This is a genomic window from Mycobacterium sp. IDUB_28 (assembly GCF_055419285.1).
Window position 1 is genome coordinate 57672 of record NZ_JBVAXK010000005.1, and the last position, 113640, is coordinate 171311.

Here is a 113640-nt window from a genome sequence, read left to right on the forward strand (position 1 = left end):
GATCATGCGGCACGGGACGGCCGAGCAGAAGGCAAAACACCTGTCCGGCATCGCATCCGGTGAGGTGATCTGGTGTCAGGGATTCTCCGAGCCGGAAGCCGGGACCGACCTCGCCTCACTGCGCACCCGCGCCGTGCCGGACGGCACCGGTTGGCGCATCGACGGGCAGAAGGTGTGGACCTCCTACGCCCGGATGGCGTCGTGGTGCGTGCTGGCGGCCTGCACCCACCCGGATGCGCCGAAACCCAAGCGCCTCAGCCTGTTTCTGATTCCGATGGACCGCGAAGGGTTCACCGTGCGTGGCATCCCGTCGATGCTCGGGCCGCATCACCTCAACGAGGTGTTCCTGGACGGGGTGCCGGCATCCGACGACGACATCCTGGGTGAGCCCGGTGACGGCTGGCGGGTGATGCGCGAGGCGCTGGCGTTCGAACGCGTCGGCATCGCGCGCTACGCCCGCTGCGAGGCCCTGCTGGACCGCATGCAGACCGCACTGGGCGATGACTGGGACCGGTTACCGGAATCGATCCGCAGCCGATGGGTGCGGGCGCTCGTCGATCTGCGGGTGGCCAGGCTGATGGCTTACCGCGCGGTGTCGCTGCAGGACGATCCGCAGGCCGGCGCCGCGGCCAGCGCCGCCCGCATCGCCACCACCACCTGCGATCAACTGGTCGCCGAGCTGCTCTTCGATGTGCTGGGACCCACGGCGCTGGACAGCGGCGCCACCGCCGCACTGCACGGCGCGGTCGACGACCATTGGCGCTATGCGCAGGCCGCCACCGTCGCCTCGGGCACCATCGAAGTCCAGCGCATGATGGTGGCCCGCGACGTGTTGGGAGAGCGCCGGTGAATACCGAACTGCCGCAGGATATCGCCGATTTCGCAGCGGTCGCCGCCAAGCGGCTGACCCGGTTGGGGGGGCCGCAGGCGGCACTGCGCGCCGAAACCGACGACACCGTCCGCCATGCGGCGCGCGACGCTCTGGCCGAACTCGGTGCATTCGACCTCGACGTGCGGTCGGGGACCGACGACCTGCTGGCTGCCGCGGTGTTGTGCCAGGTCGCCGGGGCGGTGGCATTGCCTTACCCGCTCGTCGAGGAACTGCTGGCGATCGACGGCGCCCGGCTGGCGCTGGTCGACCCCGCGGCTGCGCGCATCGACCACGGCGATCTGGCGGGCACCTGGATCGCCGCCGATCTGGACGGCAACAGCTACCACGCCCGGCCGGGAACCCGCGCGGGTGCCAAGCTCGGCCCCTTCCTGGTGCCGGCGACCTTGAGCGCGTGCGAGGGACCCGGCGAAACCGTGCCGGCCGCCGACGTTAACCTTCATCTCGTGCTGGGATCATGGCGGATTCTGGGGGCGATGCAGCGGGCGCTGGACATCGTCACCGAGCATGTGCAGGCCCGGGTGCAGTTCGGCAAGCCGTTGGCGGACTTCCAGTCGGTCCGATTCGCCGTCGCGGATGCATCGGTCGGGGTGCGCGGACTGCACGAGCTGACCAAGTACACCATCTGCCGACCGGAATCGGTTGCCATACGGACTCTTTCGGCGGACGCTCTGGTACTGCGGCTCAAGGCCGCCGAAACCGCACGGCAGGTGTTGCGCGCTGCGCACCAACTGCTCGGGGCGCTGGGATTCTGTGACGAATCCGACGTCAGCGTGCTCGACCGGCATACCCAACCGCTGATCCGGTTGCCCGCGGGGCCGGAGGCGCTGAGCCTGCGGCTGATCGCCGATGTGCGCGAGGGACACTTCGAAACGCTGTTCAGCGAGCGGGCCTCGGCATGACCACCCAGCCCGCACCGTCGGATGCGCCCATCAACCCGTTCGCCGACGGCGTCCCCTTCAGCGCCAAGCTCCAGCAATTGGCCGAGCAGCAGCACGATGACCCGGCGGTGACGGTGGTCGCGCTGGACGGCAGCGCGGAAACGCTGACCTTCGGCGAACTCGACGCCCGCGCCAACCAATGGGGACGTGCACTGGCCGCCCGCGGTGCCGGGACCGGTTCCTTTGTCGCCATTGCCATTCCGAACTCGGTGCACCTGGTGCTGGCCACGCTGGGCTGCTGGAAGATCGGCGCCGTTCCGATCCCGATGCATTGGGATCTGCCCGAATGGGAACGTAACCGGGTGCGCGAAGTGATCGACCCGGTTGTCGTGGTCGACGACACCAGCCGGTGGGAACTCGACGCAGTGGCCGCGGCCGAATCCCAAAGCCCGCTGCCCACAGCCGTTTCCCCCACCGCGAACGGGATCTGCAGCAGCGGGTCCACCGGAGTGCCGAAGGTCATCCTCAACCTGGCGCCGTCGCTGTGGATTCCGCAGCAGGGAGAGCCGTTCCTGTCGAACTGGACACCGGTGGCCAAGCCGCAGCGGATCATGGTTCCGGCTCCCATGTATCACACCAACGGATTCGCGACCTTTCTGATGCTGCTGGGCGGCGACCGCCTGGTGATCCTCGAAAAGTTCGACGCGCCACTGTTTGTGGACACCATCGAGCGTTACCGGATCACCAATTTCACCGCCACCCCGACCATGCTGGCGCGGGTGGCAGCGCTGCCCGACATCCGGCAGCGCGACCTGTCCAGCGTCGTGTTCATCCTGCAAGGCGCCGCGGTCATGCCGCCGGCACTGTTGCGCACCTGGTTCGAATTGCTGAGCCCCGAGCAGATCATCACCGCCTACGGCATGACTGAGAATCTTGGACTCACGGCGCTACGCGGCGACGAGTGGCTGACGCACCCGGGCAGCGTGGGACGTGGTTTCCGCGACACCGAAATCCGGATTCTCGGCGCCGACAAGAAGCCGCTGGGACCGGGCGAGGAAGGCGACATCTACCTGCGGGCGGCGATGAGCGCGGGATACCGCTACCTGGGCGGCGCACCACCGCTGCCGTCCACCGACGACGGCTTCCGCTCCGCCGGCGACATCGGCCGTCTCGACGAGGACGGTTTCCTGTACATCACCGACCGGCGCGCCGACATGATCGTCAGCGGTGGGGCCAACGTCTTCCCGGCGGAAGTGGAATCCGCCCTCTCCGGGCACCCCGACATCGCCGACGTCGTCGTCATCGGTCTGTCCGACGCGCAGTGGGGCCGCCGGGTGCACGCCGTCGTACAGGTATCGGCCCATGCCGGCGAGCCGCTGACCGAGCAGCAGGTGATCGATTACGCCAAGAGCCGTCTGGCCCCCTACAAGGTCCCCAAGACCGTCGAGTTCGTCGACGAGATGCCCCGCACCGCGGCGACGAAGGTGAATCGCTCGGCGCTGATCGCGGCGCGCGAGGGCGGTGACGCCGGTGTTCCGGTGAACCACACTGCCACTGACAGCGGCTAGGTGAAGGCCCGAGTGTCCAGGTAGAGCGGAAAGAACGTCTCCCACATGACCAGGCAGGCCAGGAACCACGCGATCGGCGTGTTCAGTTGGAGCGAGCCGTATGACGAGATGATCGGACGGCCGCGTCCGGCATGGGCTCTGGCGTCCACGAACACCCACGCCGCCATGGCGACGATGATCACGAGCAACTCGACGAGTGTTACGACCACGGCTTTCACGGCACCCCCTGTTCATTCCACGGCGTCCTGATGGCTATATCAGAGCGCCGCACCTCAGGCGCGGCATTGAATCCCCCCGGGCTCAGCCGCGCGACATCCGATCACTGCGTTTGGTATCGGCGAATCCGTCGGCGATAGACGCGGCCAGCTCGAGAAACGCCTGGCGGGTCCGGTTGGCCATCAGGTCCAGCACCACCTCGGACCCCTGTGCCAGGTGGTCGTCGAACGGGATGACATGGACCGACCGGATACGCGTCAGAAACTGGGCGGCCAGCTTGTCCAGATCCACCGACGCTTTGCCGGGGCGTGCGGCGCTGATCACCACCGTGGCGTTGGGGACCAGATGCCCCCGACCGTGATGCTCCAGCCAATCCAGGGTTGCGAACGCGCTGCGGGCGGCGTCGATGGCGGGCGAGGCGACCAACACGATCGCGTCGGCTTCGTCGAGGACGGCCGACATCGCCGAATGCACCAGGCCGGTGCCGCAGTCGGTCAGGATCAGGTTGTAGAACCGCTGCAGCAGCCGAATCACCACGCGGTAGTCGGCGTCGGAGAACGCTTCCGAAGTCGCCGGATCACGCTCGGAGGCAAGGATTTCCAGCCGGCTCGTGCTCTGCGACGTGTGTCTGCGAATGTCGGAATACCGAAAGATGTTGTCGTCCAACAACAGGTCCCGCACTGTGGACCTACTCTGATCAGGCCCGCGCTGTGCCAGGGTGCCGAAGTCAGGGTTGGCGTCGACGGCGATGACGCGGTCGCCGCGGATGGCAGCGAAAGTGGACCCCAATCCGACGGTCGTCGTGGTCTTGCCGACACCGCCCTTCATCGACAACACCGCGATGCTGTAGTCGCCGCGCACCGGTTGACTCACCCGCGCCACCAGCTTCTGGCGCGTGTTCTCCAGTTCGGATTCGCCGGGGTTGAGACCGGTGAAGCGGTGCACCACCCTGCGCCAGCCGCGCTGCGGCAACGGCCGGGCGCGGCGCACCAGTCCGAGATCGGTGTGCGACGGGATGCGCGGGTCGGGAACGCCCGGCTGCGGAACCGGTGCGCTGGGGGCGGCGCGGGTGAACGGTGTCGCGACCGGCGGGGATGCCGGCGGCTGCAGCCTGGGGTCCGCGGAGGGTTGGGCCGGCTGTCGGGCGACGGCGGGCGGCGGTGCGGCCACCGGCGGCGGCACCGGCCGCCTGGGTAGCGGGGCCGGACGCACCGGCGGTGCCACCGGCGGCTCTGCGCCCGCAGCGGGCCGACGCGGCGGACCCGGGCGCACCCGCGGCTGGGGCGGCAACCGGAAGACGGCCGTGCTCTGCGCCATCGGGCCGGGACGCGGCGGCGCTGGATCCGGCGCGGCCTCAGGCTCTGAGTGCGCCTTCGGTTCCGGTTCCGACAACTCAGTTTTCGACGACTCCGGTTCCGACGGCTCCGGTTCCGACGACTCCGGCTCCGACACTTCCGGTTCTGCCGGCGGCGCGGGCGGCAAAGTCATCACCTTGGTGCCTGCCGACATCGGTCCCGGCGGCGCCTCGTCGACGTCCGATCCGTCGGATTCCTCCGCCAGCTTGGCCTGAATTGCTTGTACGGGGATGGGATTGGTGTCCGCGTCGCTGCTGCGCTTGAACCCGGTCCTGGGTGCGTCGGATTGGCTCACTATCGCGTTCTCGAAGTCAGCTGGCCGGTGGACATGCCCAACACATTTCCCAGCGCAGCGCGCATGTCGCCGAGCTCGATGCGCATCAGTTCGGTCTCGTCGAGATCTTCGACGCTGACGTCCGGGCGCTCGCTGAGCCGGTACTCCCGCTCCTCCTCGGCCGCTTCGATCACGTTGCGGACGAACCGCCCGTTGCCCACCAGATCGACATCGCGGCGCAACTGCCCGGAGTCGTCGGCCGATTGACTGTCGTAGAGCACCGTGCAGGCGGTCACCAGTTCCTCGTAAGCAGGTTTGGTGAGCTCAGAGTCGCGGGTCTTGGCGATCAGCCGGCCGATGTCGCCCAGCTCGGTCGGGGTGTAGGAATTGAACCGGATCCGTTTGGTGAACCGCGAGGCCATCCCCTCGTTGGAGGCCAAGAAGCGGTCGATCTCTGCGTCGTAGCCGGCGATGATCACCACTAGCCGGTCGCGGTCGTTCTCCATCCGCGCCAACAGCGTGTCGACCGCCTCCCGGCCGAAGGCGTCGCCGCCGGCCAGCCCGGTCTGGATCAGCGTGTAGGCCTCGTCGATGAACAGCACGCCGTCCATCGCGGTGTCGATCAGCGCCGACGTCTTGATCGCCGTACTGCCCAGATGTTCTCCGACGAAATCGGCGCGCTTGGCTTCGACCACGGCGGGCGTCTTGAGCAGTCCCAATCCGCAGTAAACCTGGGCCACCACGCGAGCGATCGTGGTCTTGCCGGTTCCGGGTGGTCCGGTGAAGGCCAGGTGCAGGCTGCGCGCAGCCGCGTTGAGGCCCTTGCCTTCGCGGACCTTGGCCAGCTTGGCGGCCGACCGCAGCTTGGCCACCTGCAGCTTGACGTCGGTCAAACCGATCTGCCGGTCCAGCTCCTGCTGCGCCGCGCGCAGGTACTCGTTGCTGCGCTCGTTCATGCTCTCGACGTCGACTTCCCGGGCACTGCGGGCGGTGCCGGGATCCCACTTGTCCGTGCGGGAGTCGATGTCGTCTTTGCTGGTGATGATGAGCCGGAATTTGGGATCGTGCAGCGCCGACGCGTTGGCTTCGAATCCCGGCTCTTCGCTGTAGATCCGCTCGAAGATGACCCGGGCTTCGGCCTCCTTGCCCATCTCGCGCAGCGTGAGGCCCTTGCAGAATTCGGCGGCCCGGCCGGCAGCCGGAATCGGACCGTCGATCGCCTGGTCGAGGCGCCGGATGCCTTCACCGAACAAGCCCATCTGCGCGCACGCCGAACCGACCATCAGGTGTGCTCCAGCCGCGATGTAGTCGTCGCTGAACGAGGACGAATTAGCCAGTGCGGCAAGCACATCGGGCCAGCGCTGGGTGGTGAAGTGCAGCACGGCCCGCACGTAGGCGCAGATCTCGGCGGAATCGGCGTCGCCGTCGGGCATGGATCGTCGCATGGTGTCCAGCTCGTCGAGCACCCGCTCGGCCTCGTCGTAGTCCTTGCCGGCGATCATGCTGGCTGCGTAGCCCAGCCACACCTCGGTGAGCGTGCTCAGCGTGTAGTCCAGGTACAACCCGGTCTGGAAGCGGCCGGCCAGCGCGTGCCGGGGCAGCCCGAGGCGACGCTGCTCGCGGTACAGGTTGTCCTTGCTGGTGCGCCAGAGGTTGTAGATCACCTCGCTGCTGGTGTCACCGGCGGCGGCACGTCCCAACCACGCGTCGCTCATCTGCGGATCGTGCTCGGTGGCACGTTTGAACGCCAGGGCCGCGTACTGCACATCGCGGTCGACTTCCAGTCCGTTGACGGGAATGCCCAACGACAACACACCGGCGTCGAAGACGCGCTGGGCATCCCTGGTGCCAGGCATCTGCTTGATGTCCTTACTACTAGCGACTACGAGCTAGGCGAAAGTCGCGCGAATGAGACCGCTGCCGGTGGTGCGGATGACGGACCGCACAAATAAGCACAAAACGTCCTTTCCCCCACACCTGGCGATAGGAAGTTATTGTACCGATCTGACGGGTTTCAATATCGCGCCTAATGTGAGGACACGTGCCCCCGGAACATCCGCAACAGCGAGCGCAACCGGTTCGGTCTCGCACCGGCACCATCGCTGTCGTCACGACCGAACGCGGGCTCCCGACGGCGCTCAAGATCGACCGCAGTGAACTGGCCAGACCGCCGCAGGAGTTGGCCGGCGAGATCCTGGCGTTGTGCCAGCTGTCGGCACTGCGGTCTCAGGTGGCCTACCGACGCAGCCTGGTGGACAAGGGCTTCACCCCCTCGGTACTGCGCGAGATCGGTCTGCCGACCGAGGACGACCTGGCGCGCGCCGAGCTCGAGCTGTTCGGCGACGAGGACGACGACAACCCGACGACCTGGCTGAGGCCGGTATGACCAGCCTGGCCCAATCGGTGATCGCGCGGGCCATCAAGCAGCGCGACCTGTTGCAGTCGATGACCGAGCAGTCCAAGACGATTTCGGCGCGGGTGACCAGTCGCGACCGCGCGGTAAGCGCTGAAGTCAACGGCCTCGGCAGCCTGACCGGATTGTGGCTGGGACCCCCCGCCAGCCGGTTGGATCCCGATGCGCTGGCTTCACTCATCGTCGAGACCGCGCAGGCTGCAGCCAAGGTGGCCATGGAACGCTACAGCTTCTTGTTCAAGGAGTTCAGCACCCGCATGGACGAGCTGCAAAAGGCCCCGCTGGTGCGCAGTGACGGCACCGTCGTCGAATCGGATTAGCCCCTTTTCCTGCGCTTATTGCACACGTGTGAATCGCGGGCGTGACGAGAGTCTGCTTAAAATTCGTGCGGTTTATAGCTGACCCGGGTGCTTATCGTGAAACGACCAGCGCTGGCGGACCGGGGACAGCGGGAAATGGGGGAAGAGATGCCGACGCCATTCGAGATGCAGCCCGAGTTCATGGCAGTTCTCACCGACGCTCAGCAGGCCGCGAGCGCGGCGATCACCACGGCGTTCGGCGCCGTCACGCCCGCACAGATGAGTTCGTTCTCGATGGCGCTGGGCCCGATCGCAGTGGCGAACATGATCCCGGCAATGTTCGAGTCGACGGCGAACAACGTCGCCAGCGGCATGATGACCGCCGCCAAGCACGGATTGCTGGGCGCGGCGACGCACATTTCGCACGCCGCTCAGTCGAACGTCGACGGCACCGTCGAAGCCTAGGCGGCGCGCATGGGCACCACCGACCCGGCGCCGCCCGGCCAGGTCGATCCCGCGGACTTCGACCATCTGCCGGTGGTCAACCAGCTGGAGAACGACCTGCAGGCCTGGCTCAACCGTCCGGTGCAGGACATTCTGCATCAGTTCAATCTGGGTCAGCTCCCGCCCGGCGGCCCGCAGTTCCCCGACGAGGCGATCCCTGCTGACCTCACCGCAGCTCCCGGCGGCATGGGTAACAACTTTGCCGGCGGGCTGCTCAAACCCGTCACCGACATGCTCGGCACCCTGGGCCCGGGCCTGTTCCAGGGCCTGAATCCCACGCAGATGTTCGGCGGGATCAGCCAGGCCTTTCAACAGGCCGCCGGCGGGGTGCAGCAGGCGCTGGGCCAGATGATGGGCGGTGCCGGCGGCCAGGGCTGGTCCGGCGCCGGAGCCGGCGCCGCAGCCGCGAAGACCGGAGAAACCCTCGCCAACGGGGCGGCCGTTGCCGCGCAGGGCACTGCGCTGGGCGGCGAATACAGCGCCGCCGCCGCCAACGTCGCGCAAGGGCAAGCGCGCCTGCTGGAAATCCTGCAGCAGTGCCAGCACGAGCTCGAGGCACTCTCGGCCGGGTTGCCGTGGACCGCGCCGAACATGGTCGAGTCAGGTGCGCGAGCTAGCGCGCTGGCCACCGAAGCCATCACTGAGCTGGAGAGCACGCTGACCAGCCAGGCGGCCGCCACCACCGCGACCGGTGCTCCCGTCGCCGTCGCCCAGGGCCCGCAAATGGCGATGGGGATGCTCGCCCCGATGTTGTCGGTGGGGATGAGCATGATCGGTCCGGCGATGCAGATGGGCATGATGCCGCTGACGATCGGGATGCAGGCGGGCACTCAAGCGCTGCAGGCCGGGATGCAGGCCGGCACCGGGCTGGCCTCCAGCCTGGGGCAGGCAGCCCAAGGCACCGGTGGCGCTCCGGCTGCATCAGCGCTGGGGCACACCGGCCGGATGGTCGGTGCTCACCCCGGCGGTGGCGGCCACGGTGGCGGCGGCGTCGGCGCCACGAGCCCGGCCCGGGCCACGCCGTCTTCGCCCATGGTGCAGAACGACAACACCAACACCGCGGCCATGGCGCGCTCGCTGTCCGCCCGGCCGACCGCCGGCGCGGCCGGAGTGGGCGCCGCAGGCATGATGGCCCCCGGTGCTGCCGGCTACGGCGCCCAGGGGGGTAAGGCAGGCGCGGGCGGCAGCCACACCTCGGCCGCGTTCCTGCACACGACGGATCAGGGTGGAGAGATCGTTGGCGATCTCGGCACCGCCAGCCCTGCCGTGATCGGCGATCCGACCGCCCACCTCGACGACGACCCCGACATCAAACTTCGGATTTAGGAGCACAGAAATGAGCGACAACAATCGGCTGTCCATCCGACCTGACGAGCTGACCGAAGCCACCCGGCAACTCGATGAACTCGCCAACCGCATGCAGCGGGTGATGGACGCCGAGCGGCCCAACCTCACCGCTGTCGCCTCGGGCCGCGACGAGGTCTCGCAGCGGGTGGCGCACACCCTCAATGAGGTGCTGGGGTCTTTCACCAAGGCATCCGACCAGGGCGCCAACGCGATCCACGAGGCGTCGGCGGCGTTGCGTTCGCACTCCGGCCGGATGGCTGAGGCGGACCTCGCCGACTGACCGACCCGTCGCTTGTAGCGGCGGCACTGAGCCACTGGAAGGGGGGGGCCGAGAGTATGGGATTCACCAATGTCGTCTGGGAAGCGCGCAGCACCGAGCAGCTTGCGCAGGATCTGACTGAGGGCCCCGGGCCGTCCTCGGTCGGCGAAGCCGGCGCCGCATGGATTCGGGTAGCCAACGAGTTCGCCAAGGTATCGGCCGATTACGACCGGTTGATCGAATCCTTCCAGGCGGCCTGGGAGAGCAGTACGTCCCAAGCCGTAGCGCGCAAACTCGAAGCCTTCGGTAAGTGGCTGCAGGCGGCCAGCCTGAGCGCCGCGGCGAACGGACGGCGCGCGGAAGAAGCTGCGGTGGCCAACACCGTCGCGATCCTGTCCATGCCCAGCGTCTCCGAAGCCGTGGAAGCCAAGGCGGCCCAGGACATGATGGCGTCGCTGTCGGCCTACAACGGCGCGATCCTGCAGGGCAGCTTCGCCGAGTTCGACGAGGCCGCGTCAGCACAGCAGGCGGATGCCGCCGCTGTGATGAATCGGTACGAGGAAGCCTGCGCCGAACTCGCCGAGCCCTGGGAGCAGCCGGTGCCTCCGCAGATCACCAATGGCGCCGCGCTGAAGTCCGAGAGGGAGGGCAGGTCCAAAGGCGGTTCCGGCAGCGGCGGTGGCGGTGGCGGCGCACCGAGGCAGCTGTCACCGATGCTGGCCAGTCCGGTCGCCCCGTCCAAAGACCCGGCGCAACTGCGCAAGACCACCTTCTCCGCCGATTCGTCCAGCAGCGGGATGGGGCGCGGCGGCGGGGGCTACGCCCCGATGGGCGCCGGCCGGCGGGACGGCAGCGGCCAGTCGTACGAATCGTTTCGCGAGGCCGGCGCCCTTGAGGGCGCCGGCGAGGCGGGTGCAAGTCTGTCCGACAGCGGCCAGTCGTGGCTGCCGGCCGCGCAGCAGAGCGACGCCCCGTTTACCGTCTCGCACGTCAGCTGGGGCCCCAACACTGCGATTTTCGACGACCTGGCGGCCCCCGAGCCACAGCACGCGGAGGGCTTCGCCGAAGAACCCGAACGGACCTTGCAGCAAGTCTCTGACCGGTGGGTCTCCCCGGCGGTCATCGGCGCCGAGCAGGAGGTGAGCCTGTGACCACCGCGGTGTTGTCCGGGTTCACCCTGACCGATGACGAACTGCAGGTCGTGGGAGCGCGAGTCGGGATTCAGGGTTTTCCGGCAGTCTTGGGAGTGCACCCCCGCTATGGCACCGTCGACGCACTGGACGCGGCGTTCGATGCCGCCACCCGCAGCCTCGCCGCCCGGGGCCTGATCCTGGACGGCAACGTCGATCCGGACCTGGTCCCACTGCTACGCGCGCTGCGCCGGCCGGAGCGGGAATTGGCGATGCGCCTGGTGACGCCCGACGGGATCGCCCGGGTGAGCGTGGTTCGCTGCGGCAACATCGGTGTGCTGGCCCGGCGGGTGGGCGATCAGATCACCCTGCGGCCGGCCGACGGCGCGGCAGACCAATCCTGGGCAGCCCGGGCCCTGCTCAGCGCGCTACCGCGAGCCGAGGCCGCGCAGCTGGTTCCGGTCGGCGCACCGACGGAGTCGATCAGCCGCAATCTCACCGGGACGCACGACGCCGCACAACTGGCCGACCGGGTGCGTGCCCTGGGTGCCGAACCGCGCACGGCCATGCTATTGGGCTCGGCACTGGCGTCGCGGATGGCGTTCGCCGAGATCGTCTACTACACGCTCTGCAGTGACCAGGACCGGATTTCGCGTCGGCCGGCTGCCGTCGCGGTGTTCTACACCAAACGAGGCCGGCTGGTGGGAGCACCCAGCGCCTCGCCGAGCGGCCAACTGTGGACGACGCTCAAGCCCGGATCGGACCACGCGATCGGGCAGGCGATCGGTCAACTTGTCGAGTTATCGGCGGACCAATGGGAGGCGTCATTGGCTTAGCGCGATACGTCCACGAAATAGAGCCACCGTGTCCTCGTTGGTGAGGGCACACGGAAAGGGAGAAACGTATGTCACATCCTTTTGAATTAACCGAAGACGCCGATCCGCACGTCAAGAATATCTTCGAACACCTGCAGTCCACCGACCAGCTGATGAAGAAGATGGACGACGAAGTCACGCAGATGGTGGGGCTGAACTGGCACGGCAACCAGGCCCAGAACTTCCACGGCCGGATGGTGGAGCATCTCGACCACATTCGCACCATTCAGCAGCAAACCGATGCCCTGGCCACTAGCTCCATGCAATACATCCAGGACCACCGCAACGTCGACGCGTAGAAAGTCAGGTAACAACTCATGGCATACGGCATCAAATACAATTTCGAGGCGAACTTCAGCACGTTGGACGCCATTCGGCAGATCACCTCGGATGCGGAGAACATGCGGACCGAGATCGACGGTCTCTTCAACGCGCTGACCTCAGGGCCCTACACCGGGCACGCACCGGAGGAGATCAACGCGCTGCGGGTGCGCTTCTCCAACGAGATGGACGAGATCATCCAGGACCTGCACGCCACTCAGGTTCGTGCCGTCGACCAGAACCAGCTGGTACAGGATCTCGACAACCAACAGGCCGCCAACATCCTCGGATGAGGCCGGAACAAGTCTAGAGGCTGAGGCCCGGGCTCGTCTTCGACGAGTCCGGGTTTCCACCGTTCGGGCGACAGATCCACACACTTCCGGTCAAGTACGACGTCTCGACCACACGGCGCCCAGGTGCACTTTCGTGTTGTCGAATTCGCGAACAACGGACAGCAGAGTTTCCGGCGTTTGTCCGCCGGCGAGATCGCGCCTTCGACTGAGCCAGTACGCGGCGACCGCACACACCACGCCGGGACAGCTATGCCTGTTCCGGCGCGCCGCCCCGCAACCGCCCGAAGTTCTCAGATACCGACCCGGCAAGCTCCAGGTAGGCCTGCCTGGTCGCGGGCCGCAGCCGGTCGAAGTCGACGTCGGCCCCCTCGGCCAGATGAGGGTCGAACGGGATCAGATGAATCGACCGGCAGCGCGTCTGGAAGTGCTCGTACACCTTGTCCAGTTTGAGGGCCGCCGACCCGGGCCGGGAGGCACTGAGCACCACGTGCGCTTCCCGCACCAGCCCCGAATGCCCGTGCTGCACAAGCCAGTCCAACGTCGCCGAAGCACTGCGTGCGGCGTCGATGGCCGGCGAACTGACCAGCACGATGGTGTGCGCCAGATCCAGCACCGCCGACATCGCCGAATGCATGATGCCGGTGCCGCAGTCGGTCAGGATGATGTTGTAGAAGTGCCGCAGAATCTCCACCGTGCGTCGGTAGTCATCGGCGCCGAACACCTCTGAAACAGCTGGATCCTGTTCGCTGGCAAGCACTTCCAACCGGCTGGTGGCCATCAGGGTGTGATTGCGGACGTCGGCGTAGCGGTTGATGTTCGGATCCGACAACAGGTCACGCACGGTGGAGCGGGTCGACGCGTCGCCGACTCGTTCGCCCAGCGTGCCGCGGTCGGGATTGGCGTCCACGGCGATCACCCGGTCGTGGCGCACCGTCGCCAGTGCCGAACCCAGCCCGAACGTGGTGGTGGTCTTGCCGACTCCGCCCTTGATCGACAGCACAGCGATGCGGAAGTCGCCGACGATCGGCTGCCGAATCTCGGCAAGGAGATGTTCGTGCCGACGTTCCTTGCGCGACGCCCCCGGATTGACGTGCCCGGACGTGGCTTTGTGCACCGCGCGACGCCAGCCCGACGGCGGGGCGAACCGGTCCAGATTGGCCACCTCGGCCTCGTCTATGGGCGGCGGCGCGCGGAAAGGCTGATAGCTGGGCGGTGGGCCCACCGGCGGTTGAGGTCCGCGGGCCGGCGGCGGGCCCCCGGGGGCACGGGGCGGCGGGCCGGCGACCGGTCTCGCGGGCCGTTGGGGCGCGGCCGGCGGGAGGCGCTGACCCGGCGGAGGACCGGGCCACCACGGCGGCGGAAAGGGGCCGGGCGGTAGCGGAGGCGGAAACGGCGGCAGGGCGCCCTGCCGCGGCCGGGCGGGCGGTGTCGGCGGCGCCCGCGGTGCAGGCGGGGGTTCGGTTGACGCTGTTGTGTTTTTGACCACCTCAGTTCCCGACGTGGTCGAAATCGGCATCTGCCACGGCGGAAACTCCGGCTGACGCTCCGTCGAATCGGGTTCTGTGCCAGCTAGATTCGCTGCCGGTGCGGCAGTGTCGGATTCCGCGGGCCGCGCCTCGACTGTGGAGTCGGTCTGGGGCGCATCGCTTTGCGATGCCGACACCTCGGCCATCATGTCGGTCCAGTGCCATTCCGTGGGCGTAGGATCGTCGGCGGCAACCGGTTGTTGCGACTCCACTTCGGGCGCAGGGATTTCCGTCGGCAGCCACTCCTCGACACGTGCCGTAGCGTCAGCCGGGGGCACGCGGTCGTCCGGTTCTTCCGCCGCCGCTGACGAAAACTGAGCTCTCTTGGCCTGCATTTGCTCGAGTAGCGCTGCGGCCCGCAATTCGATTTCGTCGAGTGCACCGGCTTCGTCGGGCCTGGGCTCCTCGGGTGCCAACGACTCAGGAGTCGGCGACTCGAAACTCGCTTCCGTCGACGGCGCAGGCTCCCACCCATTCCCCGTCGACACTTCGACCGGCGGCTCGGGTTCTGACGGTTTGAGTCTCGCCGCGGATTCGGGCGCTTCGGTCCGCTGCCGGGAATGGCGACCGAAATGGGCGGACTCGTCAACCTGACTCACTGCGGGGGGCGGCGAGGACGCTGGATCCGTCGGCGGCGGTGCGGGCACCGGTTCGGTCGGCACCGCGGCTGTGTCCGACGCAGCCTCACCGGGACGGCCGGCCTGCACGCGGTCACGCCGCACCGCCACCCGCCTGGTCTGCTGCTCGGCCGGCTCCGGCGCGGGGGCGGGTGGGTGCGCGACGTCCGGTTCGGTTCCAGAAGCAGGGACCGGATCAAACCTCGGCGGGGCGGCCGCGGGCGGTGACGGCGTGCGTTGTTCGACGGCGGGCACGTCCGTCGTCGACGAGCCGCGGCCATTCCCACCCGCCTTGTCTTCGGCCCGGTCCCTGCCCTTCGTCTTGTCCCGGTCGCGCTCTTCGCGACCGATCGGCACGCGCCGCCGCTGGGTCTCGCCGGTCAGCCACGGGGGATGCGCCAGTGACCCGCGTTCGTCGTCAGCAGGCGTTTGCCTGGGCGATTGTTTCGACACTGTCCTCCCCCTTCCCCTCGCAAATTCGATTCCGCGCCGTTCTCAATCCTACGTAGCGCGAAACGGTTAATTCAGGTCGAGATTCCCACAGCTTCGCGCGCCGCACGAATGGCGATTCGTCAATTCGCCAGGTCGGTGCGCCCGGAGTCAGCCGACCTCAACTCACGACGGCGTCTTGCCACGGACAGCGCCCCTGCCACTGCGGCCAACGCCACCGCGCCGACGGTGACCGACAGCACGATGATCTGCGCACGTTGACTGCTCGGGTCACGGCGCGGTCGCCCGGCGATAGGCCGCGCCGCTTCGGGGTTGGGCATCTCGCTTGGCGTCGGCAGCCGATAGGTCAACGCTGCGACGGGGTCGATCACGCCGTATCCGGTGGCCTCGTTGGGGCCCGCACCCGGAGTGTGGGCGGTCCGCTTGATCAGATCGATGATCTGGCCGGCGTTCAGCTCAGGGAACCGGGACCGAAGCAAGGCCACCAGACCCGAGACGAAGGGGGCCGCGAAACTCGTGCCATTGATGGGCGCCAAACCCTGCTGACCCATGACAGCGTTGATCAAGCCGGGGCCGTTGGAGTCCAGCGAGATGATTCGTTCCCCCGGTGCCGCCACGCCGACCCACGGACCGCGCAGGCTGAAGTCGGCCGGCTCGCCGGATGTCGTCAGCGCGCCGACGGTCAACACGTAGTCGCTGAACCAGGCGGGACTGGCAACGGTCCGCACCGAATCCCAGCCACTCTTCAACGGCATGTTCGGATCGGGCATGGCGTTTTGGATCTTGCAGAGGCCCTGGCTGTTGAAGTTGCCCGCCGCGGCCACCACCACCACGTTGCGCTCGAACGCATAACGAACCGCGCGGCCGAGTTGGACGTCGTCGAGGCCGCCTCCTACCGGGCCGCACGCCACTTCCGACAGGTTGATGACGGTCGCGCCCAGGTTGACCGCGCGGGTGATCGCGTAGGCCAATGTCAGGGTGTTGCCGTACCCGGGCGAGATGGCGTTGGGGTCGTTGGTCTGCCCAGAGCCGCCCTCCTTGACGCCGTAGACGGTGCTGTTCTGCCGGATCGACAGGATGGTCGCCTCCGGCGCCAGGCCCGCGAAGCTGTCGGCGGGACTGGGGACCGCCGCAATGATGCCTGCCACCAGCGTGCCGTGCGCGTCGCAGTCCTGCAGCCCGTCGGTGTTCGACACGTAGTCGCCGCCGCCTTCCACGGCCGGCAGCCGCGGATGCCGGTTCACGCCGGTGTCGATCACGGCGACCTTCTGTCCGGCGCCGCGGGCGAACCGCCACGCATCGGGGTAGTTGAGCATGGCTTCGGCGCTGGTCTGCAAGGTGAAGTCGGTCTGGGGCAGCACCCCGGTGGGGACTCCGCAGATCGCCTTGAGATCTGTCGGCTCGACGGGTCCCAGCGGTCCATTCGGCGGCGGCCCCGGCTCCACCACCGGCGGGCGGATCGCCTGCGCCGCTGCGGGGTTCAGCGCCGCGATCAACAGCAGCGCGCCCAGCACCGCGGCCCCGCGCCTCATCAGAATCCCAACCGCTGGTAGACGCCCACCACCCACAGCGCCAGCGGAATCAGCGAACCCACGGCCAGGTAATCCAGGTAGGCCAGCAACGTCGCCGCCCGGGAAAACGGACCACTGCCGGACTTTTTCAAGCCGGACAGGGCGCCGCCCAGCGCAACGGCCAGCAGCACGCCGAGCGCGACCTCCGGCATCGGCCGAGTTCCGCCTTGCGCCGTCACACACGTGCCGATCACCAGGGCTACTGCGGGCACGGCCAGCGCAGCACGCTCGAACCCAGTGGCATAGACGCGGCTGCGCAACGCCAACACCGCCGCACCGGCCAGCGCGAAGACGAACTCCGGCCAGTCCGCTGTCGGCCCGCCCCGCACCAGCAGGAGCACGTAAACCGTTGCCGCGGAGGCGAACCCACTCAACAGTGCGGCGCGCGTGACAGCCGCCGACTTCGCTCTGGTCCACACCTGCTCGGCTGTGGGCATCATGGTGCCCGAATCGCCCGTCGTCGGCGCGGACGGCTCGAAAGGATTCTGGAAATCCCAGTCCTCGCGGTTGGTTTCGACGGCCACGGTAGGCGTCTCGAACCGGCCCAACCGCGTCGTCAGCCGCTGCACACTCAGGCACATCAGGATCGCCGCCACCGCAGCGACCACGAAGACGATGTCGCCGCGGACGTGCGACGCACGCACCGCCAGCGCGACCCCCACCACACCGAAGAGCAACCCGACCGCGACGTACGCCCAGTGGCCGGTGCCGATGATCCGGTCGTACCCGAGGCAGCACACCAGCACCGTCCCGCAGGCACCGGCCAGCCCGTAGTCGCCGTACCGGGCCAGCAGCGCGAAGGCGATCCCGACGGTAATCGGGATCGCCGCCCACCCGAGCGCGGCAGCAACATCGTCCAGGCCGTAGGAGCGGTGCGCCAGGGTGGCCCCGCCGACCAGCGTCAGAGCGACGGCCGCGGCCAGCACGACGATCACACTGCGGTTGGCCGCGGCGATCGGGCCCACCACGCAGTAGGTGATGGCCAGCGCTGCGAGCTGCAGTCCGACGAACGACATCCAGCGCGCCGATCCCGCTCCCCAGGCGGCGTGGGCGGTCTTGTTCAACCGCCCGACGGCGTCCACCACGTCGTCGTAGAGGACCGGCGGCGACAGCGCCCGACGAGCGGACAGCCGCAACAGATCGCCACTGACGACACCGGCGTCGCGCAACGTCTGGGCGGGTTGTAACACCGTGCCGCCGTCGAATCGGCTCAGCACCCAGAATGTCCGGCGCTCGTCCTTGGCCGCCGCGTCCCCGTCCTGTTCCTTGTCCCGGGAGCCGATCAGCCGCGCCAGATCCGCGACGAACCCCGATACCGGCACATCCAGTGGCAGTGCGATGTCCAGTTGCGTCCGCCCCCCGAACACCGAGACGCGGATGTGCTCGGGCGCGGCCGACACCACCCGCAGTTGTCTGAGTTCGCTGACGCCGGTCACAGGTCCGGCATCCTGGAAAGCTGGATCACGCCACTCTTGGTGGACCGGGAGACCAGCATGCCGCGACCCGGCGGCATCTCGGTGGCCCGATAGCCGAACAGCGCCCCTTCGTCCTTGGTGCCGCTCATCACCAATCCGTTGCACGACAAATCCTTGAGCCGTCCGATGAACTGGTCCATCATGGCCCGTCCCGCTCCGCCGATCCGGCGGGTGACCGCCACCCGCAAGCCGATATCGCGTGCCTGGGGCAGGAATTCGGCCAGGGGACTGAGCGGGCTGCTCATCGGTCCGGTGGCGACGAGGTCGTAGTCGTCGACCATCACGAAGATGTCCGGGCCCGACCACCACGAGCGTTCTCTGAGTTGCTGCTGGGTGATGTCGCTGGGCGGCAGCCGATCCTGGAGGGTCGCGGCCAGTGCGGTCATCAACTCGGCGCAGGATTGCGATGCGGTGGCGTATCCCCCCAGGTACTCGTTGGCCACCACACCGAGCATCGAGCGGCGGTAGTCGACCAGGACGATCTTGCACTGGTCGGGCGTGGTGTTCTCCATCAGCCCGGTGGCGATGTTGCACAGCAGACTGGTCTTGCCGCATTCGACGTCGCCGAACGCCACCAGGTGCGGCTGGGATTCGAAATCCAAAACGACAGGCGCCAATTCGGCTTCGTTGATGCCGATGGCGACACGTGCGGCGTCCAGCATTCCGGCCGATCGCGCCGCCCGCACCACAGCAGCACGATCCAGGTTGTGCGGCAGCATCCGCACCCGCGGCGCCTGCCGGTTGCCATAGTGCGCGCGCATCGCGTTGACCGCACTCGATACGCCTTCGGGCAGATCCTCGACCCCCGAACTGGAGTCCAGCCGCGGCAACGCAATCAGGATGTGCAACCGCTCGTGACTGATACCCCGGCCCGGCCGGCCGACCGGGATCAGCTCGTTGAACCGGCGGCCCACGTCGCTGTCCAGCGCATCACCCAGCTTCAACTCGATGCGGGTGCCGAGCATGTCCTTGACCGCCGAACGCATCTCCATCCACCGGGTCGCCGAGATGACCAAATGCACACCATATGAAAGACCTTGCACTGCAAGCGAATTCAGTGTTGGTTCCAGCATCTCGAAATCGCTTCGGATCGACGCCCAGCCGTCGATCACCAGGAACACATCGCCGAACCTGTCCTGGCTCAACGGATCGGCGGCGGCGACCTCCGGCGACAGGGCTGCCAAATGCGCCTTGCGGGCTCGGAAGTCTCGCATCGACTCGATACCCAGGTCGCGGAACCGCGACTCGCGCGCGCGCAGCACGCCGGACACCTCGGCCACCGTGCGACGGATCGCGTCGGCATCCATCCGGCCGGCCACCCCGCCGACGTGCGGCAGATTGGCCAGACTGCTCAGCGTCCCACCGCCGAAGTCCAGACAGAAGAACTGCACCTGCTCGGGGGTGTGCGTGGCGGCCGCCGACATGATCAGAGTGCGCAGCGCGGTGGACTTACCCGACTGCGGCCCGCCGACCACCGCGACGTTTCCCTGGGCGCCGGACAGGTCGACCATCAACACGTCGCGGCGCTGGTCGTAGGGTCGGTCGACCACCCCCACGGGCAGCCACAACCGGCCGTCCAAATTCTCCGGAGCCGACCAGTTGGCGTCCGCCAGCAGCTGGTTGACCGCCGGGCTTTCGTCCAGGGGCGGCAGCCACACTTCGTGGGCCGGCCGACCGTGGCCCCGCAGCCGCGACACCACCACGTCGAGCAGGGTGATCTTGCTCGGAGACATCGGCTTGGCTTCGGCAATTTCCGGATCCGCCGTCGGGGTGACCGACACCTCCTTCTTGACCGGGGTGGCGGTGAACAGTTTCGGCGCCAGCGCGCCCAGCTGCCTGCCGCGACCGGTTTGCGCCCGGCGGGGCCGCACGTAGTCCCCGGAGACATAGCAGGTGTTGAACCGAATCGGTTCGGACGCATCGCATTTGAGGAAGGCCGAGCCCGGCACGCTGGGCAGGTGGTAGGCGTCCGGCACGCCGAGAACGCTGCGCGACTCGCCGGCAGAGAATGTCTTCAGGCCGATCCGGTAGGACAGGTGCGAATCCAGTCCGCGCAGCTTTCCTTCCTCGAGTCGCTGCGAAGCCAGCAGCAGGTGTACGTGCAGCGACCGGCCCAGTCGGCCGATCATCACGAACAGCTCAGCGAAATCCGGCTTCTGGGAGAGCAATTCGGAGAATTCGTCGACGATGATGAACAGTGCCGGGAGCGGTTCGAGTTCGGCGCCACCGGCTCTGGCCCGTTCGTATTCGTTGACGTTGGGGAAGTTGCCGGCCGATCGCAGCAGCTCCTGACGGCGGTTCAGCTCTCCGGCCAGCGCATCGCGCATCCGGTCCACCAGGATCAGTTCGTCCTCGAGGTTGGTGATGATCGCCGCGATGTGCGGCACCCCATCTAGTCCGAGAAACGTTGCGCCACCTTTGAAGTCGACCAGCACCATATTGAGCACGTCGGGTGAGTGCGAGGTGATCATCGATAACACCAGGGTGCGCAGGAACTCCGACTTGCCCGAACCGGTGGCGCCGATACACAGGCCGTGCGGGCCCATCCCGGATTCGGCGGACTCCTTGATGTCCAATTCCAGCGGCTGACCGTTGGGCGTGTAACCGATCGGCACCCGCAGCCGTTCCCGTGGTGAGCGTTTGCGCCAGACCTGCTCAGGCACGATTTCGGCGGCGTCGGGAATCTTCAGCAGTGCCATCAGTCCCGGGTCGGTGGCCCGCGCATCGGCCTCCAGATTCACGATGTGGGCGGCACTGGCCAGGCGGTAGCGGCCGATCCGGCGCGCCGTCGCCTCGGCTTCGGCGACGGTGATCGTGTCCGGTGTGGCGAACCGTTCGACGCCGACCGCGGTGCTCGCACCGACGCTCTCCCCGTCGGCGTCCCGGTCCACCACCAGCGCCAGGCCGCGCCGGTTGGCCGCCGCGTCCGAGCCGTTCAGGTCGAGCAGGGTGACACTGTCCAACCCGGCATCGGTGACCAGGCGCTCGGTCCCGGTGATGTAACCGTCGTCGATCACCACTACCAGTTGTCGCAGACCCTTGGTCGGCTCGGCGTTGCGGCTGAATCTGCCCCGCTCCCCCAGGTCCGCGGACAGCGAGCGCTCCAGCAGTTCCAGGCTGGGAAACAGCAGGCGCATCGGGCCCATCCCGTCCCGCGCGGTGGCGTGCTGCGCATGTGGCAGCCACTTGACCCAACTCCAGTTCTCGCCGTCGGGGTTCGCGGTGACCACCGCGACCTGAACCTGGTCGGGGCCGTGGAAGGCACACAGCTCCAACACCATGGACCGCACCAGCTGCCGGGCCAGCTTGCGGTCGCCGCCGAAGGTGATGGAGGGGAAAGCCCGCAGGGACACCGCCGTGGGCAGGGCGTGCACCACCGAGTGGGTCTTGACGAAACGGCGCAGCGCCACCGTCGACACCGGTTCGAGATCCTCGGGCGGCCCGGTTTCCGGTGCCAGCAATCGGGTGGCCAATCGGTGGGTGCCGATGCCCACCCGGACATGGCACCAGTCGTTGTCGGTGATCCGCCGCTCCCACATCCGCCGGGTGCCGGCCACGTCGGCCAGCGCCCGCGGGTCGGGGTGCGACCACTCCAGGGCGGCGCGCTGACCCTCGCCGGTTTGCTCGGCGTCGTCACGCAGGTTGGCCAGGTAGCTGAAGTAGTCCTTGCGCTCCTCGTTGAGTTCGGCCGCCGCTTTACCGGTGCGGCCGCCGCCGCCCATGAACATGCCGGCCATCGACATGATCATCATCATCGGGAAGATCAGGAACATCGGATTACGCGTCAGATCCCGGCCCCCGACGGTCACCATCAGCGCGATCATCCCGACCACCGCGACGATCATCACCAACGGCAGCAACTTCGTGAGCAGGTTGCCGGGGATCACCCGGGGCACCTCCGGCGGCGCCTGCAGGTTGACTTCCCCGCCCGGCATCCGCGGTGGCGACACCCGCAATCGGCGCACGAAACCCTGCGTACTCAAACGGTCTTTCCCCGAACTTCCCGAAACTTTTAACCGGCTTACCGAAATAGGCTTGAGACGTCCAAAGGTATGGTCACCAGCGAGTGACACCACCCGCAGGAGGCCCGATAGCGATGACTCTACCGCCGTCGCTGTCGGAATTAGACGCCGAATCGGAGGCCGAGCCCACGCTCAGCCGCGTCACGCTCGTGGTCGGTGACCTGCGGTTGGACTTCGGTCTGCCGGCCAATACCAGCATCAGCGCGTTCATCGACGACGTCATCGACATCGCCAACGAGCAAATCGCCGCGCACCCCGCCTCGGACACCGGACTCGAACAGGTCGTCTTCGACACGACCGAGGGAAAGTGGACCCTGGCGCGCCTCGGAGACGACGCGATCGACCCCAGCCGGTCCCTGTCCGAGGCCAATATCTACGACGGGGAGCTGCTGGCCATCCGGGAGATCGACCAGCCGCGGCGCCCGATGTTGTTCGACGACGTCGCGGACGCCGGCGAGCAGGCCCGGAATCCGTTCACCGCCTGGTCCGCCCGCGATGCGCGGCCGATCACCTTTTTCGGGGTGGGCCTGACCGCCGCCGCAGCCGTCGCATTCCTGCTGCCACGCCACGCCGAACGGATCTATGTCCCGGCGACCGCGCTCGGTATCGGGGTGCTGACAGTGATCCTCGCGTGCGTGATCGCGCACCGTCCGGGGCGTTCGGAGTGGGTGGCCGCGGTGGCCACGCCGCTGCTGTTCGGCGGCGCGCTGTATGTGGTACCGGACGGCTTCGGGGTGACATCGCTGCCGATGGCTTTTGCGCTGACGGGCCTGGCGTCGCTGCTGATCCTGCTGGTGACCGGCCGGGGCCGCACCCTGCACACCGCGGTGATCGCGCTCGCGGTGATCGGTGGCGCGGCCGCCGCGGTTGCGCTGCTGTGGAATCCGCCGCCCCGCGCGATCGGCGCGGTGCTGGCCACGGTGTCGGTGATCGTCGTCTACCTGTCCCCCCGGGTGACGATCCTGCTGGCCAAACTCCCGGTGCCCCGGGTGCCGACGGCCGGGGAACCACTCGACGACATCGAAACCCAGGGTGGGACCACCGTGGAGGGCGTCAACGCCGTCGGCAAACAGGTCATCCCGACCGAGGAGGGCATGACCCTGCGGGTGCGCCGGGCCAGCCAGTACCTGACCGGCATCCTGATCGCAGCCGCGCTCACCGCGACCGTCGGCTGCTACCTGGCGGTCGACGTCAGCAACGGATTCTATTGGCAGGGAACAGCTTTCGCTTCCGCTGTGGCCACCGTACTGTGTTTGCGGGGCCGCAGCCATCACGATCTGGTGCAGTCCGCCACGTTGATCGGCGCGGGCCTGTCGATCGCGTTGCTGACGATCGTCAAGATGGCGGTCGGCCTGGACGGTTGGGAATTGGACGCGACGCTGGCGTTGGTGATCCTGATGGTGCTGCTCGTGGCCTGCGGCATCGTCGCGCCCAGGTTGGAGTTCTCCCCGGTGATGCGCCGCCAGGTCGAGATTCTGGAGTACCTGGCCATCGTGATGGTGTTCCCGCTGTGCTGCTGGATCGTGCGACTGTACGCGGTGTTTCGCGAACTGCGGCTCTGATCGCTCAGGACTTCGGCTGCTCGACCTTGGACCCGCGCGGGTCGGCGGCCATCCCGTCGTGTGCCACCAGCGCCGCTTCCTGCGAGAGTTCCGGACCGGCCGGCAGCAGGGCCACGACCGGCCACGGCGCGAACTGCGGCACCTCGGCGTCGAGGCGCGCGTCGTGCACCCCGGTGACGCCCAGCGCCGCGGCCGTCGGCAGATCCTTGAGGTGATAGCGCACGCCGGAATCGGAGATGTAGAACAGCTGCCCCATCGCCCGGCTGTCCACCTCGCCGCCGGTGGTCTGGACATACTCACCGGTGCCCGGCTTGATGTACACCGAGTCGACGCCTGGACCGTTGCCGTCGGCGGTGGCCAGGCTGACGGGTTGCGCCCCCTCCGGAATCGGGAGGCGATGCCCGATGAGCAGGTGCACTGCTGCCTGGGCGGCGGAGTTACCGCGCTCCCACGCCATGCACACCACCCGGTCGGGTTCAGCGTCCACGATCTGCGGCGACACACTCGGGTAATGGTCCAACGGCAGCGTGTGCACAATCGGCAGTTGACTCACCACCGCCGGCGACACCTCATGATTCCCTTGTGCCGCAACGTCATTGGGATTGCTGTACCGGATGATGTCGGCGGCCGCCGATGAGATCGGCTGCAGGCCGTCGGCCAGCACCACATAGAGTTGCTCGCCCCGCGAGTCGACTGTTTTGACGATCGAGCCCACCGGGTAGGTGGGGAAACCCGGGACGACGCTGCCCGCGCCCTCGATCGTCACCGACCGGATCGGCGCAACCAATGGGAAGGTGTTCAGCAACGCGACCGAGATGGGACGTACCTGCGCACGCTGCAGGTGCAGGGCGTTGATCACGACGGAGTCCGAGGGATCGATGACCGCGCGCACGCCGTCGAAGACGAGGTAGACGGTGTCCCCGGAGCGGACGAGCAGCATCTGGGAGGTCGATGCCCGGCGGATGTCGTCGTCGAGGGTGAGGTCACCGGCGACGACCGCGGTCTGCACGCTGGCCAGTCCGACGTTCTTGGACACGTCCGGAGTGGTGACCGCGTCGCACACCGTCCACCGCGACGTGCGCAGGTCCGCGCCGGCGTGAATTCCGTTGGGCGCTCCGATGATTCCGACCATCGGTCCACGCGGCAACTTGTTGAGCCATTTGTCGCTGACCGACTTGGCGGGATCCGGTTTACCCGTGATCAACCGCGCGGAGGCCAGATTCAGCACCGGATGCAGGCGATCGCCGATGCGGACATACAACCCGCCGTTGGTGCTCAGCAGAATCTGGGCATCGCCGATGTTGGGCGACGGCTTGAAGAAGGCCAGCACCCCGGCGGCCCCGGTGATCAGCACCGCGATCACCAGACCTACCAGCAGCGAACGGATCTGCCCGCGCATCGGGTCGTGGATCATCCGGGAGTCGGCGCGGATCAGCGCGTGCTCGAGTCGGCGAATCAGGAATCGATAGCCGTTGACCTGCGCGCGCGTCGTCACTTGCGCAGGCATGTTCACCCCCATCAGCGTCGGGCAAGCACCGAGCGTGGATAGCGTATAACGCCGTCACCAGCTAAAGCCGCGCGGATTTCCGCCCGCAACACTGGATAGGATCCGACTGTGCCGCGTCGTGCAGGGACGCGCCCGGACCCGGGTGCGCCGTCGGAGCCGAACGAACTGCGGTCGACGATCGACATCGGCGCGCAGCGCTTCCTGCCGTTGCCCGACCTGCTGGTGCTGCAGCTGCTGATCGCCGCTGGGACGGTGACCGCACCGGCGCTCGGGCTCCCCGGCTGGCAGGGCAGTCTGGCCGGGCTTGCGGTGGCGCTGATCGTGGTGCTGCGCTTGCGCGGCACCACGTTGCCGCGGTTGCTGGCCCTGCGGGCCGGCTTCTGGCGACAACGGCGGCAACGGGCCCGGCGGACGAATCATGGGGCCCCCTTCGATGTCCCCGGTGCCGAGGGTGCACTGATCGGATTCCGTTGGGACGGCAGCACTTTGATGTCGTTGCTGAAGATCGAAGAGAACCCGCAGGCCATGACCATCATGGAGCCGGGCACCACGGTGTCCGGGGAGACCGTGCCGGTGCGGGCGCTGGTGGACTGTCTGCAGCAGTTCGACATCACCCTGGACTCCATCGACGTGCTCAGCCAAGGCGCCCGATCCCAGGGCCACAGCCAGGTGGCCGCGGTGTACGACGCCGTGCTGGGTCCGCTGCCGGCGATCGCCCAGCGCCACGTGTGGATCGCGATCCGGTTCGACCCCTCCCGGTGTGCCGACGCGGTGCGCCGCCGTGGCGGCGGACGGGACGGGATCCTGCGTGCGGCCACCACCGCCACCCGCCGCGTGGCCAACCGACTGACCGAGGGCGGCCTGCGCACCCGGGTGCTGACAGCCGCCGAGATCGGTCAGGCGACCAATCAGCTCACCGACGGGGTGGACCTGGTCACCGTGGAAGAAACCTGGCGGACCTGCCGCGAAGGCCGGTTCCGGTTGCGCAGTTTCGCGATCAAGCCGGACATGTTGACCACGGCGGGACTCGGACTGCTGTGGACCATTCCCAGCTACTCGACCACCATGAGCCTGTCGTTTCGGCGCGAGCATCCGAGCGGTCCGGTCGCGATCCGCGGATTGGCACGCTTCGACACCCACGGCAGGGCCCGGATCAACCTGCGCGGACTGACCCATCTGCGGGGCAGGCAGTATGCGGCACTGGCGGCGAGCCTCCCGGTGCCAGCGCCGCGGCAGCCGATCGCCAAGTGGGCCTACTCCAGCACGGACCCGGACCGGGACTTCGCCTCACTCTGCGTACCGGCCTCCGGTTGCGGGCAGGTGATCGGAGCCGACGAGGACGGCCGGGCGGTGGCGCTGGCGCTGTTCGGTCCGCAGATCCGGCGCGTGGAGATCGCCGGCACCTTGCACCTGGCCCAGCAGGTGGTGTTGCGGTCGCTGGCGCTGGGCGCGCACGTGTTGGTGCATACGCGGCGTCCGGCGCTGTGGCGCACCATGGTTGACGAGGTGGACGATCACGACCTGCTGTGGGTCGCCGACTTCAACCGGGGTTCCATGCAGGCCGGAGCCGACCGCAATTATTCGGTGGAGATGTTCGACGGGGTGACCGAGCAGTCCGTGCGGGTCGGCGTGACCGCGATCGTGGTGATGCCCCCCGGGGCTGCCGTGACGGCCAACGCCGACGTCGCGCTGGAACTGCTGGATCTGCGGACCGACACAGTGCAGGTCAGCACCCGCGCGGGCGCGTCGGTGGTCACCATGGTCGCGACCGACGAGGAGATGCGTTACCTGAAAGCGTCTTTCGCCGCCGAGGACTAGAACCGCGGTCCGCGGTGCCGTTTTGCACCGCTGCGGTGCGCTAGCGTAAATCGAGGTCACCCCGGATCGGGGCAGTTCAAAGGAGTGATCATGTCGTACCCCTCGGGCGGTTACCACGCGCCGGAGCAACCGGGCGCATCCAGCGATTACTCGCAGTGGGTCGCCGAACCGGAAACCGGCGCCAAGATGTCGCACCGCGCGCTGTCGCTGGCCGTCGCGGTGCTGGGTCTGTGTTCCTACCTGGTCAGTTTCGGGCCGATGCTCGGCGTCGGTGGCATCGACTGGGACGTCCGGTTTCCCGCCCTGGCCGGCCTGTTGGCGGCATTCGGGCTGCTTCCCCGGCAGACGCCGGCCGCGAAGTGGGTGGCGGCGCTGGCCGGGGTGGGGTTCTTGGACGCCTTATCACGCGGAGTCGTGGTGCCCGACGGCGTCGAACCGGGTTGGGCGCTGTGGGTGGTGGTGGTGCTGAACGCGGCGCAGACGGCCGTCGCGGTGGGCGCCGTGCTGAACCAGCCGGCCCAGGCCGACCCGCAGCAGGCGTGGTACGCGGCCTACGCCGAGCAATATGCGCAGGCCGCGGCGCAGTACTACGGGCAGTATGCGCACGAGGACGACGGTGCGGCCGAATACCAGAACGGCTCCGGGCAGGCCCATCAGGTGCAGCCCGCGTCGGCCACCGAATCGCGGCGGGCCGCGCAGAGCGCCAGCTATGCGGAATTCTTCGGCGGCCCGGCCACTGCGCCGACCGGTGCGTCGTCGACCGCGCCCGTCGCGCCGTCCTCGGGACTGCCCAACGTCGGCCACTCCCCGCAACCCGCGCAACAGCAGACAGTGGCCTTCGAGACCGGCTACCGCAGCTCGCCGTAGTAACTGCTCAGCTGACGGAGAGCTGCCCGATCAGGGTGGTGAGCACGGCCGCGACATCGTCGGGAACGGGGCGCTCGGCCTCGGCGTCGGCCAGGACCGAAGCCGGCAGGCCCGCGGCAGCCGCAGCTTCTTCCAGGCTGAGTTCGGCGCGGTGCCGCGCGCCGTACAGGCGCTGGCCCAGCGTGGCGTTCGGCGAACGCGCGGCCCGGTCCATCACGTCGTTGTAGGCCCGCCGGACGGTACTCAACGCCAGTACCACCGACGGGGTGCCCTTGGTGTTGCGGGCCGCATTGGCCGCGAGGTTCTCCAGCTTGCGCAGGTCGGCGAGGATCTGCGTGACTCTCGGCGCGAACGCCGGGTCGGCCGGGTCGGGCAGCTCGGCAGTGGCCGTGCTGATGGTGTGCATGGCCAGTTCGACGGCCTCGGCCAGCAACGGAGCCCGCACGGTGTCGGTGAGCACCTCGGTGGATTCCTCGGCACCCGAAGGGACTTTGCTGGGGACGGTGGCCGGCGCCGCGATGGGCAGCACCGCCGAGCCGCTGCGAATGCGGGCGATGGTGCCCGGGCTCCATTGCAGGGCCTTCTCCAGCTTCGCCAGCGTGGCTCGCCGCGGCCAACTGCGGCCCTTCTCGAAAGCGATCAGCGTGCCGGCGTTGATGATCTTGTCTTTGGCCAGGCCGCGCTGGGTGATCTCGAGTTCGTTGCGCCGCGCCGCGACGGCCTGACCCGCGCGCGCCACGCCGGGATCGTCGGCCTCCCACCACTGATCTTCGTCGGCGTCGGGCAGCTCGATCACGGTGGTGATGTCCCGGGCTGTGTCGGGCACCGAACCGGGTGACAGGGTCACCGGGAAGCCTTGGGGGTTGGCCAGATGGATGGTGGTGGTATCGGTCACCTGCACCGAGCTGCGCCGCACGCCGTCGAGGTACATGCCGTTGGTGCTGGTGTCGATCGCCTGCCAGCCATCGTGATGTGGTTCGAGGCGCAGGTGCCACCGGGAGATCCGGTCGTCGGGGAGACGAATGGTGGCCGAGGCGTCCCGACCGATGACGGCGACACCGGCCGACGGGTCCAGCATGTGCTCCTCGTCACCGAGCCGGACCACCAGCGCCGTCGCGGGCACGGTCTGGTCAGGTGTCACTGCGCCACTCCCCCGGCTTGGACTCCCGAAGAATCGGGCATCGTCGCTGCAGCCTTCCTTCAGCACTGTGGGTCGATGCTACATCTTTCCTGCTACATAACCTCGTTCGACCCTCGAATCGCTGCGGTTCTCGGGTGCAATCGCGTTCGCGATGGCGGTCTGAATGCAGACCGTGCCACACCGCGCTACGCTTCGGGACAGTTCGATGCCACGGTTGTCTTGTAGTACACACGTAAAATACCGCTTACCTCAGTAGGCGCTACGTTTTAATTGTTGCGATATGCCCCGACTTGTGATTAAAGTCGTCGCATCGAGGGGTTGTTACAGGAGTCGGGAGGAAAATCATGACCGCAGCGGTTACGCCGTTGTCCACGCCGCTGGACGAGTACGTGCCGGTGTGCAGCGTGGACCCGGATCGGTGGACAACCTGCGAACCCGACGAGGAAGCCAAGGCCCTGTGCCTGAGCTGCCCACGCCGGTGGCTGTGCGCCCGCGAAGCATGCCAGGACCCCAATGTGGAGGGGCTGTGGGCCGGTGTGGTGATCCCCGAGTCCGGGCGCGCGCGCGACTTCGCCCTGCGCCGGTTGCGGGCGCTGGCCGAACGGGGCGGCTACCAGGTTCGCCCGCGCCGGCGTGGCCGGCCCCGCGGCTCCCGGAACTGACGCCTGATCGCGGCAAAATGCTGCGCATTTGATAGTTGGCGGGCCTTTACACTAGCCGCACAGCAGCGGTCACCTGGGGGACATCGTGAGCAATTTCGCAGGCCTGTTCGGGAGTAGTGATCCCGGAGGTCTCGATGTGGACCGCTTGCTGTCCAATCTCCAGGAATTTCAGGGTGCGGCAGCCCGTTCGGCGCAACGGATGGCGATCGAGACAGCCGACGGATGGTCCACAGACGATCTCGCGCACGTGTGGGTGAACGCCCAGGGCGTGGTGGTGCAGGTGGAGTTCGACGAGACGCTGTTGGCGCAGGCGAGTGGCACCGAGGTGGGTGCCGCGGTCGTGCAGGCCGCGCAGGCGGCGGCCGCCCAGATGCGCGCCAAGACCGATGCCTTCCAGGCCGGCCTGTGGCAACAGGTCGCGCAGTTCGGCGTCCCGCCCGTCACTGACGTCGAAGAACTCCAGCCGTTGCAGCCGCAGGTGCCGCTGTCCGCGCCCGGCTCCCGGGAGCGGCGCACATTGGCCGAAGAGCTCGACGCCGAGGACCATCAGCGCACGGCCGCTCCAGCCGCCGACCCGCCGGACTGGCAGCTGACGATTCACGACAACGACTGAGCCGAAGGGAAGTTCACCGCACATGGCAGGACAGTTTGAATACGACGACACCACCGCACGCGCGGGAATCAGACAATTCGACGAACTCGGAAATCGGCTCGCTACCCTGATGCGCAGCGTGAATGCGGAGTTGTCCGGTGACTCGCCGTGGTCGCACGACAAGATCGGTTCGGCTTTTGCCGGGAAGTTCGATCCGGACCGCACGAGAACCCTTGGCAACGCCAAAGATCTCGCGCAGGGGGTGGCCAGCGTCGCACCCGCACTCACCGAAGCCGCCAACACCATCGTCGCAGCGGATGGCGGGGTCGCCGGCTAGCCGCCGGCACGGGAGCCGGCCTGATGCTGGGCGCGTAAGCCGTGGGTATCGAGCTTCCGGGTTGGTTGCGGTGGGTAGGCGACCTGATCGGCGAGCCGTTTCCGGAAGGGGACGAAACCGCGTGTCGGCGACAGGCTGACAGGTGGCGGCACTACGCGGACGAGTTGACGCGATTCAAGACTGATCTGGACGCCGCCACCCAGTCGACCCTTTCTGGATTCACGGCCGGCGAGTTTCACGACAAGCTGATCGAAGGGCTCAAACCCTATGCGCCGACGATAGACCAAGTCGCAGGTCAGATGAGACAACTGGCGGAGGCGGTCGAAAAGGCGGCCACTGAGATCGAATTCGCCAAGCAGATGTTCATCGCCAACCTGGTTGTGCTGGCGGCGAGTCTGACCGCGCTGCTGGCGTCGATCTGGATCAACTGGACGGCTCCCGCGCAGATGGCGGCACTGATCGCCGGCGCCGAGGCAGTCATTTCCCAGATCATTCGTGCGGCAGTCGCGAAAGTGGTGGGAGAAGCAGTAGCCCGGGTCATCGCCCAGATCGCGGTGCGGGCGCTCGAAGGCGCGGCGATCAACGCCCTGGCGTCCGGAGCTATGAATGCGGGCATTCAGGGCATTCAGGGCATTCAGGGTCACCGGCACGAATTCGATTCGAGGTCGTTCTGGGGTGATGTCGGGTCCGGAGCGATATCCGGCGCCGCGATCGGCCCAATAATGCGGGGCGCGAACGACTTTGACGCGGGGTCGGTGCTTGGTAACCACGCGAAGAATTTCGGCGCCTCGTTCGTGGGCAATGCCGGTGGTGCGCTCGCGGCCCAACAGGTGATGACCGGGCACATGAATCTCGGCGACGCGCTGGGCGCCGGGGCGGTCTTCGGTGGCATAGACGGGCTCCGCCGCACCGGCGCGCCGGGGATCTCGGAGCCCAGTGCGCTCACCGGCGACCGGACCGGGCAGACGGGCGTCACACCTCTCTCGCTGGGCGAACCGCCGCATGTGCCGGTGGCCGAACCCGGAACCGGCGCCCTTGGTCACTCTCCGGAGAGCGCCGTGGTGCCCGCCGGACATCCCGCCGGAAATGTCGACGTCCCGCTCAACCCGGGCTCGCACACCCATGAGGTGGTGCCCACCGGGTTGGCCGGCGGCGACGCCGGCATCACCGCCCACAGCGCCACCGCACCGCCGGTGAACCACCCCGGCGTCCTCGACACGCCCGCGACCGGGTCGCCGAGCGCGCCGGCACCGCCGAGCACCCCCCAGGTGGCCGCTACCCACACCGGCTCGCCGGCCGCGCACAGTTCCAGCCCGCCGCCGAGCGCACCGGCCGCACCCCCCCGGTCCGGGCTGCCGGACGCGGGATCCGCCGCTTCCGGCCATCCGGCTGGCGCGCCTGCCGCCCGCACCTCGGATAGCGTTGTTACGCATGGCATTTCGGACCCGAGCCATGCCCCCGCGGGCACCGAGCCGTCGACGCACCCGGTGCGCGACATCGACGCGCACTCGCCCCGTGACTCACCGCCTGCGCATGATGTTGCTCCGGCCCGCGATATGCCACCGCGGGATTCCGTGCCACCGCATGACCTGCTGCCACCACGCGAAGTCGTGGCACCACATGACGTGGCGCCGGCGCGCGACACACCCGCCACGCGCGATGCCCAGCCCCCGCGCGACAGCCCGTCAACCCGCGATGCCCAACCCCGGCGGGACATTGCCGCACCGCGCGACGGGCACCACGTCCGTGACACGGCGCGGGACGGCCAATCACAGCCGGGCCGCGACGAGCAACGCGCCGACCGGACGCCTGGGGATCGATTCGCCGGGGGCTCGCATCCCGATGCGACCGGGCGCACCGAAGCCTCCAATGACTACACCAGAGACCCTGTCGGACAGCGAGATTCGGAGCATGCTCGCGATACGACCGGGATCCCCGACCAGGCTCCGATGCCTGCCGCCGTCAGTTCCGCGGTGCTGCCCGACGGCGCGCACCCCGCGGCCAGGTCGACAGCGGCCCACACCTCCCACGGCAGTGGGCCAGGACGCACCGGCGGACACCCCGATCCCCTGACGGAACCACCGGCGCGACGTCCCGACGTCGACGAGCCGCACGGTGGCGACGACCCGCCACCGCCCGGACCGGGACCGATGGACCCCGCCGGCTTCACCAACCATGCCGATAAGCGGGTCTACGGGCCGCGGCGACTCGCTCCGGTAGAGCACCCCGGACATCAGGCGGCGGTCGAGCACGCGCTGGCAGTCCCCGGCCGGCAGGGGCACGAAATATGGGCCGACCCGCGCAGCAATCGCTACGGCGACCTGGTCAACGACGGCGGACCGGGTGTGCCGGGGCGCGTGAACAACTGCCTGGACTGCGCGTTGTCGGCGCTGGCGTCGTTCCACGGGCACCCGACGGTGTCCGCACCCCGGTATCCGGACACACTGCCCAACGGGCTCATCGACAACCAGAGCGGCGAAGCGGGCGGGACGGCCCGGGCCAAGGCGTGGCTCGGCGACGGACTGCATCCGGCCGACTCGAAGCTCCCGATTCGCGATCAATTCGCCGCACTGCACGAGCAGATCAAGAAGATGGGCCCCGGCGCATCGGCGCTGGTCGTCAACGAGTGGCATGCGCGCGACGCCAACGGCGTCCCGATCTACGACGCCCACGGCAAGCCGGTGATATCAGGGTCGCACGCGACCGTCGTGGTGTATCCGCGCGACGCCCAGGGTCCGGTGTGGTGGGATCCCCAACACGGCTCGACCTCGGACCATCCGCCTACGCGGATGACTGACCGGTCCGCCTCGCTATGGTCCACGCCACTGCGGCCCGATCACTTCGGTCCCCCACCCGCACCGCAAGGAGGCCAACATGGTGCAACTGGACACCAAGGAACAAGCGCTGGCCTACCTGGCGCGGGTGCAGCCGGGACGCACCTATCAGGTGTGGCCGTTCGAGATGGGCTGGGTCTGTCAGGCGATCCTGACGCCCGAGGAAGCCGAGGCGGGGATGGGACTGGGCCTCGCGAACCTGGTGATCGACGCGGAGACCGGGATCGTGACGGTGCAGTCGAGTCTGGCGCCGGACTGGATCGCGGAGAACTACACGGAGGCGAAACGCAACGGCCGCACGATCGGCAACCAAATCTACCCCCACCAGTGGCGGATCACGATCCGGCGCACACGGGAGGACCCGGAGACCATCACCTACCAGATGGCGGCCGTGTCCCTGACCGATCCCCCGCAGCCCACGCAGGAACACCCGGTGACCGTCAACAAGCGCACGTTCCTGAACGAGCCCCCGGACCACCTGTCGAGCGTGGCGGCGTCGCACGCGCAATGGGTGAGCCGCCAGCGCAACGGGGTCTGGCCGGAGGAGAGCACGATGGAGTTCTGACCGACCCGTCGGCCACGACGCATCCCGACGACGCGCACCACCACGATGTCGATCCCGGTGACCGCGGGCGCGACGTCGCCTCGCATCCCGACGCCGAGCGGATCGCGAATGAGGCGCTGTGGAAGCGGATTCCGCCGGTCCATCCGAGTGAGATCCGACATCACCTGTCCGACAAGACCTTTGGTGAGCAGCGCGCCCGGGACAATGCCGCGTGGTGGCGCGAGCTGAGCGGCGAAGAACAACGCGCGCTGATCGACGCGTACTCCCGGGAAATCGGCAACGCCGAGGGCATCCCCCCGTGGGCGCGTACCGAAGCCAACGATCACCGGCTGTCCCAGCTGCACGATGAGCTGCAGTCCCGCAAAGACGCGGGCGAGCACCTCAGCCGTCCCGAGAAGCGAGAACTCGAGCGTTACAACGAGATTCGCCGAGCTCTGGACGAGACACGGGGCAAAGCCGCCAAACTCGGCGCGGAAGTGCACATCCTCGCGTTCGACCCGCACGAGTTCGGCGGCGACGGCCGGATGGTGGTCAGCGTCGGTCACGATCCGCACCGCGCCGATGCGGTGTCCTGGCATGTGCCCGGTTTCTCCACCACGATCGACAAGATCGGCACCAATCTGTCCAACGCGATGCACCATTTCGAATCGGTGCGGGCGGTGAACGAGCAGGCCCGGGTGGCCTCGATCGCGTGGATCGGTTACGACGCACCGCAGGGATTCAAGGGCTTGTGGGATGTCGCGCACCCCGAACTGGCCCGTGCCGGTGGCGATATCCTGCGCGGCGACCTGACGGCGTTCAACGCCGCGCGCGATGCATTGGCAGCCGACGGCAGCCACTTCTCCACCAACGACGTCTTCGGCCATTCCTACGGTTCGACCACCACCAGCTTCGCCGGGCACGGCGGCGAGCTGAGCAGCCACGCCCGCAGCATCACCCTGGCCGGGTCGCCGGGTGCCGGCCCGGTGCGTCACGTGTCCGAATACGGGCTTGGCGATAGGGTTTTCGTCGCGTCCTCGTCTCGCGACCCCATCACCATGCTGGGTGCGCGCTCGCTCGACGGACTGGGCGCGCGCCTGCCGGAAACATCCGGTCGCGCCTTCGGTCGCGGCCTGGGTCTTGATCCTGCGATGCATGCCTTCGGGGCGCACCGGATTACCGCGGAGTTTCCGCGCTACATGGATCAGATCCGGGGACCGGACCGCAATACTGCAACCCACTCGGCGTACTACAGCTTCGATTCGCAGCACGCCACTACCCGAACTGAGTCGTTGGCCAACTTCGGCCGCATCGGCGCCGGTCTGTTCGACCAGGTCCACCGTGAATTGCAGCGGTTCGAAGTGGACTCGTCGGCTCCCGGCCGGTGGCGTACCGCCGAACCGGCGGAGATGCGGGCGCTGGAACACCACGCCGACCCGGCCGAGTCGGCCCGGCGGATCTGGGATCCGCGGTGGCATTCGCTGCCCGAACATCCCGGCGGCGACGCGAGTTGCGCGCACCACGTCGCCGGTCTCTTGGCTGACCGCTATGGCCGCGATGTCGTGCTGCGGACCGAACCGGGCCCAACCGGGGTACCCGCACGAGATCTGTTCGCGGCCTGGGATTCTGAGTCGCACTTCGCGGGCTACGCCGACGTGCACGACGCGCTGCTGCGCCTCGGCGACGGGTCGGCGGCGATCCTCGCCTCGCGGTGGGCGGGTGGACCCGAGATGGGTGGTCACGCCTACGTCGCGGTCAACGAGGGCGGCACGGTGCACCTCTACGAACGCTTCGGTGACCACTTCGAGCGGTCCGGGTGGCCTCCGTACTGGGGTGAGGCCGCGGTCGACAGCACCGCCGTCGGATATCTCGACCACAACGGAAACCCGGTCGCACCCCTGGACGACCGGGGCCGGGGACTGGAAGCCGCGACCGCCGTCGGAGACGTGGCGGGACACCCCTCGGAACCGCCGGCCCCGCACCATCCGACCGGCGTCATGGCGATCGGCGATCCCGTCAGCTACCCGCCGCAGGCGGCGCAGCTGGCCGCTGATCTCAATCACGCGTTCGCCAGCGGGAATCTCACGTCGGACCTGGTGCGACACATGGCGGAGCTCTCCACCCACCGCGTCGGCGACGCGGACCGGGTGGTGCTAGGCAAGTACGACGGCTACGACGGTGGTTACATCGGCGCCGCCCGGCACGACGGCGGGATCTTCTACGACACCGGACCGGAGGCGTGGCAGAGCATCGAGCGAGGGCTGAGCCGACCGGACGCCAACGAACTGGGCTGGCGAGTGAACGAACAATTCCTGAGGACACAGCTGGAGAACGGGGTGCCCCGCATCGACTACCTGGTCGACTACCGGCACTTTTCGTCGGTGGAAGATGTCCAGCTGCTTCGTCCGGACTCGTTCTCGGCCAAGGAGATTGATTTCCTGCAAACTCACGCGTCGAGGTACGGCTACAAACAAGTCGGCGACTCGTGGGTTCTCGTAGAAAGCCGTGACAAATGACCGAAGGATTTCTGCAGCATGTCCAGCTCATTGTGGGGCCCGTGCTGGCGGAGTTGGGTTTTGAGCTGGCCGGGTTCGACGACAGCGTCGATGAGGGGGGCATACTCGGTTCCGTCGCGTTCTACCGGTCGGCCGACCGCAAGCTACAGATCTACAACTCCAAGAGATCCGGTGAAATCAACTGCATGATCGCGCTGCTCGCAGCGCACGATGTCTACGGCCTGTTCGACCGAACCGGTGAATGGCAGTATCTGACCCGTTTCGCGGACCGGGCCGAACTCGCCGCACTGATCAAGTCAGAGGGAACCGGGTTTCCCACCGAGGAGGAATCCTTGACCCGGATCAGGACGCGGATCGAGAGGTACTACCCGGTGGCCCACGCGGGCATCCGGCAGATGTTCGGCGATTCCGAATGACGGGGTACGGAAATTTGGATCGCATCCCCGTCCAGTGCCTCGACACGGAAGGAGTGGCGCGGTGACCATCGACGCCGCCCAAGCCATCTCCGCGGTCGCCGAGTTCGTGCGTCGCGAGGGAATCGATTATCCGACAACCGGTTTGACGGCAGAACGGTTCGAGGCCGGTTGGTCGGTGTATGCACCGGTACATGTCGACACCAGCGATCCGACGAGCTTTCTGCACATGCCGGTCGGGCGGGCGGTGTTCTTGATCGGGGACAGCGGACGCATCGAGCAGACGTCATCCGCCACACCGCCGCAGGTCGCCCGGCAGCGCTTCGCCGAGCGGGAGCGCGCCCTCGCCCACACCAATGCGGACCCCGCCGCGTTCATGGCCGGGTTCGCTGAAGCAGTCAACGCCGCCGACCCGTCGGGCGCACCCGCGGCCCGCAGTGTCACCCTGGTCGACGACTCACCGCCGCGAGAGAGCCAGGCCGCCCACAACGAGGAGATCGGCCGGCAAGCCTCGAGCATGCTCGATCCGATCGCCCGGGAGCTGGCCTCGCTCGGCCCCCCGGACTGGCGGGAATTCATCGCGGTATTCGCCCTGACGGTGCGCGGCGGAACCGCCGATTGCGCATTCGACACGCCCCGGGGGTGGCAGCCCGTCACCGTGCCACGTCCGGTGCTGGATTTGGTGCGCGCGCAACGTGAGGTGAGCGCACAGATGTCGGCCGGGCCGTGGTGGCGACTCACGTTGTCCGTCACCAGCCAGGGTCGGCTGCGCGTCGAGTACGACTACGGCGACCAACCATTCCCCGACGGTCAACTGCAGCCCGCGGACCACTATCGCGACGACATCGCCACCTATCCCCGGCCCCGGTTGCCGGTGTGGCTGGCCGGCTACCTGGCCGGGCCGGCCGCGCAGGGCCGCACTCCGCAGCAGGCGTCCGCGGCGGCATCGGCCGATCAGGCAGCCGGTCGTCTGCCGGTCGAAACCGACGACGTCGAACCGCTACCGGTCACGTGGACCCGGTGGGCGGTGCTGGCCGCGGTCTACACCGGTGCGCGCTCCCGGTGGGGGCCGCGGATCGCGGCGGGTTTGGCCTGGTACGAATCCGATGCCCGCAGCGGGTCGACCCTGTACCTGCTGCCCGGTGACCGGGCGGTGCTCTCCGGCGGGCGCTGGAACTCCCCGCTGCTGGTGGCGGCCTACCAGCAGGGACAACCGCTGCCGGACCTGTACGGCGGCGCACCCGCCTGGGTCAACGATTCGGTGCTCAACACCCGCAATCAGAACGGACTGCTCAGCTTCTGCTTCTGGTGGGAGCAGGGCCGTTGGTGGCGCGGATCGACCAACACCTTCGACGAACTCGACGACCCACTGCCGGCGATCTGGACACCGGGGGAAACCGTCGAGGCGATGATGGCAGTCGTCGGCCCGGGCGTACGGGACGCGTGCGACCAGCTGCTTGCGGCGGCCACCGCGCACACCGTGACAAGGGCCGATCTGGCTGCCGTATTCAGCCAGTTCGGTGACCCTGACCTCGATTCCGCACTGAACCAACTGAGCCTGGCCGGCCTTGCCGCATGAGCAGCACTCCGGACACCATCGCCACCATCGCCCTGTTCGTCGTCGGCGCCGCAGTAATGCTCTTCGTCGCGGTGACGGGGTTCTTCAGGTTGGGTGTGGAAGTTCGGCCGCGACTGATCGCGCCCCCGCGGTGGTACCGGGTCACCGACCTGGCCGCCGAGGTGGTCCCGGTGCTGCTGCTCGCCGCTGCGTACGCGGCGGGGGTCGTGCTGGCCGCCCTCAACAGCGGCGTGACGTTTTACTATCCGCTGATCGCCGTGACCGTCGGGGTGGTCGCGTGGAATTTCGCGCTCAGCAGCTTGATCCGCCGGTTGTGCGCGATGCGGGTGGGCCAGCGGACTGTCGAGGACGCGCAGTTCGACCAGCGGCGGGCGGCTGATGGCAATTTTGACACCCGCGGGTAGGCCGCGAGCTGATCAGAACTTCCCCGGGACGGGCATGGGAACACGGATGCCGGCACCGCCCCGCCGCAGAAATTTCGCGGATTAGTGCGCTCGGGGTGGCCTATTCTGACAGGTGATCGCGGCTCGTTGGAGGAGCCTTCTCTGCGTAGCCCGCATCGTGATGCTGGGGCGTCGGGGTTGCATGGGGAATAGTGATTTGCCGCTGACGGACGACGTCGGAACCGGAGGGGAAAACCATGTCTGTTGACGAACCGCCCGCGCCAGGCTCGCTGGGAGATCCGACCCTGCAACTACGGCAATGGCAACAAGCTGTGCCGCAGAACATTCTGGAGGTCGACAGAGCGGCATTGAATAGCTGGCTGGCCAGCACCGGTCGAGTTGTCGAGGACCTCAACGCACAGGTAGCCGCATTGAGCGGGTTGAAAATAAACGAGGGGGTTGTCGGCAGCTTCCAATCCGCGCAAGCCACGGCACGTCAACTCAATGATTCCGGGGATGCGATTCGCCAGCGTTTGGCAGAGTACGTGGGATTTGCGACAGCGCTTCGTGATTTCTCCAGTGCGGCCTTTACTCAACTGCTCAAGACCGACGAAGCCTGATGTTGTGTGAACAGTTCTGCGAGGCGGTGAGGCACGCGTGACGGGCGATCCTCCCGCTCTGGATTGGACGCCGCACGATGACGGCTATCACGGCGATCTCGGCCCCGTCAACCCGAATCACCCGCCTCCGAATTTACATAATTCGTATATCGGGCAAACTCTATATGACGACCTCAACAATATAGACAGCACCCAACTCGCGGGTCGGACGATTAAGGGCGTGCCGCTAGAGCACATCAACACTTTCCTTGAAGGCTACAACGGCATCAAGGACGCCGCGGAGGACATCGCGGTTCGCCATCGCTTCATTTGGTCTAACGTGAGTTCTGCTCTCGCGCAGTTACGCGGAACCTTTGAGCAAGCGATAGCCGCAGCGGAGCAAGGCTTATCAGGGGCGACCGCAGCACAGATGTCTCAATTGGCTCGAAATTCTCTCAACTACCTAGATTCCCTGGTAGACGCGACCGAACGGATGAGCCCCCTGGTGGACACGTTCTCGCGCGATATCAAGGAAACGCGGGATTGGTTCATTTCCAACAAGACACAATTAGACAATGATACCCGGATTCGGGCGCAATATGCGCATATTTCGGAGAAACAGGCTGCAGACGAACTGTTGTCAGCTTCTTACGACCGCGCGGCGCAGCAAACAATTCACTCCTTCTACAATCCGCCGATCGATTGGATCAGTCGACGTCATCCCGACATGTCGGCAGGCGCACCTCGAGTAGGCGCCCCCGGGGGGCCCGGGGGTACGGGTACGCCAAGCGGTGCGCCACCCGGCGGCCCGAGTCCGGGCGGCTTGGGCACACCGAATATTCCGAGGCCCGCCGGACCAAGCCGAGTGACCCCGGTTGCAAACAAGCTCAGCAGCCCGAATTCTTCCCCGAACCCCCTGCAGGGACTGGGCGACGCGGCCAAGGGCGTCGGAGACGCCGCCAACGGAGCAGCTCAACAGGCTCAGAACGCAGCCGGGCAGGCGGGCAATGCCGCCAATCAGGCCCTGGGTCAGGCCCTGAACAACAGCGGCCACAAGGGCTCGCTCGGTTTGCCCGAAGGGGTACTGGGTCTGGGCCCGAAGGGTCTGACCGGAGCCAAAACGTCAGGATCAGGAGGGGGTCGCAGCGGGGGCGCCGGAGTCGCGCACGGGGCCGCGAGCCAGCGGCCCGCCCAACTGCAGCCGTCGAGCAAGCCCGTCGCCGCAACGCAGGTGTCTCGGGCGGGCGTGGGCGCGGGAGGTACACCAGGTGCCGGTGCTCCGGCGGCGGGTCATCGAGGCGGATCGGGCGCAGACAAGGCACACAAGGCGAATAAAGCCCTGCGGCTGACGAAGCACGGCCAAGACGTGATCGGGGAAGCTGAAGCTGTGGTGCCGGTAGTCGGCGGGGAATCCAAAGACGCCAGTCCACCCAAATCGTCCTAGCCGGTCCACCCCAGGTGGCGAAATGAAGCGCGCGGCGCTGAGCCGAGTAGGACGCCTCGAGCTGGTCGACCTGCAAGCCATTAGCGACAAGCTCGGCCGAGATTTTCTGCCGCACCCCTTTGTCGTGCTGCAACCCTCCCGTTTCGGGAGTTACCAGGAGTACGAGTCATACCTGGCTGCCGTCCCCGGACGTCTCGAGGGGGGTGACCTACAAGACTTCGCACCGTGGATCACCTCGTATATCAACGCAGACATTCGGGTGGAGTGCGTCGTGAGCATTGTCGGCGCCCGACGAGGACGGATGATGGCGCATCGTCGCGGCCAATCAGGCTTCGTGGCTGCGCAGAATGACGAGGAACACTGCGTCGACGTGTTTGCGGTTGCACCTTACGAATTGGGCCCGGCCGTCGCAGGTTCGCTCGCGCTCACCCAACCGGGCAAGCATTCGGCGATCGTGATTCCCGGCTTGGTGCGGCCACCGGCTGAACCGAAGGCGGACAAGGACGAAGCCCCCGTCATTATGTCCCGCGACATCACGCGCGGACGGGTATCAATTGCCCGTTCACACGTGCTTCGGCTCGCGCGAATTCAGAGTCACTGGCAGCCGGCACGCGATTGGGGATTCGATCGCAGCAAGAGCACCGTCTCCTGCGTCAACGTCAGCGACGATGGCGACTACATCTATGCGCCGGATTTCGACTACCTGACGCCCATGACAATGGATAACCTCGCCGATCGCATCGATGCGATGATCGCTGAGGACGTAGCGAGGCTTCGACAATCACGCAGTACCTAAAGCGCCCTTCCGTTGGACACAGAACAGTTTGAGGTGGGCTCACTTCGGCGCATGCAGCGACATCACGACGTCCCGGTCGATGTCGTGTTCGATCAGACCGGTACCGACCTTGTAGAGCCAGATCTTGCCCGGAATCTCCCACAGGGTTTGGCAGGTCGTGGTGTCGATCGCCGCGTATGTGGTTCCCTCCGAAGCATCCTGCCTGGTAATGACGACGGTACCGTCGGATCCGACATAGCCGGATCCGAACTGCATCGTGCAGGTGCGTCCAGGTTGCGCGGTCAGCAGATCCCACTGCTGCCAGGCTGTCTGGTCGCCGTAGCCGCTGTCTTCTGTTCTGATGAACAGCTTGGTTCCGATCACGGTGAAGTCCTCGTGCAGATTCCGCGACGGGATGGTGGCGACGAGTTTGCCTGCGGCATCGTAGATCTGGAAGGTACCACCGACGGCAAGGGTGAGCATCGCCGCGTTTCGCCGCGGGTAGCTGCGCTGGGGTTGCTGACGTCCGACCATCCGCCCGGAGGTGTCATACATGAGCGTGCCGGTCACCTTGCCGGCATCGAACTGATAGGCGAACCCGCCGTTGTAGGTCTCGACCTCTTCGAGCCGGGTGCCCGCCGGGGGGGTGGGTGTCATGTCTTTGCCGTCGGCGATCGAGAACACCCGGTTGCCGCGCTCGTCGTGGACGTCCTTCAGCGGCTGCACGGCAAGGGTGAGCGGCGGAACGTCCGGATCCCAGGTGGCCGGGAAGCTGACCTCTCCGCTGCCGGGTAGGAACCAGGTCATCTCGGCGTGCGGACCGACGCCGTGCAGCCCTTCGCCGTATTTGGCTGCCAGCAGGTAGGTAGGCCCGTACTTGTACCCCACCGGCTCCAGCCGGGTGTCTCCGCCCAACCTGGGGTTGAGGGTGTTTGGTCCGCTGTAGGTCAGCGCACCACGCTCGAGATCGATCACCCAGGCGCCGGGAGGCGGGACATACTGCTCGGTCCCCTGGACGACACTGCTGGTGCAGACGGCCACCGCCGGCCCGTTGCCGTAACAGTCCCCGAAGAATTCGGGCAGCGCCACCGGCGGAAAGAGCCGGGCACCGGTGGTGACGTCCAGCCCGTAAATCCAGCCCGTCGGATGCCGGCATTTCTTGTCGCAGCCCTGCAGGGCAACGAAGTATGCCTTCGTGCCGTTGCGGGTGAAAAGGTTGCCCAGCTTGACGCCGGGAGGCAGTCCCATGTCTGCCGCGGTGAGTTGCCAACCGGGGACCGGCTGGCGGTTCAGGGGGAACGACACCAGCAGGTCTTCGGGTGTGCCGATCGGCGGGGCGGCAGGTGGGGCATCGGCAGCACGCCGGTCGGGAGACCAAGGCGCCCAGACTTTTACGGCCACGACGCCGGCCACCGTCGCGAGCACGACCACGAAGACCGCGCCGAGCCACCACCGCCGCCGAGAACGCCGCAGCGGCGCTTGCGGCGCTTCGTCCGGCTCCACCCACCGAAATCCACCCGCGGGTAACCCCGACACGCGTCACTCTCCTTCCGCTGCAGCGTTCATCATGGCACCGGCGCCGACGCGATCCGGCAGACCAGTAATTCGCCGTCCCGCACGCCCAACACGAACTGCACACTGACGTCATTGTCGAAGTGCGTGCTCAGGGTCCACAGCGATCCGTGGCGGCCGAATGCGCCGGTGGCCACGACGTGCATCTCCTTGCCGAGCGGCTGGTTGGTCTTGACGTCGTTGAGTTCGGTGGTGACCGTTCCCTCACTGTCCGGGCAGGTCAGCGCCTGCAGATTGGCGAAATGACGCGCGCTGCGTTCGCGTACCCAGGCCCGCACCGTGGTGTCGGCGGCCTGGTAGGCCTGCGCTTCTGTCATCGAGTTGCTGACCGTCTTCGGCCGCAATGTCGGGTGGTCGCCGCGGTCTCGGCCGACGACCGCAATCACCAACACCACGGTTGACGCCAGGGCCGCAATCACCCACAGCCACAACGAGATCCGGCGCGCTGGCCTGCCCGTCGGCGACCCACCGTTGATCGACACTCAGCCCCCCGCCTTTGGCGGCAGTGCGATGTCGCACACCTTCAAGGTGCCGCCTTCGCTGGCCAGAGTCATTTCTTCGTAGAGGAAACCGCCGTGCGTCTGCGCCTCGTCCACTTCCCGCTTGGTGCGGTCGTCGACCGGACGGATGCGCACCGCGATGCGCACCCATACCGCCGCCCCGTCATCACGGAACTTGGTGACCGCGTCGGTGAAGACCAGTCCCTGATCCTGACCGTAATAGCCGATCGTGCTGATCCAGTCCGTCACCGATTGCGCGGGGTGCACACACGCCAGTTCGCGCATCCGCGCTACATCCCCGTTGTTCTCGGCTTCGTACCACTGCGTTGCCACCGCGAAGGCCTGTTGCGCGCGTGGTGGCGGCGGCACCCCCAGCGCAGTCAGGCGCGGCGGCTCCGACCACCGCCAGCCCGTCGCGAACACCACTGCGGCAGCGGCCAGACACCCGATCGTGATCGTCGCCAGCACCCACTGCGGCCAACGCCGTGACCCGGCTGCGGTCGCCACCGGATCGGTCCGCGCCGACAACCGCCCGTCGGCGTCGCAGTCGATCACCAACCGCCCTGCGGTCCCGCTCTGCCGGTGATAGTCGCTGAGCGCAGCTATCACCCCGGCAGGTACCGGCAGCGGTATCGACGTCCCTTCGCCTGTCGTCAGCGAAGTCGTGACAGCCGAAGTGGCCGAATCGAATTCGAGGTGTAAGTGCGCCCAGCCCGCAGGTGCCTCACCCAGCAACAGCGCGACGACTTCCTCGATGCGGCGCCGGTCCCCCGGCGCCGAGCCGTCCGCGCCGCCCGAAATCACCGGTCCACCCTAGCGCTCGGACTGCGCACGGTAATGTCATTCTCAGTGCGCGCTCGCAGCGTTCCGCCCGGCCCGCAAGGAGAAGGATCCGCCCATGACCGGCCCCACCGAGCAAGCCGACGTCACGCGCGCCGACCGCTTCATCAAAACCGCGGTCGACATCCTGGGCGAAACCGGCCGCACCGACTTCACCGTGCAGGAAGTCGTCGCCCGCTCCAAGACCTCGCTGCGCGCTTTCTATCAGCACTTCGCCAGCAAGGACGAGCTGCTGCTGGCGCTGTTCGATCGGACCATGGCACAGGCCGCGGACATGTGGCGCGTCGAGACGACCGGATTGGACAGCACCTCGGCGCTCAAGCTGGTCATCGACCGGGTCACCGCGCAGCCGGAATCCAGCACCCAGGACAGCCTCAACCGGGCGCTCAGTCTCTACAACCAGCATCTGGCCGAGACCCGGCCCCGCGAATACGCCCGCGTGTTGTCCCCGCTGCACCGACTGATCCGCGACATCGTCGGTCAGGGCATCACCGAGGGCCTGTTCGACCCGGCGCTCGACGTGGGGGCCGCAGCCGCGATCGTCATGCAGACCGTCATCGGCGCCCTCCGGTTGCGCTGGCTGGGCACCGAATTGAACGGCACCCCCATCGATTCCGGTCAGCTCTACGACTTCTGCAGTCGCGCCCTGGGTGTCCGAGACACCACCGACAACGCGGTCGAGCCCACGCTGGCCGAACTGTTCGCCCAGATCGGCCTGCGCCCCACCACCACCCCCGGCGGGGAATTCGCGATGACCATGCCGGTCAGCCCCCAGGTGGTGAACACCTCCGGCGCGTTGCAGGGCGGTCTGATCGCCACCCTCGCCGACGTGGCAGGCGGACAACTGGGGCTGGAATACCTGCAGCCGGGTACCGCCATGACGACCTCCGATCTGGTGATCCGCTATCTGCGGCCGATTCGGCACGGCTCGGCGCGCGCGGTACCCACTGTGCTGCGCGCCGGTCGCCGCTCGCTGGTTGTGCAGATCGACATCTTCGGTGACAGTGACAGTGACAGCGAATTGGCGGCCACCGCCACGGTGAACTTCGCGATCGTCGGTCGCCCCACCGAAACCGGCCCCACGCTCGACTGATACACCGCCGGCCCGGTTTCGGCGTTTCGCCACGTCAGCCGTGTCACTCTGCTATACACGAGGCATCAGACTTTCTTCCGGCGCGCAGCAACGTCCACTCGGGGGGGTTTTCCGGCGCGGTCGACTAGGGGGTGCGCTGTGAACCTGGGTCCGTCCGAATCGTTTTCCATTCCGGTGCCGTTGAGCAACCGGTTGGCGTCCCAGCTCGGTGAGCCGAATAGCTCGTTGCGGGCCACCACCGTGCGCAGCGGCTCAGCGGTGCTGATCCGCGCCGGCGGCGAAGTCGATGCTTCCAACGAACACACCTGGCGCGGACTGGTCGCCGAGGCGTCCGCGGTCGCCACGCAGCCGGGAGTATTGGTCGTCGACGTGAACAGCCTCGACTTCATGGCCTGCTGTGCGTTCACTGTGCTGGCCGACGAAGCAGAACGCCTGCGGCGTCGCGGCATCACCTTGCGCATGGTCAGCAGCAACCCCGGCGTGGCCCGAATCGTGGATGCGTGCTCGTTCGGAAATGTGCTGCCCGTTCACCCGACGACGGAAGCTGCACTCTCCGCCGCATAGCGCGCGAGCTCGCCCGAGTGCGAGCGACATTTTGGTGCCTGGCGCATATCGCCTGGATTGCTAATCTGATTACTGTTGCTTGACGCTGTCATCGACGCACCCGACTTGTTTGCTACATCGGTCCGCGGGAGGTACGGCCAAGATGTCGGCCGAAATGGACTGGGATCACACGGTGGGTGCGGCCGCGGACGTGCGGCGCATCTTCGAGAGCATCCCGGCGATGGTCGTCGGCCTGGAGGGACCCGATCACCGGTTCATCGCGGTCAACGCGGCCTTCCGGGCCTTCAATCCAGCGGTGCAACTAGTGGGAAAACCCGCCCGGGAGATCTATCCGGAGCTGGAGAGCCAGCAGATCTTCGACATGTTCGACCGGGTGTATCAGACCGGTGAGCCGCAATCCGGGGCCGAGTGGCGACTGCAGGTCGACCTGCAGGGTTCCGGCGTCGAGGAACGCTTCTTCGATTTCCTCGTCACGCCGCGACGTTCCCCCGACGGACCGATCGAGGGCGTGCAACTGGTCTTCGATGACGTCACGGCACGGGTCGAGGCACGGTTGGCCGCCGAGGCGCGGGTCGAGGAACTCGCGGAGCGCTACCGCAACGCCCGCGATTCGGCGACCGTGATGCAGCAGGCACTGCTGGCGGCGACCGTGCCGATCGTGCCCGGCGCCGATGTGGCCGCCGAGTACCTCGTCGCCGCCGAGGACACCGCGGCCGGCGGGGACTGGTTCGACGCCCTGCCCCTCGGTGGTCACCTGGTGCTGGTGGTCGGCGACGTGGTGGGCCACGGTGTCGAGGCGGCCGCAGTGATGTCTCAGCTACGCACCGCGTTGCGGATGCAGCTCACCGCCGGACTCTCGATCACCGAGGCACTCGAGGCCGTGGACCGCTTCCATGAGCAGGTGCCCGGGTCGAAGTCGGCCACCATCTGCGTCGGCGCCCTGAACTTCAGCACCGGTGAGTTCCAGTACTGCACCGCCGGCCATCCGCCCCCGCTGGTGGTGACGGCCGATGCGGGCTCGCGCTACCTCGAGCCGTCCGGCGGCGGGCCACTGGGCAGCGGCAACGGATTTCCGGTGCGCAGCGAGCCGATCGACGTCGGGCACGCGGTGCTGCTCTACAGCGACGGCCTGATCGAACGCCCGGGACGGCCGCTGGCGGCGAGCACCACCGAGTTCGCGGAATTGGCGGCCAGTATCGCCGCCGGCACCGGCGGGTTCGTGATCGACGCACCCGCGCGGCCCATCGACCGCCTCTGTTCGGAGACACTCGAATTACTCTTGCGCTCAACGGGTTACAACGACGACGTCACGCTGCTCGCGGCGCAGCGACGAACCGCGACGCCACCGCTTCAGGTCACCGCCGATGCCACCATCCACGCCGCCCGCGGCATCCGGGCCCGGCTGCGCAAGTGGCTCGCCGAGCTCGGTGCCGAGGCCGACGACATCTCCGACGTAGTGCACGCAGTCTCCGAATTCGTGGAGAACGCCGTCGAACACGGCTACGCCACCGAAGTCTCCGGCGGTGTCGAAGTCAGAGCGGAACTGGGTGGTGACGGCCTGCTGCGGGCGGCGGTGACGGACCGCGGCAAATGGAAGGACTACCGCGAGGGCGAACGCGGCCGCGGGCGCGGCCTGGCCATGGCCGAGGCGCTGGTGACCGAATCGCACGTGGTCCACGGTCCCGACGGCACCACCGCCAGCCTCATCCACCGCCTGTCCCGGCCGGCCAACTTCGTCAGCGACTCGGTGGTCAGCCGGGTGTCCTACCAGCGGGTGGTGGACAGCGAGTTCGTGTCGCTGGTTGCCGACGGCGGTCGCATCATCGTGCGCGGCGAGGTCGATTCCCACACCGCGTCCACCCTGGATCGCCAGATTGCGGTCGAAAGCCGTTCGGGCATAGCGTCATTGACGATCGACCTGAGCGCTGTCACCCACCTCGGCTCGGCGGGTGTCAGTGCGCTGGCCGCCGCGCGCGAACGTGCGCGCAGACACGGCGGCGACTGCGTGCTGGTGGCGCCGCCGGGCAGCCCCGCACACCACGTGTTGTCGCTGGTCCAGATTCCGGTCAGCGCCGCCGACGCCTGAGGGCGCGGTTCAGCGGGTCCGGCCGTGCCGGACCTGGTTGAACGGCACGCCGCGGTCCGCGGCATATTCCCGCGGAAAGTTCAGCACCCGCTCGCCGATCACGTTGCGGGCCATCTCGGTGGTGCCGCCACCGATGGCGACCGACTGGCGCGAGAGGTACCGCAATCCGGTCTGCAATCCCTCGCCCATCTCCCCCACCACACCCGCCGGGCCGGCAATGGCCAAGGCGATGTCCATCTCCAGCATCACGTGCTCGGCATGGAACAGCCGGATGAGGGATCCGGCGGCCGGCGGCAGTCCGCCGTCGCGGACATTGCGGGAGACGTGCTCGATGAGCTGCTCGGCGACCGCGCGGTACACCAGCGCCCGGCCAGCCATCTCCTGAATGCGTTCGTTGTCAGCCTGGCCGGTCCTGGCCGCCAGATCGACGTAGTCCACCGGCGTGGTGTGGCCGCCCTCATGACCGGATCCGCTGGCGAACTCCGAGCCCTGACCGACGGCACGGCGCTCGTGGTACAGCTGTCGCGAGGCCACCGCCCAGCCGCCGTTCACCTCGCCGACCACGGCGTCCGCGCCGACGTCCACCCCGTCCAGAAACTCTTCGCAGAACTCCGCGCCCCCATTGACCTGCGTGATGCGCCGCAGTGTGATTCCCGGGTGCTGGATCGGCACCAGGAACATGGTCAGGCCGTCGTGTTTGGGCACCTCCCAGTCGGTGCGGGCCAGGCACAACCCGTAGTCGGCGGCGAACGCGCTGGTGCTCCACGTCTTGGCGCCGGTGATCACCCATCGATCGCCGCGACGCTCGGCGCGCGTGATGACACCGGCCAGGTCTGACCCGCCGCTGGGCTCGGAGAGCAACTGCACCAGAATCTCGTCACCGCGCAACGCACCGGCGATGTGGTGTTTCTTCTGCTCTTCGCTGCCGGTGTCGAGCAGCGTGGCGCAACAGATGGTGAACGTCGGCACGTTGAGGATCAACGGCATCTCGTAGGGGTAGGACTCCACGTCGAAGGCCCGCTGGTAGTCGTAGGGCAACCCCAGGCCGCCGTATTCGCGGGGGAAACAGATACCGGCGAATCCGCCGTCCCACAGCCGCCGCTGTAGCTCGCGGGCGCGTTGCCAGGACCGTTCGTCGTCGCGCGGCGCGGCCGGTGGATTCTCCGGGTCGATGCTCGGCATGTTCTCGGCCAGCCACGCACGGGCACGGGCGGCGAATTCGGCGACTGATTCGGCTGTCATCGGCCCGCCATCCTGTACACCGCGAGGTTGTGCTCCTCGGGTGTGCCGAACATGTTGCGGTACAACGTGGCCCGTCTCAGATACAGATGCAGGTCGTGTTCCCAGGTGACGCCGATGCCACCGTGCATCTGCACGCAGCGCTGCACGATCGGCCCGGCGAGTTCACCCACGTAGGACTTGGCGACGCTGGCTGAGAGCGCAGCATCGGGTGCGTGCGCAGCCACGTCGGCGACTGCGGCAGCGGTGGTGGCACGGCACGCCTCGAGCCACATCTTCATGTCGGCGAAGCCGTGTTTGAGCGCCTGATAGGACGCCAGCGGACGTCCGAACGAGTGCCGGTCCAACGCCCACTGCACGGTGAAGTCGAAGACCGTCTGCAGGATTCCGACCACCTCGGCGCACTGCAACACCTGGGCGATCTGGCTCTGCCGCTCGATCAACGCCGGCGTCTCGGCTGCGTTGCCGACGGCGGCGGACCCGTCGACGATCACGCCGTCAAACTCCACGGTCGCGTACTGCTTGACCATGTCGACCGACTGCACCGGGGTGATCCGCACGCCCGGCGCGTCGGTGCCGACCAGGAACTGACGCACCACCGAGCTGTCCGCGCCGCTTCGAGCCGTTACCAGCAGCACCGCGCTCTGCGCGGCGGCCTCCACCCGATCCTTGACTCCGTCGATGCGGTAACCGGAATCCGCCGGCACGAAGCCGACAGTCGGATCCTGCGGCACCCACCCGCGGCGCGGCTCCGCAACCGCCCACGACGCCACCGTTTGACCGGACACCAGCGCGTCAATCAGACCCGTGTGGTTGTCCCGATCGCTGGCCTCGACCAGCCCGGCAAGTACCGTGCTGACCGGGTACAGCGGTCCCGGCGCGACGGTTTTCCCGAGCAGTTCGGCGACCATCGCCAAGTCTGCGAAGCCGTCACCCGACGCGCTGCCCCCGCCCAGCTCCTCGGGCACCAGCAGCCCTGTCCAGCCGAGTTCGGCGGCTCGCCGCCACCAGGCCGGATCGAAGGACTCACCGGCGCCGTGCAGGTCGCGGACGTGACGCAGCGACGCCTCTTTGGACAGAAACGCTTGAGTGGTGGAGGTAAAGAGTATCTTTTCGGGAGAGTCGACAGCGGTCATGAGGCCGGCCGGACTTCCCCGGGCGTTCCTTCGCCGCGAAGGAAGTCGGGAGGCAAGTTTGGTTGGGGGATCATCCGCCTGATCGGTCCTCATCGGGGTGCGCTGGCGACACCGATGTTAGCAATGGGCAATACCGTAAGAGATACCGGAGTTCAGTCGATAATGACGGACGGTCGCCGAAATGGCTGAGTTAGACGACGATGCGGTGACATCGAAGGCCGATGTGCTGGCTTTGGCCGAGGAGGCCGAAGCCGAGGCCGCCGAAGCCGAACTGCTGGCTGCCGCGGCGCGCGCCAAGGCCCGCGCGGCCCGGTTGCGACGTGAAGCGCTCAACGCCGCCGACGACGACGAGTACGAAGACGAGTACGAAGACGACGGCGATTACGAATACGAGGACTACGACGAGTCCGAAGAGTACGACGAGGCCGAATACGAGCCGGAAGATTACGACGAGTCGGCGAATTACAACGAGTCCGAGCCGGTCACGCCCTCGCGGCGGGACCGGTTACGCAACTCGGTGCGGATGCCGAAGCTGTCCACGATCCTCCAGGGGGCTGCGGTCATCCTCATTCTCGGATTTTTCGTGTTGAGCGGGCTTTTCGCCTGGTGGCATCACGAAAGTTCGGAAAAGCGGCGCCAGGAGGCAGCCTTCATCGCCGGGGCCAAGCAGGGTGTGGTCTTCATGACCTCGCTCGATTTCAACCGCGCCAAACAAGACGTGCAGCGGGTCATCGACAATTCCACCGGTGAGTTCCGGGATGACTTCCAGCAGCGGGCGGCCGATTTCACCAAAGTGGTCGAGCAATCCAAAGTGGTCACCGAAGGATCAGTGAACGCAGCCGCCATCGAGTCGATGGACGGGCATTCCGCGCAGGTCCTGGTCTCGGCGACCTCACGTGTCACCAATGCCACCGGCGGCAACCCCGACGAACCGCGCGCCTGGCGGCTTCGGGTGACGGTGATGGAGGAGGACGGCCAATACAAGATGTCGAAAGTGGAGTTCGTGCCGTGAGCGACGAAAGGGGCGCCGTCGAACTGACCAAGAAGGACGACGCCGAGGTATCCGGCGGCACGCCCGACACCGTGGTGCGGGGCGCCGCGGCGGACGAACAGCCGGAGCGTCTCGACGCCGCCGACACCGTCGAGGCCCGCGCCAACTACGCGACCTTCGCCGTCGCCCTGGGCAAAACCGCCGAGTCGCACAGCGAGGGTGAGACCTCCGACGAGGAGGTCCCCGAGCCGGTGGACGACATCCACCAGGCCGAGGCGCCCAACCCGGTCCCCGACACCCACGACGTCGCCGACGACTCCGATGACGACGACGACATCGGCATTGCCGACGACACCGGCTACAGCGGCCTCGAGGAAGCCGAAGTGCCCGAGGCGGACGCCGACATCGACGAGCCCGAAACCACCGCGGCTCCCGACGGGGAAGCCACGCCCCGGCGCATCTGGCGGCGCGACTTCTGGCGCCGGCAGATCACGGTCAAGCCGATCCCGGTGATTCTCGTGCTGCTGCTGCTGATTTCCGGTGGGCTGGCCACGTGGATGTACTTCCAGCAGTATCGGCCGGATCAGCTGACCAGCCAGAGCGTGGCGCGCACGGTGATCAACTCGGCGTCGGAGGGAACGGTGGCGGTGCTGTCGTACTCGCCGGAGAGCCTGGATAAGGACTTCGCCGGCGCCAGGTCCCACCTGTCCGGCGATTTCCTGTCCTACTACGACCAGTTCACTCAGCAGTTCGTGGCGCCGGCGTCCAAGCAGAAGGCGCTGAAAACCACCGCCCGCGTGATGCGCGCGGCGGTCCAGGAGTTGCGCCCCACCTCGGCAGTCGTGCTGCTCTTCGTCGATCAGAGCACTACGACCAAGGACAACCCCGAGCCATCGGTGGCGGCCCGCAGCGTACTGGTGACGCTGGCCCTCATCGACGGGAAGTGGCTGATCACCAAGTTCACGCCCGTCTAACCCGGGCGCGCGTCGTCACACCGCGAACGCGCGCCGCAACGACTGAGCGTGCAGGGCCCGGTTCTCCTGGGAGACAACCCAATCCGGGGCCACCGAGTCGAAGCCGTTGAACGTGGCCGCGATCACGTGCAGCCCGGTGGGGACGTAGGCGTGCAGCAGCCGGTTCGCGTAGTCGATCGCTTCGTCCCGGCAGGGATCGATGTCGGCGCAGCTGACGAAGGTCGGCGGCAGCCCTTCCAGATTCGCCCGGTGCGCAGGGACGTGCTGACCGTTGGCGGTGGCGTGGCCGAGGTAGTGGCCCCAGGCGCGGCTCACCGCCTGACCGTTGAGGCCGGGCGTGCGCTGGAATTCCCGGCGCGACGGAGTGGTGTCGGAGTCCAGCATCGGCTGATGCAGGATCTGCACCAGAATCTTGGGTCCCTCCTCGTCGAACATGCGCTGGGCCAGCCCGGCCACCAGTGCGGCACCGGCGTCACGGCCCATCACCGCGATCCGGGTGGCGTCGGCGTTCAGCTCGGCAGCGTGCTCGACCACGTAGCGCAGCGCCGCCTCGGCGTCCTGCAGCGCCGCGGGGGCGGGATGTTCCGGTGCCAGCCGGTAGTCGACCGACACGACCAGGGTGTCGGAATCGCGGGCCAACTCCACGCAGTGCGCGTGGTCGGTGTCTAGATTGCCCGTCACGAAACCGCCGCCGTGGGCGTAGATCACCAGCGGCAACGCCGAGGTGCCACCGCCCCGGTAGAGGCGGATGTCCAGCTGCCCGCCGTCCGGACCGGCAATCGTCCGCGTTTCGACGTCGACCCCGGCGGTGTCGACCGCGGCCGCCCGCTCGGCGGCCGCCCGGTGGGCTTGTTCCCGCTCGGCCGACAGACTGTCGGCACTGAACTCGACGACACCCACCCGTTCCGCGGCCTCGCGCAGCGCCGGGTCGATCCGGCTAAGACCCTGCGGCCGTGTGACATTCGTTTGCGTCATGCCCTCATATCTCCCGAAATCGATGTTCCGGCCCGTCGGGCCGGAAACCCTCTTCAAGGTAGACCTGCCCGGTCAGGGCATCAATCGAGGGCAGCACCGTCAGCCACCCGCTCGCCGGGCAGCGCCGCGACGGTCGCGGGCAGACCGTAGAGCGCGGTTGCGTTTCCACGCATGATGCGCTCGCGCTGCGCACGCGGAAATCGGTTGATCGCATACATCGGCGAGTCGTAGCTCCAGTGCGGATAATCCGTCGAGAACATCAGGTTGTCACCGAGGTCCATCAACTCCAGGTATTCGCGAAACTGGACGGTGTCGGCGTCTTCCAGCGGCTGGGTGGTGAACCGGACGTGCTCGCGCACATAGTCCGACGGGGGTCGGCGCACCTGCGGCAGATCGCCGCGGCGGGCCGCCCAGATGCGGTCCATGCGTGACATCACCGGCATCGCCCAGGTGAAACCACCTTCGATGAACACCACCCGCAGGTCGGGGTGACGGTCGAACGCGCCGTCGAACACCAGGCTCATCAGGTGCGACACATACAGCAGCGGCCAGGACGCAAAGAAGTCGTGCCAGTGGGCGGGGTTTCCGACCGGGTACAACGGGATCAGCTCGAACGGCGTCTGCCCCATCAGGTGCGTGGCCACCGGCAGCCCGGCGCGTGCCGCCGCCGCGTACAGCGGGTCGAAATGCGGGCTGCCGAACGGGATTCCGCGGGTCTGCGGCGTCATCAACACCTGCGACAGGTACGGGTGACCCGCCCACCGCTCGACCTCCCGGGCGGCCTGCTCGGGTGTCTGCGCGCTGACGCTGATCGACCCGCGCCACCGGCCGTGGGCGTTGCCCTTGTCCAGCCAGACGTCGGCCAGCCAGTCGTTGTAGGTCGACTTCAGCACGTGTTCGGCCTGCGGCAACTGCGCGTCACACATCGGTTCCAGCGAGGCGATGCTCACCCCGGCGTCGACCAGGAGCTGTTGAGCGGCGAAGTCCGGATCGCTGCCGGCCACGCCCCCGGTGGGCGGTGCGGCGTCCATCCGCAGCGAAAACGTCTTGTACGAGTCCGGGGTGTCGTAGAAGTGCGAGACCGGGCTGACGGCGTTGCCGGTCGGCCAGATCTTGTCCACCCATTCGGCCGGCGCGTACGACTTGAGCACGTCGGTGGACACCGGCAACGGGTGCACGTCGGTATCGACGACGGTCACCGCGATCTGCCGTTGCCCAGCCTCCTGCTGCCGATCGGGACAAGCAGCTGTGCGTTCGACAACGGTCATGGTGTGCTTCCTTCACTCACGGTCAGCCCGTATAGCTCACTGGCGTTGCGCCACAGAACTTTTCGTTGTTGCTCGGTGTCCAGACCGTCGGCCGTCGCCGCGGGGGCGGTCGTCGACCAGTGCGGGTAGCCGGAGCCGTACATCACCAGGTCGGCCTTGCCGGAGAAATCCATCCAGCGCGCGGCGTCGGCGGCATCGACGGGCCCGTCCAACGCCGAGGAGCAGAACCGGACATGGTCGGGCAGGTATTCGCTCGGGTAGCGGTCCACCCACGGGGTCTGGTCGCGCATCGACAGCCAGAACGTGTCCAGCCGCCACATCAGCGGGGTCAGGATGTCGTATCCGCCGTCGGCGAACACGAACTTCAGCCCCGGATGCCGGCCGAATACGCCTTCGACGATCAGCGCGGCCAGATGCACGAAGTAGTTCAGCGGCATGAACGCCGCATAGCCCGGGTAGGTGTGCGCGTGCCCGGCGAAGGTGGGCGGATGGTCGACACCGTTGCCGCCGTTGACGTGCACCGCCACCGGTAAACCGTGCGCCGCCGCGGCTTCCCAGATCGGCTCGAACATCGGTTTGCCGAACGGCTCGCGCGACTGCATGGGCACGCCGACCTGGACCAGCTTGGGGTGACCAGCCAGGCGCTCGATCTCGGCGACCGCGCCGCGGGGGTCCTCCGGGTTCACCCGGATGGTGCCGAGGAACCGGTCAGCGCCGTCCGGTTCCAGCCACCGGTCGATCAGCCAGTCGTTGACTGCGGCGCAGATGCGACTGTTGAGCAGGTAGTCCGCGATATTTCCGCGGGTCAGCGGGTTCAGGATCGCGTAACTCGCGCCGCCCTCGTCGAACAGGTGCCGGCTGACGGTGTCGGGATCCGAGCCCGGGTAGTGCTCGCCGTAGAGGTCGGCGCGGTAGTCGCCACCGGGCGCCTGATACCACTGCTGTTCCACGTCGGGTATCGACCGCAGCTTGTGGGCGTCCGGCAGATAACGCCGCAGTTCGGCGTTGTACCGGAAGTGCGGTTGCACGTTGGCGTCCACGAACGGCAGGAAGGTCTGGTTCATGCGGTCAGATACACCTGCCCCTCGGTGACGTCGACCCGGTAGGTGCGGATCCGGCGACTCGGATCGGCAATGTTGCGCCCGGTGGTGATGTCGAATTCCCAGTTATGCCAAGGACATCGGACGATCTCCCCGTCGCGCACCCGACGCAGCCCGCCGGGCTCGTCGGGGGCGGGTTCGTTGGTTCCGCCCACCGGGCCCAGGCACAGCGGCGCACCTTCATGCGAGCAGTAGTTGACGATGGCGTACACCGTGCCGTGCACGTTGTACACGCCCACACCGAACTTCCCGACGTCCACCAGCTTCATCTGGCCGGGTGGCAACTCCTCGACGGAGCACACCAGATGGCGTTGCGGCACCGCGGCACCACCGCCCTTCGCCCGCTGTCAGCTAGATTGCTATTTATACTATGATAGCGACATTCCGCTGTCTGGCCCGCCATCCGGGCTCACTCGGTTGCGCAGAGAGGACTCTCAATGACGCTCAGCACCGACCATCAGGACGGCGCCCCCGTGGCCCTCGACCTCACCGGCGAAACCAGTCCGTATCCGTTCTTCGAATACATGCGGCGCACCGACCCCGTCTGGCACGGCTGTCTGGGCGACCCCGAGCAGATGCCGGAGGAACTGCGGCCCAGCGACGAATGGGTGCTGTTCAAGTACGACGACGTGTTCCGCGCCTTCCGCGACGACCAGACCTTCACCTCGGCCAGATACGACGACACCATCGGTTTGGTGATGGGCCACACCATCCTGGCGATGGGCGGCAAGGAACATCACGACCACCGCAACTTGGTGGCCAAGGCATTCCGGTCCACGGCCCTGGAACGGTGGGAACCCTCGGTGATCGGGCCGGTCTGCGATCAGCTGGTGGACGAAATCAAAGACAACGGCGAAGCGGACCTGGTCAAGGCCCTGACCTTCGAATTCCCCACCCGCATCATCTCCTCGCTGCTCGGGCTGCCGCCCGAGGATCTCGACATGTTCCGCCGGTTGTCCCTCGATCTGATCTCGATCCCGACCGACATCATGGCGGGCCTGACCGCTGCGGCCGAGTTGCACGGCTACTTCCTCAACCAGGTCGAGCAGCGGCGGCGCAAACCCACCAACGACATCATCGGCGACCTGGTGGCCGCCGAGATCGACGGCGAGAAGCTGACCGACGAGGCGATCATCGCGTTCCTGCGCCTGTTGTTGCCGGCCGGTTTGGAAACCACGTACCGCTCGTCGGGCAACCTGCTGTACCTGCTGCTGACCCATCCCGAGCAGATGGAGATGGTCTACCGGGACCGGTCCCTGATTCCGATGGCGATGGAAGAAGGACTGCGGTATGAGACCCCACTCACCGCGGTCATGCGGACCACCACGCGGGAGGTCGAGATCGGCGGCAAGCTGATCCCGGCCGGCGCGCAGATTGACACGTGCATGGGTTCGGCCAACCGCGACGAAACCCGGTGGAGCAACCCGAACATCTTCGACATCACCCGCCCCCGGCAAGCCCACATCGCCTTTGCCGGCGGAATCCACATGTGTCTGGGCATGCACCTGGCCCGGCTGGAGACGAGGGTGGTCCTGAACAGCCTGTTCGACCGCGTGCAGGACTTGAGGTTCGTCGACGACGACGGAACCGGGGTGGAGTCCAAGATCGTCGGGCTCACCTTCCGCTCCCCCAACAAGCTGCCCGTGACGTTCAGCCCGGCCGCATGAGAAGCCGGGCCGCGATCCTGCACGATGTCGGCGGACCCTGGTCGGTCGAGGAGTTCGAACTCGACGCGCCCCGTGCCGGCGAGGTGCTGGTCCAGTTGGCCGCCGCCGGGTTGTGCCACTCCGACGACCACATCCTCAAGGGCGACATGTCCGCACCCAACGAGGTGTTGAAGGCACTGGGCCTGCCCACCATGTTCCCGATGATCGGCGGCCACGAAGGTTCCGGCGTGGTGCGTGAAATCGGGCCCGGGGTAACCGAATTCGAGGTCGGCGATCATGTGGTGCTGACGTTCGTGGCGGTGTGCGGGCAGTGCCGCTGGTGCGCCACCGGCATGGAATACCTGTGCGACAAGGGCATCGGCACCCTGACACCGGGCATGCCGACCGACGGGACGTTCCGCCACCACACCGCCGACGGCCGGCCCCTCGGGCACCTGGCCAAGGTCGGCGCGTTCGCCGAACACACTGTGGTGTCGGTGAATTCGCTGATCAAGCTGGAGTCACACCTGCCGCTGGTGCCGAGTGCGCTGTTGTCCTGCGCCATTCCGACCGGTTACGGGTCGGCCGCCAACCGGGCCGGTGTGCGCGGCGGCGATGTGGTGGTGGTGATCGGCGCGGGCGGCATCGGCACCGGAGCGATCCAGGGTGCCCGGATCAACGGCGCCGCGCACATCGTTGCCGTCGACCCGGTGGAGTTCAAACAGAAGTCGGCATTGCGGTTCGGCGCCACGCACAGCGTCGCCTCGATAGCCGAAGCCCTGGACCTGGTGCGCGACTTGACCTATGGGGTGATGGCGGACGCGGTGGTGGTCTGCCCGTCGTTGATCTCCGCCGACGATGTCCGCGATGCCGTGGCGCTCACCCGTAAGGGCGGGACGTGCGTGCTGACCGGGATGACCTCGCAATTGCAGCAGTCGGTCAACATCAACCTGCAGGAATTCATCCTGATGAACAAGACGTTGGCGGGCACCATCTTCGGCTCGTGCAACGCCAAGGCCGACATCGCCCGGCTGGCCCGGCTCTACCAGACCGGACAGCTCCAGCTCGACGAGATGATCACCCGCCGCTACCGTCTCGACGACATCAACCAGGCCTACGCCGATCTGCTGAACGGCGAGATCGTGCGCGGCGTCATCGATTACGCGATCGCCTGACCGCGCCGGGCCGCCTCTGCCGCCGCCCCTCCGCCGCCGACTGTGCGTTTTGTGACAGGACACGCCGGTGCAGCGTGTGTGGTTCACTCTGAGCGGTCAGCGGCTTTGGCCTTCTGCTTGGCCTCGTGCAGCTCCTTGAGTTTCTTGAGCCGCATCAGCTTTTCCACCTGCCCGTAGGCGTCGATCGGGCTGTGCAACGAGAGACCACCGTCGGCGTGGATGACTTGCCCGGTCACCCAGGACATTTCGAGTGTCCCGAGGATGGCCTCGGCCACGTCGGCGGGTTCACCCAGGCGCCGCAGGGCGGTGCGTTTGGACATGCCCTCGACCCAGGCAGGCCACTTTTCGGCATCGGGCAGCATCGGGGTCCGGGTGACCCCGGGCCCGACGGCGTTGATGCGGATGCCGTGGACCCCCCACTCCACCGCCGCGACCTTCACCAGCATGTCCAGGCCCGCCTTGGAGACGCAATAGGCGCCCATGTCCCGGTCGGCCAGGGTGCCGCTGATGCTCGAGACCACGACGATCGAACCGTGCAATTCGGCGTCGATCATGGCTTGGGCGGCGGCGCGGATGGTGTACCAGGTGCCGGTGAGGTTGACCGACAATACCCGCTGCCATTCCGCAACCGGCATTTCCAGCAGCAGGCCGGACGACCCGACTCCGGCCGAGGTCACCACCCGGGTCGGCACGCCGTGCTCGCGCACGGTTTGTTCCATTGCGGCGGCCACGGCATCGGAATCGCTGATGTCGCAGACGATATCCGGCGCCTCGGGTGCGCCGGCGAGATCCCAGACGACGACGTCGTCTCCGGCCTCGCGCAACCGCGCCGCCACTTCGCGTCCGATCCCGGACCCGCCGCCGGTAACCAGAGCGGTCACCGGGCCGGTCCGATCAAATCGATCCCCGGGTCGGGCGTGCCCGGATCGCCCAGGAAGCGGGAGCGCAACTGAGTGTCCTTGGCGCCGAACAGGTCTGGCCAGTCGCCGGTGAACGTATAGTCGGACAGTTCGGCGAGTCCCAGACCGTCGTACCAGAACCGTCTGGCGAGGTCCGCATCCGCGGTGCAGATCGCAGTGTGATGAACACCGAGCATGCGTTAGGTCGCGATCCTGGTCATGGTGCTCTCCCATAGGTCGTTGGCCAGTCGGGTGTTTCTGGCCAGGCGGTTCACCCGGGCGATCTTGTGCCGCGAATAGTATTCGCCCGGTGTCCAATCCACGCCGGGGGTGCTCGACGCCAGCCAGATCAGTTGCTCGGCGCCCTGTTCGGATGTTGCGGTGTACCGCTCGGTCGGCAGGTAGCGTTTGGAGAACGCCAGCGCCTTTGATCCCGACGCCGGGCCGAAATTGGAGTTGACGTAACCGGGGTGCACAGTTACGGCAGACAGCCCGCGGCTGTGGTAGCGGCGGTGTAATTCCTTGGTGAACAACACGATAGCCAGTTTGGACAGCGCATAGGCGGTGCTGGGGCGGCGTTGCGCGGTGTTCTCCAGGTCCGCGACGCCGGCCCGCACGATCAGCAGATGCGACGAGCTGGTGGTGTTGACGACGGTGGCACGCGAGTCGACGAGCACGTCCATCAGTTGGGTGGTCAGCAGGAACGGGGACAGGTAGTTCACCTGATAGGTGTGTTCGTAACCATCCGGGGTGAGGTGGATCTTGGTGCCCATGCAGCCGGCGTTATTGAGCAACACGTCGATGCGTGGGTAGGTGGAGCGGATCTTGTCCGCCAGCGCGCGCGCCTGCGCCAGGTCGGCGAAATCGACCACGAAATGATCCGCGTCCAGTTCTGCGGCCACGGCCTCGGTCTTAGTCTGCGACCGGCCTATCACCACGATGTTCGCGCCGCCGCGACGCAACTCGCGCGCAGCCGCGGCACCGATACCGTCGCTGGCGCCGGTGATGATGATCGTTCTCGGGGTCATAGGCTGATGTCCTCCCGCTGGGAGTCTATGACGTGCGCCACACAGCGGTCACAGCCGCCTCACCGCAGCGAGTAGCGCACCGGCAGGTGCTTGAGACCGCCGACGAACGTGGTGGCCACATACTGCGGATCACCGGTCAGCTCAATCGATTCGAGCCTGGGCAGCAACTCGGTGAAGAAACTGTTGACCTCCATGCGGGCCAGTGCGGCGCCCATGCAGAAGTGCACCCCGTAGCCGAACGCGACATGCTTGTTCGGCTCCCGACCGACGTCGAAGCGGAACGGATCGTCGAAAACCTCTTCGTCGCGGTTGCCCGAAACGTACGACAGCAGCACCGACTCGCCCGCGGCGATCGGAACTCCCCGTACCTCGGTGTCCCGGGCAGCGGTGCGCATGAACTGCTTGACCGGGGTGACCCAACGGATCATCTCCTCGGTGGCCTGCGGCATCAGCGAGAGGTCGTCGCGCAGCCGCTGCAACTGGTCGGGATTCTCGGCCAGCGCCTGCAACCCGCCGGAGATGGTGGCGCTGGTGGTGTCGTGCCCGGCGGTCGCGACGATCAGGTAGTAGGACACCGTCTCGATGTCGGACAGCGGTTCGCCGTTGAGCCGGGCATTGGCGATGGCCGATGCCAGGTCCTCGGTCGGGTGCTCGCGGCGCGCAGCGGTCACGTCGTTGAAGTAACCGAAGATGTCCAACAGCGCGGGTAGTTGGTCTTCGACGGTGGTGCCACGTTTGAACTCGGTGTCGTCGCTGCCGAACAGCTCCTGGGTGAGCTTGAGCATGCGGGGGAAGTCGGCCTCGGGTATGCCGAGCAGCGACATGATCACGTAGAGCGGGTAGTTGACGGCGACCTCTTGGACGAAGTCGCATTCCGGCCCCACTTCCAGCATCTTGTCGACATAGATCTTGGCCAGCTCGTCGACACGAACCTTCAACGCCCGCATGGCTTTCGGCCGAAACCAGTTGGCTCCGATCGCGCGGACGTCGCGGTGTTGCGGGTCGTCGAGATGGATCAGCGTCTTGACCCCGATAGCGGCCTGCTGATCGTCGCCCTGGGCAGTGGTCAGGACCGGGCGCGGCCAGTTGGTGAACAGCGTGTTGTCGCGCTCGATGTCCATGATGTCGGTGTGTTTGGTGATCGCCCAGAACGGCCGATAGTGCTCCACCTCGACCCAGGACACCGGAGCACTGGCACGCAGGTGGGTCAGTGCGGCGTGCAGGCGGCGCTCGTCGGTGTAGGTTTGCGGATCGGCCAGCAGCTTGGCGGCCTCATCCATGACCGTAGCGTTCACGGGCGAATCTCCTTCCAGGCGGCGGTAATACAGTCTTGGGAAGCGGCGTAGAAGATCGGCCACACCCGGTCGGCGATGCCCTCGCAACGGCTTCGCAGTGCGGCGCCGATTTCGCCGACCGGTGCGACCACCGCCAGGGTGCTCAGAATTTCATCGTCGACGAGTGCGGCCATCGCGTCCCACTCGCCTGCTTTGGACATCCGGTGCAGTTCGGTGTGCAGGTCACCCCAGCCGTGCAGGTCCAGCACCCGGCGGTAGGCGGGTGTGGACCCGTAGAACGCAATCTGCTTGCGCGCAGCCGCGATTGCGGTCGCCAGCTCGGCCTCGTCGGTGCCGGTCGCCACCATCACTTCGGCCGCGACTTCGAAGTCGGCGCGGTCCCGCCCGGCGCGTTGCAGACCGCGCAGTAGCGTCGGCATCGTCACCTCGGTGAGGTAGCGCCTGGAGACCATCGGGTGACCGAGGTGGCCGTCGGCAACCTCACCGCACATCTCCGTCATCGCCTCCCCGACGGCGGCCAGGAACACCTTCGGGGCCGGGTGCGGCATGGGTTCCGGGGTGAACATCGGGGTCATGATCTTGTGCGTATAGAACTCGCCTTCGAACCGCAGCCGTTCGCCGTCCTTCCACGCCGACCAGATGGCTCGCAGCGCCGCGACGAATTCGCGCATCCGGCGGGCCGGGTGGCTCCAGGGCATGCTGAACCGCTTCTCGATATGGGCCTGGATCTGGGTGCCCAGCCCGAGGATGAACCGGCCCTGCGAGTACGCCTGCAGATCCCAGCCCAGGTTGGCCACGGTCATCGGACTGCGCGCGAACGCGACGGCGATGTTGGTGCCGAGTTCCAGACGCGTGGTGTGCTCGGCGGCCAGCAGCAGCGGCAGGAACGGGTCGTGGCTGGTCTCGGCCGTCCAGCCGCCGGCAAACCCGTGTTGTTCCAGTGCAGTGGCGGCCTCGACCGCGTCGTCGAGCCTGTTCGGGATACCTCCGTCGATCTTGAGGCCCCCACGCGACATGATGGAAAAGCTACAGTAAGCGATTCGGTAGGGTCAACGTGTTCGATGCGCGCCGGCACCGACCCGCTACAGTGAGCAGTTCAACAGGTTCGGCCCGGCGAGTGAGGACCAGGATGGGTAAGCCCGAGGATTGGGAAGAGACCCTCGTCGACCTCGACCGGCGTCGCCGCCACGCGTGGGCCATGGGGGGCCCGGAGCGCCTCGACAAGCACCGCGGCAAAGGCAAATTGGACGCCCGCGCCCGCATCGACTATCTGCTGGACCCGGGTACCTTCCGCGAACTGGGTACTTTGGTTGGCGGCGACACCGCGGCCGACGCGATCGTCACCGGATCGGGTCTGATCGACGGTCGACCGGTGATGGTGGGCGCTGAGGACTTCACCACGCTGGCGGGCAGCATCGGCCCCGGCGGCAACTCCAAGCGGCACCGGATCGCCGAACTGGCGGTGCGCAACAAGGTCCCGATGGTGATGTTGCTGGACGGCGCCGGCTTCCGGCCGACCGGTGGCCACTACGGCCGCAGCCCCACCGACCTGCTCGCGCAGACGCAGTGCTCGGGCCGGGTCCCGACGGTGGCAGCGGTGCTGGGGCCGTCGGCGGGACACGGCGCTCTGGTGGCCCCGGTGTGCGATTTCCGGATCATGAGCCGACACGGCACCATCTTCACCGCCGGACCGCCGGTGGTCAAAGAGTCCACCGGCGAAGACATTTCGAAGGAGGACCTGGGCGGCCCGGCTGTCGCGCTGCCCAGCGGAGTGATCCACAACGTCGCCGAGGACGACGAGTCCGTGCTCGACGACATCCGGCGTTATCTGTCGTATTTCCCGCCCAGCGCGTGGTCGTACCCGCCGGCGCTGGAACCGGACGAGACCTGCGAACCGCGACCGACACCGGAGTTGCTCAGCATCGTCAGCCGCGACAACCGCCGCGTCTACGACATGCGCGCAGTGCTCGACGTCGTGTTCGACCGGCCCGATTGGTTCGAGGTTCAACCGACGTTCGGCAAGGCGATCATCTGCGCGCTGGCCCATCTCGGCGGCCAACCGGTCGCCGTCGTCGCCAACCAGCCGCAGGTGCTGGCCGGTTCCATCGACGCCGCGGCCGCGGACAAGGCGGCGCACTTCATCCTGGTGGCTGATTCGTTCCACCTGCCGATCATCTTCCTGGCCGACAACCCGGGCATGCTGCCCGGTAGTCGCTCGGAGAGCCAGGGCGTGCTGCGCAGCGGTGCGCGGATGTTCGCCGCCCAGACCGCGGCGACGACAATCAAGTTGCACCTGACGTTGCGCAAGGCGTACGGCTTCGGTTCGATGGTGATGTCGCTGCTCGGATTCGACCAGCAGACAGCCACTTTCGCCTATCCGGGTGCGACGATGGGCGCCATGAGCGCGGCCGCGCTCACCCGCGCCTCGCACGCTGCCGAGGATCTGTCCGCCAAGCTGCGCAAGGCCGAATTGCAGGCCTCCTACCGGTCGGCGGAGAACATGGGCTTCGACGAGCTGATCGATCCGCGGGAGACGCGCGACGCGCTGCTGGATGCCTTACGGCGCGGCCTGTCCAGCCGGCAGGCGGTCGCCGAGCCGGTAACGCGCACCGTCATCCTGCCCTGACCCCTTTGGCGCGAGCAGACGCAAAAGCCCCTATTTCGCAACGAAATTGGGGGCTTTTGCGTCTGCTCACGCTACTGCGCGGCCCGGTAGGCGGCCACGACGGGTTCCAGTTCGTCGGGTGTGGCGCCGTGCAGGATCACCGCGTCGGCGCCGTAGTCGAACTCGCGGCGAACCCGCTCGGCACACTGCTGCGCCGACCCGGTGGCCGACGGTTCCAGCCACTCCTCAGGAATCAGCGTCGCGATGTGCTCGATCTGCTCGGGCGTGGCTTTGTGGTCGATCCCGCCCGCGATCGACGTCACCACCGGGTCTTCGCGGAACCGTTGCAGCACAGCGGGATCCCACTTGTTGGTGTTCACCAGCAGGTCGCCGTAACCCTGCAGGTAGGTAGCAAGGCGGGCAACAGTCTTCTTCAGGCGCAGCTGCTCGGGCAGGTGGTCGCCGACCGTGGCGAAGCACGACCACACCCGCACACTGTCGGGGTTGCGGCCGGCCTTTTCCGCGGCCGTCTTCACCGTGGTGACGCAGCGCTGCAACGTTTCCGGGGTGAAGTAGGTGTGCAGGATGACGTCGTCGAACACCCGACCGCCCAGCGCCAGCGTGTTGGGACCGAACGCCACCAACGCCAACCGGATGTCCTCGTCGAAGTCCGGGTCGAGAAACAGAATGGGGTACTTGCCCATTGGGCCGTCGTGATTGAAGATCAGCTCGCCGTGCCACAGTCGGCGCATGACGTTCGCCCAGTCCTCCATCTGGGCGGTGGTCACCGCCGGGATGCCGAACGCCCCGTAGATCGCGGCGATGCCCCGGCCGATGCCCAGCGTGAAACGGCCGCCCGACAACCGGTGCATGGTCGTCGCCCACGAACCGGTGATCAGCGGATGACGGGTGTTGTGATTGGTTGCGGCGGTGGCGATTTGCATGCGGCTGGTCACTGCGCACGCCGCTCCCACCAGAGACGAGGCTTCCTTGACGTTCCATCGTTCGGAGATGAACGCGGTGCCCAAGCCGAGTTCCTCACCCCGGCGGGCCTCGTCCATCAGGGTCGCGGGACCCTCTCCCCCCGCTCCGGCCAGCAGGTAGTAGCCCAACTCGTCGAGAAGGCGATCACTCATCCGAACCCCTGACTTCGCGCAGGAACCGCTCCGAGACGGTCTGAACCCGGCGGGAGAACACGTGACTGACGTGTCCGCCGGCATACCAGTACAGTTGCCCGCCCCATCTCTCCTGTAACACCAGCGCCGGTTCCAGCATCGCCATCCGGTCATGCCGGGCGGCGACGATCAGCCGCCGGTGCGGCGGCGGGGCCGGGTCGGCCCGCAGCGGGTCGATCACCGACGTCAGCTGCGACACCACGTCGGATTGCAGCAACGTGCAGTAATCCCGGCGCGACGAACCCGACCTGCTCAGGTGCCGGGCGATCATCGAGTTCAACCCCAGGATCGGGGTGTACAACGCGACCGCGTCGATGTCGCGCTCGAGATGCGACACCAGTGCGGCCACCGGGCTGCCCATCGACACTCCGGCCACCACAACGGTGGTGGCTTGTTTGCGCACCCAGCGCAGCACCGCGCGGATTTCCGACACCGACCGCATCATGCCTGCGACATTGCCCAGCGGATCGGTGTCGGGATATGCCGGCCAATACCCGCGCCGGCAGCCGTGCCCGGGTTGAACGGGCATCGCCACGTTGTAGCCCAGGCCGCGGTGCACGCGGTCGATGCGCGACATCAACATGTCCTCCGCACCACCCTGACCGGCGCCATGGATCCAGATCAGCCATGGCCGCGGACCGTCACGGTGCCGGCACAGGTGCACCGCCGCCCGCGCGGCGCCCCCGAAGCCCTCGTCCACCAGCGTCTGCGGCAGTGCGGGGTCGTGCTCGAAGGTCATGCGCTCGTACGCCAGCCCTGCGATGCGGCGGCGTCGGACGGCGCGCACGTGCAGTGGCGCGGGCTCGGCGTGGGCTCCGTCGATGCCGAGCGCTGACAGCTCCTCGGCTGCCGCGGCGCACTCCTGCGCCGTCCGCACCGTCGTGGGCCTGCCGTCATTGAGCACCGAAAAGCCGGTCAGCACAAGCTCATCCAGGAACACCTCGCCGAAGGGGCGCACCCCGAACGGCTGCCCCCTGACCCCGGACACGGTGCGCGGCAGCAGCATGCCCAGTTCCCGGCTGATGCCCAGCCCGCGGGTTGCCAACGACACGACCAATCACCTACCTCAGCTTGAATCCGGCGTACCCGGTGGTCGCGACTTCGTCGCACCGCCGGCGGTATTCGGGGATGCCACCGGTGTAGCCCATGTACATCCGTTTCTTGCCGGGAACGTTGCCCCCGTTGTACCAGGAGCTGCAGGACGGGTGTACCAGCACCGTCGGAGCGACGAGCGCGGTGGCGTGCTCGATCCACTCTTGCTGGGCGGTGTCCAGCGCCTCGATGGTACGGATCCCGTTGCCCCGCAGATACGCGATGCAGTCCCCGATCCATTCGACGTGTTGTTCGAGCGCAGCCACGAAGTTGGTCGCTGCGCTGGGGCTGCCCGGGCCCTGGACGGTGAACAGATTGGGAAATCCGGCGACCGCCAACCCGAGGTAGGACAGCGGGCCTGCCTCGCCCCAGAATTCACCCAGCGACATGCCGTCGCGGCCGCGGATGTCGATGCGGCTCAGCGCGCCGGTCATCGCGTCGAACCCGGTGGCGTAGACGATCACGTCCAGTTCGTGTTCTCCGCGGGCGGTGCGGATGCCGGTGGCAGTTACCTGCTGGATCGGGTCGTTGCGCAGGTCGACCAGGATGACGTTGTCCCGATTGAACGTCTCGTAGTAGCCCTGGTCGATGATCGGCCGCTTGCAGGCGAACGGGTGTCGCGGCACCAGGGCGGCCGCGGTCTCGGGGTTTCGCACAATTCGGGCAACGGCTTCACCGTACAGTTGCGCGGCCATCTGGTTGGCCTCGATGTCGAAAAAGACGTCACTCCAGTTCAGCGCGCCCAGCACGCCGTTCTCCTCGATGGCGCGCAGCTGCTGCTCGCGGGTTGCTGACTTCAGCGGCGGGCTGGCCAGCATCTCCAGCAGCACCGAGAACGCGCTCAGCCGTGCCGCCCCGATCGGATGGTCGCGCTGCGCGGCTCGGATCTCGGCGTAGCGCGCTTTCATCTCGTCCAACTCCCCGGGTTCGAACCGGTGCACCTGCCACGGCAGCGTGTACGGTGCCGAACGCTGAAACACGGTGAGCTGCTTGGCTTCCTGCGCAACGACGGGAATGAGCTGCACTCCGGTGGAGCCGGTGCCGATCACACCGACCCGCTTACCACGCAGATCGAAGCCCTCGCGCGGCCAGCGGCTGGTGTACAGCGACGTCCCGGCGAAGGACGCCATCCCGCGGATATCGGGTTCCAGAGGGACCGAGAGGATTCCGGACGCGGCGACCACGAACGGGACGGTGAGCGTTTCACCCGCCTGCGTGCGCACCTCCCACGCCGCGGCGTCCTCGTCGAAACGCATCGCGACCACCTCGGTGTTGAACGCGATGTCGCGGCGCAGGTCGAGCTTGTCGGCGACGAAGTTCAGGTAGGCCTCGATCTCGGGCTGGGCCGGCATGGACTCCGTCCATACCCATTCCTGCTGAATCTCCTCGGAGAAGCTGTAGGAGTATTCGATGCTCTCGATGTCGCAGCGTGCCCCGGGATACCGGTTGAGCAGCCAGGTGCCGCCGACGTTCTCCGCCATCTCCAGCACCCGGGCCCGCACACCGAGCTGGCGCAGCCGGTGCAGCATGTACAGGCCGGAGAACCCGGCACCGATCACCAGAACGTCAAGATCCACCCGTCACCTCCGGTCTGGCACAAGTCTTGAGCTGCCGAATCACCGGCTCCCCCGCAGGTCGTGACCAGACATAGAGCTCCTTGCCCGCGCCGGACGAATGGTGTCAAGTTGCTGAAATCTATACTGTAATAGATTAAGTATCAGCCCATAGTCGAAAGGCGCCGCCGTGCAGGTCCCTTTCACCTGGAAAGTCACCGGGTGGTTCATGGTCGGGTGGTCCCCGGAATTCCCGGTCGGCGAGGCTCGGCCGTTGCAGTACTTCGGTGAGGACCTGGTCGCCTACCGCGACGACTCCGGCGAACTGCACATCCTGGAAGCGCACTGCAAACATCTCGGCGCCCACCTCGGCCATGGCGGCAAGGTGGTCGGCGACTGCCTCCAGTGCCCGTTCCACGGGTGGCGCTGGGGTCCGGACGGCACCAACCGGTACATCCCCTACCAGCCGGAGCGGCCCAACCGCGCGCTGCGGCTGCAGGTCTACCCGGTGCGGGAGCAGTACGACTGCGTGTTCATCTGGCACCACCCGGACGGCAAAGAACCCCAGTGGGAAATGCCCGATATCTTCAAGAAGTTCCCGCAGTTCGAGACCGACCCGGCGGCCTACTACCGGGCGTACCCGGAATTCTCCCGGCGCGCCGAACGCGAACCGGTGCATCCCCAGATCGTGGCCGAAAACGCCCCGGACAGCGCGCATTTCGAATACGTGCACCACGCCACCGTCACGCCCCGGGTGTTGGACTGGAAGATCGTCGAGCACGAGTGGCAGTTCACCGCGGGATGGCCGGACGCGCGCAGCGACAACCCGGACGACCTGGCCCTGATCTTTCACAGCCACCTGTTCGGTCTCGGCGGGGCGATCAGCGTTTTCGAGGGCGCCCAGAACCATCGGCTGATCTTCACCTGCACGCCGGTCGACGACGAGCGTTCCGACCTGTTCTACTCGATCTGGTGGCCGCGCGTCCCCGGTGACGACGCCCCGGTGCCGGCGGGCAAGCTGCGCGAGCTGATCGAAAGGCAGTTCCTGTCCACCGTCTTCGACGACCTGGAAATCTGGCGGTACCAGAAATATGTGGAACGCCCGGCGCTGTCCAAGACCGACGCGAAAGGCTATATGGCACTGCGAAAATGGGCGACACAATTCTATGACGCGGCACCGGCAGTGGGCGCCCGGGGATGACCGACAAACTCGCCGGTCTCGTCGGACCCGGGCACACCGCGATCGTCACCCAGGAGTGCCAGGGTGCGGTCATCGGCCCGCACGCCGGACTGGCGATGCTCGCCGAGGAGGCCCGTCGCGTCGCACTGCCCAATATCGCGCGTCTGCTGCCCGCGGCCCGGGCGGCCGGCGTGCACGTCGTGCACTGCTTGGTGCACAAGCGTCCGGACGGGCTGGGCTCCAACCGCAACGCCAAGATCTTCACCCTTGGGCAAGGACAGGTCGACATCACCCCGGGCACCCCCGGGGCGGCGCTGCTCCCCGAATTAGGGCCCGCGCCAACCGATCTGGTGCTTTCCCGCTGGCACGGGGTGGGCCCGATGGGTGGCACCGACCTGGACGCGGTGCTACGCAACCTCGGGGTCAGCACGGTCGTGGTGGTCGGCGTCTCGCTCAACATCGCGATCCCCAACTTCGTCATGGACGCCGTCAACGCCGCATACCGGGTGGTGGTGCCCCGCGACGCAGTGGCCGGCATCCCGACCGAGTACGGCGAGGCCGTCATCGCCAATACGCTCTCGCTGCTGGCCACCGTCACCACCACCGAGGACCTGGTGCAGACCTGGACGGCGCAATGACCGAGACCGCATCCCCGGCCCGCGGGGGATTCCCCGATGTCAGACCCGTCGAAGACGCACCTGAGGAACTGGGTCCTTTCGCGGCCGCCCTGCGGCGGTTGCAGGATCTGACCGTCTCCACCCGCCCGGACAGCGCACTGTGGGCTGCCGCCGCCGGTCATATCGAGCAGGCGTGCGCGCTCCTGGACGGCCACCAGGTTCCCGAAGTCGACGCGGTGGCCGGTCGGGTGCTGAGCCTGCCCGGCCTGGGCCATCCCCTGCTGCCGCCCTGGAGCGTCACCGAATCCGGCCCGGACGGGGTGGTGATGCACGGACATTTCACCCAAGCCCACGTCGGCGGTAACAACGCGGTGCACGGCGGGATGATCCCGCTGCTGTACGACTGGTTGTTCGGCATGGTGGTCACCGCCGCCGAGATCCGGCCCACCCGCACCGCCTATCTGCACGTCGACTACCGCAAGATCACGCCGATCGGCGAGCCATTGACCGCTGCGGGGCGCATCAGCGAAGTCGACGGCCGCAAGGTTTTCATTGCCGCTAGCATTACGGCGACCGACGGCACGGTGCTGACCGAAGCCAACGGGCTGATGGTCCGCCTGCTACCCCACCAGCCTTGAGGCGCGAGCAGACGCAGAATCGCACTGCGGCAAGCTCATCCGTGCGATTCTGCGTCTGCTCGGCAGAAAGGACACTCGTGCCCGAGACCGAATTCACCGTCCCCGCGGTCGTGGCGGCCGTCGCGGCCGCGATCCCGGACCGCGACCTGATCATTCAGGGCGACCGGCGGTTCAGCTACGCCCAGATCTCCGATCGCGCCAACCGCCTGGCCAACTATCTGCATTCGCGCGGACTGGGTTGCCACACCGAGCGCGCAGAGTTGGCCGGCCACGAAGCCGGGCAGGATCTGCTGGGCATCTACGCCTACAACGGCAACGAGTTCGTCGAATCCCTGCTCGGATCGTTCGCCGCGCGCGTCGCGCCGTTCAACGTGAACTTCCGCTATGTCCGGCAAGAACTGCAATACCTGTTGGCCGACGCCGGCGCCACCGCCCTGATCTACCACGCCGAGTTCGCGCCGCGGCTGGCAGAGATACTGCCCGATCTGCCCGGGCTGCGAGTGCTGATCCAGATCGCCGACGACTCGGGCAACGAATTGTTGGATGGCGCAGTCGATTACGAAGAGGCGCTGGCATCTGCCAGCCCCGAAGCCCCGCCCGTACAGCACTCGCCCGACGACCTCTATGTGCTCTACACCGGTGGCACGACGGGGATGCCCAAGGGTGTGCTGTGGCGTCAGGCCGACATCTTCATGACCTCCTTCGGTGGGCGCGACCTGGTCACCGGTCAACCGGTCGGCTCCGTCGAGGACGTGGTGGCGCGGGTGACGGCCGGCCCGGGTACCAGGCTGATGGTGTTGCCGCCGCTGATGCACGGCGCCGCGCAGTGGAGTGTGATGACGGCGCTGACCACCGGGCAGTCGGTGGTGTTTCCCGCAACCGTGCACCGACTCGATGCCGACGAGGTGGTCCGCACCATCGCACGCGAAGGGGTCCTGGCGGTCACGGTGGTCGGCGACGCGATCGCCAGACCGCTGGTCGCGGCGATCGAGAATGCGAACGTCGACCTGTCGTCGCTCGCCGTCGTTGCCAACGGCGGGGCGCTGCTAACGCCGTACGTCAAGCAACGGCTGATCGAGGTGCTGCCGAACGCCATCATCATCGACGGCGTCGGATCCTCGGAGACCGGCGCGCAGATGCACCACATGTCCATGTCGGGGGCGGTGTCGACCGGTACCTTCAATGCCGGGCCGGACACCTTCGTGGCCGCTGAGGATCTCAGCTCGATCCTGCCCCCGGGCCACGACGGGCTGGGCTGGCTGGCCCAACGCGGGTACGTTCCGCTGGGGTACAAAGGCGATGCGGTCAAGACCGCCGCGACCTTCCCGGTCATCGACAACGTGCGCTACGCGATTCCCGGTGACCGTGCCCGTCACCGCGACGACGGCCACATCGAGTTGCTGGGCCGCGACTCGGTGACCATCAACTCCGGCGGGGAGAAGATCTTCGCCGAAGAGGTCGAGACCGCGGTCGCCTCCCATCCCGCCGTGGCCGACGTGGTGGTCGCCGGACGTCCCAGCGAGCGGTGGGGCCAAGAGGTGGTGGCCGTAGTGGCGCTGGCCGACGGCGCCCGCACCGATGCTGCCGAGTTGATCGCACATGCCGCAACGTCGTTGGCGCGCTACAAACTTCCGAAAGCGGTCGTGTTTCGCGATGTCATCCAGCGCAGCCCGTCGGGCAAGGCCGACTACCGGTGGGCGCGAGCCCAGGCCGAAGCGGGTTAGGCGGGCGCCGCCCGCCTTGGCTCTGCGTCCAGGGTGCAAGAGTGCGAGTGCGCCACACCCTCACCGCAGAATCAACGCGTTCGAGCGGTGGCTAGGCGTCCACTACACCGACCGCCGCCTCGGCCCGTCGCTCGTAGCAGGCCCGCGCCGCGTGATCGATGTCGTCGAGAAACAGGGTGTCCGCGCCGACTCGCTTGTTGAACCAGCGCCGGCCGCGCGCCCCGAGCATCGCCACCACCGGTCCGACGAACCGGGTCGGTTGCGGCAGCGCCACATGAGTGCGCGGCCTGTCCAGCGCGCCGACGATCGCCGCGGCCACCACCTCGGGCCGCACCGGTTTGCCGATACCGGCGGCGTTCGTCCCGGCGATCAGCTCGGTCTGGGTGAACGGCGGCAGCACCACCGTGACATCGACACCGCGGGAGGCGAATTCGTCGGCCATCGCGACGCTGAGTCCGACCACACCGAACTTGGTCGCCGCGTAGACCACCTGTCCGGGGATCGCCATCACGCCCGCCATCGAGGCGATGTTCACGATGTGCCCGCGCCGGCGTGCCACCATCTCGGGCAACACCAGCTGACAACCGTTGAGCACCCCGCAGAGGTTCACTTCGATGGCGGACCGCAACGCCTGCTGCGATTGCCCGATGAACGAACCTACCGGCATCACGCCGGCGTTGTTGATGAGCACGTCGATGCGGCCGCCGCTGTCGCCTCGTGCCCGGTCCAGGAACGCGGCGAACGACGCCCGATCGGAGACGTCGAGCAGGTGAGCGGAAAGCTGGCCCGCAGCACCGAGTTCCGTGACCGCGGCCGCCAGCGCCGCACCGTCGCGGTCGCCGATAACCACCCGCGCGCCGCGGGCCAATAGTGCTCTCGCGGTGGCGAATCCGATGCCGCGGGCGCCACCGGTGACGACGACCGTGCGGCCCCTGACCCTGTCTGTGCCCCTGTCCAACATGGCCGTACCTTTCTAGCGCAGCTGCTCGAGGATCGACACAACCGTTGCCCGCGGCAAGGCCGCCGGGAACGCCGGAAGCACCCGATCGACCGCGCCCTGGCAGCGCACGCGCAGCGCGGCGGCCAGTTCGCCGACGGGTGCAACCACGGCGAAAGCAGCCAGCATGTCGTCATCGATCAGCGTGCCCATCGCGTCCCATTCGCCCTGCCGCGACAGCCGGTGCAGTTCGGTGTGCAGATCGGCCCAGCCGTGCAGATCGAGCACGTTGCGGTAGGCCGGTGTGGAACCGTAGAACGCGAGCTGCTTTCTGACTCCCGTAGCGGCGTCGGATATTTCGGCCTCGGTGCGGCCGGTCACGACGAACACCGGACAGGACACGGCGACGTCACTCCGGTCGCGCCCGGCCCGGCGGAGCCCGTTGTTCAACGCCGGCAAGGTCACCTCGTCCAGATAGCGACGGGTGGTGAATGCATGGGCGATCACCCCGTCGGCGACCTCCCCGCACATCTCCGTCATCGCGGCACCGACAGCAGCCACGAACACCTGTGGCAGCGCACAGGTCAACGGTTCGGGGGTGAACATCGGCGTCATGATCTTGTGCGTGTAGAAGTCGCCCTCGAAACGCAGCCGGCCGCCACCCTGCCAACAGTTCCAAATGGCGCGCAACGCCATGACGAACTCGCGCATCCTGGCCACCGGCCGGCTCCACGGCATACTGAACCGCTTCTCGATGTGTGGCCGGACCTGGGTGCCGAGGCCAAGGACGAACCGGCCTGCCGAGAAGGACTGCAGGTCCCACGCGACGTTGGCGACCGTCATCGGGCTGCGCGCGAACGCCACCGCAATGCTGGTGCCCAGTTGAATTGTCGAGGTGTGTTCGGCGGCCAACAGCATGGGCAGGAACGGGTCGTGATTGATCTCCCCGGTCCAACCGCCGTCGTAGCCGCGGCTTTCCAATTCGGTCGCAGCCGAACGTACGCGCGTCAGCTCCATGGGAATGCCCCCATCGATCTTGATCGCGCCACCGGCCGCGGCGATCATCGCCGCAGACGCCTACAGCCCATGAACGTGGACGGTACTGTAAATGATTCGGTAGGGTCAACCGGGTGGGCGAGCTGCATGCGGCATTGTTGGGTGGGTGGCGACTGGAATCGTTCGTCTCCCGCGACGAAGAAACCGGCGAACTGCGGCATCCGTTCGGCGAGCACCCGTGCGGGCTCATCCTCTACACCACCGACGGGCACATGTCCGCACAGCTGACGCCGGGCCCGGGTGCCGAATTCGTCTCTTACGGTGGACGATTCCACGTCGACGAGCAGGCGTCGACGGTGACCCACGAGGTCGTCATTGCGACCATGCCGGAGTTGTTGGAACAGCCTCAACTTCGGCACGCCCGCATCGACGGCGACCGGTTGACGCTGTCGGTGAGCCAGCGCTCGGCCCGGGGCAGGGCCATCCACAGCACCCTGGTCTGGCGTCGCGATCCCGGACCTTAGTCCAGCACCCGCACCGGCACATTGCTCCAGCCGGCGACGTTCTGCATGTTGACCCGTCGGCACCCCGACCAGTCGACTTCGTAGCGCGGCATGAAGTCCAGCATCCGGTCCAGCGCGATCACGCTTTCCAGCCGGGCCAGGGCCGCACCCAGGCAGCTGTGAATTCCGTAGCCGAGACCCAGATTCTGCGCCTCAGTGCGGTCACGGTCCAGGTCGAAGGTGTCCGCGTCGGTCCAGGCCGCCGGATCCCGGTTGGCCGACGCCCCGACCAGAAACACCGGTTTGCCGGCGGGAATCGTCACCCCGTGCAACGTCACATCGCGCATCGAGTGGCGCACGTTGTACTGCGATGGCGCCTCGTAACGCAGCAGTTCCTCGACCGCCAGCGGAATCTTGCTGCGGTCGTCCAACAGCTTCTGCCACTGATCCGGGTTGCGCGCGAACACCACTGCGGCGTTACCCAGCAACTTGGTCACCGTCTCTGCGCCGGCACCACCCAATAACGTTGCGAATTCGGTGATCTCGAGGTTGCTCAGCGGGGTCACCGCACCGTCGTCACGCTCGATCTGCGACTGGATCAGCTTACTCAACAGGTCGTCGGCCAGGTTCTCGCGGCGCGCTTTGATCATCCGGTAGTAGTAGATAGACATGTCGATGGCCGATTTGATGCCGGCCTCGCTCGCTTCGACCTGGCCTGGTTCGCGGTGCAGCAGGTCGTCGATCCAGAGCCGGATCTGTTGCCGGTCCGGTTCGGGCACACCTTGCAACGTCGTCATCACGTCCACCGGGAACAGTGCCGAGAAGTCCTGGACGAAGTCGAAACCGTTCCGGTTCACCGCGGCGAGATGCTTATCGATGGACTGGGTCACCAACGGACGGAATGCCTGGATGGCGCGTGGGGTGAAGACTTTGTTCAGCAGGCCGCGCATCCGGCGATGGGCCGGCGGATCCATCGCGATGATTGATCCGTGCTCGGCCACCTGACCGGTGCGCACCTGCGCCAGGTCGACCCCGTAGGCTGACGAATACGTCTGGTAGTCCTTGAACGCCGCCGCCACATCCGCGTGGCGGGTCAACGCGTAGAAGTCGTACTCGGCGCTGTAATAGACGGGCGCTTCCGCACGCATCCGCCGGTAGATGTCGTAGGGATTGGTGAAGAAGTCTTCGGAGAACGGGTCGAACACCACCGTCGCCGTCGTCATGAACCCGCCCCCTGACTGGACTGCGCCCTTTTGATACGGCGGCGAGTCCTGTTGCGCGCCAACCACAACTGCCCGTCGGCATACCTCTTCATCGACTTGCGGAACGGTGGCGCCGCGCTGCTGGTGATGCTGAACGGCAGATCCGAACCGACCGCCGTGCGGTAGTGGGTGAAGGTGTCGAAACCGGCTGTGCCGTGGTAGGCCCCCATGCCGCTGCGGCCGCCTCCCCCGAACGGTGCCGCCGAGGGAATCATCTGGGATCGGGTTCCGAAGTCGGCACTCATCGCCCCGACGAACGCGTCGGTGTTGTCCGGGACCAACGCCATCAAGCGGTCGATGCGGTGCTTGCCCACGGGCGACCCCTTCTTGGTTGGCTACGCTTTCGGAACGATCAACGGTAACGGTTACAGTAGTATAGACAAGTCTGTCGTCATAGCGTTCCCTCCGATCGCGGCAGGAAGGGTGTTTGGGTAGTGCACGAGGTAGCCATCATCGGGGTTGGCCTGCACCCGTTCGGCCGGTTCGAGGGCAAGTCCGCGATGCAGATGGGTGTCGACGCCATCTTCGCCGCAATGGCCGACGCCGGTGTGCAGTGGGCCGATATTCAAGCCGCCACCGGTGGCAGCTGGACGGTGGCCAATCCGGACGCGATCGTCGGAATGGTCGGGCTGTCCGGGATACCGTTCACCAACGTTTTCAACGCGTGCGCCACCGCGGCCAGCGCCGCGAAGGCCTGTGCGGACGGAATTCGGTTAGGCGACTACGAGATTGGCCTCGCGGTCGGACTGGACAAGCACCCCAGGGGTGCGTTCACCGAGGATCCCGCGCTGGTCGGGATGCCGCGCTGGTACGCCGAGAACGGCCAGTACCTCACCACCCAGTTCTTCGGCATGAAAGCCAACCGCTACCTGCACGACCACGCCATCTCCCAGCGCACCCTGGCCAGGGTGGCCGCCAAGAACTTCCGCAACGGTGCGCTGAATCCGAATGCGTTCCGGCGCAAGCCGATCCTTGAGGACGACATCCTCAACTCGGCGATGCTGAACTATCCGTTGACCCAGTACATGTTCTGCGCGCCGGACGAGGGCGCCGCCGCGGTGGTGATGTGCCGCGCGGACATCGCCCACCGCTACACCGACAAGCCGGTGTACCTCAAGGCGGTCGAGGTTCGCACCCGCAAGTACGGTGCCTATGAGGTGAACACCACCTGCGCGCCGGTGCAGGAGGATGTTTCGCCGACGGTCTACGCGGCGCGCGCCGCGTTCGAGAAGGCGGGCGTGAGCCCGGCTGACGTGGACGTGATTCAGCTGCAGGACACCGACGCCGGTGCGGAGATCATCCATCTGGCCGAGTGCGGTTTCTGCGCCGACGGAGAGCAGGAGAAGCTGCTGGCCGACGGAGCCACCGAGATCGGCGGGCCGATGCCGGTCAACACCGACGGCGGCCTGATCGCCAACGGCGAACCGATCGGGGCCTCGGGGCTGCGCCAGATCCACGAGATCGTTCGCCAGTTACGCGGACAGGCGGGCGATCGTCAGGTTCCCGGCGATCCCAAGGTGGGCTTCGCCCAGTTGTACGGAGCGCCGGGCACCGCCGCCGCGAGCGTGCTCACCACGTAAGCCGTCCGCGCGGGCCGTCCGCGAGCCGCAAAGGTCAGACGGGCACCAACACCGCCCGGCGCTCCCGGCCCTGCACCATGTTGGCCGCGGCGACCGCCACACAGATCGAGGCGGGGACGAGCAGCGCACACCCGCCGAGTTGAGCACCGATCAGGATCCCGGCGATACCACCGGACAGGAACAGCAACAGCGTCACGGTGAGGGTCACGATCTTCCACGTGTCGATGCCGTCCTGACGGCTGCGACCCAGCATCAGCCCGAGATCGGTGACGGTGCCGGTGAAGTGAGTGGTGCGGATGGCCATGCCGCGGAAGCTGGAGGTCAGCCCGTTCTGCAGGCCGAGGGCCGCTGCGGCCAGCAACGCTTGCACGGCAGTTTTCTCAAAACCCAGTCCGACCAGGTGCACCTTCACCGCATTGATTTGCAGTGCGTCCGAGCCAGGGGTGCCGGACGGAAACGCCGCCGCGGCGAGTAGCAGCAGCACCGCCTGCGCCGACAGGATCAGGGCATGCCGGCTGGCCAGCGGGGCCCGAACCGATGCCAACAGCGCACCGGCGACGGCCGCCCCCACCAGGAAGCCCAGCAGGATGGCGGTCAGCACGTGGCTCTCGTATCGCCACGGGTGGGCGGTGTCCATGCCGAGCTGGGTGGTGACCCCGGTGAGGTTGCCGACCGGCACCGCCAGCACCAGCAGCGCCACCGCATTCACCGAACCCGCGTTGAACGCCAGCAATCCGCTGTAGGCGAGTACCCGGCCCCGAGGGTGCATCCAATCGAATCGACGCGGCCGAACTTCGGGGAAGCCGTTGAGGGTCATTCGTGATTTCTCCAGGTCTGCTCGGCCGAGATGCTGTGTGCGTTGACCCCATGTTGGTCGGGCGGCTTTGGAGGATTCTCAACGAATTCTTGGCATCGACGGGGGCCGCCGCGGGGTGTGAATCAGTGCGCCGGCGGGAACCGGAAGATATGGCCCGATCCGACACCGACGAAGCGCCGAGCGACAAACGCAAACGGGCGCTCGATCCCGACGATCCGAGCAAGCCGCAGTCGCCGGACGACCTGACCAAGGCCTCGTGGCTGTTCGTGCTGCGTAAGACCGGGTACGAGTTCCGCAAAGACCAATGCCTGGACCTGGCGGCCGCACTCACCTACTACGCCGTGTTGTCGGTTTTTCCGGCGTTACTGGTGATGGTCTCGCTGCTCGGCGTCTTCGGTGAGGGACGCCGCACCACCGACGCGCTGCTCGAGGTGGTCGCGGGCCTGGCCCCCGCGTCGGCGGTCGACATGCTGCGTCAACCCATCGCGCAGGTGGTCGACAACCCGTCCGCCGGTTTCGCGCTGATCATCAGCGCACTCGCGGCGCTGTGGTCGGCGTCGGGATATGTCGGTGCGTTCGGTCGGGCGATGAACCGCGTGTACGAGATCGCCGAGGGGCGCCCGGTGTGGAAGTTGCGGCCGCTGCAGTTGGTACTGACGTTGGCGGGCCTGGTGCTGGCCGCGGCGGTGGCCGTCATGCTCGTGGTCAGCGGGCCGGTCACCGAGGCGGTGGGCAACGCGACCGGGTTGGGAAGTGCCGCGCGGACCGCCTGGGCCGTCCTGAAATGGCCGGCGATGCTGGCGATCGTGACGCTGGTGGTCGCGATCCTCTACTACGCGACACCCAATGTGCAGCAACCGAAGTTTCGCTGGCTCAGCATCGGCGCGGGGGTCGCGATCGTGGTGTGGTCCGCCGCTTCCGTCGGATTCGGTTGCTACGTAAGCCGTTTCGGCAGCTACGACCGGACCTATGGCACGCTGGGCGGCGTCATCGTGTTCCTGCTCTGGCTGTGGATCACCAACCTGGCGCTGTTGTTCGGCGCCGAACTCGACGCCGAACTGGAGCGGGGCCGGCAACTGCAGGCCGGCATCGCCGCCGAGCGCGAACTGCAGTTGCCACCGCGCGACACCCGCGTCGTCGAGAAGAACGAGGCCGCCGAGGAAAAGGACATCAAACGCGGCCGGTGGTTACGCCGTACCCGGGGCAGACGCGACTGAGCCCTACTCAGTCGGCATCCGACCCATCGACTAGCGTCGGGAACATGGCTGAAATCTCCGGAAACGACCGAATCGATGACGTCTCCCCCGGCGATCTCATTGCGCTCGTGCGCGCTACGGGTGAGCAGACGTGCAAAGTGGTGTTCAAGGACGCCACCGATGAGGGATACGTCGTCACGCTCGAGGGCGACAGCGGTGAAACCTTCCAGCTCGAACTGGCGGCGGGCACCACGGTCAAGAGATCGCTGGCCGCGAAGTGGGAGTCTCCGCAGAGTCCGACCTCGCACGCCTGAGGGACCTCAGGACACCTTGGTGGCCGGCGGCGAATAGTTCGGCTTGCCGAGTCCCAGCACGTGCTGGGCGATCATGTTGCGGAACACCTCCAACGTGCCGCCGTAGATCCCGGCCAGCGGGGCGAATCGGTAGAGATATTCGGACGTCCCGTTGTCGGCGGCGCCGTCGGTCTCGATCGGCAGTACCGAGGCGGGACCGGCGATGTCCATCAGATCGGTTCCGATGTCACGCATGGTCTGCGCCTGCGCGACCCGGCCGAAGATACCCGGTGTCGACAGCGCCGCTTCCAGCCGGGCGGCGCTGCGCCCGAGCCGGAAGGCCACCGATCCGTCGTCCACCCGGCGGGACCCGTCCGGTCCCGGTTGGCCTACCCGGGCCGCGACAGCGTCGACCGCGGCGGACATGAACCCGCTCTGGTGCGCCATGATCGCGACGTCCTGCAGCCCGTCCGGCGCCGCCGACACCGCTCCGTGCTCGGCATCCAACGGTCCGCGCAACACGGTCCAGCCGCCGTTGACCTCACCGAGCAGGTATTTGTCGTCGACCCGGACATCGCTGTAGTACACGATGTTGGTCCGGTCTCCGTCGACGGTGCGGATGCCCTGGATTTCAATGCCCGGCAGGTCGAGCGGCACCAGAAACATGGTCAGGCTCTTGTGTTTCCGCGCGTCCGGGTCGGTATTGGTGATCAGGAACACGTACTGGCAGTTGTGCGCGCCGGTGGTGAACATCTTGGACCCGTTAATGACCCATTGATCGCCGTCCCGCACCGCGCGCGTCTTGCACGTGGCGACGTCGGATCCGCCTTCGGGTTCGGTGTAGCCCAGGCACATCCGCACTTCTCCGCTGAAGACCTTGGGCATCACCTCTTCGACGAGTTCGGGTTTTCCGAACGCCGCGACTGCCCGCGCCACCATCGCGGTGGTCCCCCACGTCACCCACGGCGTATGCACCCGGCGCTTCTCCAGCTCCCAGATGCGTCGCCGCACCCGGCTGAAGCCACCCTGGGTAGACGGCGTCCACTCCTTTTCCAGGTAACCGGCGGCTCCGATCGCCAGGTGGACGCCTTCGTCGAAGTTGTCACCAGTGTCGCGGTCGCGGCGGCGAACCTCGTCGGTGACATGCTCGGCGAGAAAGTTACGCACCTCGGCCAGGAATGCTTTGTCGTCGTCGTCCAGTTCGACCAATGCGAAATCCATTGTTCTAGGCGCTCTCTCGCTCAGCGACGAGCACACCGACATGCTTGGCCGCCAAGCCGGGATCGCCACCGGCCAGCGCCCAGCCCCTTGCCCGGACCAGATACGCTGTTGCCGCGGCCTCGACGGAGACCCCGAGCCCGCCCTGGATGTGTACCGCCATGGTCGCCGCCTTGGGCGCCTCCTCAGCCATGAACACGAACGCGCACCCGGGCAGTTCCGGACGCACCTCGGGCTCGTTGTCCAGGTACCAGGCGGCACGCCGGGCCAGGTTGCGGCCACCCTGCACGACGATCGCCATGTTGGCCAGTGGATGGGAGATGGCCTGCAGCGTCGAGATCGGCACGCCGAGCGTGTAGCGCGACTTGGCGAATTCCGCGGCGATCGTCATGGTCTGCTCGATCAGGCCGGTCAGGGCCGCGGCGGTCAACACCCGCCACTCGTCGACCGCGCGCCGGTAGGCTGCGACCGCCTCCGGGCCCGAACCCAGTACCGTGCGCGAATCGGCCGCACCGGGGTCCACCCAGGCCATCGGCAATTGTCCCAGGTTGGGCACCCGCGCGGGCCGGGTGGCGAATTCGAGTAGCACCACCTCGTCCCCGTCGGCGACGACCAGCGCGTCGGCGATAGCCGCTGAGGCGATAAGTCGTTGCTCTGCAACGGTTTCCGACGTCACGTCCAGCCCGATGATCCGGCTGCCCTCGACGGCATCACCCTCGACCGCGCCGAGGCGTTCGGCCAGCCGCACGGCACAGACGTGGTCGATCCAGGGCACCGGCGCCAGCGCCCGGCCGAGTTCCTCGGCGACCAGCGCGAGGTCCACCAGCGTCGCACCGTCCCCACCGGCGTCCTCCCCCACCGCCATCGACGTGGCACCCATAGCGCACAACCGCTCCCATAGGCTTTTTTCGAACCCGGTTTCCTGTGCGGCCCATACTGTTTCGATCGGGCAGTGGGTGTCCAGCAACTGCCGGTAGGCGGCCTGTAGCGCCTTATGGTCGTCGGTCAGGCTGTAGTCAACCCGGCGCAGTTCATAGCGGTCCATCGGCACTCCTGAAAAAGAACTCGTTGGCGTTGTTGTAGAGGTAGTTGTCCAGCACATCCGCGGGAAGGTCGAGGGCGTTGGCCTCCGGCACCACCCGGTGCTGACGCAGCACCGGCCAGTCGGAGGCGAAGATGACCTTGTCCCGTCCCCGGGTGCGCATGAAGTGGATAAGGCTGTCCGGCAACCGCTTCGGGGACCAGGCCGACGTCATCAGCCGCAAGTTGCGATACTTGATCAACATCCGGATCGCCACGTCCCACCAGGGATCGGCACCGTGGATCATGCACAGCTTCAATTCCGGGAACCGCACGCACACCCGGTCCAGGTGGATCGGGTTCTGCACCTCGCCGGGGATCGGCGGGCCCGGTAGGCCCGTGTTGACGCACAACGGCAACTCGATCTCGGCGCATTTGGCGTACAGCGGATAGTAGACCGCGTCACTGGGCGGGTACTGGCCGTCGGCCCAGAAGCTCGGTCCCACAACGGTGTAGGCGACCGGAAGGTCCGCCACCATCGCGGTCAGCTCCCGCAATGACGCCACCGGGCGCAGCAGGTTGACCCCGCCCAAGGCCAGTGCGAACCGGTCCGGGCGGTCTGCGGCGAACTTGCGGGCGGTGATCGAGGGCTTGGCGAGGTTGTCCATCAGGATCGCCTTGCGCACCCCGTGCTCGTCCATCTCGTCGAGTAGTTCGGCGAGATCCACCGGGTCGAACATCGACGCGGGTCCCTTGAAGTAGTCGTCGCGGACCCGCTTCATGAATTCCGGCTGCTTCTCGGTCTCACCGAAGTGCACGTTGACCAGGCAGTCGATGACTCGGCGGGCGTTTGATGACGTCACTGGCCGGTCCTCGCGGTCTGTGCGGCTTCGCTCTTGGCCCACCGGTAGTCGGCTTTGCCGTTGCCCAGCCGGCGCACCTTGTCCACCGCGACGAACGCCTTGGGCACCTTGAACCGGGCCAGCTCCGCCGCGCAGTGCGCACGCAACGCATCGCTGTCTGGCTGGGCATCCGCCCGCAACTCGACCAGGGCCACCACTTCCTGGCCCCACCGTTCGCTGTCCCGCCCCACCACCAGTGCATCGGCGACAGCAGCGTGCGCGCGCAGCACCTCCTCGACCTCTTCGACGAACACCTTCTCGCCACCGGTGTTGACCACCAACGAATCCCGGCCGAACAGGCGCAGCGTGCCGTCGGCGTCCACCGATGCACGGTCCCCCGAGATGACCACCCGCTGCCCGTTCACCACCGGGAATGTCTTGGTGGTCGCGGCCTCGTCGTCGAAGTAGCCCAACGGAATACGACCGCTGCGGGCCACCCAGCCGATCTGCGAGTCGCCCGGGTCCAGGAATCGGCGGTAGTCCTCCGAGAGCACCAGACCACCGGGGCGGATGGCGAAGGTGTCGGCCTGGGTGCCCGACCGGCTGTGCCCGTAACCCATGTTGCCCGTCTCCGAAGAACCGTAGCCGTTGATAATCGTGATGTGCGGCAAGTACTTCAGCAGCGCCTGCTGATGTTTGACATTGGTGGCCGCCCCGCCGGTGCCGATGGCGAACAGAGCGGACAGGTCGTAGTCGCGGCGGCCCAGTTCGTCGACCAGGGGTGCGGCGTAGGCATCGCCCACCATCGTCATCAGGCCGACCTTCTCCCGCTCGGCGGTCTCGAGCACCGTTGCCGGGTCGAACTTCTGGCGGGTGTCATACAGCACGACGGTCTGCCCGTTCAGCACCGCCGAGAACGCCGTCCACAATCCGGCGGCGTGCATCAGCGGCGACACCGCGAACCACGGCGCGCCGGCGTTCTGTACCCGCTGGCGGATCTCGGTGACGTCCGCGTGGTCGGCGCCGTTCATCGAGGCCACGTACATGTCGGCCTGTCGCCACAACACACCCTTGGGTCGCCCCGTGGTGCCGCCGGTGCAGATCATCAGCAGGTCGTCCGGTGACGGCGTATTGGAATGATCGCAATCGCCTTGTGCCACGGCATCTTCCAGCGTGACGGCAGCGGCCAGCTCGGAGCCGTCGCTACCGTCGTCGACCGAGATCAACAGATCGATCCCTGCCAGCACATCGGCGAACTTCGCACCCAGCGCGCGGTGGTAGATCACACCCCGCGGCTTGACGTAGTCAAGCAGGTCGGCGACTTCGCGCGGGGTGTAGTAGTGATTGACGTTGACCGGCACCACCCGCGCCTTCAGACAGGCGATCACCATGTCGGGGTACAGGTCGTTGTGCATGATCAATGCCACCCGGTCCTGTCCGCACTCCCAGTTGCCCAGCGCGTCACGCTCGGCATGAGCGCCGAAACCGTTGTCCGCCAGATAGTTAGCGAGACGACGGGTGCGCTCCGCGGATTGCGCGAAGGTGCTGCGGCGGGAGCCACAGATCGTCATCAACCGGTCCGGCACGGCCTCGGCGACCGCATCGAGCACCGCTCCGATCGTCCATTCGCTCATCAGGCGTGTTACACCGACGCCGGGACGTTCGCGTTCAGCAAGTCAAGTGCGTTGTCGCGCATGACTTTGCGGGTGTCCTCTGCACTGAACTCCGGGAACTGCGGGATGTCGGCGGTGAAGGCCATCGGGTCGGCCAGCCCCTCCCCGTGCGGCCAGTCCGAGCCGAACAGGATCTTGTCCACACCGATCGTCTCGGCGAGCAGTTTGACGTCGTCCTCGTAGTACGGTGCGATCCAGACGTTGTTGCGCAGTTGCTCCACCGGGTCTTCCTTGAAGTGGTACGGCGCGGTGTTGGCAGCCTTCTTCAGGCGCTTGATCAGCCGGTAGACGAAGTACGAACCGTTCTCGATGCTGGCGACCTTCAACTTGGGATGACGGGTGAAGACCTGGTGCACAATCATCGACGCCATCGTGTCGTGGATCGCCCGATCGTCGAGCAGCACCTGATCCAACGGGTCCTTCTTGCCGAAACCCTCGAAAGTGGCCTTGCCGCCCCACAGCGCATTGATCGCCAGGTAGCCGCTGTCGCTGAGGTGGAACCCCACCGGGACGCCCGCTTCGGCGAGCCGCGCCCACACCGGATCGTGCAGCGGATCCCCCAGTGAGCGGGGCTTGACCAGGCCGGGCACCGGAGCGGGCCGGACCAGCACCATCCTGGCGCCCTTACCGAGTACGAAATCGACTTCCTCGACCGCCTTTTCGGGATCGGCCAGCGAGATGATCGGCGCCGAGATGATCCGGTGATCGGGCCGGTCGAAACCCCAGTCGTCGTCCAGCCACAGGTTGAAGGCCCGCACCGATGCCATCGTTGCCGGGATGTCGTGTTTGAGGGCCTCCTCCACCCCACACGCGAAAGTCGGCAGCATGAACACGGTTTCGAGGTTCTGGTTGTCCATCACCTTGATCCGGGCGTCCCGGTTCTGGTACTCGGGATGGTTGGCCATCCGATCCACCTTCATCAACGAGGCGGGGTCGACGCCCTCGGGGATTTCGCCACGGAACAACAGATCCAGGCAGCCCGGTTCGATGATCGGATCGAAGGTCGGGTTCGGGATGAACTGGTTGATCCGCTCGCCGATCACCGCCCAGGTGCGCTTGCCGTCGCTGAGCATCTGCACACCGCGGCGCTTGAATTCCTTGGGCAGGTAGCGGGTGAACGAGTCGATCGGCTCGTAGTAGTGATTGTCGACGTCAATCGCCTGGTAGTCCAACGTGCTCATCGTCGACGTCCTCCCTTGTCCTCGAAGTCATTGGTTCCCCTCATGTGTCGCCACCTTCGGGGACCTCCTGGGGCGACGGCAGCGACGGGAAGTTCGGTGCGCGCTTTTCGAAGAACGCGGTGATGCCCTCGATGAAGTCGGGGCGTGTCATGGACTCGTGCATCAGCTGCTCGGCTCTGTTGCTGGTCTCGACGATGGGCAGGCCCGCGTCGGCGTAGAGCTGCTGTTTCATCGCGGCCAGCGAACTGGGCGCGCAATTGCGGGCCATGTCTTCGGCGTAGGCCAGCGCGCGGTCCAGCAACTGCTCGCGGGCCACCACCTCCTTGACCAGTCCGAGCTCGGCCGCTTCCTCGGCGAGGAAGGTCCGGCCGGACAGCAGCAGGTCGGTGGCCGCACCCCAGCCGACCAGTCGCGGCAGAATCCAGGAGATGCCGTACTCGGCGACCAGCCCGCGGCGCGCGAACGCCGTGGTGAACTTCGCACCCGCGGCGGCGAAACGGACGTCGGCCATCAGGGCCAGCGACAGTCCGATGCCGGCAACCGACCCGTTGATCGCCGCGATCACCGGCTTGCGCAGCTGGGTGAGGAAATACGGGTGTTTCTCGGCGACCAACGCACTGATATCGGTCTTACTCGCGGAGCCGACCGTCGTCGACGAGATCGAATCGAGGCCACCCATGTCCGCCCCGGCGCAGAACGCCCGCCCGTTGCCGGTCAGCACGATGACCCGAACGGCCGGGTCGGCTTCCGCGGCTTCGAAGTAGCGGTAGAACATCGACATCATCGGCTGGCCCCAGGCGTTCATCCGCTTCGGCTGGTTGAGCGTGATGACGGCTACGCCGGCAGCGGAGATCCGGTAGAGCACCGCCTCGCTCGACGCGGTCGGCCGCTCCGCGACCACGCTGCCGTCGGTGCTCATTCGGAGCCATCCCTTCATCGTCTGCCGGCCGCCCGAGGATGACCGAGTAGTACATACTGTATACCTATCGGTACATCTTTCTGCAACGTGGCTCCCGGGCGGCATCCGGCCGTCAAATGCCTGATCAGCGGCCCGCTCACCCGACCTCGGCGGACCTCGCAGCGACCGGTCCCAGCACCCTGGTCAAGAAGCCGATCTGGTCTCTCGAGGCCTGCTCGAACCACGGGTGGCCCGGCCACACGTCGAAGTGGTCGCACGGGTAGTGATGCACCTGCGCCCGACCGTGCACGGCGGTGCGCGCGACCGAGGCAGCGGGCACGAAGCGGTCGAAGTCGGCGATCTGGATCAGCAGCTCGGACCGCAGCCGCTTGGCTGCGGCCTTGGTCCTGATCTTGGCCAGCTCGAATCCGACGGCGGAATCCACCTCGTTGCGCCAGGACGGTCCGGCGATCGACAGGTAGTTCTCGTACGCCCCGTCCAGGGACAGCGCACCATGCTCGCCCGGGCGCGACGTCAGTTTCATCAACACCGGTGGCCGTCCGCGCGCCACGGCCCAACGGCTGCGGGCACCATCGACGGTCGCCCGCAGGGCCGTTGTGAGGGTGTATTGCTTGAGCACCGCACGGCTGGTGGCCAGCGGATCGGTCAGCGGCGTCATCGCGATCACGGCGGCGATGTCGTCGCGACCGGCAGCGACCCGCAGCACCTGCCCGCCTGACATCGATACCCCCCACAGCACCACCTTTTCAGGGTTCACGTCGGGCAGCGTCTTGGCGAACTCGACGGCCGCTGCGTAGTCCTGCTCCTGCCGTTCGATCGAAATAGACTGCCGCGGCTGCCCTTCGGATCCGCCGAAGCCCCGGTAGTCGAAGGCCAGCACGCCGAAGCCGGCGCCGCTGAGCTTTTCCGCAAAGGGTTGCAGACCCGAGTCCTTGGTTCCGCCGAACCCGTGTGCCATCACCACCACCGGGCGCCCGGCGGCGGCATCGCCGGTGAAATGCCATGCGCTGCAGGCTGATCCGTGTGACTGGAAGGCCAGTTCCCGATAGCTCATGTCGTGCTCCTCAGTGGTCGGTTTTCGCAACGATTCCGTAGACGGCGCCCAGCCAGATCGCGGCTGCGCCGTCCAGCAGTTCGGTCCGGGACAGCGGGCAACCCAGGGTCATCCGTTCCAGCAGTCTGTCGTTGACCTCGAGCAGCACGGTCGCCAACACCGTCGCATCGATCCCGTCCGGTGCGGTACCGGCCGCGCGTTCACTGCCGATCATGCCGGCCACCGACGCCACGAACGACGCACGGGCTTGGTCCCACATCTCCCGTCCCGCGGCGCTGCGACCCCGGGCCTGCAGCGCCGCTTTGAACATGAACCGATGGCGTTCCCAGGTGTCGAACAACCCCTCGAGCATGCCGCGCACCCGGTCCTGCGGGGAGCGGTCGCTGCTGGTGAAGATGTCGTTGACGAACATGGTGTCGTCGACCATGCGCTCCATCAACGCGGCGACGGCTATGGCCTTGTTCTCGAAGTAGAAATAGAAGGCCGACCGGGTGACGCCCGCACGCGCCGCCACCTCGGCGATGTTCACATCGTCGAAATCACGTTGCTGCAAAGTGATTTCGAGCGCGTCCAGGATGGCCTCGCGCCGCTGATCGCCGCGCTGCACGGCCCGGCGGTCGGTGCGTGCCCTGGTCACAGCGCAGCGCCGACAGCCCGCTTGAGTCCGGCCGGGATCTCGCGGGCCCGCAGATCGTGTTCGTAGTAGAAGTAATCCACTTGTTGGGTGTGGCGGGGACGGTCGACGCAGTGACCGGTGTACAGCCGCTGATCGGCGTCGATCACCCGTTCCATCTCGGCCACCGACGGCAGAGCGTAGCGTCCGACGGCGTAGGCGGCCAGCAGCCGCGACTGGCATTCGACGAACGGGAACAGCGTCGGAATCGCTTGAGCGAAGCCGATGAAGACCAGGTTCGGCACGCCCGGCTTGAACATCCGCTTGTAGAGCCGGATGTCGTTGCCCGGCGCACTGATGAAGTCGGCGTCGAAGAACGGGAAGGTGATGTTGTAACCCGTCGCGTAGACGATCACGTCGAAGGCCCCGCTGGTGCCATCGTCGAAATGCACTGTGTCACCGTCGAGTCGAGCCACATTGGGTTTGGGTGTGATGTCGCCGGAGCCGAGCCGCAGCGGCAGTTCCACCGACTGGGTGGGGTGCGCCTCGAACAGTTTGTGGTTCGCCGGCGGAAGTCCGTAGAGGGTCGGATCGATGCCCAGCATCGGGGCCATCAGCTGCGCCATCTTGCGCTGCCAGGACAACGGCAGGTAGGGCGTGGTCCGGAAGAACTTGTCACCGGGTTGGCCGGCGAGGTACTTGGGCACGATCCACGCGCTGGATCGCGTCGACAAGGTCACCGTGTTTTGCAGTGTCCGCGAGGACAACTCGACGGCGATGTCGGCGGCGCTGTTTCCGATGCCCACTACCAGGATGCGTTTGCCGGTCAACTCCAGCGGCGTATGCGGGTCGATGTAATGGTGCGAGTGGATCGTCTCGCCGCTGAAAGTTCCCGGGAAATCCGCCGTTCGCGGATCCCAGTGGTGTCCGTTGCCGACGACGAGCAGGTCGAACTCACGGGTCGCGCCGGATTGATCGCGGATCTCCCACCCGTCCCCGACCGGACGGGCGTGTTCGACACCGTTGTTGAACTCGATGTGCTCGAGCAGCCCGAACGCCTGCGCATAGGAGTCCAGATAGGTCTTGATGTCGGAGTGGTGCGGAAAGGCCGGGAAATTCTCCGGCACCGGAAAGTCCTTGAACGACAACCGGTGTTTGGAGGTATCGATGTGCAGCGACCGGTAGGCGCTGCTGTGGCCGTTGGGGTTGCCGAACGCCCAGTTGCCGCCGATCCGGTCCGACAACTCGAAGGTCGTGTAGGGCACCCCGTAGTCCTTGAGCATCTTGCCGGCTGTCAGGCCGCTGATGCCGGCGCCGATGACCGCGGTGCGGGGACGGGTCGTCATCCCGGGAGGTTAACACCGGTTTTTGACGTGAGTCAATGAATTCTGACAACTGTCAATACGGTGTCACCCGGCGCGAACCGCGGTGATACTGTTGCTCCAACAGTACAGCGCACGGCGGATGTGCAGTACGCTTTTGAGGTGCCCTGCCACGTCGACGACCTCAGCCCGGTTGCCGACGTCAGCGACCCGCGCTACCGATGGCGTTCGTCGCCACAGAGTCAACATCGAGGTTGCCAATGATCAAGGTAATGCAGGGCTTTAGGGTCCTGGAGGTCGCGCAGTTCACGTTCGTCCCCGCCGCGGGAGCCATCCTCGCGGACTGGGGCGCCGACGTCATCAAGGTCGAACATCCGCTCCGCGGTGACACCCAACGCGGCTTCGTCAACATGGGCGGCATCCAGGTCGACCCGGAGCGGCACCCGTTGATGGAGCACCCGAATCGGGGCAAGCGCAGCGTCGGGATCGACGTGTCCACGCCGGGCGGCCAGGAGGTGATATACGAACTGGCCAAGGCATCGGACGTGTTCCTCACCAACTACATGCCCCGGGTGCGGCAGAAGAACAAGTTCGACGTGGAACACATCCGCGCGGTGAATCCGAACATCGTCTACGCGCGCGGCACGGCATACGGCGACAAGGGCGCTGAACGTGACGTCGGCGGATTTGACGGAACGGTGTTCTGGACACGCAGCGGCGTGGGTCACGCATTGACACCGGCCGAGCTGGGCGCTCCACTGTCGCAAGGGATTCCGGCCTTCGGCGACTCCATCGGTGGCATGTTCATCGCCGGCGGCATCTCCGCCGCCCTACTGCATCGCGAACGCACCGGCGAGGCCCTGGAACTGGATGTGTCGTTGCTGAGCACCGCCTGGTGGGCGGCGGGCGCCAGCGTGACCCAGGGCATGGAAGCCGGCGAGGTGATGCGCACGCCGATGCCGGGGACCGAAGCGCTGCTGGTGAATCCGTTCATGGGCAACTACCAGACTTCCGACGGCGGCACCATCAACCTCTGCATCATCAGTCCGACCGGTTTGATCGAGGACACCTTCACCCACCTCGGTATCCCGGACGCCGCCCAGGATCCGCGCTTCGCCGAGGTGCTGCCGCTGATCCAGAATGCCAATGCGGCAGCGGAATTGATCGCCGAAGCGTTCGCCGCCAAACCTTTCGACTACTGGCGGCAACACCTGAAGACGATGAAGGGTCAGTGGGCGCCCTTCCAGAGCCTCATCGATCTGGCCGAGGACGAGCAGGCCCTGGCCAACGACATGATCGCCGAAGTCGAACTCGCCAGCGGCGGCGCGCCTTTCCGAGTCGTCCGCGGACCGGTGCAGTTCAACCACGAACCGCTGGTCACCACCCGAGCCCCGCAGGCCGCCGAGCACACCGAGCTTGTGCTGATGGAACTCGGCATGGACTGGGACTGCATCGCCGAACTTAAGGACGCAGGCGCCATCGCCTGAGTACTGCCGCGTCCGGAGGCGCTACCGCGACACGCGTCCCCGGGTGATCAGCTTGCCGATGGCCAGCAGGATCACCGCGCCCAGCAGGCAGGTACCGAACGAGAACAGCAGTCCGCCGCCCTGCACGTCGACTCCGAATCCGCGCAGCAGGAAGCCGCCCAGCAGTCCCCCGACGATCCCGACCACGATGTTGAGGACCACCCCCATCTGGGCGTCGGTGCCCATGATCTTGCTGCCGATCCACCCGGCCAAGCCGCCGATGATGATCCAGCCGATGATGCCCAAAGTAAGCATTTCCATCCCTTCCGTTACCGGCCCGGGTCGCGCCGCACCCGATGTGAGGGGTATGCCCGCTTCTCGGGCCGATAATCGCAGTCTGCGTTCGGCTCATGCGTCGACGAGGCCGAGCCGGCGGTAGGCGGCCTGCATCTGGACCTTGGCCTCGGGCGGCAATTCCACCTGTGGCGGACGCGAATGCGGATACGCACCGATTGGCAGGCCCAGCAGGCCGGCGGCGTATTTGAATCCGCCGCCCCAGTGGGTGAAGTAGTCGGGTCGTCCCGGGTAGCAGGTGAACCACGACGCCATATCGAGTTCGAATTGGTCCAGGCCGGATTCTCGCGCATAGTCCATGGCCGCCACGAGTCGGCCGCTCTGGATCAGATCCCAGTACTCGGAAAAGATTCGCCGCGACGGAGTTTCGTACAGATAGCCCGCGGTGCCCAGCTGCGCCGGGCAGACGATCCCGTCGCGTAGCCAGCCCGCGCGGTATACCGTCTTGTCGCATTCCCACAACACCAGTTGGGGGGCCAGTTCGTGCAGCCGCCGACTGGCCGCCGGCCGGAACGCGCCCTCCTTGGTGGCGCAGACCGCCGGTATCTCGTCGAAAATCCGCGCGCCTTCGGCCGGGGTCAGCACATAGCCCGACGACGGCGAGTTGAACATGCCCAGCGCGATGTCGGTCCGCGCGGCGATGTACTTGAAGTATCGAAGCACCCCGGCGCCGCCGTGCACTTCCATCATCGGCGTTTGCAGATAGGCGATGTCGGCGCCCGCCTGCTGTGCGTGCAGAGTCAGCTCCAGACTGTCCTTGGCGGTGATCGCCGCCGTGCACGCCTGGACGACGACGTCCGGGTTGATGCTGCGAGCCTCCTCGATGGCCACCTCGAGCAAACGCTTGCGCTCGTCGATGGTCAGTGCCCAGAACTCGGCGATCCCACTGGTACACCACAACATCGGGTGCCCGAGGTCACCGACGCAGTACCGCACCAACGTGCGGTAGGCATCCCAGTCGATGTCGTCGCCGTCGGTGCCGCAGAACGGCGTGTACAGCGAGTTGCCGATCCCGCGCAGAGCTTCGCGCGCCCACGCGCGCGCTTCAGCAGCCGTCGCCACCGCGCACTCCTCTGGTCCGAACCCTCGTGGCCGGCCTTGGTTCCCGTGCCGAGCGCAACCTCAGAACGGCTTCCGGAAACGTGTTACCACAATGCCTACGATAGGGATTACAGTAGCAGACGAACAGAGGCAGGAATCGAGCATTACCGATGGTCACCGGTAAGGTTGTCGGTCGCAGGTCAGAGCTGATCTGCCGGTAGGTCAGGCAGCACAGATCGTCAGAGAGGTGCCGGTAGTGGCAAAGCAGGCAACCGCTGAAAAGCGGCAGCGGCGCGAACGCGGTTCCATCAATCCCGACGACATCATCAGCGGCGCGTTCGAACTCGCCGAGCAGGTGTCGATCGACAATCTGAGCATGCCGTTGCTCGGCAAACACCTCGGTGTCGGGGTTACCAGCATTTACTGGTATTTCCGCAAGAAGGACGATCTGCTCAACGCGATGACCGATCGCGCCCTAGGCAAGTACGTGTTCTCCACGCCGTACGTGGAAGCCAGTGACTGGCGGGAGACCCTGCGCAATCACGCCCGCTCGATGCGTAAGACCTTCATGGGCAACCCGATTCTGTGCGACCTGATCCTGATCCGCGCGGCGCTGAGTCCGAAGGCGGCCCGCATGGGGGCGCAAGAGATGGAGCGCGCCATCTCCAATCTGGTGGAAGCGGGTTTGTCAGCCGAGGACGCCTTCGACACCTACTCCGCCGTCTCGCTGCACGTGCGCGGATCGGTGGTGCTGCAACGGCTTTTCGAGAAGAACCAGTCCGCCGAGAGCGGGTCCCGCTCCATCGAGGACGCGGTGGGCATCGACCCGCAGACCACCCCGTTGATCGCACAGGTCACCGGCAAGGGTCACCGGATCGGGGCACCGGACGAGACCAATTTCGAATACGGCCTGGACTGCATTCTCGACCATGCCGGCCGGCTGATCGAGGAGGGCCGCAAGGCGCCCCGGCCCCGCAAGGCGGCCAAGTCGACCGCACGTCGGGCCAGGCCCACTTCGGGTTAGGCGCCACCGGGGTCGGGCACGTGAAAGTGCTCGTCGCGCAACCGGAATGCCTCTTTCGTGCCGTGCTCTGCGCGGGTCTTGACGAAGTTGAACTCGCCGGGGCCGAACTGCAGATTGGTGCCGTAGGCGTGGAACAGATAGCTCGCGACTTCCTCGCCGTTGTAGGCCTGGGTCTGCTCGACCAACCGAAACGCCTCCTTGGCGATCACCACTCCGTCGGCGGGCATCTTCGCGACCTTCTCCGCCCAGTAGCGTGCCCGCGCGGTAACCGACTCCGAATCGCAGGTGTCGGTGAAGATTCCGAGGTGCTCCAGCTGTCCCGCGTCGATGATGTCCCCGGTCAGCAGCAACCGTCGGGCGAGCACCGGGCCGAGCCGGTGGAAGAACATATGCAGGCTGCCCAGCGCGGGTCCGAGGAACCGCGTCGCCGGCATCCCGATCTTCGTGTCGCGGGCGATCACCGAGATGTCGGTCATCAAGGCCATCTCGAACCCGCCACCGAGGGCGTAGCCGGCGATCTCACCCACCGTTACCTTCGGAAAGCCCATCAGGTTGTGGTAGAAGCCGAATGACTTGCGGTCCACCGTGAGTCGCCGGCGCTGACTCGGACGGCGCTGCTTGCCCTGCGGGGCTGACCCGCCGGATTCGCCGTACCAGCCGTAGGCGTTGTTCATGTCGGCGCCGGTACTGAACACCCCACCCGCCCCCCGCAACAGGACCACCGTGATGTCGTCGTCGTCGGCGACCTGATCCAGGCAGCGGGACACCGCGTTTCGCATGGCGGCGTCATAGGAGTTGCGTTGCGTGGGATTGTTCAGCGTGATCGTGGCGATCCGCCGGTCGGGATCGAGCTCGAAAAGTACCCGATCATCGGTTGTGCCCGTATCGGTCATGCGCCGGCCTCCGTTCTGCGCCTGCCGAATCGGGTAGTGGAGAGCTCGTCCGGTCGAGAGGCCAACGTGTTCACCTCACCGATGCAGAGCACCTCTCCGTCGAGCAGCAGGCGCGCCGTCGACGTGATCCCGCGCTCCGCTGCCGCGCGCTCGATTTCGAAGTCCAGCTCGACCTGCAGCGGCGTCGGACGGCGGAACGTCACACCCAGCGAACGGGTCTTGCCGGACAGATCGGTGCAGCAATTATGATGCTGAATAACACAATCGAAGAACACACCGAGGAACCCGCCGTGCACCAGACCGGGCGGTCCCTCGTACAGCAGCGGAAAAGTGACCCTACCCGCGGCGGCGTCGGACTCCAGTAACTCGAAGCGGTACTCGGGAAAACAGGGATTGTAGGCACCGATGTCGGTCGCATGGTTCAGATAGACGCGCCTGGGATCGTTCTCGGCGTCACCGATCCGCGGCGCGCTGTCGGTGGGCGCGGCGGCAGCGAGCTCGGTTTCCCATGCGGCGAACTTCGTCAGCATCTCGTCCACCGTCGGGTGGGGGCTCTCCAGTGACAGCAGCAACGAGCTGAGCCGGCGCATGGCACCGGCGGCGGCGATTGTCTGGGCGAGCGGCGCCTCGCCGAAGCGGGCGCTACCGGTACCTGCAGCAGGGCTGGTGTCCTCAGCCATGTCGCCCCTCTGGTTGCCGATTCCACCGGCCCCGTTTCCGCCGGTAGGGTTTGTTGCTAACTTATACACGGTAGCAATCGTATTGCATACTGTATGGGTAACCGTATGGATGGGAAGGGTCGGATTCCAGCGTGAGCCACGATGCCGAGACGGCCGATGCCCAGGGCTCGGTGGCAGTCACCCGCACCGGTGCGGTACTGCAACTCACCCTGGATCGACCGGCTCGGCGTAATTCGTTGACACCGTTGATGATCGAAACTCTGGTCGACACGCTGACCGACGCCGCCGCCGATGATTCGTTGCGCGCAATCCACCTCCGCGGCGCCGGTGCCGACTTCTGCGCCGGAGCCGACTGGGTCGCCACCAACCGGGGCGGCGGGCAACGCCCCAGGACCGGAAACCTGGTACGACGGGTGCCGCACGCCACCCACCGGGTGATCGAACTGCTGCACACCATCCAGTTGCCGGTGGTCTGCAGTGTGCGCGGTTGGGCGGTGGGAATGGGCGCCAATCTGGCGCTGGCCGCCGACTTCACCGTCGCCGCGACCGACGCCACGTTCTGGGAACCGTTCGTGGACCGCGGGTTCAGCCCCGATTCAGGGGCCAGCTGGCTGCTGCCCCGTCTGGTGGGCCTGGCGCGGGCCCGGCGGATGTTGCTGCTCGGCGAGAAGGTCAGTGGCGCCGACGCCGCCGACTGGGGACTGATCCACCAGGCGGTGAACCTGCCCGATCTCGACGACACCGCCGAACGACTGTCGGCCCGGCTGGCGGCCGGCCCGACGGTGGCACTGGGTCTGGCCAAACAGGCATTGCACCACGGTCAGCAGGCGTCCCTGCCCGAGTCCATGACGCAGGAGCTCTACAATCTGGAACTCGCCTGCCGCACAGCGGATTTCAAAGAGGGTCTGCAGGCATTCCGGGACCGGCGCACACCGGGCTTCGACGGCCGCTGACCACCACCACGAAGGGAACATCGATGCCCGCGTTCGACACCATCGGCTACGACGTCGACGGGCATACCGCGACCATCACGCTGAACCGACCCGACGCTCTCAACGCGCTGAGCCCGCATATGATCACCGAATTGCGGGCCGCCTACCAGGAGGCCGAAAACGACGACAAGGTGTGGCTGACGATCGTCACCGGCACCGGGCGGGCGTTCTGCACCGGGGCCGACGTCAAAGCCATTCCCGAAGACGGCAAGGTGATCTACGAACGGCCTTACCTGTCCACCTACGACCAGTGGGAGGCACCGCAGGAAGGCACCCCGCCGTTTCGCACCGCAGCGAAACCGGTGCTGACCGCGGTCAACGGATTGTGTTGCGGGGCGGGCATGGATTGGGTCACCACCTCCGACATCGTCATCGCATCCGAGCGGGCCACCTTCTTCGACCCGCACGTCAGCATCGGACTGGTGGCCGGTCGTGAGATGGTCCGCGTGTCACGGGCATTGCCCCGCTCGATTGCGCTGCGCATGGCCCTGATGGGCAAGCACGAACGGATGAGCGCGCAACGCGCGTACGAACTCGGACTCGTCAGCGAAGTCGTCGAACACGAGTGCTTGCTGGAACGGGCCCGGGAGATCGCCGACATCGTCAATTCCAATGCGCCCCTTGCCGTCCGCGGTACCCGACTAGCCATCCTCAAAGGACTCAACGTACCGCTGCACGAGGCGGAGATCATGGCTGAGACGTTCCGCGAGCGGGTGTTGCGGACCGAAGATGCCCAGGAAGGCCCGAAGGCGTTCGTGGAGAAGCGGAAACCGGATTGGCAGTGCAAATGAGTGGGTCGACGGACTTCGAAACCATCCTGCTCGACGTCGACACCGCCGACCACGTTGCCACCATCACGCTGAACCGCCCACAGCACCTCAACGCCTTCAACCGCACCATGTGCACGGAGATGGCTGAAGCCTGGCGCCGCATCAAGTTCGACGACGCGGTGCACGCAGTGGTGCTGCGCGCGGCCGGGGAGCGCGCCTTCAGCGCCGGACTGGACATCAAGTCACCCTACGGACAACCCGACAACGTCTGGAACCACGAAGATCCCGGCGAACTGCTCAGCCCCAAATGGCAAAAGATGTGGAAGCCGGTGGTGTGCGCGGTGCAGGGCATGTGCACCGCGGGGGCGTACTACTTCCTCAACGAATCCGATGTGGTGATCTGTTCGGCGGACGCGACGTTCTTCGACTCGCACGTATCGGCGGGTCTGGTCTGCGCATTGGAACCGATCGGCCTGATGCGCCGCATCGGGCTGGGCGAGACACTGCGGATCGCGCTGTTAGGCAACGACGAACGGGTCAGCGCGGACACCGCGCTGCGCATCGGGCTGGTATCGGAAGTGGTTGACTCGCAACAATTATGGGCTCGGGCGCACGAGATAGCGTCGGCAATAGCGACCAAGCCGCCGTCGGCGACGCAAGGCACCGTCAAGGCGATCTGGGAGTCGCTGGACAAACCATACCGGGCCGCGATGGAGCAGGGACTGATCTACACCCGGCTGGGTAATCCGCTGGGCACTGCTGAGCTCGGCGCACAACCGAAGCCGACCGGCGTACCCAGGGTCCGGTGATGCACGCTCTGAGCCGGCGTATCGATCACGTCCTGCAACTCGAGCCCGGTGCGCGCGCCGTCGAATACGCCGGGCACTGGTTGTCCTGGGCGCGGATCGGTGACGCCGCCCGGCGCATCGCGCCGTTGACCGCCCAGCACCCGGAAATCGGTGTGTTGCTGCGTAACCGGCCGGGGCACGTGGCGGCGTTGCTCGGCGTGCTGCTGGGCGGCGGCACCATCGTGACCCTCAACCCGGCACGCGGTGACGACCGCACCAGGGCCGACCTCGCCGCACTCGGACTTCCGCTGGTCATCGGCGAGTCCGCCGATCTCGCCAAATTCGTGGCGTCCGGATCCGCCACCCTGGCCATCTCCGGAACCCTGGACGACGGTGCCCAACCGGGCCCGCCGTCGCCGGAGGCGCCGGCATCCGACATCGCGGTCCGGATGCTGACCAGCGGAACCACCGGCCCGCCCAAACGCATCGACCTCAGCTACCGCATGCTGGCGCACAGTGTGTTGGGCGCCGGGTACCAGCACGCACCGGAGCCCAGCGCCCTGCGCCGCGGGGTGGCCATCGTGAATTCGCCGCTGGTGCATATCGGGGGCGTGTTCCGGGTGCTGCAATGCGTCGCCGAGGGTCGACCCTTCGTCCTGCTGGAGCGGTTCGAGTTGAACGCGTGGGCCGACGCGGTACGTGAACACCGACCGCGTGCGGTGTCGCTGGTGCCCGCCGCGCTGCGCACGGTACTGCATTCCGACCTCACGCGAGCAGACCTGGCCGGCATCCGCGCTGTCACCTGCGGCACCGCGCCGCTGTCCGCCGAGGATGCCGACGCGTTTACCGAAAAGTACGGTATCCCGGTGCTGACTTCCTATGCCGCAACCGAATTCGGCGGCGGGGTGGCCGGCTGGACGCTGGCCGACCACCAACAGTACTGGCGCGCCAAGCGGGGCAGCGTCGGGCGGGCCAACCCCGGCGCGCGGCTGCGGGTGGTCGACGACGACGGCACACCGCTGCAACCCGATCGAGTGGGCCGACTCCAGGTCAAGCCCGCCCAGTTGGGGCCGACGGCCGACTGGATGCAGACCAACGACCTGGCGCGTCTCGACGGTGACGGGTTCCTGTGGATCCTGGGGCGCGCAGACCAAGCGATCATCCGCGGCGGATTCAAGATCATGCCCGACGAGGTGCGCACCGCACTGGAGGCCCACCCCGCGGTGGCGGGTGCTGTGGTGGTCGGCGTCTTCGACGAACGCCTCGGCGAGACACCGGTGGCCATGGTGGAACTGCGCGCACCTGCCACGGCCGACGAGTTGCTGGATCACTTGCGAACACGGCTGGCGCGCTACGAGATTCCCACCGAGATCGCGACGGTCGAGGCCATCCCGCGGACATCCTCCGGCAAGGCCGATCTGGGCGCCATCAAAGCTTTCTTCAGTGCCACACCTGACCATGCCCGGTGACGGCAACACCATCGCCGCGACCCTGCGTCAGCAGGCCCGGCGCGGGGCCCACCCCCTACTGGTTTGCGATGACGACCGGCTCAGCTACGCGCAGGCAGACCGCCGCTCGGCCGAACTTGCCCGCGGCCTGATCGGTGTGGGTGCCGGTAAGGGCACCCACGTCGGCCTGCTGTACCCCAACGGCACCGAGTTCGTCGTCGCGATGTTGGCCGCCGCGCGCATCGGCGCGGTGGTGATACCTTTTTCGACCTTCGCCACCGCCCGTGAACTGGTCGAGCAGCTGGTACACAGTGACACCGCAATCATGTTGAGCGCCAGATCATTCCGATCGCACGACTACACCGAACGGCTGGCCGGCGCCGGCGATGCCGCACCCCTGTTGCGGCACTGCGTCTTCGACTGGGACTGGTTACGGCGATGCGGTGACGATATCGATCCCCGGCTACTCACCGCGCTGGAAGACGATGTCGACGGCTCTGCGGTATTGACCATCGTCTACACGTCGGGCTCCACGAGCGTCGCCAAAGGCGTGGTGCACACGCACGCCGCGCTGCTGGACCACCAGCGGAACCTCAACACGATCCGCGGCCTCACCGCTACCGACAGGTTGTTCTGCAACTCGCCGTTCTTCTGGATCGGCGGGTTCGCGTTCGCCCTGCTGGCCACCCTGGTGGCCGGATCTACCCTGGTGTGCTCCAACGCCACCGATCCCGGCCGGACGCTGGATCTGATTGAGACCGAAAAGCCGACCGTGACAAACGGTTTCGTGTCCGCCGTCATCCATCTGGCCCAGCACCCCAGCTACCCCGGCCGGGACCTGAGCTCGGCGCGGCGCGGCAACCTCTACCCGATCATGGCACCCGAAGTCCGACCGGCCGATCCGGAGCTACGGCACAACATGCTGGGGATGACCGAGGCCGGCAGCGTGTTGCTGATCAGCGGGGACGAATCCGACCAACCCGAACACCGGCGCGGTTCCTACGGCCGCCCGGCACCGGGATTCGAGACCTCGATCCTCGACCCGGACAACGGAATCGGCGAGCTGTGCATCCGCGGACCGTACGTGATGCAGGGCTACTACAAACGCAGCCGCGAGGAATGCTTCGACGCCGACGGCTGGTTTCACACCGGCGACCTGGTGCGCGCCGACGACGAGGGCTACCTGTACTACCTCGGCCGGCTGGCCGGGATGATCAAGACCGCCGGCGCCAATGTCTCCGGGGCGGAGGTGGAGCAGGCCATCGCCCGAGCAGGTTTCACCGCACATGTGGTCGGTGTTTCCGATGCCGCGCGCGGCCAGCTGGTGGGCGCGGTGATCGTGCTGCCCGACGGTGTCCCGCACTTCGACGAGGCAGCACTGCGCGCACGGCTCACGGGCGAATTGTCGTCCTACAAGATCCCGAAGCGGTTCATCGCCCTGGCCCGCACTGAGCTTCCGCTGTTGTCCAGCGGCAAAGTCGACCTGCGACGACTGCAGGAGCTCTTCGATGGATGACACCATCGACCGGCTGGTGCGACTGCGCGCCACCCGCGACGCCGCCAAGGCTGCGGTAATCGACCCCGCGGGGCGCATCAGCTACACCGAATTGGACACGACCACCGGCGATCTGGCCGCTGCCCTGATTCAGGCCGGGGTGGCCAAGGGCACCCGGGTCGGTTTGATCATGCCCAACAGCGTCCGCTGGGTGCAGATCGCCGTCGCGGTGACCCGCATCGGTGCGGTGCTGGTTCCGTTGAGCACACTGCTGCGGCCCGCGGAACTCGTCGCGCAGCTGCGGACGGCCTCGGTGCAGGTTCTGGTGAGTGTGGCGGAATTTCGCGGGCACCGTTACCTCGAGGACCTCGCGGCGGTGCCCCGGATGGAATTGCCTGCACTGCAACAGGTCTGGTCCATCGATCGACTGGACGGCAGCGCGGCGGCGGACCGCCGGAGCGTCGATACGATGGCCGCCACCGTCACCGCGGCGGACCCGCTGGTGATCATCTTCACCTCGGGCAGCAGCGGGTCGCCCAAGGGGGTCATCCACTCACACGGCAGCGCGTTGGGCGCGGTGCGGTCCGGACTGACGGCCCGTTGCATCACCGCCGATACCCGGCTCTACCTGCCGATGCCGTTCTTCTGGGTGGGCGGCTTCGGCAGCGGGATCCTGTCGGCACTGCTGGCCGGCGCCACCCTGGTGACCGAGGAAGTGCCGCAACCGGACACCACCCTGCGCCTGCTGGAGCGCGAACGGGTCACGCTATTCCGCGGCTGGCCCGACCAGGCACAGACACTGGCCCGACACCCGCGCCGCGCCGAGGTCGACCTGTCTGCGCTGCGGCCGGGCAGCCTGGATGCGTTGCTGCCGCCCGCACAGCGCGCACCATCGGGTGCCCGCGCCACCCTGTTCGGTATGACCGAGTCATTCGGGCCCTACTGCGGCTATCCCGCCGATACCGATCTGCCCGCGGCGGCGCGGGGCAGTTGCGGAAAACCGTTCCCCGGCATGGAAGTTCGCATCGTCGATCCGGATACCGGCGCGCCGCTGCCGGCGGGCACCACCGGCATGATCCAGTTCCGCGGACCGCATACGCTGCGCGGAATCTGCCGTCGCAGCAGGGAAGACGTGTTCACCCCGGACGGCTTCTACCCCACCGGCGACCTCGGCCGCCTCGACGCCGAGGGCTTCCTGTTCTATCACGGTCGCTGCGACGACATGTTCAAGGTGAGCGGCGCCACCGTCTATCCCAGTGAGGTGGAACGCGCGTTGCGGGGCATCGAGGGTGTCGAAAGTGCCGTTGTCACAGATGTTCCCGGCCCGGCTGGTAAGCGGGTGGGTGCGGCGGTGGTGTGCCGGCGGCTCGACACCGCCGCGTTGCGCGACGCCGCCCGCCGGGTGCTGAGCGCGTTCAAAGTGCCGACGGTGTGGCTGGTGTTGGACTCCGACGAGCAATTGCCGCGGGGTGGTACCGGCAAAATAGATGTGCGCCGGCTACGGGAGATGTTGACCGAGTCGGGGCGTTAGGGAACTCGCGTCCAGGGTTGGCAGTTCTGCGACTCGAAAGCCTTGACCGATGTGTTGATATTGGCGAACATCGGGCCGACGGAGATATTGGTCTGCAGGACATGCTCTTTGTTCGCGTCCGGCGTGCTGTAGGTGAACCAGGCGCACATGGAGTCCTGAGTCGGCACATTGTTGATCCAGACGCCGATGGTCGACGCCGATCCGCTGGTGCGGTAGAGGCCGGGGACGATGTCGGGCCCGACGACGAAGACGCCGTTACCCGGGATCGGGTCCAATGGGTCGGCGCCGGCCGGCGGCGCGAGCGCAATGACGGACAGGCCGGCGACCAGTGCGGCAGTTGCGCGTAGCGCACGTGTACGGGGCATTGCACTTCCTCTCGTGCCACCCCCGACACACAGTATGCGTCACTGCCCGCCCGGCTGTGTCCGGTCACCCGATCTTGGGTAGCGGAACACGGTCACCGACCTCACCGTTGTCGTCGCGCAACGCCGAGGATGCCAATCCCTCGCGCAGCAACCAGCGGGCGAGCTCCAACGTTTCGGCGATCTCGGTCTCCGACAACCGCAATCCTGCCGGCTGCAGTCGCAGCGAGATCACCCCGTTCCAGGCGCCCCAGAGGAATTGGGTGAGGCGCGTCGAATCGACCGGTCGTGCCTCGCCCGCCGCAATCGCGTCGTCGATCACACCGGCGAAGCGGTGCAGCAACTCGCCGACGCGGTCACGGATCTTGGCCTCGGGCCCGTCCGGGGCCGACAGCGGCGCCGTGCCCGGGTTGCGATTGGCCAGGAAGTGGAAAGCGCCGGGATGCTCCAAGTGGAACCGAAGATAGGCATCGCCGCCGGCCAGCACGCGCTGCAGCGGCGTCAGCGTCGGGTCCTCGCCGCGCTTCATGTATTCGGCGAACAGCTCCAGAGATCTGTCGACCAGATGCAGGTAGACGCCGCGTTTGCCGTCGAAATGCGTGTATATCGACCCGACCGAGATGTCGGCGGAATCGGCGATCTCCTCGATCCGGGCGCCGTCGTAACCTTCGCGGCTGAACACCTCTTCGGCCGCATCCAGGATGGCCGCGCGCGTGCGGGCGCGCCGGCGTTCGCCGCGCGCCGCCGCGCGCTCGGCCGTGCTGGGAGCGCTGCCAACTGACACGCGCCCATGATAAACAGCAGAGACATTTATAAGTCAATTCATTTTTTGAACACTCTTGAAAAGAGCACACTGACCTGGCATTCTCTCTGTCATGCGGGAGAACACGGACGTCGTCATTGTCGGAAGCCGGTGCGCGGGCACCGCGGCCGCGATCGCGCTGACGCGACGCGGACGCAACGTGATCGCGCTGGACAGCGCGTCATTTCCCTCGGACACACTGTCGACACACCTCTTCTTCCCCCATCACTGGGCCGAATTGGAACTGCTGGGCGCGCGCGACCGGGTGCTCAAACTGGGCCCGCCGCTGCACACCCGAGCCGGACTGGCCGGGCCGGGCGTGGAAGTGGTCGGCGAATTCGGCGCTGCCCAGGGATTCACCGCCGGCGCCTGCGTCCGACGGCCGGGCCTCGACCTCGCGCTGGTACAGACGGCACGGGCCGCCGGCGCCGAGATCCGCGAACGGACGCGGGTCACCGATCTCCTGCGCAACGACGACGGTCGCGTCACTGGAGTCCACTACCGCGGCCGCGACGGCGCCGAGGGCACCATCACCGCCCAGCTCGTAATCGGGGCGGACGGACGCCGTTCCACGGTCGCCCGACTGGTCGGCGCCACCGAGCACCACCACTGGGACAACCAGCGCATGATGGCCTTTGCTTATTACGACGACGCCTACCACGAAGATGCCCACGAGTCCTTGCGCCACGTCGCCATGCAGTGGCGGTACGACGATGATCTGGTCACCGTATTCCCTTGTGACGGCGGCCAATTGGTGGCGCTGTTGATGCCGCCGGTGCGCCGCGCCGACGAGTTCCGCGCCGACGCCGAGCAGGCGTTCGCCGACACCGTGCAGCGTATCCCACCGTTCGCCGCGCGGCTGACCGGCTGCACCCGGGTCGGCAAGATCCGGGTCTCCTACCAGCACCCGTCCTACTTCCGTCACTCACACGGTCCAGGGTGGGCGCTGGCCGGAGACTCCGGCCACTTCAAGGATCCCGTGACCGCTCAGGGTATCCGGGACGCACTGCGATTCGGCCGACTGCTGGGCGAGACGACGGCGGCGCACCTCGACGATCCGCAGGCTCTGGACGCGGCGCTGGCCGCCTGGGAGCTGGACCGCGATGAGCAGTGCCTGCCGATGTACCAGTGGGCGAATCTGCTCGGCCGCGGCGACGCGGTGTCCCCGATCGAGGACGCGGCCTACCACTGGCTGGCGCGCCAACCCGACGGAGCGATGCAACTGCTGGATGTCTTCTCCCGAAACCGATTGCCCGCAGAGGTTTTCACCCCACGCCGGCTGGTCGGCTGGATAGCGGCGGCCGCGCGCAACCCGGAGGTCGACCGCAGCCAACTGTGGCGCACGGTGCGCAGGGACGTGCGACGAGAAGTCGAGCGCATGATCGAGCAGCGCATGTTCAACCGCCGACGCAAGGCATCTGCTGCGGCTACTGTCGCGGCGCCGACGAACCAGCCGGCGTCGCCGGGGCAACTACTCCCCGCTCGATGAGGTGCTCGATCAGCGGAATCGCGCTGGCGGCAAGATGTTCCGACATCGCCGCGCGGGCCGCCTCCTCGTCGTGCGCACCCAGCGCGGCCAGCACCCGCCGATGATCGCGGATGGCCTGGTCTGGCCAGTGCTCGATCATCGGGAACACCGATTCGGGCGCATAGCGGGTGATCTGCGACATGACCTGCGCGAGCTTCGGTGAATCCGCCGCGATGTTGATGGCGCGGTGGAACTCGTGGTTCAGCCAGACGGTCCGCTCGCCGTCGTCGGCGGCGTAGGCCTGCTCCAGCTGCAGCTGAATGTCCTGGAGTTCGCGCAACTGGTCCTCGGTGATGCTGTGGGCGGCGCGCGCGGCCAGCTGACCACCCACGTGGGCCTGCACATTGGCGACATCGGCGAGATCGCGCTGGGTCAGCGGCAGCACCACGAAACCGCGCCGGGGTTGTTGGGCCACCAAGCCCTCGGCGCGCAGCGCGAACAACGCCTCCCGCACCGGTGTGACACTGATACCCAGCTCCGCGGCCAGCTGGTCCAACCGGACGTACTGGCCGGCGGCGTAGGTGCCTTCGAAGATCCTCTTTCGGACGAAGGCCGCGATCTCCTCGGAAAGCTGTGGCCGCGAACCGAAATCCGGAACCGTCATGGCGTCACATCCGATACTCGTCGAGCAGGCGCTTGCTGATGATCTGCTTCTGGATTTCGCTGGTGCCCTCGCCGATGAGCAGGAACGGCGAATCGCGCATCAGCCGCTCGATCTCGTACTCCTTGGAGTAGCCGTAACCGCCATGGATCCGGAAGCTCTGTTGGGTCACCTCCGAACAGAATTCACTGGCCAGATACTTCGCCATCCCGGCCGCGACGTCATTACGTTCCCCGGAGTCCTTCAGCCGGGCCGCATTGACCATCATCAGATGTGCGGCTTCGACTTTGGTGGCCATCTCGGCCAGCTGAAAGGCGATCGCCTGGTGTTCGGCGATCGGCTTGCCGAATGTCTGCCGCTGCTGGGCGTACCGCACCGCCAGCTCGAAGGCCCGGATTCCGACCCCACAGGCCCGTGCCGACACGTTGACCCGGCCGACTTCGATACCGTCCATCATCTGAAAGAAGCCCTGCCCCGGCGTGCCACCGAGGATGTCTTCGGCACTCGCCCCGTAACCGTCGAAGATGAGTTCGGTGGTGTCGATGCCCTTGTAACCCAGCTTGTCCAGCTTGCCGGGAATGATCAGGCCGGGCAGCACTTCGCCGAAGCCGGTGGGCTTTTCGACCAGGAACGCGGTCAGGTTGCGGTGCGGCTTGTCGGCGCCTTCGTCGGTCCGCACCAGCACCGCGACCAGTGTCGAGCTGCCGCCGTTGGTCAGCCACATCTTCTGGCCGTCGATGGTGTACGTGCCGTCCTCGTTGCGGGTCGCGCGGGTGCGGATGGCGGCGACGTCGGACCCCAGCTCCGGTTCGGACATGGAGAACGCGCCACGGGTCTCACCGGTGGCCATCCGCGGCAGGAATCGTAGCTTCTGTTCGGCGGTTCCGTGCTGGCGCAACATGTACGCGACGATGAAGTGGGTGTTGAGCACACCGGAGACGCTCATCCAGCCGCGCGCCAGCTCCTCCACGCACAACGCGTAGGTCAGCAGTGATTCGCCCAGGCCGCCGTACTCCTCGGGGATCATCAGACCGAACAGGCCCATGTCGCGCAAGCCGTCGACGATGGCCTGCGGGTAGGTGTCGCTGCGTTCGAGTTCGGCTGCGGCGGGAATGATCTCCTTGTCGACGAATTGCCTTACCGTGGCGATGATCTCGGTTTGAATCTCGGTCAGGCCGAGCGTCTGGGCTAGGCGTGTCATGCGCTTTTCGTCCCTATCGTCTTCGCGGTCGCCAGACGCGCGATGTCCTCGTCCGTCAATCCCAGGTACTCGATCAGCACGTCGGCGGTGTCGGCGCCCAGCGCCGGCGCGGCCGCGCTGGCGGGGTGCACACCGTCGAACGCCGTCGGCATGGCCGGGGCCAGGTAGTCGCCGACTCCGGGTTGATGAAGTCGGGAGAACAACGGGTTGGCAGTGACTTTCGGATCCACGGCGACTTCGGTGAAGGTCCGGTAGCGCTCGAACAGCACGGTGGTGCCGGACAACGCCGCATCGATCTCGTCGGCGGTGTGCTCGGCAAACCAGGTGCCGAACAGCCCGGACAGCACGTCGCGGTAGCGGTAGCGGTCACCCTCGGCCGCGAAGTCCGCTCCCAGCGCCTCGGCCAACGCGGTCAGCGCCGCCCCGGTCCCCGTCACTTCCACCAGGTCACGAAAATGCCTGCGCGTCAACAGCACCACCATGAATCTGGCATTGTCGCGGCTGACGAAATCCTGACCGTACTGGCCGAAGATGGAGTTGCCCACCCGCGGCCGCTGGGTTCCGAGCACCTGCGGTTCGGTCAGCAGCCCGAGATTGCCCGCAGTGGCCAAGGCGACGTCCTCGAGAGCCAGGCTGATCCGGGCGCCCAACCCGGACCGGGCGCGACGGTGCACGGCGGAGACGACGGCAAGCGCGGCGTACAGCCCGCAGCTGACGTCCCAGGCGGGCAGCACGTGGTTGATCGGGCCCGCGTGTTCGGCCGGGCCGGTGACGAGCGGGAAGCCGATGGCCGCGTTGACGGTGTAATCCACCCCGGTGGATCCGTCGCCCCGGCCCAGCAACTGGACATGGATGACGTCGGATCGTTTGGCCGCCAACGCCTCATGGCTCAGCCAGGGCAGCCCCGCCGAATTGGTGACGACGATGCCGTCACCCGCGACGATCAACCGCTGGACCAGATCCTGGCCTTCGGGTGCCCGAAGGTCGATGGTGGCCGAACGCTTCCCCTTGTTCAGCCCGGTCCAGTAGATGGACGTGCCGTCCTCGGTCAACGGCCAGCGCTGCACATCCGAGGCGCCGCCGATCGGGTCGATGCGGATCACCTCCGCGCCAAGCTGATTGAGCGTCAACCCACACAGCGGCGCGGCGACGAAGCTGGACACCTCGATGATGCGCAGGCCGCTGAGCGGCAGGGCCGGGCCGGTCACGTGACCCGCTCGAAGACGGCGGCCAATCCCTGCCCCCCGCCGATGCACATGGTTTCCAGGCCGAATCGGGCCTGGCGCCGGTCGAGTTCACGTGCCAGCGTGGCCAGCATCCGCCCGCCCGTCGCTCCGACCGGATGCCCGAGCGAGATGCCCGAGCCGAGCACATTGGTCCGATCATGGTCGGCGGCACCGAAATTCCACTCCCGCATCACTGCGAGGGCCTGGGCGGCAAAGGCCTCGTTGAGTTCGATCAGGTCCACATCGCTGAGCTGCAGGCCGGCCTTGGCCAGCGCGACCTCGGTGGCCGGCACCGGTCCGATTCCCATGATGTTGGGCGCGACGCCGGCCTGACCCCACGACACCAGCCGCACCAACGGACGCAGGCCGAGTTCGGCCGCCTTCGCCGGCGTGGTCACCACGCACATCGCCGCCGCGTCATTCTGTCCGCTGGCGTTGCCCGCCGTCACCGTCGAGTCCGGATCATCGTTGAGCAGCACGGGTTTGAGCTTGCCCAGGGATTCCACCGTGGTGTCGGCGCGGGGATGCTCGTCGGTGTCGACCAGTTCCGCACCGGCCCGCGTGCGTACGGCGACCGGGACGATCTCGTCGTTGAGCAGGCCGTCCTGCTGGGCGGCCACCGCCCGCTGGTGTGACCGCACCGCGAGCTCGTCCTGCTCCTGCCGGGAGATGCCGTACTGGCGGCGCAGGTTCTCGGCGGTCTCCAGCATGCCGCCGGGGACCGGGTAGTTACGGCCACCAGCAGTGCTGCGGCCGCGGGCCAGCGCGTCATGCACGCGGACTCCGGAACGTGCTCCGCCCCATCGCATATCGGTGGAATAGAACGTCACATTGCTCATGCTCTCGCAGCCGCCGGCGACCACCAGGTCGTTGTTGCCGGTGCTCACCTGCAGGCACGCCTGAAGCACCGCCTGCAACCCAGATCCGCAGCGGCGGTCGACCTGCATGCCGGGAACAGTGACCGGCAGACCGGCGTCGAGGGCCACCACCCGGCCGATCGCAGGTGCCTCGGCGCTGGGATAGCAGTGTCCGAGGATGACGTCCTGCACCGTCTCAGGGGCGATGCCGGTGCGGTCCAGCAGACCGCGCAGAGCGGCGACGCCGAGATCAACCGCGCTGAGCGACTTGAACATTCCGCCGTACCGGCCGATCGGCGTGCGGATCGGCTCGCAGATGACGGCCTCGGTCACAGGTGCCGACCGCCGGTGATCTCCATGACCGTGCCGGTCATGTACGAGGACAGGTCGGAAGCCAAGAACAGGGCGACGCTGGCGACTTCGCTGGGCTCCCCGGCCCGTCCCATCGGCACCTCGGCCACCTTGGAGTCCCAGATCCGTTGCGGCATGGCCTCGGTCATCGCCGAGCGGATCAGGCCGGGCTGGATCGCATTCACTCGGATACCAAGGTAGGCAAGCTCTTTGGAAGCGGCCTTCGTCATTCCGACGATGCCGGCCTTGGCCGTCGAGTAGTTGGTCTGGCCGATCATGCCGACCTTGCCTGAGATCGACGACATGTTGATGATCACCCCGTGCTTGGCCTCGCGCATGACCGCCGCCGCCAGGCGGGTCCCGTTCCAGGTGCCCTTCAGGTGTACGTCGATCACTTGGTCGAACTGCTCTTCGGTCATTTTGCGCATGGTCGCATCGCGGGTGATGCCGGCGTTGTTGACCATGATGTCCAAGGCGCCGAAACGGTCGATGGCGGTGTCGATCAGGTTCTGCACCTCGTTGGCCTGGGTGACATCGCAGCGGACCGCGACGGCCACCTGATCACCGCCCAACTTCTCGGCCGCGACCTGCGTCGCCTGCAGATTGACATCGCCGAGGACTACCCGCGCACCCTCGGCGATGAACCGCTCGGCAATGGCGAAACCGAGACCCTGCGCACCGCCGGTGACCACCGCGGTCTGACCCTCCAGCAACGACATCACTCATCCCTTTCCGGCCCGGAGTCGGGCGCCACAAACGTCCCGGATCATATTTCATATATGATATTGCGTATCCTATCAGCCGTCCGAAGGAGCACCGAACAATGTCCGCTGCCGAGGTCTCCGACGAGGACTTCCGCGAGATCCTGGCGCAGACGCGCCACTTTGTCCGTACCGCAGTGGTGCCACGGGAGCAGGAGTTCCTCGACGACGACCGGGTGCCCGACGATCTGCGTGACCAGGCCACGAAGATGGGCCTGTTCGGCTACGCGATCCCGCAGGAATGGGGTGGTCTCGGGTTGAACCTGGTGCAGGACGTCGAAATGGCGATGGAGTTCGGCTACACCTCGCTGGCGCTGCGGTCGATGTTCGGCACCAACAACGGCATCGCCGGGCAGGTTCTCGTCGGGTTCGGCACCGACGAGCAGAAGTCGCGCTGGCTGGAAGCGATCGCCTCCGGTGACGTCGTCGCCTCCTTCGCGCTCACCGAGCCCGGCGCAGGCTCGAACCCGGCCGGACTGAAGACCAAAGCTGTTCGGGACGAGCAGGATTGGGTGATCGAGGGACAGAAGCGCTTCATCACCAACGCCCCCACCGCCGATCTGTTCGTGGTGTTCGCCCGCACCCGGCCAGCCGACGACAAAGGTCCCGGCATCGCCGTCTTCTTGGTCCCCGCCGATGCGCCGGGGGTCGAGGTGGGCGCCAAGGACGCCAAGATGGGTCAGGAAGGCGCCTGGACCGCCGACGTCAGCTTCACCGACGTCCGCGTCGACGACAGCGCCCTGGTCGGCGGTAGCGAGGACATCGGTTACCGGGCGGCGATGACGTCGCTGGCGCGCGGCCGGGTCCATATCGCGGCCCTCGCAGTAGGTGCCGCGCAACGCGCCCTGGACGAGTCGGTGGCCTACGCCGCGACCGCGACCCAGGGTGGCGCGCCGATCGGCAGCTTCCAGTTGGTGCAGGCGATGTTGGCTGATATGCAGACCGGGGTGCTGGCCGGGCGCGCGCTGGTCCGCGACACCGCGCGGGCCTGGGTCGCCGAGGAAGACCGGCGCATCGCACCGTCGGCGGCCAAGCTGTTCTGCACCGAAATGGCCGGCAGAGTGGCCGATCTCGCGGTGCAGGTGCACGGTGGCAGTGGCTACATGCGGGGGGTACCGGTGGAGCGCATCTATCGGGACGTCCGGCTGCTGCGACTCTACGAGGGCACCAGCGAGATTCAACAGTTGATCATCGGTTCGAATCTGGTGAAGGCGGCGCAGCGGGCGCGTTGACGCTGCGCCGGCGGCGACCGATTGCGAGTCACCCCCGCCCTGAGCGCAGCGTCAGATCAGCTGCAACGTCCCCAGATCGCGGATCGCCCGGCAACCCCGGGACAGCATGGTCAGCACCATGTCGTCGCCGCGCTCGGTGGAACTGGCGAAGGCAAAACCCAGCGCCGCGATCAACGGCGCCTGCACGACCCCGAGCCGGTAGTCGCGCCAACATGTTTCGCGGTCGTAGTCGGTGACTCCGTAACCCTGTAGCGCCCGGTGGTAATCGGCGACCAGATCTTCCTCCAGGCTCGCGCGCAGTGCCGAGTCCAAACTGGTCGCGGTGAAGTAGGCCAGATCCCGCGCCGGAAGACCCACGCCGAGAGTCTGCCAGTCGACGATGCTGATCCGCGTGTGCCCGGGATCGAACAACATGTTGTCCAGCCGGTAGTCACCGTGCAGCAGCGCGAATCGGTCATGCTCGGCCATCAGCCAGGGGGCCACTGAATTCATTGTCGCAGTAAATGTTTCGCGGTCCTCAGCACTCATCCGATCACCGAGCTTGGCTAGCGTGATCTCGGCACTCATCTTGGCCACCTCGCCCATACCCTGGGCCCCGGCCTGGTCCGGCCGGGCGAACGCGACGCCGGGGAATCCCAGCCAGAACGGATCACACCAGCTCGGTCCGTGCAGGCCGGCCAGCGCTGTCACCGCCAGTCGTGCCTCTTGCTCAGCGCAGCCCCGGAGCTGATCGCCCTGCACCGCCGGCGCCTGATCAGCCAACAGCAGCGCGTAATCCAGCGCGTCGGCACTGATCTCGCAGTAATAGCACCGCGGCGTCGGCACCTGCACCCGATCGACGGCCGACGCGTAGAAAGCACATTCGCTGCGGTACCCGATGACGACCCGGTCGCGCACGGCGTCGTCCTGGGCCGGCAGCTTGATCACGAAAGTCGGCGGCAGCCCCGCCGGCTCCGAGCCGTACCGCACGCTCACTCGGTAGGTGGCGCCCGTCTGCCCGGTGCCGATCGCCGTGACGTCGGCGTCGGTCACTTCGACGGCTGCACCACTGCGGCTCAGCACCGCCGACAGCCACTCGGCAGTCACATCGGTGGGGTACCGCGGGATCGACATCAGGACACTCATTACAGGCCTCCACCAGCAGTCGACAGCACCAGCCCATCGACTGTAAGTCATACCGCATGTCTTTCGGTACCCAGTCCGGGCCGGCGTCCTACTCAGCCAGAATCCGCCACTCCGCGGCTTCGTGCTGCTGACGCCAGAACTCGCTGAATCGCCCGCCGGCGGAGAGCAACTCATCGACGGCGCCGTCCTCGACCACGCGCCCGTTCTCCACGAACAACACCCGGTCCGCGTGGCGGATGCTGGCCAGCCGGTGCGCCACGATCACCCGGGTGTGCGACTCCGGCTCATCGGTCAGCGCGTCGACGACGGCGACCTCGTTCTCGTTGTCCAAGGCACTCGTCGCCTCGTCGACCAACAGGATCGGAGCGCCTTTGAGCAGTGCGCGCGCGATGCTCACCCGTTGCCGCTCGCCACCGGACAGCGCCGAACCTGCCTCGCCCACCACCGTCGCTGCTCCATCGGGAAGCCGGCCGATCAACTCGTCGACCCGGGCCAGCCGGAGGGCGCGGTCAAGGCGGTCCTCGTCGGCGCCGGGAGCACCGGCCAGCACGTTCTCGCGGATGGTCCCGTGGAAGAGATAGGGATGCTGGAAGACGACGCTGCTCGCGCCACGGCGCGCCGCGGCATCCAGGGTGACCGCGTCGACCCCGTCGATCAGCACCCGGCCGCGGGTGGGGTGATGCAGTCCGGCGATCAGCGCCAGCACCGTGCTCTTGCCGGAACCCGACGGCCCGACGATGGCGGTCGCGGTTCCCGGTTCCAGCGCGAAGCTGACGTTGTCCAACGCCGGATGGCTACTTTCGTCGTAACTGAAAGTGACACGGTCGAATTCGATGCGCGGCGCAGCCGGCGAGCCCAGCTCC

General features: G+C 67.0%; 104 protein-coding genes and 4 pseudogenes (2 of these 108 running past the window's edge). 54 read left to right on the forward strand and 54 right to left on the reverse strand.

Annotated elements, in window-relative coordinates:
- The 3 genes in view from ACZYZ9_RS11975 to ACZYZ9_RS11985 are tightly spaced (each overlapping or abutting the next) and all read left to right on the forward strand, a layout consistent with a single transcriptional unit that may run on beyond the window.
- Positions 1-850, forward strand: the 3' portion of a protein-coding gene (locus tag ACZYZ9_RS11975) for an acyl-CoA dehydrogenase family protein (protein ID WP_463826486.1). The gene continues 308 nt to the left of window position 1, outside the view; the window shows 850 of its 1158 coding nt (coding positions 309-1158); its start codon lies off the left edge, out of view; the stop codon is at positions 848-850.
- Positions 847-1791, forward strand: a complete 945-nt coding sequence (locus tag ACZYZ9_RS11980; RefSeq protein WP_463826487.1) for an acyl-CoA dehydrogenase family protein — start codon at positions 847-849, stop codon at positions 1789-1791. Before ACZYZ9_RS11975 ends, ACZYZ9_RS11980 begins: the two co-directional genes overlap by 4 nt.
- The gene (locus tag ACZYZ9_RS11985) at positions 1788-3338 is read left to right on the forward strand and encodes a class I adenylate-forming enzyme family protein (RefSeq protein WP_463826488.1); all 1551 of its coding nucleotides are present in this window, start codon (positions 1788-1790) and stop codon (positions 3336-3338) included. The genes ACZYZ9_RS11980 and ACZYZ9_RS11985 overlap by 4 nt, the downstream gene beginning before the upstream one ends.
- Here the strand turns inward: ACZYZ9_RS11985 and ACZYZ9_RS11990 are convergent.
- The 3 genes from ACZYZ9_RS11990 to eccA form a co-directional block, all read right to left on the reverse strand.
- Entirely contained in the window at positions 3335-3556 is a 222-nt protein-coding gene (locus ACZYZ9_RS11990) for a hypothetical protein (RefSeq protein WP_463826489.1), read from the reverse strand. The genes ACZYZ9_RS11985 and ACZYZ9_RS11990 overlap by 4 nt on opposite strands.
- An 82-nt stretch (positions 3557-3638) precedes the next feature.
- Complete coding sequence (locus ACZYZ9_RS11995; RefSeq protein WP_463826796.1) at positions 3639-5063, reverse strand: MinD/ParA family ATP-binding protein; 1425 nt, start codon at positions 5061-5063, stop codon at positions 3639-3641.
- A 140-nt stretch (positions 5064-5203) separates the two neighbouring features.
- Positions 5204-7039, reverse strand: a complete 1836-nt coding sequence (gene eccA / locus ACZYZ9_RS12000) for a type VII secretion AAA-ATPase EccA (RefSeq protein ID WP_463826490.1) — start codon at positions 7037-7039, stop codon at positions 5204-5206.
- A gap of 185 nt (positions 7040-7224) precedes the next feature.
- Here eccA and ACZYZ9_RS12005 point away from each other — a divergent pair, with 185 nt between their 5' ends.
- The 9 genes from ACZYZ9_RS12005 to ACZYZ9_RS12045 all read left to right on the forward strand — a co-directional run bounded on the left by ACZYZ9_RS12005 (position 7225) and on the right by ACZYZ9_RS12045 (position 12624).
- A complete protein-coding gene (locus tag ACZYZ9_RS12005) occupies positions 7225-7569 on the forward strand; it encodes a hypothetical protein (protein ID WP_463826491.1) in 345 nt (114 codons plus the stop codon).
- Positions 7566-7916, forward strand: coding sequence for a YbaB/EbfC family nucleoid-associated protein (locus tag ACZYZ9_RS12010; protein WP_463826492.1), 351 nt, complete (start codon positions 7566-7568; stop codon positions 7914-7916). Before ACZYZ9_RS12005 ends, ACZYZ9_RS12010 begins: the two co-directional genes overlap by 4 nt.
- Before the next feature lie 96 nt (positions 7917-8012).
- Entirely contained in the window at positions 8013-8360 is a 348-nt protein-coding gene (locus ACZYZ9_RS12015; protein WP_463826493.1) for a hypothetical protein, read from the forward strand.
- 9 nt (positions 8361-8369) lie between these two features.
- Positions 8370-9725, forward strand: a complete 1356-nt coding sequence (locus ACZYZ9_RS12020) for a hypothetical protein (protein ID WP_463826494.1) — start codon at positions 8370-8372, stop codon at positions 9723-9725.
- A 10-nt stretch (positions 9726-9735) separates the two neighbouring features.
- Positions 9736-10026, forward strand: a complete 291-nt coding sequence (locus ACZYZ9_RS12025) for a PE family protein (protein WP_463826495.1) — start codon at positions 9736-9738, stop codon at positions 10024-10026.
- Positions 10027-10082: 56 nt separating this feature from the next.
- Complete coding sequence (locus tag ACZYZ9_RS12030; RefSeq protein ID WP_463826496.1) at positions 10083-11156, forward strand: PPE domain-containing protein; 1074 nt, start codon at positions 10083-10085, stop codon at positions 11154-11156.
- On the forward strand, positions 11153-11971 hold the full coding sequence (locus tag ACZYZ9_RS12035; protein WP_463826497.1) for an ESX secretion-associated protein EspG: 819 nt from the start codon (positions 11153-11155) through the stop codon (positions 11969-11971). Before ACZYZ9_RS12030 ends, ACZYZ9_RS12035 begins: the two co-directional genes overlap by 4 nt.
- A gap of 68 nt (positions 11972-12039) precedes the next feature.
- Positions 12040-12309, forward strand: coding sequence for a hypothetical protein (locus tag ACZYZ9_RS12040; RefSeq protein ID WP_463826498.1), 270 nt, complete (start codon positions 12040-12042; stop codon positions 12307-12309).
- A gap of 18 nt (positions 12310-12327) precedes the next feature.
- Complete coding sequence (locus ACZYZ9_RS12045) at positions 12328-12624, forward strand: hypothetical protein (protein ID WP_463826499.1); 297 nt, start codon at positions 12328-12330, stop codon at positions 12622-12624.
- Positions 12625-12871: 247 nt separating this feature from the next.
- Here ACZYZ9_RS12045 and ACZYZ9_RS12050 read toward each other — a convergent pair.
- From ACZYZ9_RS12050 to eccCa, 4 genes and pseudogenes are all read right to left on the reverse strand, one after another.
- Positions 12872-14293 (reverse strand): annotated as a pseudogene (locus tag ACZYZ9_RS12050) (MinD/ParA family ATP-binding protein); the annotation flags it as partial.
- A gap of 1046 nt (positions 14294-15339) precedes the next feature.
- Positions 15340-16749, reverse strand: a complete 1410-nt coding sequence (gene mycP / locus ACZYZ9_RS12055) for a type VII secretion-associated serine protease mycosin (RefSeq protein ID WP_463826500.1) — start codon at positions 16747-16749, stop codon at positions 15340-15342.
- A complete protein-coding gene (eccD, locus tag ACZYZ9_RS12060; protein ID WP_463826501.1) occupies positions 16749-18224 on the reverse strand; it encodes a type VII secretion integral membrane protein EccD in 1476 nt (491 codons plus the stop codon). Before eccD (ACZYZ9_RS12060) ends, mycP begins: the two co-directional genes overlap by 1 nt.
- A complete protein-coding gene (eccCa, locus tag ACZYZ9_RS12065) occupies positions 18221-22246 on the reverse strand; it encodes a type VII secretion protein EccCa (protein WP_463826502.1) in 4026 nt (1341 codons plus the stop codon). The genes eccD (ACZYZ9_RS12060) and eccCa overlap by 4 nt, the downstream gene beginning before the upstream one ends.
- A 113-nt stretch (positions 22247-22359) precedes the next feature.
- Between eccCa and eccD (ACZYZ9_RS12070) the strand changes: the two genes are divergently transcribed.
- On the forward strand, positions 22360-23847 hold the full coding sequence (gene eccD / locus ACZYZ9_RS12070) for a type VII secretion integral membrane protein EccD (protein WP_463826503.1): 1488 nt from the start codon (positions 22360-22362) through the stop codon (positions 23845-23847).
- A 4-nt stretch (positions 23848-23851) separates the two neighbouring features.
- On the opposite strand, the gene eccB is transcribed toward eccD (ACZYZ9_RS12070), so the two are convergent.
- Positions 23852-25354: a type VII secretion protein EccB gene (eccB, locus tag ACZYZ9_RS12075; protein ID WP_463826504.1), complete on the reverse strand. Its 1503-nt coding sequence runs from the start codon at positions 25352-25354 to the stop codon at positions 23852-23854.
- Between the two features lie 108 nt (positions 25355-25462).
- On the opposite strand from eccB, the gene eccE reads away from it, so the two are divergent.
- Complete coding sequence (eccE, locus tag ACZYZ9_RS12080; protein WP_463826505.1) at positions 25463-27172, forward strand: type VII secretion protein EccE; 1710 nt, start codon at positions 25463-25465, stop codon at positions 27170-27172.
- Positions 27173-27262: 90 nt separating this feature from the next.
- Positions 27263-28039, forward strand: a complete 777-nt coding sequence (locus ACZYZ9_RS12085) for a DUF5336 domain-containing protein (RefSeq protein WP_463826506.1) — start codon at positions 27263-27265, stop codon at positions 28037-28039.
- A gap of 7 nt (positions 28040-28046) precedes the next feature.
- On the opposite strand, the gene ACZYZ9_RS12090 is transcribed toward ACZYZ9_RS12085, so the two are convergent.
- Entirely contained in the window at positions 28047-29180 is a 1134-nt protein-coding gene (locus tag ACZYZ9_RS12090; RefSeq protein WP_463826507.1) for an FHA domain-containing protein, read from the reverse strand.
- Positions 29181-29524: 344 nt separating this feature from the next.
- Here ACZYZ9_RS12090 and ACZYZ9_RS12095 point away from each other — a divergent pair, with 344 nt between their 5' ends.
- The 4 genes and pseudogenes from ACZYZ9_RS12095 to ACZYZ9_RS12110 form a co-directional block, all read left to right on the forward strand.
- The gene (locus tag ACZYZ9_RS12095; protein ID WP_463826508.1) at positions 29525-29842 is read left to right on the forward strand and encodes a WhiB family transcriptional regulator; all 318 of its coding nucleotides are present in this window, start codon (positions 29525-29527) and stop codon (positions 29840-29842) included.
- Positions 29843-29927: 85 nt separating this feature from the next.
- Entirely contained in the window at positions 29928-30455 is a 528-nt protein-coding gene (locus ACZYZ9_RS12100; RefSeq protein WP_463826509.1) for a YbaB/EbfC family nucleoid-associated protein, read from the forward strand.
- Between the two features lie 22 nt (positions 30456-30477).
- Positions 30478-30771, forward strand: coding sequence for a hypothetical protein (locus tag ACZYZ9_RS12105; RefSeq protein WP_463826510.1), 294 nt, complete (start codon positions 30478-30480; stop codon positions 30769-30771).
- A 41-nt stretch (positions 30772-30812) separates the two neighbouring features.
- Positions 30813-31175: pseudogene (locus ACZYZ9_RS12110) on the forward strand (WXG100-like domain-containing protein); the annotation flags it as partial.
- 635 nt (positions 31176-31810) lie between these two features.
- Here the strand turns inward: ACZYZ9_RS12110 and ACZYZ9_RS12115 are convergent.
- Entirely contained in the window at positions 31811-32182 is a 372-nt protein-coding gene (locus ACZYZ9_RS12115; protein WP_463826829.1) for a hypothetical protein, read from the reverse strand.
- Positions 32183-33143: 961 nt separating this feature from the next.
- Between ACZYZ9_RS12115 and ACZYZ9_RS12120 the strand changes: the two are divergent.
- From ACZYZ9_RS12120 to ACZYZ9_RS12160, 9 genes and pseudogenes are all read left to right on the forward strand, one after another.
- A pseudogene (locus ACZYZ9_RS12120) lies at positions 33144-33521 on the forward strand (toxin glutamine deamidase domain-containing protein); the annotation flags it as partial.
- A 124-nt stretch (positions 33522-33645) separates the two neighbouring features.
- Complete coding sequence (locus tag ACZYZ9_RS12125) at positions 33646-34170, forward strand: hypothetical protein (RefSeq protein WP_463826830.1); 525 nt, start codon at positions 33646-33648, stop codon at positions 34168-34170.
- On the forward strand, positions 34113-36665 hold the full coding sequence (locus ACZYZ9_RS12130; protein ID WP_463826797.1) for an alpha/beta hydrolase: 2553 nt from the start codon (positions 34113-34115) through the stop codon (positions 36663-36665). Before ACZYZ9_RS12125 ends, ACZYZ9_RS12130 begins: the two co-directional genes overlap by 58 nt.
- Positions 36662-37081, forward strand: coding sequence for a hypothetical protein (locus ACZYZ9_RS12135; RefSeq protein ID WP_463826511.1), 420 nt, complete (start codon positions 36662-36664; stop codon positions 37079-37081). The genes ACZYZ9_RS12130 and ACZYZ9_RS12135 overlap by 4 nt, the downstream gene beginning before the upstream one ends.
- Positions 37082-37142: 61 nt before the next feature.
- Positions 37143-38657, forward strand: coding sequence for a hypothetical protein (locus tag ACZYZ9_RS12140; RefSeq protein WP_463826512.1), 1515 nt, complete (start codon positions 37143-37145; stop codon positions 38655-38657).
- On the forward strand, positions 38654-39061 hold the full coding sequence (locus ACZYZ9_RS12145) for a hypothetical protein (protein WP_463826513.1): 408 nt from the start codon (positions 38654-38656) through the stop codon (positions 39059-39061). The genes ACZYZ9_RS12140 and ACZYZ9_RS12145 overlap by 4 nt, the downstream gene beginning before the upstream one ends.
- 236 nt (positions 39062-39297) lie before the next feature.
- A complete protein-coding gene (locus ACZYZ9_RS12150; protein ID WP_463826514.1) occupies positions 39298-39660 on the forward strand; it encodes a hypothetical protein in 363 nt (120 codons plus the stop codon).
- 37 nt (positions 39661-39697) lie between these two features.
- Positions 39698-41083, forward strand: coding sequence for a hypothetical protein (locus tag ACZYZ9_RS12155; RefSeq protein ID WP_463826515.1), 1386 nt, complete (start codon positions 39698-39700; stop codon positions 41081-41083).
- A gap of 22 nt (positions 41084-41105) precedes the next feature.
- A complete protein-coding gene (locus ACZYZ9_RS12160) occupies positions 41106-41879 on the forward strand; it encodes an ESX secretion-associated protein EspG (protein ID WP_463826516.1) in 774 nt (257 codons plus the stop codon).
- A gap of 39 nt (positions 41880-41918) precedes the next feature.
- Here the strand turns inward: ACZYZ9_RS12160 and ACZYZ9_RS12165 are convergent, their stop codons facing one another.
- From ACZYZ9_RS12165 to ACZYZ9_RS12175, 3 genes are read right to left on the reverse strand one after another with little or no spacing between them, the layout of a single operon-like run.
- Complete coding sequence (locus ACZYZ9_RS12165; protein ID WP_463826517.1) at positions 41919-43394, reverse strand: hypothetical protein; 1476 nt, start codon at positions 43392-43394, stop codon at positions 41919-41921.
- Between the two features lie 29 nt (positions 43395-43423).
- Positions 43424-43912 carry a hypothetical protein gene (locus tag ACZYZ9_RS12170; RefSeq protein WP_463826518.1) on the reverse strand — a complete coding sequence of 163 codons (489 nt, stop codon included), beginning with the start codon at positions 43910-43912 and terminating at the stop codon, positions 43424-43426.
- On the reverse strand, positions 43913-44734 hold the full coding sequence (locus tag ACZYZ9_RS12175; RefSeq protein ID WP_463826519.1) for a hypothetical protein: 822 nt from the start codon (positions 44732-44734) through the stop codon (positions 43913-43915).
- A 94-nt stretch (positions 44735-44828) separates the two neighbouring features.
- Between ACZYZ9_RS12175 and ACZYZ9_RS12180 the strand changes: the two genes are divergently transcribed.
- The 3 genes from ACZYZ9_RS12180 (at position 44829) to ACZYZ9_RS12190 (ending at position 48513) form a co-directional block, all read left to right on the forward strand.
- The gene (locus ACZYZ9_RS12180; protein WP_463826520.1) at positions 44829-45863 is read left to right on the forward strand and encodes a hotdog fold thioesterase; all 1035 of its coding nucleotides are present in this window, start codon (positions 44829-44831) and stop codon (positions 45861-45863) included.
- A 138-nt stretch (positions 45864-46001) separates the two neighbouring features.
- Positions 46002-46427 (forward strand): anti-sigma factor antagonist, encoded by a 426-nt coding sequence (locus tag ACZYZ9_RS12185; RefSeq protein ID WP_463826521.1) that lies wholly within the window; start codon positions 46002-46004, stop codon positions 46425-46427.
- Positions 46428-46569: 142 nt separating this feature from the next.
- Entirely contained in the window at positions 46570-48513 is a 1944-nt protein-coding gene (locus ACZYZ9_RS12190) for a SpoIIE family protein phosphatase (RefSeq protein WP_463826522.1), read from the forward strand.
- A gap of 9 nt (positions 48514-48522) precedes the next feature.
- Here the strand turns inward: ACZYZ9_RS12190 and ACZYZ9_RS12195 are convergent, their stop codons facing one another.
- Together ACZYZ9_RS12195 and ACZYZ9_RS12200 are read right to left on the reverse strand one after the other, a co-directional pair.
- Positions 48523-49755 (reverse strand): acyl-CoA dehydrogenase family protein, encoded by a 1233-nt coding sequence (locus tag ACZYZ9_RS12195; RefSeq protein ID WP_463826523.1) that lies wholly within the window; start codon positions 49753-49755, stop codon positions 48523-48525.
- A complete protein-coding gene (locus ACZYZ9_RS12200; protein WP_463826524.1) occupies positions 49752-50888 on the reverse strand; it encodes an acyl-CoA dehydrogenase family protein in 1137 nt (378 codons plus the stop codon). Before ACZYZ9_RS12200 ends, ACZYZ9_RS12195 begins: the two co-directional genes overlap by 4 nt.
- A gap of 181 nt (positions 50889-51069) precedes the next feature.
- On the opposite strand from ACZYZ9_RS12200, the gene ACZYZ9_RS12205 reads away from it, so the two are divergent.
- On the forward strand, positions 51070-51900 hold the full coding sequence (locus ACZYZ9_RS12205) for a hypothetical protein (protein ID WP_463826525.1): 831 nt from the start codon (positions 51070-51072) through the stop codon (positions 51898-51900).
- Positions 51901-52337: 437 nt separating this feature from the next.
- Positions 52338-52853: a hypothetical protein gene (locus ACZYZ9_RS12210; protein WP_463826798.1), complete on the forward strand. Its 516-nt coding sequence runs from the start codon at positions 52338-52340 to the stop codon at positions 52851-52853.
- 15 nt (positions 52854-52868) lie between these two features.
- Here the strand turns inward: ACZYZ9_RS12210 and ACZYZ9_RS12215 are convergent, their stop codons facing one another.
- The 4 genes from ACZYZ9_RS12215 to ACZYZ9_RS12230 form a co-directional block, all read right to left on the reverse strand.
- Entirely contained in the window at positions 52869-53828 is a 960-nt protein-coding gene (locus tag ACZYZ9_RS12215) for an alpha/beta hydrolase (protein ID WP_463826526.1), read from the reverse strand.
- A gap of 80 nt (positions 53829-53908) precedes the next feature.
- On the reverse strand, positions 53909-55096 hold the full coding sequence (locus ACZYZ9_RS12220) for an amidohydrolase family protein (protein WP_463826527.1): 1188 nt from the start codon (positions 55094-55096) through the stop codon (positions 53909-53911).
- A complete protein-coding gene (locus ACZYZ9_RS12225; RefSeq protein ID WP_463826528.1) occupies positions 55093-56160 on the reverse strand; it encodes an amidohydrolase family protein in 1068 nt (355 codons plus the stop codon). Before ACZYZ9_RS12225 ends, ACZYZ9_RS12220 begins: the two co-directional genes overlap by 4 nt.
- A complete protein-coding gene (locus tag ACZYZ9_RS12230) occupies positions 56157-56516 on the reverse strand; it encodes a Rieske (2Fe-2S) protein (protein ID WP_463826529.1) in 360 nt (119 codons plus the stop codon). Before ACZYZ9_RS12230 ends, ACZYZ9_RS12225 begins: the two co-directional genes overlap by 4 nt.
- Positions 56517-56633: 117 nt before the next feature.
- Here ACZYZ9_RS12230 and ACZYZ9_RS12235 point away from each other — a divergent pair, with 117 nt between their 5' ends.
- A complete protein-coding gene (locus tag ACZYZ9_RS12235; RefSeq protein WP_463826530.1) occupies positions 56634-57863 on the forward strand; it encodes a cytochrome P450 in 1230 nt (409 codons plus the stop codon).
- Positions 57860-59017 carry a Zn-dependent alcohol dehydrogenase gene (locus tag ACZYZ9_RS12240; RefSeq protein ID WP_463826531.1) on the forward strand — a complete coding sequence of 386 codons (1158 nt, stop codon included), beginning with the start codon at positions 57860-57862 and terminating at the stop codon, positions 59015-59017. Before ACZYZ9_RS12235 ends, ACZYZ9_RS12240 begins: the two co-directional genes overlap by 4 nt.
- Positions 59018-59100: 83 nt before the next feature.
- Here ACZYZ9_RS12240 and ACZYZ9_RS12245 read toward each other — a convergent pair whose 3' ends face one another.
- Genes ACZYZ9_RS12245 through ACZYZ9_RS12265 form a run of 5 tightly spaced genes read right to left on the reverse strand, consistent with a single transcriptional unit; the run spans position 59101 to position 63255 of the window.
- A complete protein-coding gene (locus ACZYZ9_RS12245) occupies positions 59101-59898 on the reverse strand; it encodes an SDR family NAD(P)-dependent oxidoreductase (RefSeq protein WP_463826532.1) in 798 nt (265 codons plus the stop codon).
- The gene (locus tag ACZYZ9_RS12250; protein WP_463826533.1) at positions 59895-60113 is read right to left on the reverse strand and encodes a VOC family protein; all 219 of its coding nucleotides are present in this window, start codon (positions 60111-60113) and stop codon (positions 59895-59897) included. Before ACZYZ9_RS12250 ends, ACZYZ9_RS12245 begins: the two co-directional genes overlap by 4 nt.
- 3 nt (positions 60114-60116) lie before the next feature.
- Positions 60117-60944: an SDR family NAD(P)-dependent oxidoreductase gene (locus tag ACZYZ9_RS12255; protein WP_463826534.1), complete on the reverse strand. Its 828-nt coding sequence runs from the start codon at positions 60942-60944 to the stop codon at positions 60117-60119.
- Positions 60945-61003: 59 nt separating this feature from the next.
- A complete protein-coding gene (locus ACZYZ9_RS12260) occupies positions 61004-62224 on the reverse strand; it encodes a cytochrome P450 (protein ID WP_463826799.1) in 1221 nt (406 codons plus the stop codon).
- A gap of 11 nt (positions 62225-62235) precedes the next feature.
- Complete coding sequence (locus ACZYZ9_RS12265; RefSeq protein WP_463826535.1) at positions 62236-63255, reverse strand: LLM class F420-dependent oxidoreductase; 1020 nt, start codon at positions 63253-63255, stop codon at positions 62236-62238.
- 113 nt (positions 63256-63368) lie between these two features.
- On the opposite strand from ACZYZ9_RS12265, the gene ACZYZ9_RS12270 reads away from it, so the two are divergent.
- Positions 63369-64865, forward strand: a complete 1497-nt coding sequence (locus tag ACZYZ9_RS12270; protein WP_463826536.1) for an acyl-CoA carboxylase subunit beta — start codon at positions 63369-63371, stop codon at positions 64863-64865.
- A 71-nt stretch (positions 64866-64936) separates the two neighbouring features.
- Here ACZYZ9_RS12270 and ACZYZ9_RS12275 read toward each other — a convergent pair whose 3' ends face one another.
- The 3 genes from ACZYZ9_RS12275 to ACZYZ9_RS12285 are packed head-to-tail and all read right to left on the reverse strand — an operon-like array spanning position 64937 to position 68688.
- On the reverse strand, positions 64937-65980 hold the full coding sequence (locus ACZYZ9_RS12275; RefSeq protein WP_463826537.1) for a TIGR03857 family LLM class F420-dependent oxidoreductase: 1044 nt from the start codon (positions 65978-65980) through the stop codon (positions 64937-64939).
- Positions 65973-67070 (reverse strand): alpha/beta hydrolase, encoded by a 1098-nt coding sequence (locus ACZYZ9_RS12280; protein WP_463826538.1) that lies wholly within the window; start codon positions 67068-67070, stop codon positions 65973-65975. Before ACZYZ9_RS12280 ends, ACZYZ9_RS12275 begins: the two co-directional genes overlap by 8 nt.
- A gap of 10 nt (positions 67071-67080) precedes the next feature.
- A complete protein-coding gene (locus tag ACZYZ9_RS12285; protein ID WP_463826539.1) occupies positions 67081-68688 on the reverse strand; it encodes a flavin-containing monooxygenase in 1608 nt (535 codons plus the stop codon).
- 166 nt (positions 68689-68854) lie between these two features.
- Between ACZYZ9_RS12285 and ACZYZ9_RS12290 the strand changes: the two genes are divergently transcribed.
- The 4 genes from ACZYZ9_RS12290 (at position 68855) to ACZYZ9_RS12305 (ending at position 72823) form a co-directional block, all read left to right on the forward strand.
- The gene (locus tag ACZYZ9_RS12290; RefSeq protein WP_463826540.1) at positions 68855-69865 is read left to right on the forward strand and encodes a Rieske 2Fe-2S domain-containing protein; all 1011 of its coding nucleotides are present in this window, start codon (positions 68855-68857) and stop codon (positions 69863-69865) included.
- Positions 69862-70482, forward strand: a complete 621-nt coding sequence (locus tag ACZYZ9_RS12295) for an isochorismatase family protein (protein WP_463826541.1) — start codon at positions 69862-69864, stop codon at positions 70480-70482. The genes ACZYZ9_RS12290 and ACZYZ9_RS12295 overlap by 4 nt, the downstream gene beginning before the upstream one ends.
- Complete coding sequence (locus tag ACZYZ9_RS12300) at positions 70479-71099, forward strand: PaaI family thioesterase (protein ID WP_463826542.1); 621 nt, start codon at positions 70479-70481, stop codon at positions 71097-71099. The genes ACZYZ9_RS12295 and ACZYZ9_RS12300 overlap by 4 nt, the downstream gene beginning before the upstream one ends.
- A 77-nt stretch (positions 71100-71176) precedes the next feature.
- On the forward strand, positions 71177-72823 hold the full coding sequence (locus ACZYZ9_RS12305) for an acyl-CoA synthetase (RefSeq protein ID WP_463826543.1): 1647 nt from the start codon (positions 71177-71179) through the stop codon (positions 72821-72823).
- 91 nt (positions 72824-72914) lie between these two features.
- Here ACZYZ9_RS12305 and ACZYZ9_RS12310 read toward each other — a convergent pair whose 3' ends face one another.
- Entirely contained in the window at positions 72915-73784 is an 870-nt protein-coding gene (locus tag ACZYZ9_RS12310) for an SDR family oxidoreductase (RefSeq protein ID WP_463826544.1), read from the reverse strand.
- A gap of 12 nt (positions 73785-73796) precedes the next feature.
- A complete protein-coding gene (locus ACZYZ9_RS12315) occupies positions 73797-74825 on the reverse strand; it encodes an LLM class F420-dependent oxidoreductase (RefSeq protein ID WP_463826545.1) in 1029 nt (342 codons plus the stop codon).
- A 65-nt stretch (positions 74826-74890) separates the two neighbouring features.
- On the opposite strand from ACZYZ9_RS12315, the gene ACZYZ9_RS12320 reads away from it, so the two are divergent.
- On the forward strand, positions 74891-75280 hold the full coding sequence (locus tag ACZYZ9_RS12320) for a lipocalin-like domain-containing protein (RefSeq protein ID WP_463826546.1): 390 nt from the start codon (positions 74891-74893) through the stop codon (positions 75278-75280).
- Here the strand turns inward: ACZYZ9_RS12320 and ACZYZ9_RS12325 are convergent.
- A complete protein-coding gene (locus ACZYZ9_RS12325; protein ID WP_463826547.1) occupies positions 75277-76482 on the reverse strand; it encodes a cytochrome P450 in 1206 nt (401 codons plus the stop codon). The genes ACZYZ9_RS12320 and ACZYZ9_RS12325 overlap by 4 nt on opposite strands.
- Positions 76479-76772, reverse strand: a pseudogene (locus ACZYZ9_RS12330) (coniferyl aldehyde dehydrogenase); the annotation flags it as partial. The gene ACZYZ9_RS12325 and the pseudogene ACZYZ9_RS12330, both read right to left, overlap by 4 nt.
- A gap of 183 nt (positions 76773-76955) precedes the next feature.
- Between ACZYZ9_RS12330 and ACZYZ9_RS12335 the strand changes: the two are divergent.
- On the forward strand, positions 76956-78101 hold the full coding sequence (locus tag ACZYZ9_RS12335; RefSeq protein WP_463826548.1) for a thiolase family protein: 1146 nt from the start codon (positions 76956-76958) through the stop codon (positions 78099-78101).
- Between the two features lie 34 nt (positions 78102-78135).
- On the opposite strand, the gene ACZYZ9_RS12340 is transcribed toward ACZYZ9_RS12335, so the two are convergent.
- Positions 78136-78918, reverse strand: a complete 783-nt coding sequence (locus ACZYZ9_RS12340; RefSeq protein WP_463826549.1) for a DUF1275 family protein — start codon at positions 78916-78918, stop codon at positions 78136-78138.
- 149 nt (positions 78919-79067) lie between these two features.
- On the opposite strand from ACZYZ9_RS12340, the gene ACZYZ9_RS12345 reads away from it, so the two are divergent.
- Positions 79068-80135, forward strand: a complete 1068-nt coding sequence (locus tag ACZYZ9_RS12345; RefSeq protein WP_463826550.1) for a YihY/virulence factor BrkB family protein — start codon at positions 79068-79070, stop codon at positions 80133-80135.
- Positions 80136-80179: 44 nt separating this feature from the next.
- Complete coding sequence (locus tag ACZYZ9_RS12350) at positions 80180-80428, forward strand: hypothetical protein (RefSeq protein ID WP_463826551.1); 249 nt, start codon at positions 80180-80182, stop codon at positions 80426-80428.
- A gap of 6 nt (positions 80429-80434) precedes the next feature.
- Here ACZYZ9_RS12350 and ACZYZ9_RS12355 read toward each other — a convergent pair whose 3' ends face one another.
- From ACZYZ9_RS12355 to ACZYZ9_RS12395, 9 genes are all read right to left on the reverse strand, one after another.
- Positions 80435-81628, reverse strand: coding sequence for an acyl-CoA dehydrogenase family protein (locus ACZYZ9_RS12355; protein WP_463826552.1), 1194 nt, complete (start codon positions 81626-81628; stop codon positions 80435-80437).
- A gap of 4 nt (positions 81629-81632) precedes the next feature.
- The gene (locus tag ACZYZ9_RS12360) at positions 81633-82670 is read right to left on the reverse strand and encodes an acyl-CoA dehydrogenase family protein (protein ID WP_463826553.1); all 1038 of its coding nucleotides are present in this window, start codon (positions 82668-82670) and stop codon (positions 81633-81635) included.
- Positions 82657-83427, reverse strand: coding sequence for an amidohydrolase family protein (locus ACZYZ9_RS12365; RefSeq protein WP_463826800.1), 771 nt, complete (start codon positions 83425-83427; stop codon positions 82657-82659). The genes ACZYZ9_RS12360 and ACZYZ9_RS12365 overlap by 14 nt, the downstream gene beginning before the upstream one ends.
- A gap of 77 nt (positions 83428-83504) precedes the next feature.
- Entirely contained in the window at positions 83505-85121 is a 1617-nt protein-coding gene (locus ACZYZ9_RS12370; protein WP_463826554.1) for an acyl-CoA synthetase, read from the reverse strand.
- A gap of 8 nt (positions 85122-85129) precedes the next feature.
- Complete coding sequence (locus tag ACZYZ9_RS12375; RefSeq protein WP_463826555.1) at positions 85130-86341, reverse strand: amidohydrolase family protein; 1212 nt, start codon at positions 86339-86341, stop codon at positions 85130-85132.
- 40 nt (positions 86342-86381) lie between these two features.
- Positions 86382-87260 (reverse strand): enoyl-CoA hydratase, encoded by an 879-nt coding sequence (locus ACZYZ9_RS12380; RefSeq protein WP_463826556.1) that lies wholly within the window; start codon positions 87258-87260, stop codon positions 86382-86384.
- 136 nt (positions 87261-87396) lie between these two features.
- Positions 87397-88314 (reverse strand): alpha/beta hydrolase, encoded by a 918-nt coding sequence (locus tag ACZYZ9_RS12385; RefSeq protein WP_463826557.1) that lies wholly within the window; start codon positions 88312-88314, stop codon positions 87397-87399.
- A 10-nt stretch (positions 88315-88324) separates the two neighbouring features.
- The gene (locus tag ACZYZ9_RS12390) at positions 88325-88951 is read right to left on the reverse strand and encodes a TetR/AcrR family transcriptional regulator (RefSeq protein ID WP_463826558.1); all 627 of its coding nucleotides are present in this window, start codon (positions 88949-88951) and stop codon (positions 88325-88327) included.
- Entirely contained in the window at positions 88948-90273 is a 1326-nt protein-coding gene (locus tag ACZYZ9_RS12395) for a flavin-containing monooxygenase (RefSeq protein WP_463826559.1), read from the reverse strand. Before ACZYZ9_RS12395 ends, ACZYZ9_RS12390 begins: the two co-directional genes overlap by 4 nt.
- A gap of 248 nt (positions 90274-90521) precedes the next feature.
- Between ACZYZ9_RS12395 and ACZYZ9_RS12400 the strand changes: the two genes are divergently transcribed.
- The gene (locus tag ACZYZ9_RS12400) at positions 90522-91736 is read left to right on the forward strand and encodes a CaiB/BaiF CoA transferase family protein (protein WP_463826560.1); all 1215 of its coding nucleotides are present in this window, start codon (positions 90522-90524) and stop codon (positions 91734-91736) included.
- A gap of 21 nt (positions 91737-91757) precedes the next feature.
- Here the strand turns inward: ACZYZ9_RS12400 and ACZYZ9_RS12405 are convergent, their stop codons facing one another.
- The gene (locus ACZYZ9_RS12405; RefSeq protein ID WP_463826561.1) at positions 91758-92030 is read right to left on the reverse strand and encodes a GlsB/YeaQ/YmgE family stress response membrane protein; all 273 of its coding nucleotides are present in this window, start codon (positions 92028-92030) and stop codon (positions 91758-91760) included.
- A gap of 93 nt (positions 92031-92123) precedes the next feature.
- A complete protein-coding gene (locus ACZYZ9_RS12410; RefSeq protein ID WP_463826562.1) occupies positions 92124-93131 on the reverse strand; it encodes a dihydrodipicolinate synthase family protein in 1008 nt (335 codons plus the stop codon).
- A gap of 235 nt (positions 93132-93366) precedes the next feature.
- Between ACZYZ9_RS12410 and ACZYZ9_RS12415 the strand changes: the two genes are divergently transcribed.
- Positions 93367-94134 (forward strand): TetR/AcrR family transcriptional regulator, encoded by a 768-nt coding sequence (locus ACZYZ9_RS12415; protein WP_463826563.1) that lies wholly within the window; start codon positions 93367-93369, stop codon positions 94132-94134.
- Here the strand turns inward: ACZYZ9_RS12415 and ACZYZ9_RS12420 are convergent.
- Together ACZYZ9_RS12420 and ACZYZ9_RS12425 are read right to left on the reverse strand one after the other, a co-directional pair.
- Positions 94131-95027, reverse strand: coding sequence for an enoyl-CoA hydratase/isomerase family protein (locus tag ACZYZ9_RS12420; protein ID WP_463826564.1), 897 nt, complete (start codon positions 95025-95027; stop codon positions 94131-94133). The two genes, ACZYZ9_RS12415 and ACZYZ9_RS12420, sit on opposite strands and share 4 nt — an antisense overlap.
- The gene (locus ACZYZ9_RS12425; protein ID WP_463826565.1) at positions 95024-95707 is read right to left on the reverse strand and encodes a hypothetical protein; all 684 of its coding nucleotides are present in this window, start codon (positions 95705-95707) and stop codon (positions 95024-95026) included. Before ACZYZ9_RS12425 ends, ACZYZ9_RS12420 begins: the two co-directional genes overlap by 4 nt.
- A gap of 131 nt (positions 95708-95838) precedes the next feature.
- Between ACZYZ9_RS12425 and ACZYZ9_RS12430 the strand changes: the two genes are divergently transcribed.
- Genes ACZYZ9_RS12430 through ACZYZ9_RS12455 form a run of 6 tightly spaced genes read left to right on the forward strand, consistent with a single transcriptional unit; the run spans position 95839 to position 102731 of the window.
- Positions 95839-96660 carry an enoyl-CoA hydratase/isomerase family protein gene (locus ACZYZ9_RS12430; RefSeq protein ID WP_463826566.1) on the forward strand — a complete coding sequence of 274 codons (822 nt, stop codon included), beginning with the start codon at positions 95839-95841 and terminating at the stop codon, positions 96658-96660.
- Positions 96661-96683: 23 nt separating this feature from the next.
- Positions 96684-97490 carry an enoyl-CoA hydratase/isomerase family protein gene (locus ACZYZ9_RS12435; protein WP_463826567.1) on the forward strand — a complete coding sequence of 269 codons (807 nt, stop codon included), beginning with the start codon at positions 96684-96686 and terminating at the stop codon, positions 97488-97490.
- A complete protein-coding gene (locus tag ACZYZ9_RS12440; RefSeq protein ID WP_463826568.1) occupies positions 97487-98278 on the forward strand; it encodes an enoyl-CoA hydratase/isomerase family protein in 792 nt (263 codons plus the stop codon). The genes ACZYZ9_RS12435 and ACZYZ9_RS12440 overlap by 4 nt, the downstream gene beginning before the upstream one ends.
- Positions 98278-99726: an AMP-binding protein gene (locus ACZYZ9_RS12445; protein WP_463826569.1), complete on the forward strand. Its 1449-nt coding sequence runs from the start codon at positions 98278-98280 to the stop codon at positions 99724-99726. Before ACZYZ9_RS12440 ends, ACZYZ9_RS12445 begins: the two co-directional genes overlap by 1 nt.
- Complete coding sequence (locus tag ACZYZ9_RS12450) at positions 99716-101221, forward strand: class I adenylate-forming enzyme family protein (RefSeq protein ID WP_463826801.1); 1506 nt, start codon at positions 99716-99718, stop codon at positions 101219-101221. Before ACZYZ9_RS12445 ends, ACZYZ9_RS12450 begins: the two co-directional genes overlap by 11 nt.
- Positions 101214-102731: a class I adenylate-forming enzyme family protein gene (locus tag ACZYZ9_RS12455; RefSeq protein ID WP_463826570.1), complete on the forward strand. Its 1518-nt coding sequence runs from the start codon at positions 101214-101216 to the stop codon at positions 102729-102731. The genes ACZYZ9_RS12450 and ACZYZ9_RS12455 overlap by 8 nt, the downstream gene beginning before the upstream one ends.
- Here the strand turns inward: ACZYZ9_RS12455 and ACZYZ9_RS12460 are convergent.
- Positions 102728-103096 carry a hypothetical protein gene (locus ACZYZ9_RS12460; protein ID WP_463826571.1) on the reverse strand — a complete coding sequence of 123 codons (369 nt, stop codon included), beginning with the start codon at positions 103094-103096 and terminating at the stop codon, positions 102728-102730. The genes ACZYZ9_RS12455 and ACZYZ9_RS12460 overlap by 4 nt on opposite strands.
- Positions 103097-103160: 64 nt before the next feature.
- A complete protein-coding gene (locus ACZYZ9_RS12465; RefSeq protein WP_463826572.1) occupies positions 103161-103877 on the reverse strand; it encodes a TetR/AcrR family transcriptional regulator in 717 nt (238 codons plus the stop codon).
- Positions 103878-103968: 91 nt separating this feature from the next.
- Here ACZYZ9_RS12465 and ACZYZ9_RS12470 point away from each other — a divergent pair, with 91 nt between their 5' ends.
- Positions 103969-105384 (forward strand): NAD(P)/FAD-dependent oxidoreductase, encoded by a 1416-nt coding sequence (locus ACZYZ9_RS12470; protein WP_463826573.1) that lies wholly within the window; start codon positions 103969-103971, stop codon positions 105382-105384.
- Here the strand turns inward: ACZYZ9_RS12470 and ACZYZ9_RS12475 are convergent.
- From ACZYZ9_RS12475 to fabG, 5 genes are read right to left on the reverse strand one after another with little or no spacing between them, the layout of a single operon-like run.
- Complete coding sequence (locus ACZYZ9_RS12475) at positions 105323-106027, reverse strand: GntR family transcriptional regulator (RefSeq protein WP_463826574.1); 705 nt, start codon at positions 106025-106027, stop codon at positions 105323-105325. The genes ACZYZ9_RS12470 and ACZYZ9_RS12475 overlap by 62 nt on opposite strands.
- A 4-nt stretch (positions 106028-106031) precedes the next feature.
- On the reverse strand, positions 106032-107225 hold the full coding sequence (locus tag ACZYZ9_RS12480; protein WP_463826575.1) for an acyl-CoA dehydrogenase family protein: 1194 nt from the start codon (positions 107223-107225) through the stop codon (positions 106032-106034).
- Positions 107222-108433 carry a CoA transferase gene (locus ACZYZ9_RS12485; protein ID WP_463826576.1) on the reverse strand — a complete coding sequence of 404 codons (1212 nt, stop codon included), beginning with the start codon at positions 108431-108433 and terminating at the stop codon, positions 107222-107224. The genes ACZYZ9_RS12480 and ACZYZ9_RS12485 overlap by 4 nt, the downstream gene beginning before the upstream one ends.
- Positions 108430-109641 (reverse strand): acetyl-CoA C-acetyltransferase, encoded by a 1212-nt coding sequence (locus tag ACZYZ9_RS12490; RefSeq protein WP_463826577.1) that lies wholly within the window; start codon positions 109639-109641, stop codon positions 108430-108432. Before ACZYZ9_RS12490 ends, ACZYZ9_RS12485 begins: the two co-directional genes overlap by 4 nt.
- A complete protein-coding gene (gene fabG / locus ACZYZ9_RS12495; protein WP_463826578.1) occupies positions 109638-110381 on the reverse strand; it encodes a 3-oxoacyl-ACP reductase FabG in 744 nt (247 codons plus the stop codon). Before fabG ends, ACZYZ9_RS12490 begins: the two co-directional genes overlap by 4 nt.
- A gap of 101 nt (positions 110382-110482) precedes the next feature.
- Here fabG and ACZYZ9_RS12500 point away from each other — a divergent pair, with 101 nt between their 5' ends.
- Entirely contained in the window at positions 110483-111652 is a 1170-nt protein-coding gene (locus tag ACZYZ9_RS12500; protein ID WP_463826579.1) for an acyl-CoA dehydrogenase family protein, read from the forward strand.
- A gap of 51 nt (positions 111653-111703) precedes the next feature.
- Here ACZYZ9_RS12500 and ACZYZ9_RS12505 read toward each other — a convergent pair whose 3' ends face one another.
- Complete coding sequence (locus tag ACZYZ9_RS12505; RefSeq protein WP_463826580.1) at positions 111704-112777, reverse strand: phosphotransferase family protein; 1074 nt, start codon at positions 112775-112777, stop codon at positions 111704-111706.
- Between the two features lie 88 nt (positions 112778-112865).
- Positions 112866-113640, reverse strand: the 3' portion of a protein-coding gene (locus ACZYZ9_RS12510; RefSeq protein ID WP_463826581.1) for an ABC transporter ATP-binding protein. The gene runs 962 nt beyond the window's last position; the window shows 775 of its 1737 coding nt (coding positions 963-1737); its start codon lies off the right edge, out of view; its stop codon occupies positions 112866-112868.

Coding starts and splice junctions, on each gene's coding strand:
- ACZYZ9_RS12160 (WP_463826516.1), top strand. CDS start 41,106: ATGAAGCGCGCGGCGCTGAGCCGAGTAGGACGCCTCGAGCTGGTCGAC.
- ACZYZ9_RS12180 (WP_463826520.1), top strand. CDS start 44,829: ATGACCGGCCCCACCGAGCAAGCCGACGTCACGCGCGCCGACCGCTTC.
- ACZYZ9_RS12205 (WP_463826525.1), top strand. CDS start 51,070: ATGGCTGAGTTAGACGACGATGCGGTGACATCGAAGGCCGATGTGCTG.
- ACZYZ9_RS12325 (WP_463826547.1), bottom strand. CDS start 76,482: ATGACGACGGCGACGGTGGTGTTCGACCCGTTCTCCGAAGACTTCTTC.
- eccD (WP_463826503.1), top strand. CDS start 22,360: ATGACTCTACCGCCGTCGCTGTCGGAATTAGACGCCGAATCGGAGGCC.
- ACZYZ9_RS12400 (WP_463826560.1), top strand. CDS start 90,522: ATGCAGGGCTTTAGGGTCCTGGAGGTCGCGCAGTTCACGTTCGTCCCC.
- ACZYZ9_RS12375 (WP_463826555.1), bottom strand. CDS start 86,341: ATGAGCACGTTGGACTACCAGGCGATTGACGTCGACAATCACTACTAC.
- ACZYZ9_RS12190 (WP_463826522.1), top strand. CDS start 46,570: ATGTCGGCCGAAATGGACTGGGATCACACGGTGGGTGCGGCCGCGGAC.
- ACZYZ9_RS12125 (WP_463826830.1), top strand. CDS start 33,646: ATGGTGCAACTGGACACCAAGGAACAAGCGCTGGCCTACCTGGCGCGG.
- ACZYZ9_RS11995 (WP_463826796.1), bottom strand. CDS start 5,063: ATGTCGGCAGGCACCAAGGTGATGACTTTGCCGCCCGCGCCGCCGGCA.
- ACZYZ9_RS12135 (WP_463826511.1), top strand. CDS start 36,662: ATGACCGAAGGATTTCTGCAGCATGTCCAGCTCATTGTGGGGCCCGTG.
- ACZYZ9_RS12505 (WP_463826580.1), bottom strand. CDS start 112,777: ATGAGTGTCCTGATGTCGATCCCGCGGTACCCCACCGATGTGACTGCC.
- ACZYZ9_RS12395 (WP_463826559.1), bottom strand. CDS start 90,273: ATGACGACCCGTCCCCGCACCGCGGTCATCGGCGCCGGCATCAGCGGC.
- ACZYZ9_RS12040 (WP_463826498.1), top strand. CDS start 12,040: ATGTCACATCCTTTTGAATTAACCGAAGACGCCGATCCGCACGTCAAG.
- ACZYZ9_RS12270 (WP_463826536.1), top strand. CDS start 63,369: ATGGGTAAGCCCGAGGATTGGGAAGAGACCCTCGTCGACCTCGACCGG.
- ACZYZ9_RS12195 (WP_463826523.1), bottom strand. CDS start 49,755: ATGACAGCCGAATCAGTCGCCGAATTCGCCGCCCGTGCCCGTGCGTGG.
- eccB (WP_463826504.1), bottom strand. CDS start 25,354: ATGCCTGCGCAAGTGACGACGCGCGCGCAGGTCAACGGCTATCGATTC.
- ACZYZ9_RS12470 (WP_463826573.1), top strand. CDS start 103,969: ATGCGGGAGAACACGGACGTCGTCATTGTCGGAAGCCGGTGCGCGGGC.
- ACZYZ9_RS12045 (WP_463826499.1), top strand. CDS start 12,328: ATGGCATACGGCATCAAATACAATTTCGAGGCGAACTTCAGCACGTTG.
- ACZYZ9_RS12370 (WP_463826554.1), bottom strand. CDS start 85,121: ATGAGCGAATGGACGATCGGAGCGGTGCTCGATGCGGTCGCCGAGGCC.
- ACZYZ9_RS12310 (WP_463826544.1), bottom strand. CDS start 73,784: ATGTTGGACAGGGGCACAGACAGGGTCAGGGGCCGCACGGTCGTCGTC.
- ACZYZ9_RS12010 (WP_463826492.1), top strand. CDS start 7,566: ATGACCAGCCTGGCCCAATCGGTGATCGCGCGGGCCATCAAGCAGCGC.
- ACZYZ9_RS12360 (WP_463826553.1), bottom strand. CDS start 82,670: ATGGACCGCTATGAACTGCGCCGGGTTGACTACAGCCTGACCGACGAC.
- ACZYZ9_RS12365 (WP_463826800.1), bottom strand. CDS start 83,427: ATGAAGCGGGTCCGCGACGACTACTTCAAGGGACCCGCGTCGATGTTC.
- ACZYZ9_RS12440 (WP_463826568.1), top strand. CDS start 97,487: ATGAGTGGGTCGACGGACTTCGAAACCATCCTGCTCGACGTCGACACC.
- ACZYZ9_RS12425 (WP_463826565.1), bottom strand. CDS start 95,707: ATGGCTGAGGACACCAGCCCTGCTGCAGGTACCGGTAGCGCCCGCTTC.
- ACZYZ9_RS12200 (WP_463826524.1), bottom strand. CDS start 50,888: ATGACCGCTGTCGACTCTCCCGAAAAGATACTCTTTACCTCCACCACT.
- ACZYZ9_RS12105 (WP_463826510.1), top strand. CDS start 30,478: ATGGCAGGACAGTTTGAATACGACGACACCACCGCACGCGCGGGAATC.
- ACZYZ9_RS12460 (WP_463826571.1), bottom strand. CDS start 103,096: ATGCCCCGTACACGTGCGCTACGCGCAACTGCCGCACTGGTCGCCGGC.
- ACZYZ9_RS12345 (WP_463826550.1), top strand. CDS start 79,068: ATGGCCCGATCCGACACCGACGAAGCGCCGAGCGACAAACGCAAACGG.
- ACZYZ9_RS12300 (WP_463826542.1), top strand. CDS start 70,479: ATGACCGAGACCGCATCCCCGGCCCGCGGGGGATTCCCCGATGTCAGA.
- ACZYZ9_RS12145 (WP_463826513.1), top strand. CDS start 38,654: ATGAGCAGCACTCCGGACACCATCGCCACCATCGCCCTGTTCGTCGTC.
- ACZYZ9_RS12025 (WP_463826495.1), top strand. CDS start 9,736: ATGAGCGACAACAATCGGCTGTCCATCCGACCTGACGAGCTGACCGAA.
- ACZYZ9_RS12340 (WP_463826549.1), bottom strand. CDS start 78,918: ATGACCCTCAACGGCTTCCCCGAAGTTCGGCCGCGTCGATTCGATTGG.
- ACZYZ9_RS12475 (WP_463826574.1), bottom strand. CDS start 106,027: ATGACGGTTCCGGATTTCGGTTCGCGGCCACAGCTTTCCGAGGAGATC.
- ACZYZ9_RS12450 (WP_463826801.1), top strand. CDS start 99,716: ATGCCCGGTGACGGCAACACCATCGCCGCGACCCTGCGTCAGCAGGCC.
- ACZYZ9_RS12220 (WP_463826527.1), bottom strand. CDS start 55,096: ATGACCGTTGTCGAACGCACAGCTGCTTGTCCCGATCGGCAGCAGGAG.
- ACZYZ9_RS12315 (WP_463826545.1), bottom strand. CDS start 74,825: ATGATCGCCGCGGCCGGTGGCGCGATCAAGATCGATGGGGGCATTCCC.
- ACZYZ9_RS11985 (WP_463826488.1), top strand. CDS start 1,788: ATGACCACCCAGCCCGCACCGTCGGATGCGCCCATCAACCCGTTCGCC.
- ACZYZ9_RS12445 (WP_463826569.1), top strand. CDS start 98,278: ATGCACGCTCTGAGCCGGCGTATCGATCACGTCCTGCAACTCGAGCCC.
- ACZYZ9_RS12095 (WP_463826508.1), top strand. CDS start 29,525: ATGACCGCAGCGGTTACGCCGTTGTCCACGCCGCTGGACGAGTACGTG.
- ACZYZ9_RS12405 (WP_463826561.1), bottom strand. CDS start 92,030: ATGCTTACTTTGGGCATCATCGGCTGGATCATCATCGGCGGCTTGGCC.
- ACZYZ9_RS12085 (WP_463826506.1), top strand. CDS start 27,263: ATGTCGTACCCCTCGGGCGGTTACCACGCGCCGGAGCAACCGGGCGCA.
- ACZYZ9_RS12150 (WP_463826514.1), top strand. CDS start 39,298: ATGTCTGTTGACGAACCGCCCGCGCCAGGCTCGCTGGGAGATCCGACC.
- ACZYZ9_RS12350 (WP_463826551.1), top strand. CDS start 80,180: ATGGCTGAAATCTCCGGAAACGACCGAATCGATGACGTCTCCCCCGGC.
- ACZYZ9_RS12455 (WP_463826570.1), top strand. CDS start 101,214: ATGGATGACACCATCGACCGGCTGGTGCGACTGCGCGCCACCCGCGAC.
- ACZYZ9_RS12420 (WP_463826564.1), bottom strand. CDS start 95,027: ATGACCGATACGGGCACAACCGATGATCGGGTACTTTTCGAGCTCGAT.
- ACZYZ9_RS12215 (WP_463826526.1), bottom strand. CDS start 53,828: ATGACGCAAACGAATGTCACACGGCCGCAGGGTCTTAGCCGGATCGAC.
- ACZYZ9_RS12480 (WP_463826575.1), bottom strand. CDS start 107,225: ATGACACGCCTAGCCCAGACGCTCGGCCTGACCGAGATTCAAACCGAG.
- ACZYZ9_RS12295 (WP_463826541.1), top strand. CDS start 69,862: ATGACCGACAAACTCGCCGGTCTCGTCGGACCCGGGCACACCGCGATC.
- ACZYZ9_RS12130 (WP_463826797.1), top strand. CDS start 34,113: ATGGGTGAGCCGCCAGCGCAACGGGGTCTGGCCGGAGGAGAGCACGAT.
- ACZYZ9_RS12385 (WP_463826557.1), bottom strand. CDS start 88,314: ATGAGCTATCGGGAACTGGCCTTCCAGTCACACGGATCAGCCTGCAGC.
- ACZYZ9_RS12255 (WP_463826534.1), bottom strand. CDS start 60,944: ATGACCCCGAGAACGATCATCATCACCGGCGCCAGCGACGGTATCGGT.
- mycP (WP_463826500.1), bottom strand. CDS start 16,749: ATGAGGCGCGGGGCCGCGGTGCTGGGCGCGCTGCTGTTGATCGCGGCG.
- ACZYZ9_RS12020 (WP_463826494.1), top strand. CDS start 8,370: ATGGGCACCACCGACCCGGCGCCGCCCGGCCAGGTCGATCCCGCGGAC.
- ACZYZ9_RS12380 (WP_463826556.1), bottom strand. CDS start 87,260: ATGAGCACCGACGGCAGCGTGGTCGCGGAGCGGCCGACCGCGTCGAGC.
- ACZYZ9_RS12435 (WP_463826567.1), top strand. CDS start 96,684: ATGCCCGCGTTCGACACCATCGGCTACGACGTCGACGGGCATACCGCG.
- ACZYZ9_RS12265 (WP_463826535.1), bottom strand. CDS start 63,255: ATGTCGCGTGGGGGCCTCAAGATCGACGGAGGTATCCCGAACAGGCTC.
- eccA (WP_463826490.1), bottom strand. CDS start 7,039: ATGCCTGGCACCAGGGATGCCCAGCGCGTCTTCGACGCCGGTGTGTTG.
- ACZYZ9_RS12235 (WP_463826530.1), top strand. CDS start 56,634: ATGACGCTCAGCACCGACCATCAGGACGGCGCCCCCGTGGCCCTCGAC.
- ACZYZ9_RS12250 (WP_463826533.1), bottom strand. CDS start 60,113: ATGCTCGGTGTTCATCACACTGCGATCTGCACCGCGGATGCGGACCTC.
- ACZYZ9_RS12260 (WP_463826799.1), bottom strand. CDS start 62,224: ATGGATGAGGCCGCCAAGCTGCTGGCCGATCCGCAAACCTACACCGAC.
- ACZYZ9_RS12355 (WP_463826552.1), bottom strand. CDS start 81,628: ATGGATTTCGCATTGGTCGAACTGGACGACGACGACAAAGCATTCCTG.
- ACZYZ9_RS12275 (WP_463826537.1), bottom strand. CDS start 65,980: ATGAGTGATCGCCTTCTCGACGAGTTGGGCTACTACCTGCTGGCCGGA.
- ACZYZ9_RS12225 (WP_463826528.1), bottom strand. CDS start 56,160: ATGAACCAGACCTTCCTGCCGTTCGTGGACGCCAACGTGCAACCGCAC.
- ACZYZ9_RS12240 (WP_463826531.1), top strand. CDS start 57,860: ATGAGAAGCCGGGCCGCGATCCTGCACGATGTCGGCGGACCCTGGTCG.
- ACZYZ9_RS12030 (WP_463826496.1), top strand. CDS start 10,083: ATGGGATTCACCAATGTCGTCTGGGAAGCGCGCAGCACCGAGCAGCTT.
- ACZYZ9_RS12500 (WP_463826579.1), top strand. CDS start 110,483: ATGTCCGCTGCCGAGGTCTCCGACGAGGACTTCCGCGAGATCCTGGCG.